At 50.1% G+C, this 95466-nt stretch carries 94 protein-coding genes, 1 rRNA gene and 3 pseudogenes; 40 read left to right on the forward strand and 58 right to left on the reverse strand.

All coding sequences use genetic code 11. From position 1 onward, the window contains the following. Positions 1-247: 247 nt before the first annotated feature. A 5S ribosomal RNA gene (gene rrf, locus ABD035_RS15215) occupies positions 248-363 on the forward strand. Positions 364-1489: 1126 nt separating this feature from the next. Here the strand turns inward: rrf and mobB are convergent. Together mobB and mobA are read right to left on the reverse strand one after the other, a co-directional pair. Continuing rightward, a complete protein-coding gene (mobB, locus tag ABD035_RS15220) occupies positions 1490-2029 on the reverse strand; it encodes a molybdopterin-guanine dinucleotide biosynthesis protein MobB (RefSeq protein ID WP_212715265.1) in 540 nt (179 codons plus the stop codon). After that, positions 2026-2598, reverse strand: coding sequence for a molybdenum cofactor guanylyltransferase MobA (gene mobA / locus ABD035_RS15225; RefSeq protein WP_212715266.1), 573 nt, complete (start codon positions 2596-2598; stop codon positions 2026-2028). Before mobA ends, mobB begins: the two co-directional genes overlap by 4 nt. A 73-nt stretch (positions 2599-2671) precedes the next feature. On the opposite strand from mobA, the gene ABD035_RS15230 reads away from it, so the two are divergent. The 4 genes from ABD035_RS15230 (at position 2672) to polA (ending at position 7781) form a co-directional block, all read left to right on the forward strand. Continuing rightward, positions 2672-2941, forward strand: coding sequence for a YihD family protein (locus ABD035_RS15230; protein ID WP_212715267.1), 270 nt, complete (start codon positions 2672-2674; stop codon positions 2939-2941). 56 nt (positions 2942-2997) lie between these two features. Next, positions 2998-3984 (forward strand): serine/threonine protein kinase, encoded by a 987-nt coding sequence (locus ABD035_RS15235; RefSeq protein ID WP_343871037.1) that lies wholly within the window; start codon positions 2998-3000, stop codon positions 3982-3984. A 26-nt stretch (positions 3985-4010) separates the two neighbouring features. Next, on the forward strand, positions 4011-4643 hold the full coding sequence (gene dsbA, locus ABD035_RS15240) for a thiol:disulfide interchange protein DsbA (RefSeq protein WP_212715269.1): 633 nt from the start codon (positions 4011-4013) through the stop codon (positions 4641-4643). Between the two features lie 357 nt (positions 4644-5000). Next, a complete protein-coding gene (gene polA / locus ABD035_RS15245; protein WP_343871038.1) occupies positions 5001-7781 on the forward strand; it encodes a DNA polymerase I in 2781 nt (926 codons plus the stop codon). A 237-nt stretch (positions 7782-8018) separates the two neighbouring features. On the opposite strand, the gene ABD035_RS15250 is transcribed toward polA, so the two are convergent. From ABD035_RS15250 to ABD035_RS15320, 15 genes and pseudogenes are all read right to left on the reverse strand, one after another. Continuing rightward, entirely contained in the window at positions 8019-8483 is a 465-nt protein-coding gene (locus ABD035_RS15250; protein ID WP_343871041.1) for a DUF943 family protein, read from the reverse strand. Beyond that, a pseudogene (locus ABD035_RS15255) lies at positions 8473-8601 on the reverse strand (DUF3289 family protein); the annotation flags it as partial. The gene ABD035_RS15250 and the pseudogene ABD035_RS15255, both read right to left, overlap by 11 nt. Positions 8602-8661: 60 nt before the next feature. Further along, complete coding sequence (locus ABD035_RS15260) at positions 8662-9126, reverse strand: DUF943 family protein (protein WP_343871042.1); 465 nt, start codon at positions 9124-9126, stop codon at positions 8662-8664. Between the two features lie 95 nt (positions 9127-9221). After that, positions 9222-9686, reverse strand: a complete 465-nt coding sequence (locus ABD035_RS15265) for a DUF943 family protein (protein WP_343871043.1) — start codon at positions 9684-9686, stop codon at positions 9222-9224. Then, complete coding sequence (locus ABD035_RS15270; protein ID WP_343871044.1) at positions 9676-10524, reverse strand: YPO3983 family protein; 849 nt, start codon at positions 10522-10524, stop codon at positions 9676-9678. The genes ABD035_RS15265 and ABD035_RS15270 overlap by 11 nt, the downstream gene beginning before the upstream one ends. Positions 10525-10754: 230 nt before the next feature. Continuing rightward, positions 10755-11216 carry a DUF943 family protein gene (locus ABD035_RS15275; protein WP_343871045.1) on the reverse strand — a complete coding sequence of 154 codons (462 nt, stop codon included), beginning with the start codon at positions 11214-11216 and terminating at the stop codon, positions 10755-10757. Then, the gene (locus tag ABD035_RS15280; RefSeq protein ID WP_343871046.1) at positions 11206-12057 is read right to left on the reverse strand and encodes a YPO3983 family protein; all 852 of its coding nucleotides are present in this window, start codon (positions 12055-12057) and stop codon (positions 11206-11208) included. Before ABD035_RS15280 ends, ABD035_RS15275 begins: the two co-directional genes overlap by 11 nt. A 375-nt stretch (positions 12058-12432) precedes the next feature. Further along, positions 12433-12897, reverse strand: a complete 465-nt coding sequence (locus ABD035_RS15285) for a DUF943 family protein (protein ID WP_371813183.1) — start codon at positions 12895-12897, stop codon at positions 12433-12435. Further along, positions 12887-13735: a YPO3983 family protein gene (locus ABD035_RS15290; protein ID WP_343871090.1), complete on the reverse strand. Its 849-nt coding sequence runs from the start codon at positions 13733-13735 to the stop codon at positions 12887-12889. The genes ABD035_RS15285 and ABD035_RS15290 overlap by 11 nt, the downstream gene beginning before the upstream one ends. 378 nt (positions 13736-14113) lie before the next feature. Then, positions 14114-14578 carry a DUF943 family protein gene (locus tag ABD035_RS15295; protein WP_343871047.1) on the reverse strand — a complete coding sequence of 155 codons (465 nt, stop codon included), beginning with the start codon at positions 14576-14578 and terminating at the stop codon, positions 14114-14116. Next, complete coding sequence (locus tag ABD035_RS15300) at positions 14568-15416, reverse strand: YPO3983 family protein (protein WP_343871091.1); 849 nt, start codon at positions 15414-15416, stop codon at positions 14568-14570. The genes ABD035_RS15295 and ABD035_RS15300 overlap by 11 nt, the downstream gene beginning before the upstream one ends. A gap of 381 nt (positions 15417-15797) precedes the next feature. Next, positions 15798-16277, reverse strand: coding sequence for a DUF943 family protein (locus tag ABD035_RS15305; protein WP_343871048.1), 480 nt, complete (start codon positions 16275-16277; stop codon positions 15798-15800). Next, a pseudogene (locus ABD035_RS15310) lies at positions 16274-17089 on the reverse strand (DUF3289 family protein). The gene ABD035_RS15305 and the pseudogene ABD035_RS15310 overlap by 4 nt, the downstream one beginning before the upstream one ends. 124 nt (positions 17090-17213) lie before the next feature. Continuing rightward, positions 17214-17396, reverse strand: a complete 183-nt coding sequence (locus ABD035_RS15315) for a DUF3289 family protein (protein WP_343871049.1) — start codon at positions 17394-17396, stop codon at positions 17214-17216. A gap of 783 nt (positions 17397-18179) precedes the next feature. Then, the gene (locus ABD035_RS15320; protein WP_212714506.1) at positions 18180-19043 is read right to left on the reverse strand and encodes a YicC/YloC family endoribonuclease; all 864 of its coding nucleotides are present in this window, start codon (positions 19041-19043) and stop codon (positions 18180-18182) included. 145 nt (positions 19044-19188) lie between these two features. Here ABD035_RS15320 and ABD035_RS15325 point away from each other — a divergent pair, with 145 nt between their 5' ends. Then, the gene (locus tag ABD035_RS15325) at positions 19189-19647 is read left to right on the forward strand and encodes a DUF3574 domain-containing protein (RefSeq protein ID WP_343871051.1); all 459 of its coding nucleotides are present in this window, start codon (positions 19189-19191) and stop codon (positions 19645-19647) included. Positions 19648-19695: 48 nt separating this feature from the next. Here the strand turns inward: ABD035_RS15325 and ABD035_RS15330 are convergent, their stop codons facing one another. Then, on the reverse strand, positions 19696-20883 hold the full coding sequence (locus ABD035_RS15330; RefSeq protein WP_343871052.1) for a NupC/NupG family nucleoside CNT transporter: 1188 nt from the start codon (positions 20881-20883) through the stop codon (positions 19696-19698). A 545-nt stretch (positions 20884-21428) separates the two neighbouring features. On the opposite strand from ABD035_RS15330, the gene ABD035_RS15335 reads away from it, so the two are divergent. The 5 genes from ABD035_RS15335 to pyrE all read left to right on the forward strand — a co-directional run bounded on the left by ABD035_RS15335 (position 21429) and on the right by pyrE (position 25904). Then, a complete protein-coding gene (locus ABD035_RS15335; protein ID WP_343871053.1) occupies positions 21429-22394 on the forward strand; it encodes an HlyD family secretion protein in 966 nt (321 codons plus the stop codon). Further along, complete coding sequence (locus tag ABD035_RS15340) at positions 22387-23307, forward strand: ABC transporter ATP-binding protein (protein ID WP_212714509.1); 921 nt, start codon at positions 22387-22389, stop codon at positions 23305-23307. The genes ABD035_RS15335 and ABD035_RS15340 overlap by 8 nt, the downstream gene beginning before the upstream one ends. Continuing rightward, a complete protein-coding gene (locus tag ABD035_RS15345; RefSeq protein WP_343871054.1) occupies positions 23288-24427 on the forward strand; it encodes an ABC transporter permease in 1140 nt (379 codons plus the stop codon). The genes ABD035_RS15340 and ABD035_RS15345 overlap by 20 nt, the downstream gene beginning before the upstream one ends. A 74-nt stretch (positions 24428-24501) precedes the next feature. Beyond that, complete coding sequence (rph, locus tag ABD035_RS15350) at positions 24502-25218, forward strand: ribonuclease PH (RefSeq protein WP_343871055.1); 717 nt, start codon at positions 24502-24504, stop codon at positions 25216-25218. 44 nt (positions 25219-25262) lie between these two features. After that, a complete protein-coding gene (gene pyrE / locus ABD035_RS15355; protein ID WP_212714511.1) occupies positions 25263-25904 on the forward strand; it encodes an orotate phosphoribosyltransferase in 642 nt (213 codons plus the stop codon). 38 nt (positions 25905-25942) lie between these two features. On the opposite strand, the gene slmA is transcribed toward pyrE, so the two are convergent. The 3 genes from slmA to coaBC all read right to left on the reverse strand — a co-directional run bounded on the left by slmA (position 25943) and on the right by coaBC (position 28377). Then, positions 25943-26539 carry a nucleoid occlusion factor SlmA gene (slmA, locus tag ABD035_RS15360; protein WP_212714512.1) on the reverse strand — a complete coding sequence of 199 codons (597 nt, stop codon included), beginning with the start codon at positions 26537-26539 and terminating at the stop codon, positions 25943-25945. 181 nt (positions 26540-26720) lie between these two features. Next, a complete protein-coding gene (gene dut / locus ABD035_RS15365; RefSeq protein ID WP_212714513.1) occupies positions 26721-27179 on the reverse strand; it encodes a dUTP diphosphatase in 459 nt (152 codons plus the stop codon). After that, positions 27157-28377, reverse strand: a complete 1221-nt coding sequence (gene coaBC, locus ABD035_RS15370) for a bifunctional phosphopantothenoylcysteine decarboxylase/phosphopantothenate--cysteine ligase CoaBC (RefSeq protein WP_343871056.1) — start codon at positions 28375-28377, stop codon at positions 27157-27159. Before coaBC ends, dut begins: the two co-directional genes overlap by 23 nt. Positions 28378-28623: 246 nt before the next feature. Between coaBC and radC the strand changes: the two genes are divergently transcribed. The 4 genes from radC to mutM all read left to right on the forward strand — a co-directional run bounded on the left by radC (position 28624) and on the right by mutM (position 30844). Then, a complete protein-coding gene (radC, locus tag ABD035_RS15375; protein WP_212714515.1) occupies positions 28624-29280 on the forward strand; it encodes a RadC family protein in 657 nt (218 codons plus the stop codon). A gap of 258 nt (positions 29281-29538) precedes the next feature. Further along, positions 29539-29775 carry a 50S ribosomal protein L28 gene (gene rpmB / locus ABD035_RS15380; RefSeq protein ID WP_025902420.1) on the forward strand — a complete coding sequence of 79 codons (237 nt, stop codon included), beginning with the start codon at positions 29539-29541 and terminating at the stop codon, positions 29773-29775. Positions 29776-29786: 11 nt separating this feature from the next. Beyond that, entirely contained in the window at positions 29787-29954 is a 168-nt protein-coding gene (gene rpmG / locus ABD035_RS15385) for a 50S ribosomal protein L33 (RefSeq protein ID WP_002436700.1), read from the forward strand. A gap of 80 nt (positions 29955-30034) precedes the next feature. After that, positions 30035-30844, forward strand: coding sequence for a bifunctional DNA-formamidopyrimidine glycosylase/DNA-(apurinic or apyrimidinic site) lyase (gene mutM / locus ABD035_RS15390; protein WP_212714516.1), 810 nt, complete (start codon positions 30035-30037; stop codon positions 30842-30844). A 4-nt stretch (positions 30845-30848) separates the two neighbouring features. On the opposite strand, the gene coaD is transcribed toward mutM, so the two are convergent. The 5 genes from coaD to rfaQ all read right to left on the reverse strand — a co-directional run bounded on the left by coaD (position 30849) and on the right by rfaQ (position 35713). After that, positions 30849-31331 (reverse strand): pantetheine-phosphate adenylyltransferase, encoded by a 483-nt coding sequence (gene coaD / locus ABD035_RS15395; RefSeq protein ID WP_212714517.1) that lies wholly within the window; start codon positions 31329-31331, stop codon positions 30849-30851. A gap of 11 nt (positions 31332-31342) precedes the next feature. Beyond that, positions 31343-32107, reverse strand: a complete 765-nt coding sequence (locus ABD035_RS15400; RefSeq protein WP_343871057.1) for a glycosyltransferase family 2 protein — start codon at positions 32105-32107, stop codon at positions 31343-31345. Then, complete coding sequence (gene waaA / locus ABD035_RS15405) at positions 32107-33384, reverse strand: lipid IV(A) 3-deoxy-D-manno-octulosonic acid transferase (RefSeq protein ID WP_425579732.1); 1278 nt, start codon at positions 33382-33384, stop codon at positions 32107-32109. The genes ABD035_RS15400 and waaA overlap by 1 nt, the downstream gene beginning before the upstream one ends. A gap of 131 nt (positions 33385-33515) precedes the next feature. Then, positions 33516-34643 (reverse strand): glycosyltransferase family 4 protein, encoded by a 1128-nt coding sequence (locus ABD035_RS15410; protein WP_343871058.1) that lies wholly within the window; start codon positions 34641-34643, stop codon positions 33516-33518. Beyond that, the gene (gene rfaQ / locus ABD035_RS15415) at positions 34640-35713 is read right to left on the reverse strand and encodes a putative lipopolysaccharide heptosyltransferase III (RefSeq protein ID WP_343871059.1); all 1074 of its coding nucleotides are present in this window, start codon (positions 35711-35713) and stop codon (positions 34640-34642) included. Before rfaQ ends, ABD035_RS15410 begins: the two co-directional genes overlap by 4 nt. Positions 35714-36261: 548 nt before the next feature. On the opposite strand from rfaQ, the gene ABD035_RS15420 reads away from it, so the two are divergent. Next, entirely contained in the window at positions 36262-37371 is a 1110-nt protein-coding gene (locus tag ABD035_RS15420) for a glycosyltransferase family 9 protein (RefSeq protein ID WP_212714521.1), read from the forward strand. A 29-nt stretch (positions 37372-37400) separates the two neighbouring features. Here ABD035_RS15420 and ABD035_RS15425 read toward each other — a convergent pair whose 3' ends face one another. Next, positions 37401-38486: a glycosyltransferase gene (locus ABD035_RS15425; protein WP_343871094.1), complete on the reverse strand. Its 1086-nt coding sequence runs from the start codon at positions 38484-38486 to the stop codon at positions 37401-37403. Between the two features lie 168 nt (positions 38487-38654). Here ABD035_RS15425 and ABD035_RS15430 point away from each other — a divergent pair, with 168 nt between their 5' ends. Next, positions 38655-39626, forward strand: coding sequence for a polysaccharide deacetylase family protein (locus tag ABD035_RS15430; protein WP_212714522.1), 972 nt, complete (start codon positions 38655-38657; stop codon positions 39624-39626). Positions 39627-39634: 8 nt separating this feature from the next. Here the strand turns inward: ABD035_RS15430 and ABD035_RS15435 are convergent, their stop codons facing one another. From ABD035_RS15435 to envC, 7 genes are all read right to left on the reverse strand, one after another. Then, the gene (locus ABD035_RS15435) at positions 39635-40825 is read right to left on the reverse strand and encodes an O-antigen ligase family protein (RefSeq protein WP_343871060.1); all 1191 of its coding nucleotides are present in this window, start codon (positions 40823-40825) and stop codon (positions 39635-39637) included. Then, positions 40803-41711, reverse strand: a complete 909-nt coding sequence (locus ABD035_RS15440; RefSeq protein ID WP_343871061.1) for a sugar glycosyltransferase — start codon at positions 41709-41711, stop codon at positions 40803-40805. Before ABD035_RS15440 ends, ABD035_RS15435 begins: the two co-directional genes overlap by 23 nt. A 6-nt stretch (positions 41712-41717) precedes the next feature. Further along, positions 41718-42689, reverse strand: a complete 972-nt coding sequence (rfaC, locus tag ABD035_RS15445) for a lipopolysaccharide heptosyltransferase RfaC (protein ID WP_343871063.1) — start codon at positions 42687-42689, stop codon at positions 41718-41720. Continuing rightward, positions 42690-43736 (reverse strand): ADP-heptose--LPS heptosyltransferase RfaF, encoded by a 1047-nt coding sequence (gene rfaF, locus ABD035_RS15450; RefSeq protein WP_212714526.1) that lies wholly within the window; start codon positions 43734-43736, stop codon positions 42690-42692. It abuts the gene before it with no gap. A gap of 14 nt (positions 43737-43750) precedes the next feature. Continuing rightward, positions 43751-44683, reverse strand: coding sequence for an ADP-glyceromanno-heptose 6-epimerase (gene rfaD / locus ABD035_RS15455; protein WP_343871064.1), 933 nt, complete (start codon positions 44681-44683; stop codon positions 43751-43753). A gap of 243 nt (positions 44684-44926) precedes the next feature. Further along, positions 44927-45811, reverse strand: a complete 885-nt coding sequence (locus tag ABD035_RS15460) for a divergent polysaccharide deacetylase family protein (protein ID WP_343871095.1) — start codon at positions 45809-45811, stop codon at positions 44927-44929. A gap of 40 nt (positions 45812-45851) precedes the next feature. Next, on the reverse strand, positions 45852-47153 hold the full coding sequence (envC, locus tag ABD035_RS15465) for a murein hydrolase activator EnvC (RefSeq protein ID WP_212714528.1): 1302 nt from the start codon (positions 47151-47153) through the stop codon (positions 45852-45854). 252 nt (positions 47154-47405) lie between these two features. On the opposite strand from envC, the gene ABD035_RS15470 reads away from it, so the two are divergent. The 5 genes from ABD035_RS15470 (at position 47406) to cysE (ending at position 50528) form a co-directional block, all read left to right on the forward strand. Then, positions 47406-47837, forward strand: a complete 432-nt coding sequence (locus ABD035_RS15470) for a rhodanese-like domain-containing protein (RefSeq protein ID WP_343871065.1) — start codon at positions 47406-47408, stop codon at positions 47835-47837. Positions 47838-47856: 19 nt separating this feature from the next. Continuing rightward, the gene (grxC, locus tag ABD035_RS15475; protein ID WP_025902403.1) at positions 47857-48111 is read left to right on the forward strand and encodes a glutaredoxin 3; all 255 of its coding nucleotides are present in this window, start codon (positions 47857-47859) and stop codon (positions 48109-48111) included. 42 nt (positions 48112-48153) lie between these two features. After that, positions 48154-48612 (forward strand): protein-export chaperone SecB, encoded by a 459-nt coding sequence (gene secB / locus ABD035_RS15480; protein WP_025902402.1) that lies wholly within the window; start codon positions 48154-48156, stop codon positions 48610-48612. Then, positions 48612-49631 (forward strand): NAD(P)H-dependent glycerol-3-phosphate dehydrogenase, encoded by a 1020-nt coding sequence (gene gpsA / locus ABD035_RS15485; protein ID WP_212714530.1) that lies wholly within the window; start codon positions 48612-48614, stop codon positions 49629-49631. Before secB ends, gpsA begins: the two co-directional genes overlap by 1 nt. Positions 49632-49706: 75 nt before the next feature. Further along, positions 49707-50528: a serine O-acetyltransferase gene (cysE, locus tag ABD035_RS15490; RefSeq protein WP_212714531.1), complete on the forward strand. Its 822-nt coding sequence runs from the start codon at positions 49707-49709 to the stop codon at positions 50526-50528. Between the two features lie 27 nt (positions 50529-50555). Here cysE and trmL read toward each other — a convergent pair whose 3' ends face one another. From trmL to cpxR, 3 genes are read right to left on the reverse strand one after another with little or no spacing between them, the layout of a single operon-like run. Then, a complete protein-coding gene (gene trmL / locus ABD035_RS15495; protein ID WP_212714532.1) occupies positions 50556-51029 on the reverse strand; it encodes a tRNA (uridine(34)/cytosine(34)/5-carboxymethylaminomethyluridine(34)-2'-O)-methyltransferase TrmL in 474 nt (157 codons plus the stop codon). 37 nt (positions 51030-51066) lie between these two features. Next, a complete protein-coding gene (gene cpxA / locus ABD035_RS15500) occupies positions 51067-52443 on the reverse strand; it encodes an envelope stress sensor histidine kinase CpxA (protein ID WP_212714533.1) in 1377 nt (458 codons plus the stop codon). Further along, positions 52440-53135 carry an envelope stress response regulator transcription factor CpxR gene (cpxR, locus tag ABD035_RS15505; protein ID WP_025902397.1) on the reverse strand — a complete coding sequence of 232 codons (696 nt, stop codon included), beginning with the start codon at positions 53133-53135 and terminating at the stop codon, positions 52440-52442. The genes cpxA and cpxR overlap by 4 nt, the downstream gene beginning before the upstream one ends. Before the next feature lie 241 nt (positions 53136-53376). Here cpxR and ABD035_RS15510 point away from each other — a divergent pair, with 241 nt between their 5' ends. After that, complete coding sequence (locus ABD035_RS15510) at positions 53377-53757, forward strand: Spy/CpxP family protein refolding chaperone (RefSeq protein WP_343871096.1); 381 nt, start codon at positions 53377-53379, stop codon at positions 53755-53757. Positions 53758-53973: 216 nt separating this feature from the next. On the opposite strand, the pseudogene ABD035_RS15515 reads toward ABD035_RS15510, so the two are convergent. The 3 genes and pseudogenes from ABD035_RS15515 to ABD035_RS15525 form a co-directional block, all read right to left on the reverse strand. Further along, positions 53974-54138, reverse strand: a pseudogene (locus ABD035_RS15515) (site-specific integrase); the annotation flags it as partial. Positions 54139-54159: 21 nt separating this feature from the next. Beyond that, positions 54160-54396: a hypothetical protein gene (locus ABD035_RS15520; protein WP_343871067.1), complete on the reverse strand. Its 237-nt coding sequence runs from the start codon at positions 54394-54396 to the stop codon at positions 54160-54162. After that, a complete protein-coding gene (locus tag ABD035_RS15525) occupies positions 54393-54908 on the reverse strand; it encodes a T6SS effector amidase Tae4 family protein (RefSeq protein ID WP_343871068.1) in 516 nt (171 codons plus the stop codon). The genes ABD035_RS15520 and ABD035_RS15525 overlap by 4 nt, the downstream gene beginning before the upstream one ends. Positions 54909-55356: 448 nt before the next feature. On the opposite strand from ABD035_RS15525, the gene fieF reads away from it, so the two are divergent. The 4 genes from fieF (at position 55357) to ABD035_RS15545 (ending at position 59408) form a co-directional block, all read left to right on the forward strand. After that, entirely contained in the window at positions 55357-56259 is a 903-nt protein-coding gene (gene fieF / locus ABD035_RS15530; protein WP_212714535.1) for a CDF family cation-efflux transporter FieF, read from the forward strand. Between the two features lie 207 nt (positions 56260-56466). After that, positions 56467-57429: a 6-phosphofructokinase gene (gene pfkA, locus ABD035_RS15535; RefSeq protein ID WP_212714536.1), complete on the forward strand. Its 963-nt coding sequence runs from the start codon at positions 56467-56469 to the stop codon at positions 57427-57429. Between the two features lie 135 nt (positions 57430-57564). Then, positions 57565-58554: a sulfate ABC transporter substrate-binding protein gene (locus ABD035_RS15540; RefSeq protein ID WP_212714537.1), complete on the forward strand. Its 990-nt coding sequence runs from the start codon at positions 57565-57567 to the stop codon at positions 58552-58554. A 71-nt stretch (positions 58555-58625) separates the two neighbouring features. Continuing rightward, a complete protein-coding gene (locus ABD035_RS15545; protein ID WP_343871069.1) occupies positions 58626-59408 on the forward strand; it encodes a CDP-diacylglycerol diphosphatase in 783 nt (260 codons plus the stop codon). 29 nt (positions 59409-59437) lie between these two features. Here the strand turns inward: ABD035_RS15545 and tpiA are convergent, their stop codons facing one another. The 6 genes from tpiA to ABD035_RS15575 form a co-directional block, all read right to left on the reverse strand. Further along, on the reverse strand, positions 59438-60208 hold the full coding sequence (gene tpiA, locus ABD035_RS15550; RefSeq protein WP_212714567.1) for a triose-phosphate isomerase: 771 nt from the start codon (positions 60206-60208) through the stop codon (positions 59438-59440). Between the two features lie 121 nt (positions 60209-60329). Next, on the reverse strand, positions 60330-60932 hold the full coding sequence (locus ABD035_RS15555; protein ID WP_343871070.1) for a DUF1454 family protein: 603 nt from the start codon (positions 60930-60932) through the stop codon (positions 60330-60332). A gap of 82 nt (positions 60933-61014) precedes the next feature. Then, a complete protein-coding gene (gene fpr, locus ABD035_RS15560; RefSeq protein WP_343871097.1) occupies positions 61015-61761 on the reverse strand; it encodes a ferredoxin--NADP(+) reductase in 747 nt (248 codons plus the stop codon). Between the two features lie 263 nt (positions 61762-62024). Then, positions 62025-63011, reverse strand: coding sequence for a class II fructose-bisphosphatase (glpX, locus tag ABD035_RS15565; RefSeq protein WP_343871071.1), 987 nt, complete (start codon positions 63009-63011; stop codon positions 62025-62027). 115 nt (positions 63012-63126) lie between these two features. Continuing rightward, entirely contained in the window at positions 63127-64644 is a 1518-nt protein-coding gene (glpK, locus tag ABD035_RS15570; RefSeq protein WP_212714541.1) for a glycerol kinase GlpK, read from the reverse strand. Positions 64645-64672: 28 nt separating this feature from the next. Beyond that, positions 64673-65527 (reverse strand): MIP/aquaporin family protein, encoded by an 855-nt coding sequence (locus ABD035_RS15575; protein ID WP_343871072.1) that lies wholly within the window; start codon positions 65525-65527, stop codon positions 64673-64675. A 424-nt stretch (positions 65528-65951) separates the two neighbouring features. Here ABD035_RS15575 and zapB point away from each other — a divergent pair, with 424 nt between their 5' ends. Continuing rightward, positions 65952-66191 (forward strand): cell division protein ZapB, encoded by a 240-nt coding sequence (zapB, locus tag ABD035_RS15580; RefSeq protein WP_025902383.1) that lies wholly within the window; start codon positions 65952-65954, stop codon positions 66189-66191. Positions 66192-66248: 57 nt separating this feature from the next. On the opposite strand, the gene rraA is transcribed toward zapB, so the two are convergent. From rraA to priA, 6 genes are all read right to left on the reverse strand, one after another. After that, positions 66249-66743, reverse strand: coding sequence for a ribonuclease E activity regulator RraA (gene rraA / locus ABD035_RS15585; RefSeq protein WP_212714543.1), 495 nt, complete (start codon positions 66741-66743; stop codon positions 66249-66251). Positions 66744-67071: 328 nt separating this feature from the next. Next, the gene (gene hslU, locus ABD035_RS15590; RefSeq protein WP_343871074.1) at positions 67072-68403 is read right to left on the reverse strand and encodes an ATP-dependent protease ATPase subunit HslU; all 1332 of its coding nucleotides are present in this window, start codon (positions 68401-68403) and stop codon (positions 67072-67074) included. Between the two features lie 11 nt (positions 68404-68414). Then, a complete protein-coding gene (gene hslV, locus ABD035_RS15595) occupies positions 68415-68945 on the reverse strand; it encodes an ATP-dependent protease subunit HslV (RefSeq protein WP_212714545.1) in 531 nt (176 codons plus the stop codon). A gap of 86 nt (positions 68946-69031) precedes the next feature. Next, positions 69032-70054: a cell division protein FtsN gene (gene ftsN / locus ABD035_RS15600; RefSeq protein WP_343871075.1), complete on the reverse strand. Its 1023-nt coding sequence runs from the start codon at positions 70052-70054 to the stop codon at positions 69032-69034. A 162-nt stretch (positions 70055-70216) separates the two neighbouring features. After that, positions 70217-71245: a DNA-binding transcriptional regulator CytR gene (gene cytR, locus ABD035_RS15605; RefSeq protein ID WP_343871076.1), complete on the reverse strand. Its 1029-nt coding sequence runs from the start codon at positions 71243-71245 to the stop codon at positions 70217-70219. Between the two features lie 159 nt (positions 71246-71404). After that, entirely contained in the window at positions 71405-73600 is a 2196-nt protein-coding gene (priA, locus tag ABD035_RS15610) for a primosomal protein N' (protein WP_343871077.1), read from the reverse strand. 228 nt (positions 73601-73828) lie between these two features. Between priA and rpmE the strand changes: the two genes are divergently transcribed. Further along, positions 73829-74041 (forward strand): 50S ribosomal protein L31, encoded by a 213-nt coding sequence (gene rpmE / locus ABD035_RS15615; RefSeq protein WP_212714548.1) that lies wholly within the window; start codon positions 73829-73831, stop codon positions 74039-74041. A gap of 111 nt (positions 74042-74152) precedes the next feature. On the opposite strand, the gene metJ is transcribed toward rpmE, so the two are convergent. Beyond that, on the reverse strand, positions 74153-74470 hold the full coding sequence (gene metJ / locus ABD035_RS15620) for a met regulon transcriptional regulator MetJ (protein ID WP_025902375.1): 318 nt from the start codon (positions 74468-74470) through the stop codon (positions 74153-74155). A gap of 261 nt (positions 74471-74731) precedes the next feature. On the opposite strand from metJ, the gene metB reads away from it, so the two are divergent. The 3 genes from metB (at position 74732) to metF (ending at position 79453) form a co-directional block, all read left to right on the forward strand. Further along, entirely contained in the window at positions 74732-75895 is a 1164-nt protein-coding gene (gene metB, locus ABD035_RS15625; protein WP_343871079.1) for a cystathionine gamma-synthase, read from the forward strand. A 2-nt stretch (positions 75896-75897) separates the two neighbouring features. Beyond that, entirely contained in the window at positions 75898-78333 is a 2436-nt protein-coding gene (locus ABD035_RS15630; protein ID WP_343871081.1) for a bifunctional aspartate kinase/homoserine dehydrogenase II, read from the forward strand. A 220-nt stretch (positions 78334-78553) separates the two neighbouring features. Continuing rightward, complete coding sequence (gene metF, locus ABD035_RS15635) at positions 78554-79453, forward strand: methylenetetrahydrofolate reductase (RefSeq protein WP_343871083.1); 900 nt, start codon at positions 78554-78556, stop codon at positions 79451-79453. Between the two features lie 492 nt (positions 79454-79945). Here the strand turns inward: metF and ppc are convergent, their stop codons facing one another. Together ppc and argE are read right to left on the reverse strand one after the other, a co-directional pair. Next, on the reverse strand, positions 79946-82597 hold the full coding sequence (gene ppc / locus ABD035_RS15640) for a phosphoenolpyruvate carboxylase (protein WP_343871084.1): 2652 nt from the start codon (positions 82595-82597) through the stop codon (positions 79946-79948). Positions 82598-82826: 229 nt separating this feature from the next. After that, a complete protein-coding gene (gene argE / locus ABD035_RS15645) occupies positions 82827-83975 on the reverse strand; it encodes an acetylornithine deacetylase (RefSeq protein ID WP_343871085.1) in 1149 nt (382 codons plus the stop codon). 167 nt (positions 83976-84142) lie between these two features. Between argE and argC the strand changes: the two genes are divergently transcribed. From argC to argH, 4 genes are all read left to right on the forward strand, one after another. Then, positions 84143-85147, forward strand: a complete 1005-nt coding sequence (gene argC / locus ABD035_RS15650; RefSeq protein ID WP_343871086.1) for an N-acetyl-gamma-glutamyl-phosphate reductase — start codon at positions 84143-84145, stop codon at positions 85145-85147. A gap of 15 nt (positions 85148-85162) precedes the next feature. Then, positions 85163-85939, forward strand: coding sequence for an acetylglutamate kinase (argB, locus tag ABD035_RS15655; RefSeq protein WP_212714555.1), 777 nt, complete (start codon positions 85163-85165; stop codon positions 85937-85939). Between the two features lie 28 nt (positions 85940-85967). Beyond that, positions 85968-87179 (forward strand): argininosuccinate synthase, encoded by a 1212-nt coding sequence (locus ABD035_RS15660; protein ID WP_212714556.1) that lies wholly within the window; start codon positions 85968-85970, stop codon positions 87177-87179. An 81-nt stretch (positions 87180-87260) separates the two neighbouring features. Next, positions 87261-88634 (forward strand): argininosuccinate lyase, encoded by a 1374-nt coding sequence (gene argH / locus ABD035_RS15665; RefSeq protein ID WP_343871087.1) that lies wholly within the window; start codon positions 87261-87263, stop codon positions 88632-88634. A 79-nt stretch (positions 88635-88713) separates the two neighbouring features. Here argH and ABD035_RS15670 read toward each other — a convergent pair whose 3' ends face one another. Then, a complete protein-coding gene (locus ABD035_RS15670; RefSeq protein WP_029991696.1) occupies positions 88714-89448 on the reverse strand; it encodes a redoxin family protein in 735 nt (244 codons plus the stop codon). Between the two features lie 146 nt (positions 89449-89594). On the opposite strand from ABD035_RS15670, the gene oxyR reads away from it, so the two are divergent. Next, the gene (gene oxyR, locus ABD035_RS15675; protein ID WP_212714558.1) at positions 89595-90500 is read left to right on the forward strand and encodes a DNA-binding transcriptional regulator OxyR; all 906 of its coding nucleotides are present in this window, start codon (positions 89595-89597) and stop codon (positions 90498-90500) included. On the opposite strand, the gene sthA is transcribed toward oxyR, so the two are convergent. After that, positions 90492-91892, reverse strand: coding sequence for a Si-specific NAD(P)(+) transhydrogenase (gene sthA / locus ABD035_RS15680; protein WP_212714559.1), 1401 nt, complete (start codon positions 91890-91892; stop codon positions 90492-90494). The two genes, oxyR and sthA, sit on opposite strands and share 9 nt — an antisense overlap. Positions 91893-92086: 194 nt before the next feature. Between sthA and fabR the strand changes: the two genes are divergently transcribed. Together fabR and ABD035_RS15690 are read left to right on the forward strand one after the other, a co-directional pair. Next, positions 92087-92731, forward strand: coding sequence for an HTH-type transcriptional repressor FabR (gene fabR / locus ABD035_RS15685; RefSeq protein ID WP_212714570.1), 645 nt, complete (start codon positions 92087-92089; stop codon positions 92729-92731). 16 nt (positions 92732-92747) lie between these two features. Further along, on the forward strand, positions 92748-93092 hold the full coding sequence (locus ABD035_RS15690) for a YijD family membrane protein (protein ID WP_212714560.1): 345 nt from the start codon (positions 92748-92750) through the stop codon (positions 93090-93092). 32 nt (positions 93093-93124) lie between these two features. Here the strand turns inward: ABD035_RS15690 and trmA are convergent, their stop codons facing one another. Beyond that, complete coding sequence (trmA, locus tag ABD035_RS15695) at positions 93125-94228, reverse strand: tRNA (uridine(54)-C5)-methyltransferase TrmA (RefSeq protein ID WP_212714561.1); 1104 nt, start codon at positions 94226-94228, stop codon at positions 93125-93127. A 204-nt stretch (positions 94229-94432) separates the two neighbouring features. On the opposite strand from trmA, the gene murI reads away from it, so the two are divergent. Continuing rightward, on the forward strand, positions 94433-95284 hold the full coding sequence (gene murI, locus ABD035_RS15700; protein WP_343871089.1) for a glutamate racemase: 852 nt from the start codon (positions 94433-94435) through the stop codon (positions 95282-95284). Positions 95285-95466 lie beyond the last annotated feature (182 nt).

Below are 95466 nucleotides of genomic sequence, written 5' to 3' on the forward strand. Positions count from 1 at the left end.
GCTAACCGGTACTAATGACCCGTGAGGCTTAACCTTACAACGCCAGAGGCGTTTTGCAGAGACGCAAAGAATTTTCAGCGAAGTTCCGGATTGCTAATTTAATAATTTAGTGGGAATGAAAGATTTTACGTTCAGACAAGGCGGTAACCGCGCGATGAGAAGGAGCATACATGAGTATGTGACTGAACAGCGTAAGGGAAACCAACGCCGTATGAACGAAAAAGATTCATTTCCGCACCAAGATTTGCCTGGCGGCAAGAGCGCGGTGGTCCCACCTGACCCCATGCCGAACTCAGAAGTGAAACGCCGTAGCGCCGATGGTAGTGTGGGGTCTCCCCATGCGAGAGTAGGGAACTGCCAGGCATCCAATAAAACAGACAGGCCATCCTCACGGATGGCCTTTTTGTTATGGCGCATTATCAGGAAAGTCCGTACGGAAGGCCCGCCTGCGGTACGGCAGAACAGAATACTTCAGCGTAACTGCGGTGCAGGAAGGGAAACCTCCGGTGCCGGCGGTGAGAAAAGGCAGAGGCCGCCCTGACGGGCGGCCTTTTTGCATTCCGGGCCGGTAAAACGGGCACAGAAGGCTCCGTAAGATCGCCGCCCTGACTCAGACGGCAGAATACTGTGCAGAACGGTAATTCCTGCTGCAGTAATAAGGAAAAACCCGCACTGATAAATGAGCGGATGACCTGTGGCTGCGGGTGAAAGGCCAGTCAAACCGGGAGATAGCAGGTTTTCCCCGAAAGCTGGCAGGGAAGAGAAAGAAAAGGCAGAGGCCGCCCTGACGGGTGGCCTTTTTGCGTTCCGGGCCGGGAAACAGGGGCACAGAAGGCCCGGTAAGAGCGCCGCCGCCCTGACTCAGGCGGTAGAGTACTGTCCGGAATTGTAATTCCTGCTGCAGTAATAAGGAAAAACCGGCACTGATAAATGAGCGGATGACCTGTGGCTGGGGGTGAAAGGCCAGTCAAACCGGGAGATAGAAGGTTTTCCCCTAAAGCTGGCAGGGAAGAGAAAGAAAAGGCAGAGGCAGAGGCCGCCCGTCAGGGCGGCCTTTTTGCGTTCCGGGCCGGGAAACAGGGGCACAGAAGGCCCGGTAAGATCGCCGGAGTCCTGACCCAGACGGCAGAATACTGTGCAGAACGGTAATTCCTGCTGCAGTGATAAGGAAACCGGCGCTAATAAGCGGGGAGAAAAGTCTCTGTGAAGGCTTACTACGCCCTGAAGGGCGGCCTTTTACGTTCCGGTGGCGTGAAACAGGTAATATCCGGCAGGTTGCAGGAAATTTAAAAGCACTATGGAAACGAGGAAGGTAGTGCAGACACGCTGTACTGCCTGTTCAGGTTTTATCCGGCTCTGTTCAGTACGGTGACCCGTGCAGATAAGACTCAACCCGATAAATGAAGAATGTTAAAAGCGTTATCCGTCCCTCTGTGATCACGGCATAAAGCTGTCATCAGCCGTAAAAATGCCGGACAGCTGCGATCAATTATCTTTTATTCTGGTTTTCCCGTGTCTCCTCACGCTGGCTACACCACCACTGACCAATAAATTCCGCAATCAATGCCGGCTGATTAATATTAAGCCAGTTAACGGGTAGTCCGTCTGTCGGGGTATCGCTGACCAGGGCAAGGGTATATTCATCGATTAACGCATGCGGGGTGCCTGTACATCCGTTACGCCAGAGCACAAGTTTGGGGATAGGTTCCTGTCTGAACCCTTCTACCAGAATAATATCCAGAGTTTCCTGTGACATATGCCGCGCCAGCTCCGTTAATTCAGGAGGATCCTGCGGAGTTTCACTCATAAGCGCCCAACGTTCCCGACTCGCCACCATCACCTGACCGGCGCCGGCTTTACGAAGCTCATAACTGTCCTTACCGGGATAATCAATATCCATCTGATGATGTGTATGTTTTATCAGCCCCGGACGAATCCCCTGTTGCTGTAACAGCGGGATCAGCTTTTTCAGTAGCGTAGTTTTACCTGTTCCGCTCCCGGCCGAGATACCCAGTATTGGTAAACTCATCGTATTTCCTCAAATGCTTTCAGTTCCTGTTCCGTGTTGATATTCACAAAAGCCTGCTCAGGATATTCAACCGACACACTCTTTCCATGCTGACGCAGGAATTGTAAGACCCGTCGTTCTCCGGAATCGAGGTAAGCTTGTAATGATGGCAGTAGCTGACGGTTCAGCAGGCAAAAGACCGGATGGTCCCGTTGTGAAGAACGGAGCCAGCAGGCAGCGTCATTACCCTTACCCAGCCATAAATCCCTGACAAAATGCAGAGGAATGCAGGGGGAATCACAGGACGAAAAAGCGACCCATTCATTTTCTGATTGAGCAAGTCCGCTTAACATCCCGGCCAGAGGGCCCTGAAAACCGTTTAAGGTATCAGCGATACACGGGTATCCGGACTGAGCATAGATATCCTGATGCCTGTTAGCGCTGATCAGCAGCGCAGACACCTGCGGTGCAAAGCGATTCACCACATGCATAAACAGCGGTTGCCGTTTAAATATTAGCAGCCCTTTATCTTTTCCCCCCATACGTCTTGCGGCTCCGCCGGCAAGAATGACACCGGTAATATTCTCCATATAACCTCGCTTTTCATGTGGAGATAACCCTGATAGTTTAAGGGTTAATTATAACCTTCCCGGGAGCTTTACGATGAAAGATAAACGCCTGACCGAAGTACTGGACTTATTGTTACCGGCCTGGAGGGCAGAACCGGATCTCAATCTGTTGCAGTTTTTAGAGCAGCTTGCCGGTGAATCAGGATACCGGGGGGAGCTCTCGTCACTTCCGGATGATGTACTGATCTATCATTTAAAACTGAGGCAGGCCGATAAAACGGAAGCTATTCCTGGATTGAAAAAAGATTATGAGGAGGACTTCAAAACGGCGCTGCTGAAAGCCCGGGGTGTTATTAAAGACTAAGTTCTTCAGATAATGCTATTCTTGGGCCAGGTCAGAAGATAGCGATATAAATACTTATGAGCGATGCGGCTTTCAATTTTAAAACACTCGATCCGGAAATCATTCTGGATGTCCTCTGGGATACCGGGATTCGGGTAGACTCCGGTCTCACCGCCCTGAACAGTTATGAAAACAGGGTATGGCAATTCAGTGATGAAGATAAAAAGCGCTATGTCGCAAAATTTTATCGTCCGCACCGCTGGAATGAACACCAATTACTTGAAGAGCATCAGTTAACGCTGGAACTCGCAGCCGGTGATGTTCCTGTTGTCGCGCCCCTTTCTTTAGAAGGCAAGACCCTGCACCATGCGCATGGTTTCTGGTTTGCTGTCTTTCCTGGTGTGGGGGGCAGAGAGTATGAAACGGATAACTATGACCAGCTGGAAGCTGTCGGCCGCAGACTGGGCAGACTCCATCAGATAAGCCGGCAGGGAACATTTAGTCATCGACCGGTCATCGGATTACAGGAATACTTTACAGAACCCTGTGAGATAGTCGCAGCTTCCCCCCTGATTTCACCGGCGATAAAAGAGCAATTACTCTCAGTTCTTGAGAGGCTGGGTATCACGCTGAAGCAGGTCTGGTATGATATCAGCGTACCATTACGCTTACATGGTGATTGTCACCCTGGAAATATACTGTGGCGTGACGGGCCGTGTTTTGTTGATTTTGATGATGCCCGTAGTGGTCCTGCGGTACAGGACTTATGGATGCTGGTGAATGGTGATCGCCAGGAACAAGCTATTCAGTGGGATATCCTGTTAGAGGCTTACTCAGAATTCAGCGACTTTGATGTTAATGAATTGAAACTGATTGAGCCTTTACGTGTCATGCGCATGGTTTATTATTTAGCGTGGATCCTGAAGCGCTGGCAGGATCCTGCCTTTCCGAGGGCTTTTCCCTGGATGGCAGAAGACGATTTCTGGCGCAGGCAGGTGGTTATTTTCTCTGAACAGGAAAAGTTACTCCATCAGCCCGTTTCGCCGTTACATTCGCAATTTTGATTACGTTACCTGGAGTAGTTTATACAATGAAAAAGATCTGGTTCGCGTTAGTGGGTATTATGCTGGTCTTCAGTGCTGCCGCATCAGCATCCTCAATTTCTGAGGGAAAACAATATATCACTCTGGATAAAAGCGTTAATGGCGCGCCGAAAGTGGTTGAGTTCTTCTCGTTCTTTTGCCCCCATTGCTACGATTTTGAACGTACCTATCGTATCAACCAGGCGATCATTGATAGCTTGCCTAAAGATGTGAAATTTACCCGCTACCATGTTGATTTCCTGGGGGGGGATTTTGCACCGGTGGTAACCCATGCCTGGGCAGTGGCAATGGCGTTAGGTGTAGAAGATAAAGTCGTTGACCCTATCTTTGATGGTTTACAGAAAACCCAGACTATCGTTGACCCGGCGTCACTGAAAGCGGTCTTTATCAAAGCAGCGGGAATTTCTTCCGAAGAGTATGATTCGGCCTGGAATAGCTTTGCTGTTAAAGCATTAGTCAGCCAGCAGGAAAAAGCAGCCAGCGACTTTAATATCAGTGGTGTTCCTTCTGTATTTGTTGATGGTAAGTACCAGGTGAACAATGCCGGTCTGGATACCAGCTCCATGAATAATTTCGTTGCCGACTATGTGAATGTCGTCAAATATCTGGTAGCGAAATAACGGTCTGTTATCAGAATACAGCGCCGCGAAAGCGGCGTTTTTTTTAATATAATCAGTGCTAAAAACCACTTGTGATAACGAATATCCACAAAATACATATAGCAGCATAACGATAACGATCGATTATCAAAAACTTTATCATTATGATTTTAATGATTTTTTTTATAATTCTCCCGGAGTGTGATTATAATCCCGGATCGGCGTTAAAATTTACGCACAAAGTTATCCACAGACAGATCGGCGCGATCTGGCGGGTGGATAAATAAATTTCGATGTCCGTGTGCGCTTCCGTTCAACATTCTGCCAGTGATGTGGCATCCTTAGTTATTACCAACAGCGAAGAAGAAATAGCAACCTATGGCTCAAATTGCAGAAAACCCCCTGATTCTGGTAGATGGATCTTCTTACCTCTACCGTGCATATCATGCATTCCCCCCGTTGACGAACAGTGCCGGTGAACCAACGGGTGCAATGTACGGTGTTCTGAACATGCTGAAAAGCCTGTTACTTCAATATAAACCAAGCCACGCGGCTGTGGTTTTTGACGCCAAAGGCAAAACATTTCGTGATGAGCTGTTCGAAGATTATAAGTCTCATCGTCCCCCGATGCCTGATGATCTCCGCGCACAGATAGAGCCATTACACCAAATGGTTAAAGCGATGGGATGGCCGGTGCTGGTGATCTCCGGGGTAGAGGCGGATGATGTTATCGGAACCCTGGCCCGCGAAGCCGATAAACAGGGACGTCCTGTCCTTATCAGTACCGGTGATAAAGATATGGCACAGCTGGTTACGCCTAATATCACCCTGATTAATACCATGAATAATACTATCCTCGGCCCTGATGAAGTGGCCGGGAAATACGGTATTCCTCCGGAATTGATCATCGACTATCTCGCCTTGATGGGAGATTCTTCAGATAACATTCCGGGCGTACCCGGAGTGGGTGAAAAAACGGCACAGGCGTTGCTTCAGGGATTAGGAAGCATGGCGACCATCTATGATAACCTCGAAAAAGTCGCCAGCCTTTCCTTCCGTGGTGCAAAAACAATGGCTGCTAAACTGGAACAGAATAAGGATGTTGCGTTTCTGTCATATCAGCTGGCGACCATTAAAACGGATGTCGCAGAGATCCCCGGCTGTGAGGAGCTTGCCGTTAATCCGCCGGATAATAAGGCCCTGCTCTCTCTGTTCAGCCATTATGAGTTTAAGCGCTGGATCAGTGAAGTCGATGATGGCCGCTGGCTGGATGACAAAAAGCCGGCTAAAAAAGTGGCAGAACAGATTCCCGAAGCCACTCCTGCGCCTGTCGAATCGACACTTTCTCCGGAAAATTATGCCACTATCCTGGATGAGCAGACCTTCGAGCTCTGGCTGGAAAAACTGAATAACTGTGAACTGTTTGCCTTCGATCTGGAAACAGATTCCCTGGATACATTATCGGCCAATATCATCGGGCTTTCTTTTGCTGTCGCCCCGGGTGAAGCGGCTTACCTGCCTGTGGCCCATGATTATCTCGATGCGCCAGCCCAGCTTGATCGCAAATATGTTTTAGCGAGGCTGAAAGGGCTGCTGGAGGATGAAAGCCGCAGTAAAGTTGGTCAGAACCTGAAATACGATCGTGGTGTGCTGAAGAACTATGATATTGAGCTACGGGGTCTTCATTTCGATACCATGCTTGAGTCCTACATTCTGAACAGTGTTGCCGGTAAGCATGATATGGATAGCCTGGCCCAGCGCTGGCTAAACCATAAAACGGTAACGTTTGAAGAAATTGCCGGTAAAGGTAAAAAACAGCTGACCTTTAACCAGATTGCGTTGGAACAAGCCAGTGTTTATGCGGCGGAAGATGCTGATGTCACCCTGCAATTGCACCTGAAGTTCTGGCCATTACTGGAAAAAGAACCAGGTCCACTGAAAGTATTAAACGGGATTGAGATCCCGCTGGTTCCGGTATTATCCAGGGTAGAGCGTAATGGTGTACTTATTGATCCGGCCCTGCTGGCAGAGCACTCACGGCAGCTGACCGCACGCCTGGCTGAGCTGGAACAGAAAGCCCATGAACTGGCCGGTGAAGCCTTTAACCTGTCATCACCCAAACAGTTACAGACAATCCTTTTTGAAAAACAGGGGATTAAACCGACGAAAAAAACACCGGGTGGTGCACCGTCAACCAGTGAAGAAGTCTTAGCAGAACTGGCACTGGATTATCCTTTACCGAAAGTTATTCTGGAGCACCGCGGACTCTCTAAACTGAAGACAACCTATACCGATAAGTTACCGCAGATGATTAATCCGCTGACGGGGCGCGTACATACCTCTTATCATCAGGCGGTTACTGCGACCGGGCGTCTGTCATCGACGGATCCGAACCTGCAAAATATCCCTGTACGTAATGAGGAAGGACGACGTATTCGTCATGCCTTTATCGCGTCTCAGGGACAGAAAATTCTGGCGGCTGACTATTCTCAGATTGAACTGAGGATCATGGCTCATTTGTCACAGGATAGCGGTTTACTGAATGCATTCGCGCAGGGTGAAGATATTCACAAAGCGACCGCGGCAGAGGTCTTCGGAACCACAGTGGAAAATGTCAGTGCAGAACAACGGCGGAGTGCGAAAGCGATCAACTTTGGTCTGATTTACGGGATGAGTTCTTTTGGCCTTTCACGGCAGTTAAATATTGCTCCGGGTGAGGCGAAAAAGTATATGGACCTGTACTTTGAACGCTACCCGGGCGTATTACGCTATATGGAATCTACCCGGCAGAGTGCTGCTGAAAAAGGGTATGTGGAAACCCTGGAAGGGCGGAGACTGTATCTGCCTGATATCAATTCAGGGAATGCTATCCGACGTAAAGCGGCTGAACGTGCGGCGATTAATGCGCCAATGCAGGGGACCGCAGCTGACATCATCAAGCGAGCTATGATTGGCGTCGATGAGTGGCTGAAGTCACAGGACCCGGCAAAAATTAAAATGATTATGCAGGTCCACGATGAACTGGTTTTTGAAATTGATACGTCATTAATTGAGATCGCTACCGGGAAAATCCGGGAGATTATGGAAAGCAGTCTGAAGCTTGATGTACCTCTGCAGGTGGATATCGGCATTGGTGATAACTGGGAACAGGCCCACTAACAGACCGAGAGGCTCATGCCAGCCCTGACGGCATGAGCCATTATCTGATCCGGTATTTACAGGACATAGGGTATTTTACGCTAAGGTCAGGATGCGTATTTCCGGGGGGTCTCTGTTGTGGCGTCCTTATGGAGTCTAAATAGCCGGAAATCACAATGATTGTATCTTGCTTACTCCGGTAGCAGGCTTGCCGCCGATCGGATAATTCAGAGTTATGGGCATACGATGGGGAGCGGCTTAATCGTCTTTCAGCTTTAGGATGTTACCGTCTTTTTTCATCAGATATCTTCCATCGTAGACGGTAAAAATAATTTCTTTGTTCCTGGTGTTTTCGACAGAAAAAACGGCATTTTTATCGATGCAGTTTTTAAGGGTATTCATTTCATTAAAGCAGCGGCGATCATACTTCCCTAGTTCTTTATATCCTTCGCCAAAATCCCAAAAATTCACATAAAAATTACCAGAGGATGAAGGTGAGGGGATGTTATATTTTATTTTTAATGAGTCTTTATTTTCCAGCCACCAATTTATCTTTCCTTTATCGGTAAATGGGAAGTTTTTTACTAAAATCTCGCTAAAATTATCCTCCTGATGGACAGCGATAATATTTACCGGTCGTGAAGCTAACCAAAAAAAGTAGCCAGTTAACGCGCAGATGATCATACCTGGAAAAAAAATAATTTTTTTTAGATTAACTACCATCTCGTCCCCCGTTAATCTCTATAGTGGCTTCCATATTGGTCATAAATGGTCTGAACCCAAACTGTATGTAATGCTGGAGCACAAACCAGATACGGAAGAAATGGAACTGACTGAATTTATTCAGTATATTTTTACTATATCATCCGTGAATTACGATTGTTTCTATTCTCATACAAAGTTACTCATTTTTAATTTTCATAACTTTACTACTATCTTTCATGATATATTCACCATCACTTACTGTAAATATAGTAACCCTGTTTTTACCAGAACTGATTGAAAAAACGCGATTCTTTTCAATGCAGTTTACAGGAGGCGACATATCATTAAAACAAAGTCTGTCATATTTTTCTTCTTCTTTATAACCTTCTCCAAACAACCAAATGATAACCGTAAAACTCCCATACGTGGCAGGTTTTGGGATATCATAAAGAGTTTTTAACCTTTCTTTATTTTTTAACCACCAGTCTATTTTCCCCTTGTCTGTCATCGGGAAGTTTTTTACCAGTACAGAGCTATAGTTACCATCATTATGTACTGCAATAATTTCTAGCGGGCGTAAGTTCATCCAAAATAAATATCCCATCAGGATAGCGCTAGCGATAATAAGGATTATAAGTTTTTTTTTAAGATTGGCTTTCACTACGGCCTCCGTTGATCTCTACAGTGGCTTCCATATTGGTCGTTTTTTAGCTGTTCCGGTAAATGTAGTGCTTTCTTCTTTGAGGCAGGAAGGAGCTACTCTGATTTATTTTTTACTATTTTTCCTGTTTTGTATATCCGGTAGGTTCCGCTCTCCAGAGAGATAAAAGTTATTTTTTTATTAAAATTCCTCACAATCATCAGAGAGTTTTTATCAATACAATTTATGGGGGGCTTCATATCAGTAAAGCAGCGCCTGTCATATTTTCCTTCCTCTTTGTAACCATCGCCAAAATCCCAAAAAACTATCGAGGAAAATCCATCACTGTCAGGTTTCGGGATATTATATTTTTCTTTCAGTTCAAGGTTTTTTTTAATCCACCAGTCTATTTTTCCCCGATCTGTAAACGGGAAGTTTTTTACCAGGACAGAGCTGAATTCTCCATCTTCATGGACGGCAACCACTTCTGTAGTACGTAACGGAAACAAGAAAAAATAACCCATCAGGATGCAACTCATTGTGAATAATGTAAAAAGAAGATTTTTATTTTTAGCTTTCATTACGCCCCCCGGAAATTTCGACAGTGGCTTCCATGTTGGTTATAAATGGCCTGAAGCCGAATTGAGTGTAATGCTGGAGCACAAACCAGATACGAAAGAAATGGAACTGACTGAATTTTGTTTTCCGTATATCGTCGCTGTCGAGGCCGAAATGATCCTGTACCCTGTAATGCACTACGGCCCGGTAACGGTCATTATGAATCTGCAGTGATCTCAGGGTGATGTCTGTTGCCCGGGTATCATGAATGGTAACCCCCATGCCATTAAAATTATCCTGAAACCTATCGAATTTAGGTAGTTTACTACCAGATATCGTTTTACGAAATTCGCCTTTTTTTTCTATCGGGAAGGTGTTTTTTTCCCAATTAATATAGTTTTTAATTACTTCTTTTATTCGGAAAAATGTACTCTTATCAGTCATGTCATTGAGAATCTGTTCTTTCAATGCCCTGTTCAGGGCGATGTCCCTGAAGGGGGTACCGTTGCCAGCCTGCATATGGGGGATCATCTTTTCAATCAGATGACGATAGGGGCCGTAGAAAGAGAACTGTCGGGATAGAGAGCGGAATTCATCAAACAGGATGGCGGTACACTGCTGGTGGGTGAGCTTTTTACCCTGTCCCCGCAGATGACAGCAGAACATGGACTGAGGACGATCCATGGAAGAACGCCGGGTCAGCGTCCAGGGATCCACCTGATCAGAAATATACTCCAGGCCGTAGTATGTTCTTAATTGGGTTTCGGTTAACTCTCCACAGCGCATATCGCTGGCACTGTAGTCATCCATTCGCTTCTGCGTCCTGAAAAGGGTACAGGGGAGTTGCAATGCATTTATCATGATCTGTTCCTTAGATCGTACTGGCTAAAAACCAGTCTCTGTATGCAGAGTACTTCGGGTAGCAGGGAAGTGCCAGCGCCCGGGGGGAAATCAGATTCCTGTCCTACAGAGAGGTATGAATTTCCGGAGTGCATTAACAGGCATCAAAACTATGATATCCGGTAAGTGGGTTTTAATTTTTCGACGAGGATATCAGGATTTTTTTTCTGCTTAGGCGTAGAAGGGTAGTTCTATTCACGCCGGAATTTCATTAATTTTCCTTTATCATTCAATTTATATCGCCCTTCATAAGTGATAAATATCTCTCTTTCATAGTTAAACCTTTTTATAGTAAATACAGGTTCTTTATCGATGCAGTTGATTTTTGTCTGCATATCCTCGAAACAGAGTCTGTCATATTTATCTTCTTTATATCCCTCACCAAAATTCCAAAAAGTCACATCATAACCACCATAAGTAGCAGGTTTTGGAATGTTATAGCGACTTTTTATTATATCTTTATTCTTCAACCACCAGTCTGTTTTTCCTCTATCTGTAATAGGAAAGTTTTTTACAAGTATTGAGCTATAGTTACCATCATTATGAATTGCAATAATTTCTACCGGGCGTAAGTTGAGCCAGATAATATAACCTGTCAAAGTACCTACAGTAATTAAAAGAACTAACAGAATATTTTTGATATTAGCTCTCATGACGAACTCCGGTGATTTCGACAGTGGCTTCCATGTTGGTCATAAATGGCCTGAAGCCAAACTGCATGTAATGCTGGAGTACAAACCAGATACGAAAGAAATGGAACTGACTGAATTTTTTTTTCCGTATATCGTCGCTGTCGAGGCCTAAATGATCCTGTACCCTGTAATGTACTACGGCCCGGTAACGGTCATTATGAATCTGCAGTGATCTCAGGGTGATATGGGTTGCCCGGGTATCATGAATGGTAACCCCCATGCCGTTAAAGTTGTCTCCAAACCTGTTAAATTTTGGTAATCGCCCCTCAATAATACTTTTTCTCAATTTGTCCTGGTTTACTGCCGGAAGATACATTTTTTCCCAATTGATGCCTGTTCTTAAGGCTTTCAATAACAGGATGCGCGTGCTGTTCTTCTCCGAAGAGTCCCTGATAATTTGCTCCGTTAGCGCCCTGTTCAGGGCTATATCCCTGAAGGGGGTACCGTTGCCAGTCTGCATATGGGTGATCATCTTTTCAATCAGATGACGGTAGGGACCGTAAAAAGAGAACTGTCGGGATAGAAAGCGGAATTCATCAAACAGGATGGCGGCACACTGCTGTCGGGTGATCTTTTTACCCGGGCCACGCAGATGACAGCAGAACATGGACTGAGGTCGATCTATGGAAGAACGCCGTGTCAGCGTCCAGGGATCCACCTGATCAGAAATATACTCCAGGCCGTAGTATGTTCTTAATTGGGTTTCGGTTAACTCTCCACAGCGCATATCGCTGGCACTGTAGTCATCCCTGCGCTTCTGCGTCCTGAAAAGGGTACAGGGGAGTTGCAGTGCATTTATCATGATCTGTTCCTTAGATCGTACTGGCTAAAAAGCAGTCTCTGTGTGCAGAGTACGCCGGGCAGCAGGGAAGTGCCAGCGCCCGGGGGGAAATCAGATTCCTGCCTGACTCGCAGGGATTATCGTCCCTTAAATAAGAAGTCAAACAGGATGATGCTGTGTGGGCATATACCGTGGCTCATAAGTCGTCAGGGGGGGCGCAGAAGCGTATACAGCATACAGTATTTCCCCGGAGTGCCTTTGTTCACATTTCAGGCCAGCCGTCTGTCTGTGAATTGACGGAGAATACATTCTGTTATTTTGTTACTTCAGGATGCCTTTGACTTTTTTCGGCGGAACGAGTCACTATATCGCTGACACTGCAACAGGAAGAGCGGTTTAATCGTCTTTCATTTTTATGATGTTACCGTCTTGGTTAATAAGATACCTTTTATTATTAGTGGTAAAATACAGGCCCATATTCCTGCCGTAGTTGACAGTAAAAACTTTATTCTTTTCTATACAATTGGCAGGTGGGTTCATATCATCGAAGCAGAGTCTGTCATATTTACCTTCTTCTTTATACCCATCACCAAAATCCCAGAAGATAACAGTAAAAAAACCATCAGTATCAGGACGGGGGACTCCATAGCTGTTTTTAAGCATCTGCTTATTTTTCTGCCACCAATTTATTCTCCCTTTATCAGTAAAAGGGAAATCATTGACTAAAACCGAGCTGTAATTATCTTTCTTATGTACCGCAATAATTTCCACCGGACGACAGGTCAGCCATACAAGATAGCTTATCAGGGCAGCCACTGTAGTAAAAATAATTAGCAGTATTTTCTTCATATTAGCTTCCACTACGTCCCCCGTTAATCTCTATAGTGGCTTCCATATTGGTCATAAATGGTCTGAACCCAAACTGCATGTAATGCTGGAGTACAAACCAGATACGGAATAGATGGAATTGGTTAAATTGTGTTTTTAGTATATCGTCGCTGTCTAGGCCAAAATGATCCTGTACTTTATAATGTACCACTGCACGGAAACGGTCATCATCAATATTCAGTGATTTTATGGTAATATGCGTTGCCCGGGTATCATGGATAGTAATACCCATGCCGTTAAAATTATCGCGAAATTTGATGAATTTAGGTAGTTTTCCATACAGGATCGAATCAACTAATTTTTGCTTTCCCTCTGACGGGTAATATTTTTTATCCCAGTCGATATATTTTTTTAATCCTTCTTCCAGTAATAATCGCGTACTATTTTCCTTTGAGTTATCCCTGATAATTTGCTCCGTTAGCGCCCTGTCCAGGGCCATATCCCGGAAGGGAGTACCGTTGCCAGTCTGCATATGAGTGATCATCTTTTCAATCAGATGACGGTAGGGACCGTAGAAAGAGAACTGTCGGGATAGAAAGCGGAATTCATCAAACAGGATGGCGGCACACTGCTGTCGGGTGATCTTTTTACCCTGGCCACGCAGATGACAGCAGAACATGGACTGAGGACGATCCATGGAAGAACGCCGGGTCAGCGTCCAGGGATCCACCTGATCAGAAATATACTCCAGGCCGTAGTATGTTCTTAATTGGGTTTCGGTTAACTCTCCACAGCGCATATCGCTGGCACTGTAGTCATCCATTCGCTTCTGTGTCCTGAAAAGGGTACAGGGGAGTTGCAGTGCATTCATCATGATCTGTTCCTTAGATCGTACTGGCTAAAAAGCAGTCTCTGTGTGCAGAGTACGCCGGGCAGCAGGGAAGTGCCAGAGCCCGGGGGAAAAATCAGATTCCTGCCTGATCCGCAGGGATTATCGTCAGTTAAATATGAAGTCAAACAGGATGATGCTGTGCGGGCATATACCGTGGCTCTTAAGACGTCAGGGGGGCGCGGAAGCGTATACAGCATACAGGCTTTACCCGGAGTGCCTTTGTTCACATTTCAGGCCAGCCGTCTGTCTGTGAATTAACGGAGAATACATTCTGTTATTTTGTTACTTCTGGATGCCTTTGACATTTTTCGGCGGAACGAGTCACTATATCGCTGACACTGCAACAGGCAGAGCGGTTTAATTGTCTTTCATTTTTATGATGTTACCGTCTTGGTTAATAAGATACCTTTTATTATTAGTGGTAAAATACAGGCCCATATTCCTGCCGTAGTTGACAGTAAAAACTTTATTCTTTTCTATACAATTGGCAGGTGGGTTCATATCATCGAAACAGAGTCTGTCATATTTACCTTCTTCTTTATACCCATCACCAAAATCCCAGAAGATAACAGTAAAAAAACCATCAGTATCAGGCCGGGGGACTCCATAGCTGTTTTTAATCATCTGCTTATTTTTCTGCCACCAATTTATTCTCCCTTTATCGGTAAAAGGGAAATCTTTCACTAAAATATAACTATGATTACCATTTTCGTGTACAGCGACGATTTCTACCGTACGCAGTGACAGCCAGATTACGCTGGCTGATAGCAGGCAGGCGAAGAATGAAAGCGTGAAAAGACTTACCTGATAGTTAACTTTCACTACGGCCTCCGTTAATCTCTATAGTGGCTTCCATATTGGTCATAAATGGTCTGAACCCAAACTGTATGTAATGCTGGAGCACAAACCAGATACGGAAGAAATGGAACTGACTGAATTTTGTTTTCCGTATATCGTCGCTGTCGAGGCCGAAATGATCCTGTACTCTGTAATGCACTACGGCCCGGTAACGTTCATTATGAATCTGCAGTGATCTCAGGGTGATGTCTGTTGCCGAGGTGTCATGAATGGTAATACCCATGCCATTAAAATTATCCTGAAACCTGTTAAATTTAGGTAATCGTCCTTCAAGGATGGCTTTTGGTAGTTCATTTTTTTGATGGGCCGGGTAATACTCCCTATCCCAGTCGATATATTTTTTTAATCCTTCTTCCAATAACAATCGCGTACTATTTTCCTTTGAGTTATCCCTGATAATTTGCTCCGTTAGCGCCCTGTTCAGGGCGATGTCCCTGAAGGGGGTACCGTTGCCAGTCTGCATATGGGTGATCATCTTTTCAATCAGATGACGGTAGGGACCGTAAAAAGAGAACTGTCGGGATAGAAAGCGGAATTCATCAAACAGGATGGCGGCACACTGCTGTCGGGTGATCTTTTTACCCTGGCCACGCAGATGACAGCAGAACATGGACTGAGGTCGATCCATGGAAAAGCGCCGGGTCAGCGTCCAGGGATCCACCTGATCAGAGATATACTCCAGGCCGTAGTATGTTCTTAATTGGGTTTCGGTTAACTCTCCACAGCGCATATCGCTGGCACTGTAGTCATCCATTCGCTTCTGCGTCCTGAAAAGGGTACAGGGGAGTTGCAGTGCATTTATCATGATCTGTTCCTTAGATCGTGCTGGCTAAAAAGTAGCCACCAGATGCAGAGTACGCCGGGCAGCGGGGAAGTGCCAGCGCCCCGGGGGAAAATCAGATTCCTGCCTGATCGGTAAGCGTATTAGTCAGGTAAAAATATATTCAACACCTGTGTAAGACAGAGTCTCAGGCTTTTCTTCCTTTCAGCTAATGAGGTCGACCGGCATGAAAAGACACATTATATCCAGGACGTGAAATCGTCATCCTGGAAGAATCAGTCCGCTGAAAAAGGACCACATTCTGAATGTGAGTTTTTGGTTATCAATAATCAATAGTTTTACTATGCAATATACTTCGTGCCCGGATATAGAAAAAGTGCTACCATTATCCCTGATGAATTTTTATTTTATTTTTGTTTTAAATTTTTCTCCTTTCATCAATTCTCCTGAAGGTTTGAGATAATAAGATCTTCCGCCCAGTTGATAATAAGTATAGCCATCTTTCGATTTCGTAATGTCCATGATCCAGTTTGATTTATCTATGCAGCTTTTATCACTCTTAACATCATCAAAGCATAGCAAGTAATCTGTGTCGTGATCGGGGAATAATCCAGAATCTTTAGGTGCCAGTTTTAGATATGTTCCGTCGAAACGCCAAAGTGATACGGAATATACCTGTGATTTATTAAAAAACTTTTCACTATTACTCTCCCACCATTTTATCTTTTCACTGTCAGTAAAAGGTATGTTTTTAATTAATACTTCTTTGATATCATCTGTACCATGAATGGCAAGCACTTTGGGTACATGAAAGAAATTCATATAAACAAACAGTACTATTACCAATGCAGCAATAAAAAAAATTATTATTTTTATTCTCATGTATTCCTCTGACTATTTATTTGAAATTCCGCTTTCATGTTGGTGAAAAATGGTTGAAAACCAAACTTCTCCCACCGTTGAAGGATGAACCATATGCGGAATGCCCGGATATAATGAAACTTTCTGTTCATAATATCAGTTCTGTCAAGGCCGAAATGGTCTTGTGCAGTGAACTTTACTTTTGTAATATAAGAATTATTGGTTATCTTTAATTCCGTTATTTGTATTTTTGTTGCGTAAATATCATGTATAGATATACCTAACCCATTGATACAGTCAGCCCAGCGGTTGAATTTCGGCAGTATTTATTTTCTAATGGCTTGAGTCATTAAATTCTTTTCAATATCAGAAAAGCTTCTTTGTTCGGTGATTATTAATCTATCTAATGAAGATTTAATTATGTTAAGAGAAGAAAATGCTGACGATTGACCACTTATGATTAGCTCTTTATAAGCACTGTCAAGAAAAGGGCTGGAGTAATCATTTCCTCTGCCTCGATAAAAGTGATTAACGATATTTTTAAATAATTGGTGTCGGCCTAAATAATAGGCTGGCATTGACAGACGAAGAAATTCGTTGAAAAGAAGATCAACTATTTCTGATTTAGATTTAAGTCGGGATTTTATGAATGTATTGAATATTGACACTTCCTGCCCGGTCCAGGGGTTGACGATGTCAGACACGTCATCCAGGTCGAAGCTTCCTCTCAGTTGCGTTTCAGTAAGATCCCCGTAACGCATATCGTCAGTACTGTTATCATTAAACCTGTGTTGTGTCTGATAAATAGTACACGGTAATTTCAATAGTGGCATATAAAAGTCCTTTTAATATAAATATTTCACTAAATTTAAAACTCCAATAAAAAAGCACACCGGTAAGATCAAGTATATGTATTCAGAAATTGTTTGTGATCCTGATACTATAAATTAATTATATTTATTCAACTTTAAGCGATGGCATCAATAAAGTGCATGGTCCTTTTTGCAGGGATGCTTGCGGTAGGGATGTTCTTAATTGGGTTTCGGTTAACTCTCCACAGCGCATATCGCTGGCACTGTAGTCATCCATTCGCTTCTGCGTCCTGAAAAGGGTACAGGGGAGTTGCAATGCATTTATCATGATCTGTTCCTTAGATCGTACTGGCTAAAAAGCAGTCTCTGTGTGCAGAGTACGCCGGGCAGCAGGGAAGTGCCAGTGCCCGGGGAAAAATCAGATTCCTGCCTGATCCGCTGTGAATGTTGTCAGTTAAAAATGAAGTAAACCTGGGGTGATGCGTGCGGGCAGATCGTATGGCTTTGACGTCGTCCGGGCGGATATTCTCTCCGGGGATTAATGTCCTTGCCGATGCGGAGGCGGAGTATATCGTGTGGGGAACCGCATGAGTCTCTGGCGCTCAACGTCATATAACATTTCAGAAACGCGCATTGGTTTTTTCTCCGTTTCCATCTTCGCCAGTGATTCGGTTTTGCTTTCCTGCCTGCTCCGGCAATATCATCGCTCAGTGACATCCGTACGAACAATTCTTTTGCGATCTCGTGGGCTTTGGAGAGTCAGATTCCGGTGTGTAAGCCGATTATCATGGGGCAGGATTTTCCTGTGAACTTGTCCCCGAACCTCCAGCCAGTCATCTGGCCTGCAGGCGATAGATCTCAAAGACAGTTCGTTACTGTCTGCGCGGCCTTCAAAACGCTCATTGGTCTTTATTCATGCCCCGCTATGAATATCCGTTCGCTTTGTTATTCAGAATATCTGATAGAGGGTGGTCCAAAAGCATGTACCCAACATACATCACACCGCCAGTGTGCGCTTTGATGTGTCTTTGTGATAGCGAGTGATAACCCCAAACCCCGACAGACGGCGGGGTTTGGGGTTTTTATGCGGGGGGTGATCTGCCCTGAGTGCTTACTCGATATTCTGGATCTGTTCGCGCATTTGCTCAATCAGTACCTTTAACTCAATGGCTGAGGCAGTGATATCGGCATTGATTGATTTCGATGCCAGTGTATTCGATTCCCTGTTAAATTCCTGCATCATAAAGTCCAGGCGACGACCCACCGCTTCTTTCTTCTTCAGGATGTTATAAGTTTCTTTCACGTGGGCTTCGAGACGGTCCAGTTCTTCTGCCACATCAATACGCTGTGCCATCATCACCAGTTCCTGCTCCAGCCGGTTATTTTCCAGCTGAACATCGGCCTCTTCCAGTTTAGTGGTCAGCCGTTCGCGCTGCCATTTCAGTACTTCAGGCATGCGGGCGCGGACATTAATGACCTGCTGAGAAACGCCTTCCAGACGCTGTTCAATCATCGTCTGTAATGCTTTACCTTCGGCCTCACGGGCAGTGATGAAATCGTCCAGAGCCACTTCCAGCGCTTCCATCAGTTGCTGATTGATAGCATCCAGATCCTGCTCTGCAGCAGCCATAACGCCCGGCCAACGCAAAATATCCAGCGGATTGATACTGCCTTCATCCGTCTGCAGCTTAACCCAGTTAGCTGACTGTATAAGCTGTCGGGCCAGGCCTTCGTTAAGCATCAGCTCAGACTGCGCACTCTGGCTGGCATCAAAACGCAGTGCGCATTCAATTTTTCCGCGCGTCAGACGATGACGTATACGTTCACGGATCATTGGCTCCAGGCTGCGGAATTGCTCCGGAAGACGCATATACGTTTCCAGATAGCGCTGATTTACCGAGCGTAGTTCCCAGGTGGCACTGCCCCAGTCACCTTTGATTTCACTGCGTGCGTAGGCGGTCATACTGCGGATCATAGCGGGTACTCATGTTGATGAAGTGATGGAGCGATTATAACGGCCGGGGAAGGGGGTGCACAGAGGTATCCCGTAACAATCGGCATATCGGTTTTTCATAAAAGGCTTTACTATGTTGGCGGAGTTTACTTACAGGAAGAAAATAATGAAAAAACAGATGATTTACAGTCTGGCTATGGCTGCATTACTGGCAGGGTGTCAGCAAGCTCACAACGTCCCGCATCCGGCACCATTACCACCGACAGTATCACCGGAAGTGGTCAAAAATCCGTGTGTGCATGGTTCTGTGCAGGTTCAGACGACCTTATGGTTTGGTCTCAGCCGCGCTCACGGCAGTAATATTCCGGAAAAAGCCTGGCAGGCATTTATCGATAATGATGTCACGCCACGCTTTAAAGATGGTCTCTCTGTCTATAACGCGAAAGGGCAATGGCTGGGGGATGATGGACATCTGGCGAGAGAGAACAGTAAAGCTCTGATGCTGATCCATTCTGCTGATAAAGAGAATGATCAGAAGATTGAGCAATTACGTCAAATCTATAAGCAGAGATTTGAACAGGAATCTGTCATGCGTGTTGATAATAACGTCTGCGTTGATTTCTGATTCCCGGGGCGGAGAAATCTTCTCCGCCCATAGTTTCTGTCATCCGTTTTATAAAAACAGTCCGGCAAATGCCGCCGAAAGCAGACTGACCAGCGTTGATCCGTAGACCAGCTTCCAGCCGAAACGTGACACAACATTCCCTTGCTTCTCGTTCAGACCTTTAATCGTACCGGCAACGATACCGATCGAAGCGAAGTTAGAAAATGACACCAGGAAGACGGACAGAATACCCAGCCCGCGAGGGGTAAAATCAGCAGCGATCTTTTTCAGGTCAATCATCGCAACAAACTCACTGGAGACCAGCTTGGTTGCCATAATACTTCCTGCATGCAATGCATCACTGGCCGGGATACCAATCAGCCACGCAAACGGATAAAACACATAACCCAGCAATTGCTGAAAGCTATAGCCAAACAGGCTGCTGCAGATAGCATTCACCGCAGAAATCAGTGCAATAAAACCGATAAGCATTGCGGTTATGATCATCGCCACTTTAAAGCCAGCCAGAATATATTCACCCAGCATTTCGAAGAAGGTCTGATCTTCGTGTAGCTTTTCCAGCGCGATAGGTTGCTGATCTTCAGCATGACTCAGCGGGTTAATAATGGATAGTACAATAAAGGCACTGAACATGTTCAGTATTAAGGCGGCGACAACATATCTGGCATCAATCATCGACATATACGCGCCGACAATCGAAAGCGATACGGTCGACATTGCTGTGGCTGCCATGGTGTACATACGACGTGGTGACAGATCACCCAGGATACCTTTGTAAGCAATAAAGTTCTCCGATTGCCCAAAGATCAGGGTGCTGACGGCATTGAAAGACTCCAGTTTGCCCATGCCGTTGACTTTAGATAATGCGGTGCCGATAACCCGGATAAACAGTGGCAGGATCCGCCAGTGTTGCAGAATACCAATCAGTGCTGAGACAAAAACGATAGGACAGAGTACCCCGAGGAACACAAAGGCCAGGCCCTGATTTGCCATACCGCCAAAGACAAAATCTGTTCCCTGAGCAGCAAACCTGAGAATAGTTTCAAAAAAATCAGAAATACCAGAAACTAATATCGTCCCACCCGATGAATGAAGCAGGAAATAGGATAGAGCCGCTTCAATAACCATTAGCTGAAGTATTATCCGTGGCCGGATTTTTTTACGATCGTTACTGAAAAGTAGTGCCAGAGAAAAAATGACAACAATGGCTAACAAAAAATGGAGTATATAAAGCATATCAATGCTATCCGTCTGACTGGAAATGAGGAAGGTATTTAGCCACAACTCGCAACACATTTCACGTAATGTCTGAAATCTTATCTGCGGGGCCGGCATACTATGACAGAGAATCCGTTGCCTGCTTTTTGTTCACGGGGCTTCTGTTGCTACCGGAAAGGGGCGTGAACTCTGCAGGTCTTTGATAAATAGAAGGCCGCCTGACAGTAAAAAACCGTCTTATATTTTTTTATGCAATTATTTTTCAATCTTGTTCTATGTCAGGCGACGGATTTATTTAAAAGATGGTTTTTATTTTTCCATTTCCGGAATGGATTATTAATTCAGGTTTTACCTGAGTTATCGAAATAATCCGCTGCTGATATTTTTCTTGTTGTGTTTTTTATAGTTGATTTTTAATCATCGAATGTTTATGGTGAATTTACCTTTGATGGGGTCCGGTTTTATTTTATATATACTGAAGGTTTATTTATTAATGAATAAGCCCGGTGTATGGATTATTGCCTTTCTGAACCTGACAGAGAAATATTCAGGGAGTTAAAAATATGCTATTCAAGCACAGGGATGTTATATTTCTTATTCTGATGATGAGTCTGAACGCATGCCGTATTCAGTCGCCACCGACCTATCCGGGATACTCATACGGTGAATTTATTTATCTTTCCTACGCCGCTAACGAGAAAATTGACCAGTTGTGGGTCAAAAAGGGCGATCAGGTCCGTAAGGGCCAGACGTTATTAACCATGGAAGATTTTACGACGCGTAATACTCTGGAGATCAGTGAGAAGGCATATCTGGCAGAAAAGGCACGCCTGACGGATCTCATTTCCGGTGATCGGCCCGCTGAGCTGGCAGTGATCCGGGCCCAGCTTGAAAGTGCACTTTCAGAAGAAGAGTTAGCAAAAAAACAGCATACGCGTCTGCAAAAATTATATCGTACCGGGGCTGTTTCGGCAGATGAATGGCAAAAATCGGTCGCCGCTTACCGGCAAAAGAGAGCCCTGGTACAGGAGCTGAAATCCCGGCTTGATGTCAGAAATTTACCCGCCCGGGAGGCGCTGATTGAAAGTCAGCAATTACAGGTTGAATCCGCCCGATTGCAAAGAGATAAAGCGCGCTGGGAACTGCAACAAAGTACCCTTATCGCACCGCAGGATGCCGTGGTCTTCGATACCCTCTATCGCCCCGGAGAGCGCGTAATTGCCGGAAGACCGCTAATAAGTTTACTTTCACCAGAAAATGTCCGGGTACGCTTTTTTATTCCGGAAAAAGAGCTGGGGGCGTTACATACGGGAATGAGCGTTCTGCTGGTATGTGATGGCTGTAAGCAACCTTATGCCGGCCGGATTAACTACATCAGCCCGGAGGCAGAATACTCTCCGCCGGTCATTTACAGCACGGAGCACAGGGATAAACTGGTGTATATGGCCGAGGCCGTACCGGAAAAAAGCACAGCGGCATTGATTAATATCGGGCAGCCTTTCCGTGTGGAGGTGATTCCGGATGAATGAATATTGTATTGGTGTCACCGGCCTGAATAAATACTTTGGTGACCATCATGCCGTCAGGGATTTTTCGCTGCATATTCATAAAGGCGAGATCCACGGCTTCCTGGGGCCAAACGGAAGTGGAAAGACAACCTCTATACGCATGATGTGCGGACTGATAACTCCGGACTCCGGCACGGGGTATTGTCTGGGTAAAGATATTTTCAGGCAACGTGACGAAATAAAAAAATGTATCGGCTATATGAGTCAGCAATTCTCAATGTGGGGAAATCTGACAATACGCGAAAATCTGCTTTTTATGGCCCGTTTGCATAATATCAGCCAGAAAGCGCAATCCGTGGACAGAATACTCTCTGAGCTTGGCTTGAGCTCGCGGCAGCATCAGCCGGCAAAGACGCTCTCCGGTGGCTGGAAACAGCGGATGGCTCTGGCCGCATGCCTGGTACATCAGCCACAGGTATTATTCCTGGATGAACCCACTGCGGGTGTGGATCCCCACTCGCGCAGAGACTTCTGGCAGATACTGCATCAGCTCTCTGCACAAGGTATTTCTATACTGGTCAGTACCCATTACATGGATGAAGCCGAACGGTGTCACCGGCTGGCATACCTGGCCTACGGTGATTTATTAGCCAGTGGAACGGCGCAGTCGATTATCCGTCAGCAGAATCTGACGACCTTGCAGATAGCCGGCCATGGGCTCTCTGTGCTCGAAACACAGTTACGTTCCTCTCCCGGCATTGAGCACACCATTATTCGCGGAAATGTCCTGAACGTGACTTCCCGTGATAAAGAGCGTCTGGTCGCTAGCCTGTCTGCACTTGTTTCTGAACAACACACTATTTCTCCGGTCATTACCTCACTGGAAGATGCGTTTTCATGTCTGATGATATCTGATGCAAATAATAAACATTAAGTTTTCTTTTATCCGCTGGCTGGCAATCGTTATCAAAGAGTTACATGAATTAAGACGTGAAAGAATCAGTATCCTGATGGTGTTTCTGACCCCGCTCGCCCAGCTGGTTATCCTGGGGTATGCCGTCAATATGGATCCCCATCGTTTGCCATCCGCATTACTGAATTATGATACCGGGCCGCTGAGTCAGGTATTTGTGAGCTCGGCGCAAAATACCGATTATTTTAATTTTCATCTCTTTCCGTCACCTGAAGAGGCTCGTAAGGCTTTTGTCCGTGGTGATATTCTGTTTATCCTGACGATACCCGAGGGGTTTACCCGCCAACTCCTGCGGGGAGAAAAACCACGAATTTTAGTGCAGGGTGATGCCGTTGATCCGCTGGCTATCAATAATGCCCTCAGTGCCCTGACCGGTGCGGCGAAAACCATGTTCAGAAATGATCTGCCGGAAGTATTACGTGCGGTGGAGAGGGCTGGCGAGTTTGAGCTGATCGTACACCGTATGTTTAATCCTGAAGGAGTTACGCAATATAATACGGTTCCGGGGATTATCGGTTCTGTCCTCAGTACCACGCTGATCTTAATGACGGCACTGGCTGTGACGCGGGAAAGGGAAAACGGCGGGATGGAGAGTTTGCTCATCTCACCGGTGAGCGGGATGGAAGTGATCCTGGGGAAAATAACCCCTTATATTATTATCGGCGCTTTTCAGTCGGTCATGATCCTCTTGTCTGCGCTTTTTCTGTTTAAGATACCAATGCTCGGTAGTGTCTTTTTGCTCTTTATCGTCCTGATCATCTTTATCTTTCTCTGCCTGGCTATCGGGGTCACCATTTCCGGTCTTGCCAAAAATCAGTTACAGGCGTTACAGCTCTCTTCGTTTTATTTTATCCCCTCGGTCATGCTTTCAGGATTTATCAGTCCCTTTATCAGTATGCCTGTCTGGGCACAGTGGATAGGGGCCTGTCTGCCATTAACCTGGTTCATACGCCTGATCAAAGGAGTCATGCTGAAGGGATATACCGGCAGTGAACTGTTGCCAGAGCTACTGGCGTTGGTATCCCTGGGGATAATCACGCTCCTTATCGCCGCCATCAGCTATCGTAAAACGCTGGACTGAGCGTTCCGGGCATAGGCAGGAGGCGGCGAAATCCGTATAATGCGCAGCCAGTTAATAGCAGCCGGAGAAAGAACATGCGTCCAGCAGGCCGTAGTGCACAACAAGTGCGTCCAGTCACCCTGACCCGCCATTACACCAAACATGCTGAAGGTTCAGTGCTGGTGGAGTTCGGGGAAACCAAAGTACTTTGTACGGCCACCGTGGAAGAAAGTGTCCCGCGTTTTCTGAAAGGAAAAGGCCAGGGATGGGTAACCGCAGAGTACGGTATGTTACCGCGTTCTACCCATAGCCGTATGGCCAGGGAAGCGGCAAAAGGGAAGCAGGGGGGAAGAACCCTCGAAATCCAGCGTCTGATCGCACGTTCGTTGCGGGCTGCTGTTGATTTACAGGCCCTGGGTGAATATACCATCACTCTGGACTGTGATGTGATCCAGGCTGACGGTGGCACCCGTACTGCGTCTATCACCGGTGCCTGCGTGGCATTGGCCGATGCACTGAATGCTCTGGTGGCGGCCGGTAAACTGAAAGCCAACCCGATGAAAGGCATGGTTGCCGCGATTTCTGTCGGTATTGTTGAAGGTGAAGCGGTCTGTGATCTTGAGTATGTCGAAGATTCAGCCGCAGATACCGATATGAATGTTGTCATGATGGAAGATGGCAGAATGATAGAATTACAGGGAACGGCAGAAGGTGAACCGTTCAGCCACGAGGAATTGCTTAGCCTGTTGGCTCTGGCGCGTGGCGGTATTGATACCCTGATTGATGCCCAGAAGGCTGCGTTAGCGATCTGACAGACAGGCGACCCCCGGGTCGCTTTTTTTATATGAGGAATAAAATGAAACCCTGGCAACGTGAATTTATTGAATTTGCACTGGAGAAACAGGTTCTGAAGTTTGGCGAATTTACGCTGAAATCAGGACGTAAGAGCCCTTACTTTTTTAATGCAGGCCTCTTCAATACCGGACGGGATTTAGCCCGCCTGGGCCGTTTTTATGCACAGGCACTCACGGACGCAGGGATCCGCTTCGATTTACTTTTCGGGCCGGCCTATAAAGGAATTCCGATTGCTACGACGACAGCCGTGGCGTTGGCCGACCACCATGACCACGATGTGCCTTACTGCTTTAACCGTAAGGAAGCCAAAGATCATGGTGAAGGCGGACTCCTGGTCGGTAGCCCGTTACAGGGACGGATCATGCTGGTGGATGATGTGATTACCGCCGGCACGGCTATCCGTGAATCGATGGAAATTATTGCGGCGCATAACGCCACCCTGGCCGGGGTATTAATTTCACTGGATCGCCAGGAACGGGGGCGTGGTGAGATTTCGGCCATCCAGGAAGTAGAGCGTGATTATCAGTGCCAGGTGACGTCAATTATTTCCCTGAATGATCTTATCCGTTATCTGGAAGAAAAACCGGAAATGGCTGAGCATCTGACTGCCGTACGTGCCTATCAGCAACAATACGGCATCTGAGGCCTGTCATTATGACGGCGGGCGAACAGCCCGCTGAATTACTGAAGCTGCATTGCCAGCAGAGGCCAGCGGCTTTCGAAGTCTGCGGTTGGCCGGAAACGGAACTCTGATCTGACGAACCGCGAAAGTAACCCTTCACAGAATGCCAGTAACTGGCTGGCCAGCAGCGTTTCGTCGGTCATGAATCCTTCGCCTTCGCGCAGTTTTTTCTCACGCATCACCTGACGTAGCTGGACTTCAATACGTTCAAATAACTGATTAATTCTGTCCTGCAGACGATCCTGCTCAAACATCAGCGCATGGCCGGTAAGAATACGTGTCAGCCCGGGATTACGCTCACCGAAACCCAGGATCAACTGGATAATCAGTTTTAGCCGCATCAGCGTTTCTTTTTCATCATTCAGAATAAGATTGATGCGGGTAATCAGACTGTCCTCGATAAACTCGATAAGACTGTCGAACATTTTTGTCTTGCTTGGAAAGTGGCGATACAGGGCGGCCTCTGAGACGCCTACATTCGCCGCCAGCTTAGCGGTTGTGATGCGCTGACTACCATCCCCGGACTCCAGCATCTGCGCCAGTGCCTGCAAAATCTCTTCGCGACGATTCCGTTTCGCGTTCTTTTTTTCTGCCATGTGTGAAAGGACCCCTGAAAATCACCTTGAAACGCTGTACCGGTTCACTAACTCCGGAGTACCGGTGCCGTGTTGAGTGGCTTTTTGACTGACCACTTTCTGTGAGCACAAAAGTTCCGGTTCATATGATCTGTCGCCAGGGAACCGGAAGATGAAAGGTACAGAAGTTGCTGCTGATAAATTACTGACGACCGGAGTGGCCAAAGCCGCCTTCACCGCGTTCACTGGTATTGAACTCTTCCACCAGGTTGAACTCCGCCTGTACGACCGGCACAAAGACTAACTGTGCAATGCGATCTCCTGGCTGGATGGTAAAGGCCTCCTGAGCGCGATTCCATACTGAAACCATAAGCTGCCCCTGATAGTCAGAATCGATCAGTCCGACCAGATTACCCAGCACGATGCCATGCTTATGCCCCAGTCCGGAACGTGGCAGGATCACCGCGGCCAGCTGAGGGTCAGCGACGTGAATAGCCAGTCCGGTTGGCAGCAGGGTGGTCTCGCCCGGCTGAAGGATTAACGGTGCATCGATACACGCCCGTAAGTCGAGACCCGCAGAACCCGGAGTAGCATAAGCGGGCAGAGGGAATTCATTCCCGACACGCGGGTCGAGGATTTTAATGTCGATTTTTTTCATCATAAAGGCGGACTATCTCGTCTAATAATTGCTGGCCAAGGAGCTGTTTTGTACTAAGGGGTAGTACTTTCTCTCCCTCCTGCCAAAAAAGGTGAAGCGCATTATGGTCACTTTTGAAGCCCTGTTCAGTCAGAGACACATCATTGGCGCAAATTAAATCCAGCTGTTTTCGTCTTCTTTTCTGCCGGGCGTATTCTTCCACATTACGTGTTTCCGCCGCAAATCCGACCACATAGGGGCGATGCTGTTCCAGTGCGGCGACACCGGCAACAATATCCGGATTTTTAACCAGTTGCAGCGTCAGTGAGTCGTCACTTTGCCCTTGTTTTTTTATTTTTTCACTGGCAATGGTCGCTGCCCGATAATCAGCGACAGCCGCTGTACTGATAAAGATATGCTGCTGACGAATATCGGTCATAACGGCCGTTTGCATATCAAGCGCCGTCGTTACGTCGATGCGCCTGACACCGTGCGGGGTGGGTAGTACTACCGGTCCGGCAACCAGCGTGACCCTGGCGCCACGTCGGGCAGCGGCATCTGCGATGGCAAACCCCATTTTACCTGAGCTGTGGTTCGTAATATAGCGCACAGGATCCAGCGCTTCCTGTGTCGGGCCTGCGGTGATCATTACGTTCAGATGTTGCAAATCTGTGACCGTACCGGCAAGGCAAATAGCATGGCGAACGATCTCTTCCGGGTCAAGCATTCTTCCCGGACCGATATCACCACAGGCCTGGCTTCCGCTGTCCGGTCCCCAGAGGTGTATTCCATGCTTCTCAAGGCGGTGCAGATTTTCCTGAGTAATCGACGAACGGTACATTTGCTGATTCATTGCCGGTACCACCGCGACAGGTGCAGCGGTGGCCAGACAGGCTGTAGTCACCAGATCGTTGGCCATACCCTGACTAATACGGGCGATAATATCTGCAGTGGCGGGCGCAATAATGACGAGATCTGCCCATTTGGCCAGTTCAATATGCCCCATTGCCGCTTCGGCGGCAGGGTCCAGCAGACTATTAAGGACCGGATAACCACTCACTGCCTGCAAACTCAGCGGGGTAATAAATTCCTTTGCGGCATCAGTCATCATCACTCTGACGTCGGCACCCCGTTCACGCAAACGGCGTACCAGTTCAGGAGTTTTATAGGCGGCGATACCACCACTGATCCCCAGAAGGATCTTTTTACCGACTAATTCCATTATTTTCGCCTCATGTTTGTCTCCGTTGCCGCGAAGTCCGCCCACAACCCCGGCATTTTATCATATTCGCCGTCCGGCAAAACGGTTTAGGGAGCAGAATGTGGCGTACGGCCCGGTTAGCAACCTGGTGCTGTTTTCCCGTAAGACGCGGTTAGCGGGCTGTGATCCCGGCCAGTCTTTCTGTCAGTGTCCATAGAATCCGCCAGGGCAGCGCACTAAAGTGCAGAGAACGAAGAGGAGGTGACGATGGAAGAGCTACGACCCAGAGAAAAACTGAGCAGATTCGGTGCGGAGGCATTAACGGATGCAGAACTGCTGGCGATATTTTTGCGTACAGGCGTCACCGGGATGGGCGTTATGGCGCTGGCAGAGACGATCCTTAAGCAGTTTGGTTCATTATATGCGCTCATGGCCGCAGGGAAAGAAAATTACCTGGCGGTACGCGGCATCGGTATCGCGAAGATGACCCAGCTTCTCGCGGTGACTGAACTAAGCCGCCGTTTTTTTCAGGCACAACTACTTACCGTGTCAGTGCTGGAAGACCCGGGAGCGACCTGGAATTATTTAGCCAGCCAGTTATCCCATCAGGAGCGTGAAATTTTCATGGTGATTTTCCTGGATAACCAGCATCGGGTTCTGTCGGCACAGAAAATGTTCACGGGTTCGCTTAACAGTGTCGAGGTGCATCCGCGGGAAATTGCCCGTGAAGCGTTGAAAATTAATGCAGCGGCATTAATACTGGCTCATAATCACCCTTCCGGAATTGCCGAACCCAGTCAGGCCGATAAAGATGTGACTCAGCGCATTCATCAGGTCTGCAGGTTACTGAACATAAGGCTTTTAGACCATCTGGTGATCGGCAAAGGACAATACGTCTCTTTTGCTGAACAGGGCTTGCTTTAGTATAAAAAGCGCGCATTCGTTGCGGGGTACAGGCGAAAAACAGTAGTTTTTCGCCGATCCGAAGAGATCTTTATCTGTTCGGGACTTGAGCGTTTGCCCCGCAGAGCGTATACTACGCCACCTTTGAGAATCTCGGGTTTGGCGTTTAGGCCTGCTCAGCGGGTTCACATTGAACTCGCCTGGATGGGTTAAAAGCCTGACGAGGCGGCCAGAACCTAAGTACAAAGCTCGAGCTGATTTGATTTTTGGAGATATGACATGTCACGAGTCTGCCAAGTAACTGGCAAGCGCCCGGTGAGCGGAAACAACCGTTCCCACGCACTGAACGCGACGAAACGCCGTTTCCTGCCTAACCTGCACTCACACCGTTTCTGGGTTGAGAGCGAAAAGCGTTTTGTTACCCTGCGTGTATCTGCTAAAGGTATGCGTATTATTGATAAAAAGGGCATCGATTCTGTATTAGCAGATATCCGTACCCGCGGTGAGAAGTACTAAGGAACTAAATCATGGCTAAAGGTATTCGTGAGAAGATCAAGCTGGTTTCTTCTGCTGGTACAGGTCACTTCTATACCACTACGAAGAACAAGCGTACTAAGCCGGAAAAACTGGAACTGAAAAAGTTCGATCCAGTTGTCCGTCAGCACGTTGTCTACAAAGAAGCCAAAATTAAATAATTTTGGTATTCTGAAAAAACCCGGCTCCGGCCGGGTTTTTTGTTTTCCGGGCCTGAAATTTTCGTGTGTAAGGAGTAACGATGCCTGAACTACCTGAAGTTGAGACCAGTCGCCGGGGGATTGAACCTCATCTGACAGGGGCGACCATACTTCATGCTGTGGTACGTAATTCCAGACTACGCTGGCCCGTCTCTCCGGAAATTCTGTCACTCAGTGATCAGCCGGTACTGAGCGTGCAGCGCCGGGCGAAATATTTGCTGCTGGAGCTGCCGGAAGGCTGGATCATCATTCATCTGGGGATGTCCGGGAGCCTGCGGGTTCTGCCGGAAGAGCTACCGGCCGAAAAGCACGACCATGTGGACCTGGTCATGAGTAACGGCAAAATTCTGCGTTATACCGATCCCCGACGGTTTGGTGCCTGGCTATGGGAAACTGATCTCACGACCAGCAGGGTACTGTCACACCTGGGGCCGGAACCCTTAAGCGAGGCATTCACCGCCAGCGGGTTGCAGGAGAAGTCACGGCGTAAGCGCATCCCCATCAAGCCCTGGCTAATGGATAATAAACTGGTGGTAGGGGTAGGCAACATCTATGCCAGTGAATCTTTATTTGCTGCAGGTATCCTGCCGGACAGACTAGCCTGTGAGTTAACGGATAGCGAAGCCGGGACGCTTGTGGCATGTATTAAGCAGGTGCTGCAGCGGTCTATTGAGCAGGGCGGGACCACATTACGTGATTTCTTACAGACCGACGGAAAACCTGGTTATTTCGCACAGGAACTGCAGGTCTATGGCCGGGCCGGAGAACCCTGCCGTCAATGCGGCAGCCTGATCCTCAGCGGCCGGCATGCACAGCGCAGCACGTACTGGTGCCCTGAATGCCAGCGATAGTGACTTAGTCATGCAGCTTACTTAACAGCGCCTGACAGATTTCCGGGGTCACAAACCCGGAAATATCACCGTGATGCCGGGCGACCTCTTTCACCAGAGAGGAAGAGATAAAAGCATAGGCTTCGGCGGGGATCAGGAAGATACTTTCCAGACCGGGTAATAAGTGATTATTCATCAGCGCCAGCTGACGTTCGTAGTCAAAATCAGAGACGGAACGTACGCCCCGGATCAGAACATTTGCCTGCTGTTTTCCCGCGAAATCCGCCATCAGCTCACTGAAGCCTGTCACCTCGACATTGGCCAGATGAGAGGTCGCCTGTTGTGCCAGCGACACCCGCTCTTCCAGCGTAAACATCGGTTGTTTCGTGCGGTTATGCGCAATCGCCAGAATGACATGATCAAACAGCCGGGAAGCGCGGGTAATGATATCCAGATGCCCCAGAGTCAGGGGATCAAAGGTTCCGGGATAAATCGCTCGGGTCGTCATCGCGGTCTCCGTCACTTCGTCCGGGTTAATGCCCAGAGTATGGCATATTTATTAAACGTATATTGTGCATTCACCAGAGCAAGTATCCATCCCTGATGACCATCCAGAAAACCAGCCCGCAGAAGGGCTGTTTTAAGCCATGCTGCAACGGTATGACTGTAGACAGAAAAAAGTCCGCAGCGACGGCCCTGTCGGGCACGTTGCTGCGCCCAGGCATTCGCATAGGCTAATTGCTTCTGTTGAAAATGATGCAGGTCGCGGCAGGTTAAATGCTGCAGATCGCCGGTCAGCCTGATGACCGTAGCACCAGGATGCTCGAGAGACTCATGCACCAGATGGGAATTATAGGTAAAGCTGGCAGGGTAAAGACGGGTGACTCTGTCCGGGTACCAGCCGCTGTGGCGCATATAACGTCCCAGGAACCAGTTACTGCGTGCCATGCTGTAAACCTGGTGTTCCTGTGGCGGTTGTGAAAGGAGCGTTTCAATCGACTGACGTAGTTCAGGAGTCACTCGTTCATCCGCATCAATCATCAGGATCATATCGCCGCTGGCATATTGCTGGGCCTGCTGACGTTGGGGGCCGAAGCCAGGCCACTGCGTACTCTGAAATACTTTGGCCCCCGCCTGACGGGCAATTTCAACGGTCTGATCGGTACTTCCGGAGTCCAGAACAACGATTTCATAGGCCCAGCTAACAGATGCCAGACATTCCGGGATCAGCTCTGCTTCATTTTTCGTGATCATTACGACTGAAAGGCGCTGGCGAGTATTCATCAGTGTGTCCGTGGCGGAAGGTAAGGTTCAAGAAGGTCGACTAAACGCTGCAATGCCCCCTGATTCCGGCGTAAAACGTCAACGGCATGGTGACCAAGATAACGGCGGTAATCATCATCCTGCAATAGTTTACTGACCTCTCGGGTCAGAGTATCGGAATCCGTTACCGTGAGCATACCCTGAGCGTCCTGCAGCTTGCTGCAGATATCTTTAAAATTCCAGATATAAGGTCCCATGATCACCGGAATGGCATGGGCCGCAGGTTCAAGGGGGTTATGACCGCCACGTTCAACCAGGCTGCCGCCAACGAAAGCCAAATCGGCAATACCGTATAACAACATAAGCTCACCCATCGTATCCCCTATCACGACCCGGGTGCTGGCTGACGGAATTTCGCCACTGCTGCGGGTGATATAGCTGAGGCCGGCTTTTTGTGTCAGGGAAATAGCCTCCGGGAAACGTTCAGGATGGCGGGGGACCAGTATCAGTAGCAGGTCAGGATATTGCTCCAGCAAGCGCTGGTGGCTATTCAGAATAATACTCTCTTCACCATCGTGAGTGCTGGTGGCTATCCAGACCGGCCGGTGCGGAGCCCATTGACGACGTAGAGTGACGGCCCGGGCTGCCAGTTCCGGCGTGACTGAAATATCAAATTTAAGACTACCGGTCACGGCCAGATGGCTGCGTTTCAGGCCCAGTTCCACAAAACGCTCACCATCCTCAGCATTTTGGGCAGCAATAAGCGTAATACTGCGCAGCAGGCGTTGCATAAAACGGCCCAGTTTCTGGTAACCCCGGAACGAGCGTTCAGATAATCGGGCATTGGCGATAACTAACGGGATTTTCCGCTGATGCAATATATGAATCAGTCCCGGCCAGAGTTCTGTTTCCATGATAATCATCAGCCGTGGCCGGGCGGTATTCAGAAAGCGGTGTGTTGCGCCGGGTAAATCGTAGGGCAGATACACATGGTCAACGTCTTTACCGAAAGCCGACTGGGCTCGTTCTGAGCCGGTAGGGGTCATGGTTGTGACGGTAATAGGGAGCGATGGATAACGATGACGCAATGCTCTGACCAGCGGTACGGCAGCCAGGGTCTCTCCGACAGACACGGAATGCAGGACGATACCCTCCGGTCTGACTTTGCCTGCGCAAAACCCATAGCGTTCTGCCCAGCGTTTACGATAGGCTGGCGCTTTTCGGCTACGAATAAGTAATTTAACCCATATAAAGGGTTGAATCAGATAAAGAATTGTCTGGTATAAACGCAACAACATTATGTGAATTCGGCTTGGGATGTTACAGGCATGGTAGCATAAATGTCAGTGAATAGGCATTTAACGCCGGCGCTGAATAAGGCGGAATAATCTCTGTTTTCCGGGCCATACCGGCCCGGAAAAATCAGTTATTAAGATAATAATGTCTCATAAAGACGGAATAACTGTTCTGATAAATGTTCAGGCGTATAAGGGAGGATCGTTTCCCGTGCATGCCGGCCCATGTCAGAGTGCAGAGCCTGTGAGGGCAGCAGCCCGATAGCCCCGGCCATCCCCGGGATATCCAGCGCATCGGTGATGAACCCATTATGTCCTGATTTTATAAATTCAGCGCCGCCACAATGGGTACTGGTAATGACCGGTAATCCACATGCCATCGCTTCCAGGATCACGTTCGGGAACGGATCGTAGAGTGTGGGTAACAGCAACCCGTCGGCCAGCTGATAAAAGGGTAATGTCTGAGGTTGCATACCGGCAAAATGCACCCGCTGTTCACATCCCAGCGACTGTGCAAGCTGACGATAGCGTTGCTCCATTTTATCTTTGCCCACAACCAGCAAATGACTTTCGGTGGCAGAAATGGCTTCAATGGCTGCTTTCAGTCCTTTTCTTTCGAAACCGGAACCGACAAAAATCAGACAATGCGCCTGTAACGGAATATGGTGTTGCTGGCGTAGTTGTTGCCGTTGTTTTTCATCTGCCGGCCGGAATTTCTGGTGATCGATGGCATTATAAATGACATGGATCTTATCTGCCGGGACGGCAAAATCTTCCATGATTTCCTGCTTCACCATATCCGCATTACAGATGACGGCCTTGAGATGGGGTGAGGTGTACATTTCCTGTTCTGCCTGCATGACATACCGGTGGTAGCGGTCGGCCATTAACTGGCGCTGTTTCCAGGGTGACAGAATACGTGAGCGCTGCATTAACCAGCGGCGATGTACACCATCGCCGGCACGGTAAATATCGCAACCGGCGATCCGCTCATGGCTTTGAACAATATCGAATGCCTGCTGTTGCCAGAGCTTTCTGGCGGCGTTGGCGAACCCCCGTTCCCGGCTGATACGCCCCCATTTCATCGGGTTGCACAGATGTATTTTCCAGTCCGGGTGCGCATCGCCCTGCCACTGGCGGGTAATGACGTTAAGCTCCATATCTTTATGATTTAATGCCTCGAGGGCCCTGGAGACAAAACGTTCGGCACCGCCATCCGGGCGATATTTCTGACGGACGATGGCCAGACGTATTTTTTTCATTTCAGTAGATCCCGCGCCGCAGTGAGCACTGCTTCAACCGGAATTAAATCCAGGTAGCGTTCAGTGGTGTTGGTTTGAATGTCATCCGGGTCAGGTAACGGACCAAAATCTCCGGCCCAAATCGTTTCCCCTTTTCCTTCCCAGGGGTGCCAGAATGTCAGCTTGGAGGGGCCAAACAACGCGACATAAGGCGTATTCAGGGCAGCGGCCATATGCATCGGTACAGAGTCGACACCGATAAAGAGTTCCGCCTGATCAATTAACGCGGCTAACTGCGGGAGCGTCATTTTTCCTGCCAGAGAAACAATATGCTCACCGTGGCTGAGTGACTGAATTCTGCCGGCCATTTCAGTTTCTGCCTGGTCGGGGCCGGATGTCAGGACTATCGAATAGCCGTCAGCGGCCAGTTGTGTGATCACTGCCGCCATTTTTTCGTCCGTCCAGCATTTAAAAAACCAGCGGGATGACGGATGTACCACAATATACCGGCCGGTAATCTGTACCTGTTTCAGTAACTGACGTATGGCGTCGGCATCGGCTGGCTGATAGCTCATGGTCACTTCACTGCGGATATGCGGCAGAGCAAGAGGTTCCAGCAGGGAAAGGTTTTGTTCCACCGTATGCATCTTTCCGTGTCCGGAGACCGGGACCCGTTGCGAGTGGCAGAATCGCCACAGTGCGCCCTTCCGTTTCGGGTAATCAAATCCCAGACGTTGTTTAGCGCCGGTAAAGCGTGTGATCAACGCACTCCGCCATTGATCAGCCAGATTAATGACTAAGTCGTAATGTTGTGTTCTGAGTAACCGTAATAAACGCCACTCATGAGCGATATGGCGCATTGGACCCAGCTTTTTCCAGGCTCTGTCGATGGAAAAACACCGGGTAATAAGCGGGTTATTGATCAGCATAGCTTCTGTTTCTTTATACAGAAGAACATCGATTCTGGCACCGGGATAACTGGTACTGAGTGTTTTGATCACCGGAGTCGTCAATAACATATCACCATGATGGCGAAGTTTAATGACCAGTATTCTCTTAGGGGAAGTAGATAGTGCCGGCGTATGACTCATACCTGTCGCTTTTCTTAAATTAAAAAAATCCCATTAAGGGTCTCTGCCTGATAGCCCGGGTCAAATCTCAGTATGTTGCAGCATTCGACCCATTATCCCGCCATTAGTTCGCCCTGACTTGCTTCAGGCGCAGGATACGATCATCCACAGAATAACGAATACTTTTTGATAAACGACACTGTATCAAATAAATATGACAGCGGGGGAATGTTGCGGGAAAAATCCTGTTACCGCTGATGAATTATAACGCTTTATCGGCAGATTCTGTCAGTGTTAGCATCATGCAGGAAGGGATAAGGATAATTACCGCCCTTTCTTCAGAGGGAATACTTATGTTCCCGGAATTCATCGCACGAAAGATATCGGTGAGCCGGAGAAGGGGTAGTATTATTTTCGGGTTTATTCCATCATGCGAAGCACGTGCTTTCCGGCAGGAAATTCGCAGTGATTTCCTTCGGCTCCCGTGTTTTCAGAGGGTTGGCATTTCCTTTTGATTTATATTGGTTTTTTATAGTGATACGCGATTGTCAGGGGCGAGCCAGTCAAAAATGAGAGAAACAAAAAAAAATAAAATCAGGCTGGTGAATGCCTGGTTAAGTGTTTTCCATCGTCATACCGCAAGCTCTGAAGAGAAGGCTGCACAACTTTCCCGCAGAGAGTTCCGTTCTATCCTGGTGTATTCCACAACCGCCCTTGGCGATTACATGTTTAATACACCCGCATTACGGGCAATCCGCCGGCGTTATCCGGAGGCCAGAATCATCCTGGTCGCTCACCCTAAATATGAGCAATTGCTGAAAGAACGCGAATTCTATGATGATGTCGTGTTCTGGAACAATAAGATCGGCACACTGGCGGGATTTATTCGCGAAGCGAAAGTGTTCTCTCCTGAGCTGGCCGTCATGCTGCATTCGCATATTCCTTACGATATTCTTAGCGCGGCGATGTTGGGTTGCCGTTATCTGGTGCGGGATAATTACGGGAAAGATATCGGGGAACTGTCACGCTGGCTGGTGTATGGCGTGGATCAATGTGAAGGGCATATTATCGGCCGAAAAATGCAACTGGTATCGGCCCTGGGATGCGATACCTCGGATGTGGATATGGCCCCGCCTTGTGCTTATGTTCCGCAGCCAAAATCACCGTCAGTCTTCCGGGTGGGTTTTCAGTTGGGAGCCTCAACACGCATCCGGTGCTGGCCACCCGCATATTTTGCTGAACTGGCCGGAAATATTTTACGTGAGTTCCCGGGCAGTGAGATCGTGCTTATCGGTTCGCCCGCAGAGGCCGATCTGGCCCGGCAAGTCATGGACGCCTGTGCCCCGTCGCTCAGAGAGGCGGTGACCAGTTTCGTCGGTAAAACAACCTTACCTGAACTGCTGGGGGTTATCTCCTCAATGGATATGCTGGTCACCGGTGATACCGGGCCTCTGCATCTGGCTATCGCCCTGAAAGTACCGACATTGAGTCTGTTCGTGACGGAATCGCCTGAAAACAGTGGTCCCTATCAGGACCGCCATTTGCATCGTTGTATTTATCTGCCTGCCTCCGACCCGCGGGTCACCGATAAAGACGAGCCGCTGAAGGCTATTTCTGTTGCGACGGTATTCAGCGAAGTGACGGAAATGAAGCGCTCACTGTCACTGCCTCAGCCGTAATCACCCGGCCCCCTTTCAGCGCAGGGGGCTTACTGATTAATCAGTGCGATATATTGGCGGCAGACTGAGTCGAGCTGATATACAGCGAATGATGTTTCAGTCAGGGGGACAGGATGGCTGTCGATAAATGCGATCTTCTCTGCCAGAGATTCCGGTGTCAGATCCGAAAGCCCGGCCGCTAACGGCCCGGTTAAGATTTCTGCCGGTCCGCCCGGACAGCGCGTACTGACTACCTGTGTACCGCAGATCAGTGCCTCTGCCAGCACATTACCAAAGCCTTCGCTATCTGAACTCAGGATCAGCATCCTGGCATTTTTTATCCATCGATACGGATTACTGTCGAATCCCCGGAATATCACCTTCTCAGTAATACGGAGTTCTTCAGCCAGTGCCTGAAGCTTGCGTTTACTCTCTTCACTGCCTTCCCCGAGTAATACCAAAGGCCAGGGCAGGCCGCTCAGGGCATAGGCGCGTAACAAACGATCGTGGCGTTTCACGGTATGGAAACGCCCGACATGCAGCAGATAACTCTTTGGCGGGTAGGGTACCGGCTCAACTGCAGCGTCCCGGATAGCAGGGAAATCAAAGGGATTAAAGATAATCCTCTCTACTGCCGGCACGACGGAGAACTGCTGACAAAGGTCGTCTGTCACATAGTGTGAAACGCCGATGATCTTTCTGTGGTGATATACACGGTGTATTTTTCTGACTTTCAGCCAGCGCGAGGCTCCGGTACGGTGGCCGAGATACGACGATGAGAAAACGCCGTGCAGACAAAACCAGGTTTTACCGGGGTCAATCTTGCGACTGCGTCGGACAATACGGTCGGTTTTATGCAGATGGGACAGCACCAGATCGACGGGGCCGCGTTCTGCCGTCAACTTACTGAAGGCATGATCAAGCTGACGGGCCCGGCGGGACAGTTCTGTCAGTTTGCGCCAGGGGACTTTCGCGGTATCTTCGGCCACCCGGTAATCCAGGCCATCGGGCAGTGTAAAATGACAGACATCACGCAGAGAAATCAGTGAGACCCGGTGTCCTTGTGTAAGAAACCCCTGCGCCAGCGTTAAAACCACTTTTTCGGCACCGCCGCCGGGCAGACCATCAATAATCATCGTGATATGATGTTGTGACACTGTTTATATCCTTCTGTGAGAACGCGCGGTTATCGAAACGGGTAAAGAGAACCTCTGTCCCGTCCAGTGACGAAAGCCGGCCGGAATCTCCTGTGAGCGTATGCAAAAATACCAGAAAAACCGCCAGGTAAACATCAGAGATAATTCATGACCAGACCTGCTTTTCTCATCACAATCGATACCGAAGGTGACAATCTTTGGCAAAATCACCGGGTAATCGCCACGGAAAATACCCGTTTCCTCTCCCGTTTTCAGCAACTCTGTGAGAAATATCAGTTTAAACCGACCTGGCTTACGAACTATGAGATGGCAAAAGACCCGGCATATGTGGAATTTGCCAGCGATGTCATTGCCAGAAACCAGGGGGAAGTGGGGATGCATTTGCATGCCTGGAACAGCCCCCCGGAGTACCCGCTGACCGATGATGACTGGAAATGGCAGCCTTATCTGATCGAGTATCCGGATGATATTCTGGACGCCAAAGCCCGTTTTATGACGGAGTTACTGGAAGAGTCTTTCGGGGTTGCGATGAAAAGTCATCGGGCGGGGCGCTGGGCTTTCGACGAGCGTTATGCGGCCGTCCTGACCCGACTGGGGTACTGTGTCGACTGTTCTGTAACGCCGCGCGTTAACTGGCAGTTTACTGCCGGAGCCCCCCAGGGTAACGGCGGGACAGATTATACCCATTTTCCCCGGCAAGCCTATTTCCTGGACCCTGAGGATATTTCAAGAGCAGGTCCCGGGACATTGTTAGAAATACCGATGAGTACAGACTACAAGCACTCACCGGGGGTCCGGCGGATCAAACAGGGGGTCGATAAGATCAGGGGCCGGCAGCGCTCTCCGGCGGTTTATTGGTTGCGGCCGTCCAGAGATAATCTCAGTGCCATGCAACGGGTCGTGGAACGTAATCTGGCATCGGGCAGTGATTATGTGGAGTTTATGCTGCACTCTTCTGAGTTTATGCCGGGTGGCAGTCCGACGTTCAAAACAGCGGCAGATATCGAAACCTTGTATGAAAACCTCGAACAACTGTTTGCCTGGCTGCAGCCACAGACCACCGGCATGACACTGTTTGAATATTATACTGCCCGGATGCAGGCAGGAAAGCGCCTGTAGTCCCGCGCCTATCTTCGCCTGATCACTGAGCTATCAGGCGAAGACAATGGCGAGGAAGATAAAGCATAGCCAACGGGGAACCAGAACAGATACCAGAACTCCTGTGGATTCCCGATGACAAACATCCCCTGTGTTGTATAAAAAAGCATGCTGAAAATCATGAGTATTGCACCGCAGTCATATTCCTGCTTAGGCGTTTTAAGCGCAATAGTCAGGGCGTAAAGCAGCAGCGAAAGCAGTAATCCGCCGCCGATAATGCCGCCTTTGAGTAGTGTCCCGATGTACAGACTGTGAGCCGTATGAATATGCTCCCCGGAATAATTAATAAAGTGTAATTGATAACTGAATCCGTTACCGATGAGGTAATGACGGGAAAAGAGTTCAAGACTGTGTTTCCAGATGCTGAAACGCAGGAACGACTGTGTATATGCTTCCTCTGCCCGTAAACGGATCAGCGTGCCCAGCTCAGTAGTTTCTATAAAAATGGCTGATAAAATAATGATTGCTAAGGCAATGGCAATATTCTTACGGTTCAGCCCCGGTAATCCCTTACCGATAAAATACGCGATAATTAATGACAGGAAGGGGCCCCTGCTTTGGGTGAGCAGGATAAAGAAAATGAACAACCCCATGCAGGGAAACAGTAATTTATTTTTTGTTTCCTGATAGAGTGATATTGATAGTATTAAGGCAATACAGGCCAGTCCCGACAGATCTATTACATTTTCTGCTGTCGGATTATGCTCTGTCACCGGGCCACGATGAAGGATAACCTGAAAGTTAGAGAGCAGCAGCCAGGTAAACACGATCGTAAATCCCAGGATAATCAGGCCCAGAATTCGCTTTCTGTCCGGTGAACTGAGAACCATCGCGGTCATAGTGATATAGAATAAGATATAGAGACTGTGAGTCAGGGTCGCCGTGATATTCCCCGGGTCTGCCGACCAGAGATTACTCAGCGTGAAGTAAAATAAAAAAGCAGCGACGATCAGCAATCCCCGGAGGAGTGCAAGGTTAGTTCTCAGGGCATGAGCCGCCGTCTTATTGACGATGACGTGAAAGAGAAAAAAAAGGATCGCCAGGTGTAAAAGGTTATTGGTTTTTGTTGAACCATTAAACAGTGTGTTGAAAAATAAGAAGGCGGTAAAAAAAAAGGTGTAAGGTAAGAACGTTCTTTTACTGCCTGGAAAAGAAATCATTCCCGTTTTCCTTTTTGAATATAGAATCAGGTATCGCACTCTGAGGCGATAAATTAATGACTTTTACTTCATTTTTTCTTAATATTTCACTGGCATGTTTTAATGAGGGGAGTATCGTCTTTTCCAGGAAAGTATCCAGTAATGTCGGAAGTTTATCCTGATTATCTTCATAAAATCTGGGCTGGTTAAAATTATTCATATCAAGCCCGATGATATATATCTTTTTAAATCCACAGAACGATAATATTTGCAATGCCCAGTAAATAACCGTCGCGGCATCGGCAATGCCCTGTCTTATGTCGCTATTAAATGCAATGTCTTCTCTCTCCTGACTGTACAGGAGCCCTGGAGGTGGCCGCAGCGTCTGCCTTATGTCTTTTATCGGGACAAAAGGCTCGAAAATCCTGTAACTGATATCTTCTATCGGGATTAAAGTGCACTTTATCTGTTCGCGTCCGAAGTTATTAACTATGTTTATAATTCCGTGCACTGTGGTGAACAGTTTCAGGGCTGGATCTGCAATAATGTGTTGGACTATCTGCGGCCTGTCATTAAAAAAACCCATATCGACGATGATGTAGAAACGGAACTGTACTTTTTTATTCAGGTGATATGCCCCGTTGACCCCCATTGCCGGGATGGGGGGGAACAGATCAAAATTGAGTGAATTTACCGATGGCCCCGTCGCAGAAAGCAGTATTTCACCCTGATACCGGGCAGCGAATTCAGACAGTCCGGTCATCGGAATCTGCTGCTGCTTGTAGGAGACCGAGATGATCTCCCCGGTAACGGCCCGGCGGATTTTAACAAAAGGCCAAAGCGTTTCATTATGCCGGAAGGATCTTGGGTGAGAATAACGGTATAGCTGCTTATAGAAAGAGCTCATCTTTTTTCAGCAATCCAGTAAAGTCTGTATTGTTTTATCCACCGCATCGGCAGTGATATCGCCCATATCGTTCCCGGCTGGCGGACGCAGTGCTATCTGGTTTTTACCGTAACCGCCAATTAACCCGGGGTCTGTCGGGCCATATAACGTAATGTTAGGGCGGTCGAGCGCCGCGGCCAGGTGGCTAAGGCCCGTATCCACAGAAATAATAACTTTTGCGCCGGCCAGTTCGCGGGCAACGTCTGCCAGTGACAGTTTCGGTAACACCGTGACCTGATCGGAGCCGGCGGCCAGCCGTGTAGCACGCTGATATTCGGCATCTGTACCCCACGGGAGTTTTACCGCATAACCCTGCCGGGTAACACGACGAATAAGCGCCTGCCAGTGTTCTTCCGGCCAGTGTTTATTATCACGGGTCGTGGAATGCAGGAAGACCATGTATTCTCCCGCATCCTCCGGTAAATCATGAATAAAATGGCTGGCTATGGCGTAGTCGCCCCGCGTTGCCGGTTTTTCATACCCCAGGCTTTTGGCAAATAATTCGCGTGTCCGTTCAACGGCATGTTGCTGCAAAGGAACGGAATGCCGCTTGTCATACCACCAGCAGGCGAATGGCTCACGTACACTGCCTTTGTCAGCCCCGTGTTTTGTACCGCGGGCCAACCGGGTCACCAGCGCAGCGCTTTTGATAAGCCCCTGTGCATCAATAATAGCATCATACTCACGCTGCCGGAGGCGCTGCCTGAAACGGAAACGCTCTTCGCGCTGTTGCATTCCGAACCAGTGTCTACGCCAGCGTCTGATAGCGACCGGCAGCACCTGATCAACCGCAGGATGCCACCCCGGGATCTGGCTGAAATTTTCTTCAACGACCCAGTCAAAACGAATACCGGGGATTGCCTGCATGGCATCGGTTAATGCCGGCAGGGTATGAATGACATCTCCCATGGAAGATGTTTTAACAATCAGGACCTGCATTTATTCTCCTGCGGAGCTAAGTAATAACGTCAGCTCATCCATAACACGTGCAGGGGTAATATCAATCAGACTCTGATGATAACCAAGGTCAGTGTCGCCTTTTCGGACTTTATGATAGCCGGTGATCAGGCGGATCACCCGGGCCTTGTCTGATAGCGGAGGCGTAAAATCGGGGCTGCTGGGGCCATATAACGCGACCAGGGGCCGGTCAAGCGCAGCAGCAATGTGCATCAGTCCGGAATCATTACTGACCACCGCTGCGCATCTTGCCAGCAACACCACCGCCTGCTCCAGGCTGGTTTTTCCGGCCAGATTATGGCAACAGGCATTGTCATCATCATCCAGACTATGGCGGATATCTTCCCCGACATCGTGGTCTTTCTCTGAACCGAACAGCACGACCCGGTAACCCCGGGCAATCAGCTTCTGGGCCAGCACAGCATAATGATAATGTGGCCAGCGTTTCGCCGGGCCGAATTCGGCACCCGGACAGAAACCGATGACAGGCCGGTCACCTGGCAGCGAGAATAAACCTGCGATTTCTGTTTTTTCGGATTCACTGACGGAGAGCTTTGGCCATAACAGTGGCTGAGGCAGATCGGCGGCGGAGGCGAGGGTCCCCGCGTCATATGCCAGTGCAACATAGCGCTCTACCATTAACGGAAAGGCGGTCTTGTTCAGCGTCCTGGCATCGTTAAGCACGCCATAACGCATTTCTCCGCGCCAGCCGGTGCGTGTTTTTATCCCCGCAAAGAAAGGAACCAGTGCGGATTTAAACGAGTTGGGTAATACATAAGCCCGGTCATAATGACTGCTACGTAGTGATCGGCCAAGCTGTTTCCTTTCCCCTAATGCCAGAGCACCATGCCCGAGGGGCATAGCCAGAGCCTCATTCACTTCAGGCATTCTCGACAATAAAGGACGACACCAGGCCGGAGCCATCACATCAATGACGGCATCCGGATAGCGTGTCTTCAGTGTGCGATAGAGACTTTGTGACATCATCATATCGCCAACCCATGAAGGGCCGATCACCAGTATTTTCATCGCTGCAAGGTCTCTTAAGCTTTATTATTCAGCCACGCCATATACTCTGTCACACCTTCAGCCACGGTTTTGAAAGGCTTGTCATAGCCTGCAGACCGCAGATGAGTGAGATCGGCTTGAGTATATTCCTGATAACGTCCTTTCAGCTTTTCAGGGAAAGGAATGTATTCCACTTCACCCTCACCGTGCCAGGCCAGCACTGCATCGGCAACGGCCTGGAAAGACTCTGCACGTCCGGTACCGCAGTTATAAATACCGGAGACATTGTTTTCCCAGCACCACAGGTTAACGGCCGCAACATCCTGGACATAGATAAAGTCACGCTGGAAGTTTTCGCTGCCGGCGAACAATTTCGGGTTCTCACCCTGATTAATCTGGGTATTCAGGTGAAAAGCGACGCTGGCCATACTGCCTTTATGTCCTTCACGCGGACCATACACATTGAAATAACGGAAACCACAGACCGGTGATTCTGCTTCCGGCAGAATGCTGCGTACATAATGATCGAACAGCATTTTTGAGTAACCGTACACATTCAGTGGTGCTTCGTACTGGCGCTCTTCGATGAAATTGTCATTCCGGCCACCATAAGTGGCGGCAGAAGAGGCATACAGAAACGGGATCTGGCGCTCGAGACAGAAATGCAGCAGCTCTTTTGAGTACTGATAGTTATTATCCATCATATACTTACCGTCCCACTCCGTGGTTGAAGAGCAGGCTCCCTGATGGAAAATAGCCTCGATAGGGCCAAAATCGTCACCCGCCATCAGGCTGACAAGGAATTCTTCCTTATCCATATAATCACTGATGTTCAGATCAGCCAGATTGACAAATTTTGTACCATCTTTCAGGTTATCTACGACCAGAATATCGGTATATCCACGGTCATTTAGCGCTTTAACAATATTGCTGCCGATCATGCCGGCGCCACCAGTTACGATAATCATAAGCGTGCCTTTCAGTAAGGACGTAGAGTCCGGAGAAACAGGGTGATATCGCTGAATGATACCATTTCACGCCGGGTAAAGGCAGAGGCCGTCATACCGTGTAACGTATCGCGGCGCACGGTAAAACATTTTTCAGAATAGATGAGGCCGGGAAAGGCAAGGCGGATGACCGGGACGGTAAGGTGTCACCTTTGCATACATTGCAGCACCCTTACCGCCAATGGGTAAGGGTGCCCGTTACAACTAAAAGAGGGTGCGAAGGTCGCGGATAAACTGACTATTCTTCACGCTGTTATAGATGATTGACACTCCCTGAGACGGAGGTGGCGGGGTTAATTTCTGTGTTGTGCGGCATTGCTGTGTCAGATCAGACACCGCAGGCACATGCTTTTTCGTCCCGCTGTGCGTGTTTTGTGTCATGGCGGCGTTGCCCTGTGACGATAACGGACTTTCATTCAGCAACTGGCTGGGCCGGACCAGGGTGATATCCGCAGGGAGATTTGCCAGCATCTGTTGCAAAACCCTCACTGTGGCCGGATGGGGATGCCCGATAGCAATGGCAGAACCATTTCGTCTGGCAAGCGCAATCGCCCGTAAAAACTGCTTACGGATATCCGCATCGTTCTGCGTATCGTCCAGGAAGACGTTGCGCTTTAGTACCCGGACATGCGTTCCTTTAGAGGCAGGGATAGACTGACTGTTACCGATAGTCATGCTGTCGAGGAAATAAAAGTTGTAGTGGTTCAGTACCTGCATTACTTTTATCATGCCCGGCAGGCTGGAGGTCATTTTACTGCCCATATGATTATTCAGCCCGACCGCATAAGGCACGTGCTGCACAGCCAGCTGAATAATTCTGGCGATCTGATCGCTGCTCATGTCCGGAGTCAGGGTATTTTTTTCCAGTGGCTGCTTACTCAGGGGGGCCATGGGTAAATGGATCAGGACTTCATGGCCTGTCTGATGCGCTTTGCTGGCCATTTGCCTGGCGTGCGTGGCATCCGGCAGCACGGCGACTGAGAGGGGCGCCGGTAGTTGCAGCACTTGATTTTCTTCTTTAGGACGATAGCCGAAGTCATCGATGACAATCGCCAGCTTACCGGCCAGCGCAGACTGACAAATCAGCATACCACCCAGAAAAGCGGCTATTTTCAGAGTCTGTGACACATTATTTCCCTAACCAGCTGAGAGGATTGACGGCCTGTCCCTGTCGACGAATTTCAAAATACAGCGCAGAAACCCCTTGTCCGCCACTGGTCCCGACCAGCGCGATGGGCTGACCTGCGCTGACCTGTTGACCGACATTGACCAGGGCGCTTTGGTTATAACCATACAGCGTCATATCACCTTTACCGTGTTCTATCACAATTACCAGCCCGTATCCTTGCAGCCAGTCAGCCATAATGACACGTCCGTCGGCAATCGCTCTGACATCAGAACCTTCAGGTGCGCTAATGACTAAGCCTTTCCAGCGTAGTTCACCCTGCAAGGTTTCACCAAACCGATGTAACAGTTTGCCCCGCACCGGCCACGGATACTGGCCGGCGGGACGTCCCAGTCCCCCCGTACGGGCCATCAGTTCACGCTCACCCGTGGTCGGCTGGTAACTGGATCCGGAGGCTTTAGCCTGCGCCTGACGCTGGCGTACCTGTTCGGCTTCCCGGGCTTCCTGCTCAGCCCGGGCTTTGGCTATCTGTTCTGCCCTGGCAATTTTTGCCTGCAGGCGACTTTCGTTCTGGCGCATTTCCACCAGGTCAGCCTGATCTTTTTCCAGCGATGATTCCAGAATCGTCAGCGTACGCTGTCGTGCGCTTCTGGCCTGCTCCAGTCTGACCTGCTGGGCCTGATACTGCCGGAGCAATTGTTGCTGTTGCTGCTGTTTCTGTTCCAGCACGCGCTTTTTCTCTGCCAGGTCTGCCCGGGTCTGTTTCAGGTCCGCAATATTTTGCTGACGTGCCTGATTAAGATAGGTGAAATACGTCAGAATACGGTCATCACGTTGACCGGCTTCACCACTAAGCAGCAGTTCGAGACCGCTGTGCTGTCCCTGACGGAATGCAGCATCCAGCTGTTGAGCCAGCAGATCTTCTTCGCGGTTTTGCTTATTTTGCAACGTGGTAATGTTACGCGCCAGGTCGTCGATATCGCGATTGATTCCGTCGAGCGTCAGTTGGGTCTGCCGCAATTGCCGGCTCGCCTGGGCGATGACTTTCTCCTGACTTTGCAGTTGATCCAGCAAGTTACTACGCTGAATTTTCTGAGTCCGGACACGTTTTTCTTTGTCAGCAATATCCTGCCGGATAGAGTTCAGCTGCGCCTTACTGTCGTCGGCAGTCTGGCCTGGCAAAGGAAAGCAAACGATGCCCGCATAAAGCAGGCTCATGACCAGCGGGAGCAGTTTCCGGGACAACGGGTGTTGGCAGGATCCTGTTTCTGGCGAAATGCGGATTTCAGGCTTTTTTTTCGTCATAAGGATACGATTATTTCACGATGCCTGACGCCTTACCAGCGTCGCCGGAGGGATTTAGTGTTTGTATCCGCCCATTAATGGCATAATCAGACAACAGGTAAGGGTTGAGCGCTTAATTGCAGTATTTATCGGCCAGGTCTCACATAAATTGAGCCTTCGATGGTGTTAGTGTCTGTACATGCCGGACTGCACAGGTATACTCAGAACCCTTATATTATCTTATTTTTGTCCGGTCTGGAGTTGTTACCCCTCATGCAAGATATTATGGAATTTGCACACAATCACCTGGTGCTTTGCCTCGCCTGGGTTGTCTTATTCGTCCTGGTGATTGTTACTACCTTTAAGGGGCTGTTTTCAAAAGTTAAAACGATCAGTCGTGGTGAAGCGACGCATCTTATCAATAAAGCCAATGCGGTAGTGGTTGATGTGCGTTCACGTGACGATTTCCGCAGAGGTCACATTTCCGGTGCTGTGAATCTGGCGACGGCTGAAGTGAAAAAAGGCAATCTGACTGAAATCGAAAAGTTTAAAGATCAGCCAGTGATTGTTGTCTGTGCTACCGGACAGTCCGCCGGTGAAGCTGCGGCTCAGTTAAGCGCTGCCGGTTTTACTCAGGTTTCGGTACTGAAAGAAGGGATCAGTGGCTGGAATGGTGAAAACCTGCCGCTCGTTCGTGGAAAATAATTTCGCAGAGGTGCTGACAATGGCAATAATCGATATTTACACTAAACAAACCTGCCCGTTCTGTCACCGTGCAAAAGCACTGTTAGAGAAAAAAGGGGCGGCGTTTAATGAGATTCCTATTGATGGTGATGCCGAAAAACGTGCCGGAATGATCGAGCGCAGTGGGCGAACCACAGTACCTCAGATTTTTATCAATGGAACACATATTGGCGGTTGTGATGACCTGTATGCCCTTGAGGCTGAACAGGGTCTGGACCCTTTATTACAAGCCTGATTTCCGGGCGGGACTTATTTCAACTTAACAGGACCAAGTACCATGTCAGAACAAAATAACAGTGAAATGACTTTCCAGATCCAGCGTGTCTACACCAAAGACATCTCTTTCGAAGCGCCAAACGCACCACAGGTTTTCCAGAAAGAGTGGGAACCTGAAGTTAAACTGGACCTGGATACAGCATCCTCACAACTGGCTGACGGTATTTTTGAAGTCGTATTACGCGTGACCGTAACGGCGACAGTCGGTGAAGAAACTGCTTTCCTGTGTGAAGTTCAGCAGGCGGGTATTTTCACTATCTCCGGAATTGAAGGAACCCAGATGGCTCATTGCCTGGGTGCCTATTGCCCGAACATCCTGTTCCCTTATGCGCGTGAGTGCATTTCAGGTCTGGTATCCCGGGGGACATTCCCGCAGCTGAACCTGGCACCGGTAAATTTTGATGCATTATTCATGAACTACCTGCAGGAACAGGAAGGTAGTGCTCCGCAGGAAGCCTGATGAATAGTCGCAGTGATTCTGTCAGTGTTATCGGTGCCGGTTCCTACGGCACCGCTCTGGCTATTACGCTGGCGCGTAATGGCCACCCGGTTGTTTTGTGGGGACACAACCCGCACCATCTTGAACGTCTGCAGGCCGACCGTTGTAATACGGAGTTTCTGCCGGATGTGACCTTCCCTGATAATCTGCTGATTGAACCTTCGCTGGAAAAAGCGGTGGCAGCCAGCCAGGATATCCTGGTGGTAGTGCCCAGCCACGTCTTTGGTCAGGTACTGCAACAGATCCAGCCTTTGCTGGAAGCCGATTCGCGTCTTGTCTGGGCCACCAAAGGGCTGGAAAGCGAAACCGGCAGGCTACTGCAGGATGTGGCCCGGGATATCCTCGGCCAGGCGATCCCGCTGGCGGTGATTTCCGGGCCGACCTTTGCCCGTGAACTTGCCGCAGGGATGCCTACCGCAATTGCGCTGGCATCGGCAAGCCCGGCATTTTCCGAAGCGTTACAACAGAAGCTGCATTGCGGAAAAAGCTTTCGTGTGTACAGCAACCATGACCTGGTCGGTGTACAACTGGGCGGCGCAGTGAAAAATGTGATTGCTATCGGGGCCGGAATCTCTGATGGTATAGGTTTCGGGGCAAACGCCCGAACGGCGTTAATCACCCGTGGCCTGGCCGAAATGAGCCGCTTAGGTGTTGCGCTCGGGGCAGATCCGGCCACATTTATGGGCATGGCCGGGCTGGGGGATTTAGTTCTGACCTGTACGGACAATCAGTCACGTAACCGGCGTTTTGGTATGTTGCTTGGACAGGGTAACAGTGTCGATGTGGCAGAGAAAAGCATCGGCCAGGTCGTCGAAGGTTACCGGAACACTAAAGAAGTCCGGGTACTGGCGGCCCGTATGGGCGTTGAAATGCCAATCACCGAGCAAATTTATCAGGTGCTGTATTGCGGGAAATCTGCCAGAGAGGCAGCCCTGTCTTTACTGGGTCGTGAAAGAAAAGATGAGAAAGAGGCGCTCTGAGCAAAGCGCTGACTTGAGTTCCATCACTATGTTTGTAAGCGCCTGTCCGGGCGCTTTTTTATCGGGAGTTTAACGATGTCGTCTGAAGAATTAGCGCAAATCTGGGAAAGCATCATTGCGGAAGCCAGAAGTCTGGCGGAAGGTGAACCTATGCTTGCCAGTTTTTTTCATGCGACACTGCTTAAACACGAAAACCTGGGTAGTGCCCTGAGCTATCTGCTGGCCAATAAACTGGCTAATCCGATTATGCCGGCCATCGCCATCCGGGAAATTGTCGAAGAAGCCTACCGTAAAGACCCGTCGATGATCTTCTCTGCCGCCCGGGATGTTACTGCTGTCAGTCAGCGTGACCCTGCGGTCGATAAATACTCTACGCCGTTGCTCTATCTGAAAGGGTTCCATGCGCTTCAGGCCTACCGTATCGGTAACTGGTTATGGAAAGAGGGCCGTCGGTCACTGGCGGTTTATCTTCAGAATGAGATTTCCGTATCTTTTGGTGTGGATATCCATCCTGCTGCCACTATCGGTTGCGGCATCATGCTGGATCACGCGACAGGCATCGTGGTCGGGGAAACGGCCGTCATCGAAAATGATGTCTCTATTCTGCAATCTGTCACGCTTGGCGGAACCGGTAAAACCTGTGGTGATCGTCATCCGAAGATCCGCGAAGGGGTGATGATTGGGGCCGGCGCGAAGGTTCTGGGTAACATTGAAGTCGGCCGGGGGGCGAAAATCGGGGCGGGTTCAGTCGTATTGCAACCGGTACCGCCTCATACGACGGTCGCCGGGGTACCGGCAAGGATTGTCGGCAGGCCCGCCAGTGAAAAACCGGCTATGGATATGGACCAGCATTTCAATGGCACTATCCCGGGGTTTGAATACGGGGACGGCATTTAACGCCGACCCATACAGCGCCGGCGTTATTTACGCTTTAACAAGCGCGCCGGCATAGTCCAGTTGCCGCCAGGCTTCATACACCACGACAGCTACTGAGTTTGATAAATTCATGCTCCGGCTCTGCGGCACCATCGGAATACGTATTTTCTGCATCGCGGGTAAACTTTCCAGTATTTCTGCAGGCAACCCCCGGCTTTCCGGGCCGAACATCAGATAATCTCCGGCCTGCCATGCCACCGCACTGTGGGCTGGTGTACCTTTAGTGGTCAGCGCAAACAAACGGGCAGGGTGTTCACTGTCGAGAAAGGCCTGATAATTTGCATGGCGGCGGATAGCCGTAAATTCATGGTAATCCAGGCCGGCACGGCGCAGGCGTTTATCATCCCAGGTGAAACCCAGGGGTTCGATTAAGTGCAATGAGAAACCGGTATTGGCACACAGACGAATGATGTTACCGGTATTAGGTGGAATTTCTGGCTCAAATAAGACGATATTAATCATAAAGGGCTCCCGCTCACGAGAGCCGCAGAATAACAAATTATTCGCGTACAGAGTATAACGGTAGCCAGATAGTCAGACGTAATCCGCCTAACGGACTGTCATCCGCTTTAACCCAGCCGTGGTGTTGTTGCAGTGCGGTATCAACAATCGCCAGCCCAAGGCCTGTGCCCCCGGACTCCCGATCCCTGGCTTCATCCGTACGGTAAAACGGCCTGAATATTTGTTCTCTGTCCTCAGGGCTGACACCCGGCCCGTCATCGTCCACATGAATAGTGATACCGGAACGGTCAACAGAGAATCCCACACTGATATGTGAATGGGAGTAACGTAATGCATTACGGATAATATTTTCTAACGCACTCTCCAGGGCATGAGGGTTACCGTACAGAGGCCAGGGTCCCGGCGGATAAGGGATATCCATCTTTTTCCCCATTTGTTCCGCTTCAAACTGCGCGTCTTCCAGCACCCCATTCCATAGCTGGCTGGCTTTCATCGCTTCGCTGACCAGCGCATTGTTGTGCTGGGTGCGGGAAAGCACTAATAAATCATTGATCATACCGTCCAGACGCTGGGCTTCTGTTTCAATACGAGCAAGTTCCTTACTCTCGCCCGACCGGCGACGGAGCAGTGCGGTTGCCAGCTGCAGGCGCGTCAGTGGCGTTCTGAGTTCATGGCTGATGTCCGACAGTAAGCGTTGCTGGGCCGTCATCATACGTTCAAGTGCACTGATCATCTGATTGAAGCTGGCGCCTGCGGCCAGGAACTCTTGCGGGCCTGACTCCAGTTCCGGATGTTGTCTCAGGTTGCCCATGGCGACTTCGTCTGCGGCATACTTCAGCTTTCGGGCCGGTTTCGCCAGGCTCCATGCCAGCCATAACAGAAGCGGTGCGCTGATAAGCATGGTAACAATCAGCAGCAACAGAGGCCGGTCAAACAGGAGGTTAATAAAATCCAGCTGCGAGCTGGTGGCCGGGCGAACCATATAGAGCTGGTAATTATCTTCACCATCCTGGACCGAAAAAGGCCCTACCATTTCGATACGGCCATAGGTTTTCTTTTGCGGATGATCGGCATTATCTGACTGACCGATAAAATTACGGATAATCTGCATTTCATTGTGGCGGGCACCGATGACACGCCCCTCTGAGGTGACCAGCAGAAGATGCTGGCCCGGCGGGGCCCATTTATCGATAGCCCGATAGAGCCTGCGCCACCACATAAGATCATTGGGCGGGTCCTGTGCCAGCTCTGCTTCCACATGCTGCTCTATCATCACACCCTGCCGCTGCTCGCTTTCCAGCAGCGATGTCATCTGGCGTGAGTCGAGTTTCGGCAGCATAAGAACCAGCATCAACACTAATGCCAGTGTTAACCAGAATATAGCGAAGATGCGGGTAGTCAGGCTGCTGATCATGAAGCGGAAACCATCAGGTAGCCTCTGCCGCGCAACGTTTTAAACCACGGATGACCGTCCAGACGTTCCGGAAGCTTACGCCGCAGGTTAGAGATATGCATATCAATGGCGCGGTCAAAGGGCGTCAGGCGTTTACCCAATACTTCCTGGCTCAAATGCTCCCTGGAGACGACCTGGCCAAGATGCTGCGCCAGTAAGTAAAGCAGTGTGAATTCAGTTCCGGTCAGCTCCAGCACCTCTTCCCCAAAGCTCGCTTCCTGACGGCCCGGATTAAGTTTCAGCTGATCAACCTGTAATGCCGGAGAGGCGTTATCGGTATGTTGCTGCTCACTCCAGTTTGAACGGCGTAAAATGGCACGGATTCTGGCTACCAGTTCGCGGTCATTAAACGGTTTTGGCAAATAGTCATCAGCCCCCAGTTCCAAACCCAGAACTCTGTCCAGCTCGCTGCCGCGAGCTGTCAGCATAATCACCGGGGTCTGGTGCTGCTGGCGGAGTTCTTTTAAAGTATCAATGCCGTTTTTCCGTGGCATCATCACATCTAATAACAGCAGGTCAATGGAGTTATCCAGCAGAGAAAGTGCTTTCTCGCCGTCGTCCGCCACTATGATTTCAAAGCCTTCCATCTCGAGCAGTTCTTTTAATAAAGACGTTAGCTCACGATCATCATCAACCAGCAAAATTTTATTCATTATGGTTTCCTCCGCAGGAAAAATACCGTGTTCCATGGTGTTCAGGTTGTCACTTTACGTAGTTTTACACCCCCTGACGGATGTTTGCAGCCACTCGATTACACTGGCTTTCGTTGGGTTGAGAAACGCCAGTTCATCTCCGGAGTCAAGGATGCGCCAACTTATTTTCGCCGCACTTTCGTCACTGGTTATTGCAGGTTATGCATCGGCACAAGACGAGGTGAATGATTCGGTACCGTTCATGACTAAGGCTGCTGAAAGTATGACTGCTGATAGTATGGCGCAGAATCTTCAAAATCATATGTTTGATGGTATTGAATTAACCGAACAGCAGCGTCAGCAGATGCGGGATTTAATGTTTCAGGCCCGTCAGATGCAACCTGAACCGTTTCTCAGCGAGATGATACAGCAGTACCGGTTAGTGACGGCGCCCTATTTTGATGAAACCGCGGTGCGTATGCAGGCCGAAAAAATGGCACAGAGATACGTGAGCGAGCAGGTAGAGATGGCCCGGGTCCGCCACCAGATGTTTACTCTGCTAACCCGCGGGCAGCAGGCAACCGTACAAAAGAATTTTGAGTTACGCATCGATGATATGCGTGGCATCAGCCAGTTACCGTAACCAGCAGTGCTGATTACCGTAAAGCAGTACCAACAGTATGCCGTACCCTTTTCCTTGCCATAGACACCATCCCTGTCTTCCCCCTCAGTCATGAGGGGTTTTTTTTGTCAGGTACTTAGAAAAAATCCCTTATAAATCAGACCTCCTTGCAACAGCCATCAGCAGTTACAAGAAGGATATAGCGTTACGGGTGTAGACAATATGTAGACAACATTGTCACACCGCCAGTCTGCCGCCGGGAGGGTTTAACGTTACTGCGTGATGCAGGTAATCGGGGGTAAGGTGAGCATAAACCATCGTCTGTTGTCTGCTGGCATGCCCCGGTATTTGCTGTAACGCAATAATATTCCCCCCATTCATCATGAACCAGCTTGCGAACGTGAGCTCTTCCCTTTGTTCAGTTCAGGTATGGTGCTTTTTGTTGAGTCGGTGACGCATGTAAACTCCCCCGATCAGTGCGCCGGTTATAACAGTCAGGGGAGCACCAATAACGAATAATGCCGTATTCTGATTCATTTCATCATTACTGAGTACGGGGCCGTTAATTAACAGAGCGAGTCTGGGAAAACAGGCTATAAACGCCAGCAGGAACAGCATCCCTCCGATGAATGCTGATATGCTTATTTTTAACGCCTTCATCGCACTTTCCAAAACCAGATTTCTCTGGAGTTAAAAAAATCGCTGGCGACTCCTTCCACATGAAAACCCCATTGGATACGGAACCAGGTGAATCTTGCTGTCAGTCGTTCGCCGTTCCACAGGTCGATGTGATCGCCGGTGCGGTTAGCAAATGTCTCATTTCCACGCCTCCAGAAATCTTTAAAGAATATGATCCCCCTCTCATGTCTCAAAACAGACTCAAAATTTTTAACTGTCACTTTTACCACAGGGGCCATGCCATTGAACGGGCTAATCCGCAGGGCGTTAGCCAGTTCTTCAGCCCGCAATATATGTCCCTCTTTTTTGGGGTGATACCAGCAGAACGCAGCTTTTAGTTTGGTAGCATCGCAGCCACAACGGGCCAGTGCCGTACCCAGGCGGATAGCGCATTGATCATCAAAAGCTTTGAGGCCGTTAGGCAGGCGGCAAGGGTTTGCATCACCTTTAATTTCAGGATGGGCATTCCATAAAGATTCAAACGATAAAGCCATAACGCAACTCCTGTAACGTTAAGTGTTGAGAGATCACGTGTTAGCACAAAGTTTAAGCAAAAGAAAATCCCCGGCGAACCGGGGATTTTTTCGAAGTGTAGTCAATATGCAGACGAATATTAGGATAAAACCTTTTATTACAATATTTTAATGAATGTATTTCTTCACCATCCCTGTCTTCCCCCTCAGTCATGAGGGGTTTTTTTTGTCTGTTATTTACTGACCCCGGGCTGGGCTGTCCGCATATACGGTGACGGGCATCAGGCCGGGCTGACAGTCATAGCACGAAAAAAACCGTTTTTTCACCTGCAACACTTGTTACACTGATAAAAAGTGAGCAGTAACAGGGGCGTTACCCTGTGTTCTGTCTGTGGCCTTCCCGACGGGAAGTCGCTGCGGTCCTTTAAATAAATCACTGTTTCTTGATGTTCAACGTTCAGGAAGGTTTATGGTGAGTTCTTATGCCAGACTGGTGACCTCGGCAGCTATCGCTGCGACGGTTCTTGCCTGTGTGCTTCTGGTGGTTAAAACGATTGCCTGGTGGTATACCGGTTCGGTCAGTGTATTAGCAGCACTGGTCGATTCACTGGTAGATGTTGCTGCGTCATTCACTAACCTGCTGGTGGTACGTTACGCCTTACAGCCGGCTGATGATGACCATACGTTTGGTCACGGCAAGGCCGAATCTTTGGCAGCGCTCGCGCAAAGTATGTTTATCAGCGGGTCGGCGTTATTTTTATTTCTGACCAGCATCCAGCACCTTATTACTCCCGGTCAGCTCAGAGCGCCGGTTATCGGGGTGGTTGTCGCGATCTGCGCACTGGCTTCAACCCTGATATTGGTTCTTTTTCAGCGCTGGGTCGTCAGTAAAACGCAAAGTCAGGCTATCCGCGCCGACATGCTGCATTATCAGTCTGATGTCATGATGAACGGAGCCATTGCGCTGGCGTTGATCCTTAGCTGGTATGGTGTTTCCTATGCCGATGCCCTGTTTGCTTTCGGGATCGGTATCTATATCCTGATCTCCGCGATACGGATGGGGTATGAGGCTGTTCAGTCTTTACTGGACAGGGCACTGCCTGAAGACGATCGTCAGCAGATTATCAGACTCGTAACCCAATGGCCGGGCGTCTGTGGTGCACATGATTTCCGTAGCCGCCAGTCAGGCGCCACCAAATTTATTCAGCTACATCTTGAAATGGCAGATGATTTACCGCTGAGAGCTGCTCATGATCGGGCCGATGCACTCGAAAAAGCCCTGAAGGATATTTTCCCAGCCGCCGATGTGATCATCCATCAGGACCCGTCGTCCTCGGTGGCTGAGGATAAACGAGGGATGTTTATTATTTAGCATAAATATCAAAATGTTAAATTTTGCGGTGGCCCGGAGAAACGTTATTATTGTCACATAATCGTGTTGAGTGACCTGAATCAATCCGGTCATAAACGTTTGGTATATGATAGAGCGAAATGAATTCTAATTGTCGACGCGGATACAGATAATGGTCGCGTTGAGTGCAAAGATTAACCCTTAGTTTCAGACTATCCAGAGGTTGTCATGATCAAAAAAATCGGTGTATTGACCAGTGGCGGGGATTCCCCTGGCATGAATGCAGCTATCCGCGGCGTGGTCCGTGCCGGATTAGGAGAAGGGCTGGAAGTTTTTGGGATCTATGATGGCTACCTCGGATTGTATGAAGACAGGATGGTCAGCCTCGATCGCTACAGTGTTTCGGACCTGATTAATCATGGCGGGACGTTTCTGGGGTCCGCTCGTTTCCCGGAATTTCGTGAAGAATCGACCCGTATGATTGCAATGGAAAATATGAAAAAACGCGGGCTGGATGCGCTGGTAGTGATCGGTGGTGACGGTTCTTATATGGGGGCTAAGCGACTGACTGAGATGGGCTTCCCCTGCATTGGCTTACCGGGCACCATTGATAACGATGTGGCAGGAACGGACTACACCATCGGTTACCATACGGCTCTTGAAACTGTGGTTGAAGCGATAGACCGTCTGCGGGACACCTCTTCGTCTCATCAACGTATTTCGATTGTTGAGGTCATGGGCCGGCATTGCGGTGATTTAACACTGGCTGCAGCGATTGCCGGTGGCTGTGAGTTTTTTGTGACGCCGGAAATTCCGTATACCCGGGAAGAGTTACTGGCTGAGATTAACGCCGGTATTGCGAAAGGTAAGAAACATGCCATCGTTGCCATCACCGAACTTATCTGTGATGTCAGTGAACTGGCGCGTTATATTGAAAAAGAGACCGGCCGGGAAACCCGTGCGACGGTACTGGGCCATATTCAGCGGGGCGGGGCACCCTGTGCTTACGATCGGATTCTGGCTTCGCGTATGGGGACTTACGCGATAGACCTGTTGTTACAGGGTTATGGCGGTCGTTGCGTCGGTGTGCAGAACGAAAAAATGGTACATCACGATATCATTGATGCCATCGAAAATATGAAGCGTCCTTTCCGGAAAGATGTGCTCGAAACTGCCAAGAGATTGTATTAATTCAATAAGCTGCCGGCAGTTCTCTGCCGGTACGCGTCTTTTATTCGTTTGAGATATAAAAACGATTTTTTAGTTCTTTAAGTTATTTTTCCGGTTATGCCACCCTGTCTCTCTATAACACCAGGGGGGCGAAAAATGAAGAAATGGCATGTGGGTCTGGCATTACTGATGGTTTCCGGAAGCACGCTGGCAAAAGATTATCAGTTGCTGAATGTCTCTTATGATCCTACCAGAGAATTTTATGAGCAATATAACAAAGCGTTCAGTGCTCACTATAAACAGGAAACCGGCGATAATGTGATTATTCGTCAGTCGCATGGCGGCTCCGGCAAGCAGGCGACCTCGGTAATTAACGGTATCAGAGCGGATGTGGTCACTCTGGCACTGCAATCGGATGTGGATGCCATCGCTAATAGCGGCCGGATTAATAAAGACTGGATCAAGCGCCTGCCTGATAACTCAGCTCCTTACACCTCAACCATTGTTTTCCTTGTCCGCAAAGGAAACCCGAAGCATATCCATGACTGGAATGATTTGATCAAGCCTGGTGTGGCCGTTATTACCCCGAACCCGAAAACGTCCGGCGGTGCGCGCTGGAACTACCTGGCAGCCTGGGGTTATGCACTGGATAATAATCACGGTGACCAGCAGAAGGCTCAGGCATTCGTTAAAGCATTGTATAAAAATGTTCAGGTGCAGGATTCCGGTGCCCGTGGTGCGACTAATACCTTCGCAGAACGCGGCATCGGGGATGTCCTGATCGCCTGGGAAAACGAAGCCTATCTGGCAAAAAATAAGCTCAAAGACCAGGATTTTGAAATCATCACCCCGAGTGAGTCTATTCTTGCAGAGCCTACGGTGGCCGTTGTCGACAAAGTGGTTGATGAACGTGGTACCCGTAAAGTGGCGGAAGATTATCTTAAGTATCTGTATTCCAAAGAAGGGCAGACGATTGCGGCCGAAAATTACTATCGTCCGCGTGATCCGCAGGTTGCGAAACAGTTCGCGTCACAATTCAAGCCGGTTAAGCTGTTTACGGTCGATCAGAAGTTCGGCGGCTGGCAGCAGGCTCAGAAGACACACTTCAGTGATGGCGGCACTTACGACCAGATCATGAAACCGTAACTATCACGGTAAGTGACTTTCCCCCTGATTGACGTAACATAGAGATTCGATAAATCAGGGGGATAATGGAGATGAGTGTTTTTACTGGTAAAAAAAAACGATGGTTTAGCATCGCTGTTGTAACGTTATTGGTTTTACTGACGGCTCTCTTTTTTGTGCACCGCAAAGATCAGGATCACTCCGGGGTGTTATGGAAATTTGTCAGCCAGCAGTGCGTTCCGGACATGGAAAAGAATAACAATCCGGCCCCTTGTAAAAAAGTGGATATGACCGGAGGGTACGTCCTGTTCAAGGACCTTGTCGGTCCATTGCAATACCTGCTTATGCCGGTCAACAGGATCACCGGTATCGAAAGCCCGCTGTTACTGCAATCCAACACCCCTGACTTCTTCCTTGCCGCCTGGCGGGAACGGCATCTGTTGTCAGAAACCTACCATGCGCCTATCCCGGACGATGACCTGGCAATGACCATTAACTCGGTCTCAGGACGAACGCAGAATCAGTTACATATTCATATGTCCTGTCTGCGCCCGGATATTGCAGCACAGTTAGCAAAATCCGCATCCGGTTTCGGCCCGGAATGGCAGAGCATTACCCTGCTGTCACATCCGTATCAGATCAGGACGCTGAGTCAGCAGGAACTGGCGCAGGAAAGCGTCTTTATCCGCGTGGCGCATGAAATTCCCGGAGCATCCTCACAAATGGGGGATTACGGACTCGCTCTGACGGCGTTACCTGATGGTAAGCTGGTATTACTGGCCGTGAAGAAAGAATTACTGAAAGGGAATACCGGGTCTGCTGAAGAGTTACAGGATCATCAATGTGCGATCCTTAAATCTGCCAGCGGTGCCTGAGGCACCGCCGGACATTACCGCCGCCGGTTTTAACCGGCGTTTTTGGCTGCTGCCGCGGCATTGACGATCACAGCAAACGCATCTGCTTTCAGTGACGCACCACCGACCAGCGCACCATCAATATCCGGCTGAGTGAAGAGCTCAGCCGCATTTTTATCGTTTACAGAACCACCGTACTGAATGATGACTTGCTCCGCAATGGCCGCATCTTTCTTAGCGATGTGCTGACGAATAAACTGGTGAATAGCCTGCGCCTGTGCAGGGGTGGCAGATTTACCGGTGCCGATAGCCCAGATAGGCTCATAAGCAATTACCGCATCTTTGAACGCGTCAGCACCCAATGCATTCAGCACGGCATCGATCTGACGGGCACACACTTCTTCTGTCTTGCCAGCTTCATTTTCAGATTCAGTTTCGCCAATGCACAGCACCGGGATCAGACCTGCTTCTTTTAAGACAGCAAACTTTTTGGCGATGAACTCATCACTTTCTTTATGGTAAGTACGGCGTTCTGAGTGACCGATAATAATATATTTTGCACCAATATCTTTTAGCATTTCCGCAGAGATGTCACCGGTGAATGCGCCGGAAAGATTGATATCGACATTTTGTGCGCCGAGAGAAATATGGCTTCCTGAAAGGGCATGCTTCGCCTGATCGAGGTAGATCACGGGAGGGGCAATGGCAACATCGCAGCCATCAACACCCGATAATGCTTTACGCAGACCGTCGATCAGATCGCCAGTCATTTGTTTGTTACCATTCAGCTTCCAGTTACCCATAACTAATGGATGTCGCATCATATCCTCCGCATTTACGCGATTCGTTAAATACTACTGCCGTCAGGCAATGGTGTCTGTGGAACAGTATAAAGCTCAAATTTCTTAACTGCTTTGTTTTTCGTCATAAATCAGCGTCAGATCAGGAACCCCGCAAAATAAGCCTGACAGGCTCGATTGCCAGCGTCATTTCTCTGTCTCCGGGATACGAGACGACATAACGTAACGCGCCATCGGCATCGATATATCTGCCTTTCTCTTTACCGTTTTTTAATAATGAATCCAGTTTTAGCCGGCTTTCCTGAAGGGATAACTGAGGTGAAAAAAAGTGGATCAGGGCCGCCATATAACCGGTCGCCTGCTCACGGGAGAGTTTGTCTGTGCTATTTTCGGGAGAAACCCAGGTCATCTGTATCGTTTTGATTTTACCGCTTACGGGTTCCAGGGCCGTGGAGGAGTAAAGAGTTTCGTCTATCCGGCTGGCGGCCAGGATAACGGTATTTCCGTCATCTCCGGTGTCGATGGTGCGGTATTCGGGGAGCGGCGTTTGCGGATTAGCCTGATTAAATTTTTCCCGGAATTGCGCAATGGTATGGCTGAAAACCGGGGCGCCGGGGAGAACATACGGTGCAACCGGCGGAGGATTTCCGGCAAAAGCACACCCGGAAAACAGCCAGAAAAACAGGGGAAAATACGCCCCGCGAGGGACGCTGTTGAGTCGTTTGCTGAGGATGTTTTTGATCACTGGAGGTTAATCCACCTGGTTTAGCGTGACAAAAGCGATATCTTTTCACTGCCGGATATCTTTCGGATAGCCCGGCGTCAGGTTACCAATACAACTCACTGGTGATGTGGCCCGGTTTACGTCGCAGATGCGTTAACATTTTACGGGTTGATTTCAGTAAATCACGCGTTTCTCTGACCATCTGCGGGTTACCGCACAACATAACATGGCTGGTTTCTGCAGTCAGTGAGAGACCCGTGGCATTTTCCAGCGCACCACTCTCAATCAGTGCCGGTATCCGTCCGTGCAGACTTCCCTCGCTTTCTTCACGGCTGACAACGGTTTGTATCTGTAATTTGCCATCGTATTTTGCCTCCAGCGCCTGCATTAATGGCAGATAACTTAAATCTGCGGCATAACGGGCCGCGTGTACCAGCACAATGCGCCGGAAACGGTCCAGGCCTTCACCCTGCTGCAAGATTGACAGGTAAGGGCCGATAGCCGTCCCTGTGGCCAGCATCCATAATGTGTCGCAGTCCGGTATTTCGTCGCAGACGAAGAAACCGGCGGCGTCCGTTGTCACCATCAGCGGATCACCGGGCGCCAGCCGGTGTAAAGACGGGCTCAGTTTACCGTTAGGGACATTGACCAGATAAAACTCAGCCTGTGGATTATCCGGTGCATTCACATAGGAATACGCACGCTGGACCTTTTCGCCATCAATTTCCAGAGCCAGTTTTGCAAACTGCCCGGCAACAAAAGGTCTGACCGGTGCCTGTACGACCAGACTAAATAATGCCTCGGTCCAGTGTGTGACAGAAATGACTTTACCTTCACACCATTCGGCCATAGGTTGCTCCTCAAAGTTCAAGACAATAGATGACAGAGCCATCATCCCTTTGATTGTGCCGGTTTTCCACCCTTTGCGTACACGAAAGCTCATATCGACAAACTCTGATACCTGTCAGGGGAGAACAGTATTTATGCCGGGAGTGCCAATACCTGACTGCCGGCAGAGAAGAGCAGGGGGATCCTCTGGCGGGATCTGAGTAGGATGACAGATGATCACTCCCGCTGAAGGCCGTGATCATCCGTTGCAGAGGGATGCTACCGTTAAGGCTGGCGGTCAGGCCGATGGACCGATTGAATACGGCGGACGGTGCCGCATTTTCCGCGGATAAGCAGGGTCTCGCTGGTGGCGATATTTCCTGTGCGGGTGATCCCTTTCAGCAGGTCCCCATCGGTGATACCGGTCGCCGCAAAGATCACATCATCGTCCCGGACCATCTGCGACAGCGTCAGCTTTTTGTTTGCCTCAATCCCCATACTGGCACAGCGTGATAATTCCTGTTCACCTGCCCGCCGGTTTTCTTGATTGTCCCCTTTAACCTGATGGCGGGGCAGCAGACGGGCCTGCATATCACCGCCGAGCGCGCTGATGACCGCCGCGGAAATGACGCCTTCCGGCGCTCCGCCAATACCATACATCACATCCACCGCCTTATCAGGCATACAGGTCAGGATAGATGCAGCCACATCACCGTCAGGGAAGGCATAGACCCGCAGGCCAGCCTGATGGAGTTGTTCGATCAGTTCCTGATGCCGTGGCTTGGCTAATACGGCGACGGTCAGTTCGCATAAGGGTTTCTGCAAGGCATCCGCGATCCGGGCCAGATTCACGTGGAGTGGCAGGTCGAGGTCGATGCAGCCTTTCGCTCCGGGACCGGTAACCAGCTTCTCCATGTACATGTCAGGGGCATGCAGAAAGGCCCCTTTATTCCCTATTGCCATCACCGTCAGTGCATTGGACTGTCCCATCGCTGTCATCCGGGTACCTTCGATAGGATCGACGGCAATATCAACCTCATCGCCGTGTCCGCGGCCGACCGGCTCACCGATATAGAGCATGGGCGCTTCATCGATTTCGCCTTCACCAATAACAATATGACCACGGATATCCAGGGAGTTAAGCGTAGTGCGCATGGCATTCACGGCGGCACCATCCGCAAGGTTCTTATCGCCACGTCCAAGCCAATGATGACCCGCCAGGGCCGCGGCTTCTGTAACACGGGCGAATTCGAGGGCTAATTCTCGTTTCATTGTCGGTTTTATCTGCAGAAAAAGGTCAGGTAGTGTACCACAGGCAGGAAATCGGAAATTTACAACTTATGGCCCGCAGAGGAACTGCGGGCCGGAAGTTAACGGGCTTTAGTGACTACACTTCTTTTTCGTCTTCCCAGCCACGGGCGCGGGAAACGGCTTTTTGCCAGCCGGCATAACGATAGTTACGCTCGGTCGTTTCAATCGAAGGGCGGAACTCGCGTTCAATTACCGATTTTTCGCGCACTTCCTCCAGGTCTTTCCAGAAGCCTACCGCCAGACCGGCCAGGTACGCAGCACCTAAGGCGGTAACCTCGCGGACTTCCGGACGCTCTACCCGGGCACCCAGAATATCGGCCTGGAATTGCATCAGGAAATTATTTGCTACCGCACCGCCGTCAACACGTAATGACTGTAAGCGTGTCCCTGCATCATTTTGCATGGCTTCCAGGACATCACGGGTCTGGAAGGCTATAGACTCCAGCGTTGCACGGATAATATGGTTAGCATTGGCTCCCCGGGTCAGCCCGAAAATCGCACCACGGGCATACGGGTCCCAGTAAGGCGCACCCAGTCCGGTAAATGCCGGTACCATATAGACGCCATTAGAGTCCTTAACCTTGGTCGCAAAGTATTCAGAGTCCAGGGCATCGTTGAACAGGTTCAGCTCATCCCGCAGCCACTGGATCGAGGCGCCGCCAATAAATACCGCACCCTCCAGGGCATAGTTCACTTCTCCGCGAGGGCCACAGGCGATAGTGGTCAGTAATCCGTGCGTGGAGGTGACGGCCTCTTTCCCGGTGTTCATCAGCATAAAGCAGCCCGTACCGTAGGTATTTTTGGCCATACCCGGCTGCACACATAACTGACCGTAAAGTGCGGCCTGCTGATCCCCGGCGATACCGGCGATAGGAATACGGGTACCCCCTTTCCCCCCGATGTTTGTCTGGCCGTAAATCTCCGATGAAGCTTTAACTTCTGGCAGCATCGCGCGCGGGATATCCAGGATATCCAGCATTCTGTCATCCCACTGCAGTTTATGGATATCAAACATCATGGTTCTGGAAGCATTGGTATAGTCGGTGATGTGCACCCGACCCTGGGTCATTTTCCAGACCAGCCAGGTATCTACGGTACCGAATAGCAGTTCGCCCTGTTTCGCCCGTTCACGGGCACCGTCCACATTATCCAGAATCCATTTTACTTTGGTGCCGGAGAAGTAAGGGTTGATCACCAGTCCGGTGGTATCCCGGATATACTCCTCAAGGCCTTCTTTTTTGAGTTTTGAGCAATAATCAGCGGTACGCGGGTCCTGCCATACAATGGCGTTATACACCGGCTTACCGGTTTTTTTGTCCCAGACGATGGTGGTTTCACGCTGATTAGTGATACCGATAGCCGCAATCTGATCAGAGCGGATGTCGGCATGAGCTAATACTTCCACCAGGGTTGAACTTTGTGATGCCCAGATATCCATCGGGTCATGCTCTACCCAGCCGGTTTTCGGATAGATTTGCGTAAATTCACGCTGTGAAACTGCGATAATATTTGCGTTGTGGTCAAGAACGACGGCCCGTGAGCTGGTGGTTCCCTGATCCAGTGCAACGATGTATTTATTCTCGGCGTTAGTCATAATCTGTTCCTGATGAAATCACTTAGGTTTACGCTTTACGCTGTTCAGAGCGTGACAGAGAGTCTTCTGAGGCTTTAGTCGCCGGAAGCGGAGCATTCACCGGTAAGTAGCGACCGATAAAATTACGGTAGATAAACGCCCCTAAACTTGCACCGATCAGCGGTCCGAAGACAGGCACCAGGAAATAAGGGACCGTTTGTCCGCCAGTGAAAGCGACTTTTCCCCAACCTGCCAGCGCTGCGAACATCTTCGGACCGAAGTCACGGGCAGGGTTCAGGGCGAAGCCAGTCAGTGGGCCCATTGCGGCACCGATAATCGCGACCAGTAAGCCAATTAATAACGGCGCCAGGGGGCCGCGTGGTAATCCGTTGCCATCGTCAGTCAGTGCCATAATGACAGCCATTAATACCGCGGTGATGACCAGTTCGACGAAAAAGGCCTGAGCAACGCTGATATGCGGGCTGGGATAAGTGGAAAAAATACCCGCCAGATTCAGGCTGGCCACACTGCCACGTACCATCTGGTGAGTTTGTTCAAAATCGATAAACAGGCTGCGGTACATCGCATAAACCAGGGCAGCGGCACAGAACGCTCCCGCCACTTGCGCGATAATATAAGGGATAACTTTACGGCCTTCAAAGTTGCCAAACAGGCAGAGCGCAACGGTGACGGCGGGGTTAAGGTGTGCGCCAGAGATCCCTGCGCTCACATAGACGCCCATGGAAACGGCCAGACCCCAGACAATACAGATTTCCCATTGTCCGAAGCTTGCACCTGCCAGTTTCAATGCAGCTACACATCCGGCGCCGAAAAACAGAATCAAACCGGTGCCGATAAATTCGGCTATGCATTGCCCTGTCAGTGTGTTCGTTGTTTGACTCATGATAAATTCCTTCAGTGAGATTAAATTAATCGGTGTTATGTGTCCGCTCCCTGGGCCACCCGACTTTTCTTGTAGGGTTGATGTAAATTTATCGTTAACGAGCAAAAACGATAAATACCGAACTCAAAATTTGTGTCCCGTGTCAAAAAAAATGAGCGAATTCGAGTGTTTTGTTAATTCCCGGGCCGTCAGAAGAGGGTGGGGCCGGGGATTTCTGACGCTTTCCCGGAAGGTGTTCCCGAAATACCGTGGTTTTTCACCGAAAAAGTGTTACAGACTGCTCCGGAAATCACCGGGTAACTGGACTTGCTTAATCAGGCTTCATACAATCAGGTGATGGTTGCCGGCTTCAGGAATTTTACAGGGTTTGTAGGGTTGTGGCCGGTACATCAACGCCTTGCGATCTATAGGAGAGGTTATAAAAATGTCATTTGAAATGTTCGAAAAACTGGAAGCAAAAGTACAGCAGGCGATTGATACTATCACCCTGTTGCAGATGGAAATTGAAGAACTGAAAGAACAGAATAATACGTTAAAGCAGGAATCACTGCAGGTTGCCGGCAACCATGACTCTTTAACGCGTGAAAACCAGCAGTTAAAAGAAGAACAGCAGCAGTGGCAGGAACGCCTGCGGGCTTTGCTGGGAAAAATGGATGAGGTTTAATTCTGTCATGGAATGAACCGTGAATCGGGTGCCGGGGCACCCGTTTTGCCCGGGGGATCAGGCTTCTTCCGTTGCCCCTAGCGGGTTTTCCGAAAGAATGATGCCGGTGTTATCAGCGTAGAGATAATCACCCGAGAAAAAAGTCACACCGCCAAAATTGACACGGATATCACTTTCCCCGATACCCTCACCTGCGGCACCTGCCGGGATAGCAGCCATCGCCTGGATACCGATATCGAGTTCTTCCAGCTCATCAACCTGGCGTACTGAGCCATAAACGACGATACCTTCCCATTCATTCTGCGTCGCCAGCTGCGCAAGCTGCGCATCAATTAATGCACGTCTGACAGAGCCTCCGCCATCGATCAACAGCACGCGCCCCAGTCCATTCTCTTCGAGCAGATCATAGATCAGGCCATTGTCTTCGAAGCATTTGACGGTGGTTATCTGACCACCAAAAGAAGTGCGACCGCCAAAGTTTGAAAACAAGGGTTCAACAACATTCACTTCTTCATGGTAAATATCACACAGTTCAGAGGTATCGTATTTCATAGCCGTATCATCTGGTTGCCAGAGGAAGGGAAAGTATATCGTGTTCTGTCCACGGATAGCAAAAAGCATCCAACGTTATTGACGGTACCAGCATAAAAGCAGGTGATACCTGCCGGTGTACCGGATAAACACTGTCCGAATACCGGCTGGCATTCCGGTAGCGGAGACCGGCGATGTTGCACGTCCCTGGCCCTGCTGCCGTCGGGTCCGGAATGCCAGTAAACTCTCCTCAGACACGACGGTGACATAAAGAGGGGAGAGATACTTTTATCAATAAAAAAGACCGCTGCACCTGAGATGCAGCGGTCTGAACATCGCTTACGTGAAATTACAGGATGAAGCGGCTCAAATCCTCATCCGCCACCAGTTTATCCAGGTGTTCGCTGACGTAGCTCGCATCAATCGTCACGGTATCGCCCGGACGTTCACTGGCATCAAAGGAAATATCTTCCATCAGACGTTCCAGCACCGTGTAAAGACGACGGGCACCAATGTTTTCTGTCGTTTCATTGACCTGCCATGCCGCTTCGGCGATACGACGGATACCGTCGTCGGAGAACTCAATGGTAACGCCTTCTGTGGCCATCAACGCTTTATATTGAACGGTGACTGAAGCACTTGGCTCGGTCAGGATACGTTCAAAATCATTCACTGTCAGCGCCTGCAACTCAACGCGGATAGGTAAACGACCCTGCAGCTCAGGGATCAGATCTGACGGGCTGGCAACCTGGAATGCGCCTGAGGCAATAAACAGAATATGATCGGTTTTCACCATGCCATGCTTGGTCGATACGGTACAACCTTCGACCAATGGCAGTAAATCACGCTGCACCCCTTCACGTGAAACATCCGGGCCTGAAGACTGTCCGCGCTTACAGATCTTATCGATTTCATCGATAAACACGATGCCATGCTGTTCAACGGCATCGATGGCTTCCTGCTTCAGCTCTTCCGGGTTGATCAGACGGGCTGCTTCTTCTTCAATCAGCAGTTTCAGGGCTTCTTTGATTTTCAGCTTACGGGACTTCTGCTTTTGTCCCCCCATGTTCTGAAACATGGACTGCAACTGGCTGGTCATCTCTTCCATGCCAGGAGGCGCCATGATCTCGACGTCCATCGGCGATGCAGCAAGATCAATTTCGATCTCTTTATCATCCAGCAGACCTTCGCGCAGTTTTTTGCGGAAAGACTGGCGTGCCGCTGAAGGCTCGCCGGATTGTTCAGGCTGTCCCCAGTTATTTTTAGCCGGTGGGATCAGTACATCAAGAATGCGTTCTTCCGCCTGTTCTTCAGCCCTGACTTTATTGCGTTCGATAGCCTGGCTACGGATCATCTTGATCGCAGAGTCAGTCAGGTCGCGGATAATCGAGTCCACTTCTTTACCGACATAGCCGACTTCGGTGAATTTTGTCGCTTCTACTTTAATAAACGGTGCGTTGGCCAGCTTAGCCAGACGACGGGCAATCTCGGTTTTACCGACGCCGGTCGGACCGATCATCAGAATATTTTTGGGCGTCACTTCATGGCGCAGCTCGGCATCCAGCTGCATACGACGCCAGCGGTTACGCAGAGCGATTGAGACAGCGCGCTTAGCACCATCCTGACCAATGATGAACTTGTTCAGCTCACTGACTATTTCGCGGGGAGTCATTTCAGACATATAAAAAATCCTTACGGCCTGGACGTCAGTTCTTCGATAGTGACGTTATGGTTGGTATAGATACAAATATCACCCGCAATTTCCAGCGCTTTCCCGGTAATATCTTTGGCACTGAGCTCTGTGTTTTCCAGCAGAGCGCGGGCAGCTGCCTGTGCGTACGGGCCACCGGAACCAATGGCAATTAAATCATTTTCAGGCTGGATAACATCACCGTTACCACTAATGATCAGTGAGGCATTTTCGTCGGCTACAGCAAGGAGGGCTTCCAGACGGCGAAGCATACGGTCGGTACGCCAGTCTTTCGCAAGTTCTACGGCTGCTTTGACCAGGTGACCCTGGTGCATTTCCAGTTTACGCTCAAACAGTTCAAATAATGTGAAGGCATCGGCAGTGCCCCCGGCAAAACCAGCAATGACCTTATCGTTATACAGACGACGTACTTTTTTGACGTTGCCTTTCATTACGGTATTGCCAAGCGTGGCCTGGCCGTCACCACCAATAACGACCTGGCCATTGCGTCGAACACTTACAATCGTTGTCACGGGCCACCCCTTTTCATAGTGAAAAAAAGACTCCGCGCAGTGCGCGGAGCTACTTAAGGGGATATATGGGGGGGATGGAAATGTTTTCAACCCCCGGCAGGGAGAGTTATACAGTTTGCATGCCCCGCACCACGGAGCTGTTTAACGATACTTTCGACTTTCGTATGTTCTGAATAAGGGCCGATCACGACGCGGTTCCAGCCGCCGCCGGTGGTGATACGGCTTTCAAACCCTTCGAATGCCAGAGAGGCTCGTGCGGATTCAGCCTGTGCAGTTCCCTTAAAGGAGCCACACTGTATCAGCCAGCGTTTTCCGGAAGCCGCAGCCGTCTGTTTTGCCTGCTCCCGTGGGGCAGGGGTGACGTTTTGTGACGGTGTGGCTGCTGTGACGGGGGCTGCAGCCTGAGACTGGCGTTCTGCACGTTGCTGTCGCTCTGCCTGCTGCTGACGTTCGAGGCGTTGCTCGCGTTCCGCTTGCTGCTGCCGGGCTAACTGTTGTTGTCGTTCGAGACGTTGCTGGCGCTCTGCACGCTGTGCCTGCAGCAGTTGCTGTTGCTGAACATTCTGCTGTTGCTGATCGCTCTGCGGCTGCTGGTAGTTTTGCTGCTGGCGTAACGACTGTTGCTGCTGGTAGTTTTGTTGCTGACGCAGGGTTTGTTGCTGCTGTGCCGGAGTTTGCTGATTCCACGGCACTTCGTTCAGCTGTGTTGGTTGCTGACGCATGTCTTCAGCCATCTGCTCCAGCAACTGACGCTGTTCATCTGTCAGCTGAGTTTGCGAGCGAATTTCCCCGCCGGCGGTCGGTTCGGTCGGTGTTGCCACCGTAGTCTGCCGATCTTCGAGCTCTTTGATGTATTTCCAGCGCTCTTCGGGTTTAGGCGGTAAGCCGGTACCGGCATTTTTGCGTGGAATAATTTCCTGTAACTCTTCTTTTTTATGGTGGGCAATAAACCATAAACCACCGATAAAGCTCACCAGCACGGCAACGGCCAGTACGACAATCAGTGGGGGAAGTCCTGAGCGGGATTGCTTCTTTTTGCTCCGGGAGGTGTTTTTTTTGCGTTGCGTCCCTGTTGAACGCCCGCGGCCTACATAGTCTTTTTGTGCCACATTCGTTCCGATAAGTTAAAAAATCAGCCTGCCGGGCGAATCGCCCGAAATATTATTCAATGGCAATAATTACCCCATTTTACTCAAGGGGATGAACTTTGACCAGTAAACTCTGCATCAGACGTTGACTGAAAACAGGGAGATATCGCCGCGATTTCCCGGCTATCTGGCGGGTGTTACTGTCGATTGACGTACCGTCAGACCCGCCTCCAGTAAACGTGATCCGCCGTTGACCCGTTTTCCCTGAATAATTTCTATCAGTAATGCGGCTGCTTCACATCCGATGCGAAAACGTGGCTGAGTGACGGTGGTCAGGGGGGGATGACTGTACTGCGCAGCGTCAATATCATCGAAACCGATGACTGACAGCTGTTCAGGAACGCGGATCCCCATCAGGGCGGCCTGATGCAATACACCCAGCGCCATGCGGTCATTATGGCAAAAGATGGCATCAGGAGGGTCGGGCAATTGCATCAGATAGGTCAGTGCATCGCAGCCGGACGCAAAGGAGAAATCTCCGCGTGCCAGATAACGGGGCTCCACCGGAATATTGCGGCGGCTTAACGCCTGAATATACCCCTGTCGCCGGTAACGGCAATGCGACATGGTATCCGGGCCGGTGATACAGGCGATTTTCTTTAACCCTGAGTCGAGTAACCAGCTTACGGCGTTAAACGCTGCCGTCAGATTATCAATATGCACGGTCGGAAACGCGAGGTCGGCAGAAAATTCATTGGCCATCACCAGCGGAGGTAATTGCTCGCGGTACGAAAGCCCGGATAACACCGGAACCTGAGAGCCCAGTAAAAGCAATCCATCTATCTGGCGGGTGAGAATTTTGTCCAGAAAACTGACTTCCTGCAAATTCTGGTGAGCGCAGTCGCCGGTCAGTACCAGATAGCCTGCTGCGGCCGCGGTGACTTCTATGCCACGGATGATTTCATGAAAAAAAGGGTCACAGATATCAGGCACCAGAATTAACAGGATTCCGGAATCATGACTCTTTTGATGACGGGGGTTAAGCGTGGAGGAATAGCCCAGCTCGTTCATCGCCTGCATGACTTTATTTCGGGCAGAAGGAGAGACTTTATCCGGAGAGGTTAATGTCCGTGACACCGTGGCGGTGGAGACACCGGCTTTTTTTGCGACATCTTTCATGGTGGTACGGTATGAAGGCAGGTTCTCTTCCACAGCTCAGGCTCCCGGGATAACAGTCATTATCGTTGCGGCAGCCAGTGCTGCCCTGTTCTATTGTTAGCAGAATATCGGCGAATACTGTTATCTGATTTGTAATAAAACGGGGGGCCTGTTGATTATTCACGTGCGATGCCGCAAACATATCCGCGCATCTTAGCTTTCGGTCGGGTCAATATCCAGGGTCCACTTTACTTTCCGTATTGACGGCAAGGCCAGTATTAAGGGCATTGAGTGTTGCAGTATGCGTTGTAACTGTTTACGGGACGGGTGTTGCAACAGTAGCTGCCATCGCCAGCGCCCGTTGCGTTTAGCCTGAAGTGCCGGTACCGGCCCCATGATCCAGAAATGTTCATCCTTTAGCGGCGTGGCTTCGAGTAAATTTCTTAACTGTAATAGCGCATTCTCTGCCTGCTGAGGATCAAAATCCTCCGCACGGAACAGGGCATGACTGGAAAACGGCGGCAGGCTGAGTTGCTTACGCTCCTGCAATGTCTGGCGGGCAAACGAGAAATAGCCCTGATACAGCAAGGTGTGCAGCAACGGGTGTTCCGGATGATGGGTCTGTAATACCACTTCGCCTTGTTTCCCTGCCCGTCCGGCGCGCCCGGCCACCTGGGTATATAACTGCGCAAAACGTTCTGTCGCACGAAAATCGGCAGAGAAAAGGGCACTGTCGACATCCAGTAAAGCCACCAGCGTGACATCCGGGAAATGGTGGCCTTTCGCCAGCATTTGTGTTCCGGCCAGAATACGAGCACCACCCTGATGAATATCGTCTAAATGCTGCTCCAGGCTCCCTTTCCTGCTGGTAGTATCCCGGTCGATTCGGGTCACGGGGATATCCGGGAACAGGGTTTTCAGTTGTTCTTCCAGTTGTTCTGTGCCCATACCGACCGGTACCAGGTGCGTCGAACCACATCCCGGACACTGATAAGGGATGGGTCGTTGACTGTCACAATGGTGGCAACGTAGCGTGCGGTTAGTCTGGTGAAAGGTATAGTAACGTTCACAACGCTGGCACTCTGCCAGCCAGCCGCAATCATGGCAGAGCAGGGCGGGTGCATATCCCCGACGGTTCAGAAACAGCAATACCTGGTTATTCGCACTCAGGTGTTGACGCATTTTATGGATCAATGCCGGAGATAACCCGGATTGCAGACGGACCGATTTTAAATCAATCAGTTGCTGCTGTGCCTGGCGTGCATTTCCGGCACGCTGTGTCAGCGTTAACTGATGATATTTTCCTGTCGTGACATTATGCAACGTCTCCAGCGCAGGGGTGGCAGACCCCAGGATGATGGGAATATTTTCCTGATGGGCGCGAAAAACAGCCAAATCCCTGGCGTGATAGCGCCATCCTTCCTGTTGTTTATAGGAACTGTCGTGCTCTTCATCGATGATAATTACCCCGGGTCTGGCCAGCGGGGTAAAAAGTGCGGAACGGGTACCGATGACAATCGCTGATTCTCCCTGACGGGCCCGCAGCCAGACATTTAAGCGTTCAGTATCGTTGAGGGCGGAATGGAGGACATCCACCGGCGCATGAAATCGTTCGCGAAAGCGGGATATGGTCTGAGGGGTGAGTGCGATCTCCGGGACGAGTACCAGTGCCTGTTTTCCCTCAGCCAGAATATTTTCAATGACACTGAGGTACACTTCTGTTTTACCCGAGCCGGTAATACCGGCCAGTAGCCAGGCAGAATACCGGGTGTCCTGGCTGCGGATAGCACCCACAGCCGTGGCCTGCTCGGTGTTCAGACGCAGTCGTTCACCTTTGACCCTGAATGACGGCCGCCAGTCCGTCAGTTCCGCCGCCTCTTCGATCAGTTCACAGAGTCCTTTTTTACGCAGGGCCTGTAATACAGGATCACTCAGGTCATGCTGGCTGAGCTCATGACGAGCGACGGGACCATTGCGTAACAGGGCGAGTGCCTGCTGTTGTTTCACCGCACGTTTCAGGCTCTCCGGGACAGTGGCTTTGCCCTGCTCGGTGATCTGCCATTGCCAGACGGTGGGGAGTGCGGCCTCACGTCCCTGGCGCAGTAGCACCGGCAATGCATGAAAGAACACCTCGCCGATCGGATAATGGTAGTAACCCGCAGCCCAGTTCAGTAAACGCCACATCGTCCCGGTAAAAAGGGAGCCTTCATCGATCACTGCGTCGATCGATTTGAGTTGTTCTTCAGGCAGGTCACTTTTATCCTTGATGGCATGCACAATCCCTGTCATTTTCCGGTGCCCGAAAGTGACTTTTACCCTGCTGCCGACAACAGCAGTACGCTCAGCCAGGGGACGGTAATCAAACAGTCGTGGCAGAGGAACAGGTAATGCAACCTTAAGGACGGGCATTCAGGCACTCCGGCAGATCAGTGGATAAAGGGGTAGTGTACACGGTGGGGGCTTTGCCGGGTATGGGGTTTTATTTGCATAGTTCCGGCGAACTTCTGTATAATATACCGCCTCTGTTGCCTGAACAGGTGACAGGGAACTAAAAAAAACATTCTTTTTAACCGCGTGTGGTGCTGTGCAGGTTCGCCTGGCACGGAGAGCGACACGGCCTTCTACTGAGGTTCTCCCATGAAAAAAGGTATTCACCCGGAATACAACGCTGTAACCATTACCTGTTCTTGCGGTAACGTTATCAACACTCATTCTACTGTCGGTCACGATGTAAACCTGGACGTTTGTGGTAAATGCCATCCGTTCTATACTGGTAAGCAGCGTGTTGTTGATACCGGTGGTCGTGTTGAGCGTTTCAACAAGCGTTTCAGCATTCCTGGTTCAAAATAAGTTTCTGACAGACGAGTCTGACGATTCGGATGTAAAAAAACCCGGCAGTGCCGGGTTTTTTTTAACCTTTTTTCGTGGCGAAATACCCGTTGTGGGGGAACTCGCCCGGCATCAGTATTCCCACTTGTCCGGATCGATACCCATTTCACGCATAATAACTTTTGCCACTTCCGGGATCTCATCACTGCGTTCTTTCCGCAAATCATTGTCATCCGGTAACGGTTGGCCGGTAAATGCATGCAAAAAAGCCTCACACAACAGCTCACTGTTGGTGGCATGGCGCAGGTTATTTACCTGACGACGGGTCCGCTCATCAGTCAAAATTTTAAGAACTTTCAGAGGGATAGAGACAGTAATTTTTTTTACCTGCTCGCTTTTTTTGCCATGCTCAGCATAAGGGCTGATATATTCGGCATTCCATTCAGCCATGGGGTACCTTAATTAATAAAAAGTTAACTTGCCGGGATTCAGCTTATTATGCCAGATATCTCGTTTGTTTTTGTCTTTGCGGGTAAATGCTCGTCCGGAATGTGACAATTGTAGCGGAATCTGGCCGCCCGGCCTAATTTTAGCGTTTCCGCGACTGTTGCTCAATCTACACCCATAGACATTTGGAAGTCTAGATGTATTGACGTCTAATTTGCAGGTGGTATTCTGTGGCCACATTCTCTCTTTCAGTGAAAATACGCCATGACGACACATAAGCAAGCGACCATTGCCGTACGCAGCGGATTAAATGATGATGAGCAGTATGGTTGTGTAGTCCCCCCCATCCACCTTTCCACGACCTATAATTTTACTGACTTTAATCAGCCAAGAACCCATGACTATTCACGTCGGGGTAATCCGTCGCGTGATGTCGTCCAGAATGCGCTGGCCGAACTGGAAGGAGGCGCCGGGGCGGTCATGACGAACACCGGTATGTCCGCCATTTTACTGGTAACCACCGTTTTTCTGAAGCCCGGTGATTTGCTGGTGGCTCCCCATGACTGTTATGGCGGCAGCTACCGTCTGTTAGACAGTCTGCACAAGCGCGGTGCTTTCCGGGTAATGTTCATTGACCAGGGCGATGCACAGGCACTGGCCGCCGCGATGGCCGAAGGCCCGAAACTGGTGCTGATTGAGACGCCGAGTAACCCGTTATTAAGGGTGGTGGATATCAAAGCTATCAGCCGTGCAGCGAAAGCGGCGGGAGCGATTACCGTCGCCGATAATACCTTTATGAGCCCGGTCCTTCAGAGCCCGCTGGAACTGGGTGTGGATGTCGTTCTGCATTCCTGTACCAAATATCTGAACGGCCATTCGGATGTGGTCGCCGGAACGGTTATTGCAAAAGATCCGGAACTGGTGACGGAACTGGCCTGGTGGGCCAATAATATCGGCGTAACCGGCTCAGCATTTGACAGTTATTTGCTGTTACGCGGGCTACGGACACTCGGTCCCCGTATGGCTGCGGCACAACGGAATGCGCTGGCGATTGTTGAGGCATTAAAAAAACAGCCTCTGGTCAAAAAACTTTATCATCCTTCCTTACCGGAAAATGCCGGTCATGACATCGCGAAACGCCAGCAACGTGGATTTGGTGCGATGCTCAGCTTTGAGCTGGAGGGAGATGAACAGACAGTACGTACTTTTCTGAAAGCGCTGAAACTCTTTACGCTCGCCGAGTCTCTCGGAGGCGTGGAAAGCCTGATTTCTCATACGGCAACCATGACACATGCAGGAATGTCGGCAGAGGCGAGAGCAGCGGCAGGAATTTCTGATACATTATTGCGTGTCTCTGTAGGCATTGAAGACCATGAAGATTTAGTCGCCGATCTGGAAAATGCGTTCCGGGTGGCAGGCAGGGGGTAAGAATGACGATTTCATCAGACTGTGTGGCGTCCGAAGTGAGACAACTGCATAAATTCGGCGGCAGCAGCCTGGCGGATGCAAAATGCTATCAGCGTGCTGCTGATATTATGGCTGAATACAGCAAGCCCGGTGATTTGATGGTGGTGTCTGCCGCAGGCAGTACGACCAATCAGCTGATTAGCTGGCTGCAGCTCAGCCAGACGGATCGGTTATCAGCACACCAGGTACAGCAGAATTTGCGCCGCTTCCAGACAGGGCTGATGAACAGTCTCTTACCCGCCGCAGTGGCTGAACCGCTGGTTCAGGAATTTATTCGCGATCTTGAACGACTGGCCGTATTGCTGGATGGGGCGATCACGGATGCTGTGTATGCTGAAGTGGTAGGTCACGGTGAAATCTGGTCAGCGCGGCTGATGTCCGCAGTATTAACACAGCAGGATCTTCAGGCTGGCTGGCTGGATGCGCGCGAATTCTTATCTGCAGAACGCTCTGCTCAGCCGGAAGTTAAGGAAGCAGAATCACGGCAGTTATTGTTACAGCGGCTGACCGGCTGTGGCGGACAACGGGTGGTGATCACCGGCTTTATCGCCCGCAACCAGGCCGGTGAAACAGTCCTGCTGGGACGTAACGGCTCTGACTATTCGGCCACGCAAATCGGTGCGCTGGCAGGCGTCAGTAAAGTGACCATCTGGAGTGATGTTGCCGGGGTATACAGTGCTGACCCACGTAAGGTCTCTGATGCCTGCCTGTTACCGTTACTGAGGCTTGATGAAGCCAGCGAGCTGGCCAGGCTGGCCGCACCGGTGCTGCATACCCGCACACTGCAACCGGTGTCGGGCAGTGATATCGAACTGGAGTTACGTTGCAGCTATCAGCCAGATCTGGGGTCGACGCGGATTGAAAGGGTACTGGCATCTGGAACCGGTGCCAGGATCGTGACCAGCCATGACGATGTTTGTCTGATTGAAATTGAAATCCCTAAACAACATGATTTTGTGGCCTTAAAGAAGGACGTCGAATTACAACTCGCACGTGCTCAGCTACGTCCGCTGGCCACCGGGGTACATTCGGATCGCTATTTACTGCAACTCTGTTATACCGCCGAAGTGGTCGACAGTGCGCTGGCATTGCTGCAGGGAAGTGGTTTACCGTTAGGTGTTCGCTTACGCGATGGGCTGGCGCTGGTGGCAATGGTGGGCGCTGGCGTCACGCGTAATCCGCTGCATGCGCACCGTTTCTGGCAACAGATCAAAGACCAGCCGGTAGAGTTTGTCTGGCAATCCGAACAGAATATCAGCCTGGTGGCCGTATTGCGTTCGGGGCCGACGCAGCTCGTGATCCAGGGACTGCATCAGTCGCTATTCCGCGCCGAAAAACGCATTGGACTCATTTTATTAGGCAAAGGGAATATCGGGTCTCGCTGGCTGGAATTATTCGCAAAGGAGCAGGAGAACCTCTCTGATCGCAGCGGATTCGAATTTGTTCTGGCGGGTGTCGCGGATAGCCGGAAAAGCCTGCTGGACTATGAAGGGCTGGATACCAGCCGCGTACTGAACGTGTTCGATGACGAAGCGGAATACCGGGATCAGGAATCGCTTTTTTTATGGATGCGTGACCATCCGTTTGATGATCTGGTCGTGCTGGATGTGACTGCCGAGGGCAATATTGCCGATCAATATCCGGACTTTGCCAGTTATGGTTTTCATATCATCAGTGCTAATAAGATGGCAGGGTCATCCGACGGTGCTCACTGGCGCCAGATCAGGGATGCATTCAGCCGCACCGGACGCCACTGGTTGTATAACGCGACCGTCGGGGCCGGTTTACCGATTAACTACACCGTGCGTGATTTACGGGATAGCGGAGATTCTATTCTCTCTATCAGCGGTATTTTCTCCGGCACGTTGTCATGGTTATTCCTGCAATATGATGGCTCTGTTCCCTTTACCGACCTGGTGGACCAGGCATGGCAGCAAGGGCTTACCGAGCCGGACCCCCGGGTTGATCTCTCGGGTCTGGATGTGATGCGTAAGCTGGTGATCCTGGCGCGTGAAGCCGGCTACGACATAGAACCTCATCAGGTCCGTGTGGAATCGCTGGTCCCGGAAAACTGTACCGATGAATCGGTGGATCATTTCTTTGAGAATGCAGATGCGCTGAATGATCAGATGCTGCAGCGTTATGAAGCCGCGAAAGAGGCGGGTCTGGTTCTGCGTTATGTGGCACGTTTTGATGCCAGTGGTAAGGCCAAAGTGGGGGTGGAGGCTGTCAGGCCGGAGCACCCGCTGGCGTCCCTGTTACCCTGCGATAATGTCTTTGCAATTGAAAGTCGCTGGTACCGGGATAATCCGCTGATTATCCGCGGCCCGGGCGCCGGACGGGATGTTACTGCGGGAGCCATTCAGTCGGACCTCAACCGGCTGGCACAACTCTTGTAGATTTTTTCTCAGGCAGAGTTTTCTCTGCCTTTTTTCTGCCTGCCTCATTCTCTCAGTTGCCCTGTAAGCAGCCCCCCTCCTGTTGTATGAATTTTTATCACAGTGACATGCTGATAATTCAGTTGACCCTTTGGCCGTAATTCGTCATTTTGAACATCTGGACGTCTAAACGTGTAGACGTTTAATAAATCATAACAGATGCGATCGACGAGGTAACAGGATGAGTTTCTTTCATGCCAATCAGCACGAGGCGCTTAATCAGAGCCTTTCAGAGTTAAACGGGCGTATTAATGTTTCTTTTGAGTTTTTCCCGCCGCGTACTCAGGATATGGAAGACATTCTGTGGAGCTCCATTGATCGCTTAAGCAGTCTGAAACCGAAATTCGTGTCTGTCACTTACGGGGCGAATTCCGGGGAACGTGATCGTACCCATAGTATTATCAAAGGGATTAAAGAGCGTACCGGGCTGGAAGCGGCTCCGCATCTGACCTGTATTGATGCTAACCGCGATGAGCTTCGCAGCATTGCTCAGGATTACTGGGACAACGGGATCCGCCATATTGTGGCACTGCGGGGTGACTTCCCGAATGGTGTCGGTAAACCGGATATGTATGCGGCGGATCTGGTGACATTACTGAAAGACGTCGGTGACTTTGATATTTCCGTGGCGGCTTACCCCGAAGTGCATCCTGAAGCAAAAAGCGCTCAGGCCGACCTGTTGAGTCTGAAACGCAAAGTAGATGCGGGCGCAGACCGTGCGATCACCCAGTTCTTTTTTGATGTTGAGAGCTACTTACGTTTCCGTGACCGTTGCGCGGCAACCGGGATTGATGTGGAGATTGTGCCGGGCATTCTGCCTGTCAGTAACTTTAAGCAGTTACAACGCTTTGCGACTCTGACCAATGTTCGCGTACCCAACTGGATGAACACCATGTTTGAAGGGCTGGATAATGACCCGGAGACCCGTAAACTGGTCGGGGCAAATATCGCCATGGATATGGTGAAAATCCTCTCCCGGGAAGGCGTGAAGGATTTCCATTTCTACACGCTGAACCGGGCAGAAATGAGCTATGCCATCTGCCACACCCTCGGAGTCCGCCCGCAAATTGCGGCGGTGTGATGACAACATCCCGTCGGGGATCACGCGAATAGCAGAAAAAGCACCCGCCGGGTGATGTCAGTCAGTTAAGCGTTTTAATGAACATAACTTCATGATAATGCACAGAAGGTAAATGAAGGAATCAGGGCTTTACTCCTTTTTTGCTTCACCAGAGGCCCGGATTTTCGGGCCTTACTTTTTTTAATGAGCGCTGTTAACCCGGCGGGTGCTTTTTCTGTTGCGATCCTCTGAAGGAGTCCGTGGCTGTCCGGGTCCGCAGGCTATGACCCTATACCTCAGTCTGAGTCCAGGCAAAAATCGGGAATGTAATAACCTCTCCGCGATAAAGGACCTTCAGGATTTTTAATGGCATTGTCTGCCGGCAGGGTTTTACCGGGCCTTTACCCTTCTGTGCCCGTCGGGAATCCGGTAAATGCCGGTCACGTGGTCTTCCCCTGCAAATAAAAAAGGCCACCGGGGTGGCCTTTCAGGGACTCCGCAGGATATCGCGGTTTAGCCGGTGTTACGCATACCGGCGGCAATACCGGCAATCGTGACCATCAGTGCCTGTTCGACTTCCGGTGCTGTCACCTCTCCGGCAGCCTCACAGGCCCGGGAGCGGGAAAGCAACTCAGCCTGTAAGACGTTAAGCGGGTCAGTGTAGACATTCCGCAGTGCAATAGATTCTGCAATCCATGGCTGATCGGCCATCAGATGGGCATCATTAGATATCGCCAGCACGGTGTTAATGTCGTCGGCCAGTTGAGCCCGTAACTGTTCGCCCAGACCCCAGAGTGAAGGATCGACCAGACGCTGGTCATAATATTCCGCTAACCAGAGGTCAGCTTTCGCAAATACCATTTCCAGCATGCCGATACGGGTCGAAAAGAACGGCCAGTCATGGCACATCGTTTCCAGTACTTTCTGTTGCCCGGCAGAGATCGTTTTTTGCAGTGCCGCCCCGGCGCCAAGCCAGGCAGGTAACATTAACCGGTTCTGGGTCCAGGCAAAGATCCACGGGATGGCACGTAAAGATTCCACGCCCCCGGCAGGGCGGCGTTTCGCCGGACGGGACCCCAGAGGCAGTTTCCCCAGCTCCTGTTCTGGCGTTGCAGAACGGAAATACGGAACGAAATCCGCATGCTCACGAACATAGCCGCGGTACATGTCGCAGGAGTCCGCGGAGAGCTGATCCATAATCCTTTGCCATTCCGGTTTTGGCTCCGGCGGTGGCAGCAGGTTAGCCTCAAGGATTGCGCCGGTATACAGCGACAGGCTGGCAATGGTCACTTCCGGCAGGCCGAACTTAAAGCGGATCATCTCACCCTGTTCAGTCACGCGTAACCCGCCCTTCAGGCTGCCCGGAGGCTGTGATAACAGCGCAGCATGTGCCGGTGCGCCGCCACGGCCAATCGAGCCGCCACGGCCATGGAACAGTGTCAGGGCAATACCGGCCTTCTCACAGGTCTTGATCAGAGCATCCTGGGCCTGATATTGCGCCCAGCTGGCGGCCATGACACCGGCATCTTTGGCGGAGTCGGAATAGCCGATCATCACCATCTGTTTGCCCTGGATAAAGCCGCGATACCAGTCAATGTTCAGTAACTGTGTCATGACATCATTGGCATTATTCAGGTCATCAAGGGTTTCAAACAGCGGGGCGACCGGCATGGCATAACGGATGCCGGCTTCTTTCAGTAGCAGGTGAACCGCCAGCACGTCGGACGGTGTTTTCGCCATAGAAATCACATAGGCTGCGATTGAGCCCTGGGGGACTTCGGCAACCACCCGGCAGGTCTCCAGCACCTCACGTGTATCCGGTCCCGGTTCCCACTGCTGCGGCAGAAGCGGCCGTTTAGAGTTCAGTTCGCGGATAAGGAAAGCCTGCTTATCGGCTTCTGACCAGCTCTCATAATCGCCCAGCCCCAGATAGCGGGTAATTTCTGCCAGCGCCTCGGTATGGCGGGTACTCTCCTGGCGCACATCAATACGCACCAGCGGGACGCCAAAGCATTTAATCCGGCGCAGGGTATCCAGCAACTGACCATTGGCAATAATCCCCATGCCGCACTGTTTTAAGGACTGGTAAATGGCGAATAACGGGTCCCATAACTGCTCATTGGCAATCAGCAGGTCGGCGGGACGGGACGGACGTTCGCCTTTCAGGCGTCTTTCCAGGTAAGTCTGGGTTGTGGTCAGTTGGGTACGAAGACGTTTCAGTATAACGCGATACGGTTCCAGAGCCTCCGGATCGCCACACAATTCACGGACCTCATCGGTACAGACCGACATCGAAAGCTCAGAGATAAGGACGCCGATATCGCGCAGGAATAAATCGGCGGCTTTCCAGCGACTCAGCTGGATGACATGACGGGTCACCGGCGCGGTGACATTCGGGTTACCGTCACGATCCCCGCCCATCCAGGAGGTGAATTTTACCGGCACAAAATCGACCGGCAGGGTAATCCCGAAGGTTTCTTCGGCCTGCTCATTCAGTTCGCGCAGAAACGCAGGTACACCTTCCCACAGACTGTTTTCAACGACAGCAAACCCCCATTTGGCTTCATCAACCGGCGTGGGCCTGATCTTACGAATTTCATCCGTATGCCAGGCCTGTGCCACTAGCTGACGTAAGCGCCGCATGACGGTATTACGTTCGTAGTTGGTCAGATCACTATGATCGAGTTGTTTCAGGCAGCTATTCACTTCAACCAGTTTATGGATAAGCGTACGACGGGTGATCTCCGTCGGGTGAGCAGTGAGTACCAGCTCTATCGAAAGCGACTCGATAGCTTTCAGAATATCGCTGCGGGTCAGAGTGTTATTTTGTTTTAACCGTTCGAATTCCTGTTTCAGAAGTTCGGGGTTGTTGGCGCCCTGGGCCTGCAGAGAGATGGTCTGGTACTGTTCAGCAACGTTAGTCAGATTAAGGAACTGGCTGAAGGCTCTGGCGACCGGTAATAATTCGTCATTAGATAAGTTTTGCAGGGTAGAAAGAAGTTCCTGACGGTCAGCCTCATTCCCTGCACGGGATGATTTGGAGAGTTTACGTATGGTTTCTACGCGTTCAAGAATGTTTTCCCCTAAGGCATCCTTTACGGTTTCCCCGAGCAGTTTACCGAGCATACTGACATTACTTCGCATTGCGGAATATTGTTCGTTCATGTGACCCTGAAACCCTCTGTCATATTTATCTGATTTTGTTACCAGTCCAGCATAACCCTGTCTTTTATCTAGCCATGTTACTGAGGATTCGTCAAATGGCTTCCATAGGGAAAGGTATAATGTAACTTACTGAATTTAATAAAATTTGATAGAGGGGTTCTTTGATAAGCTATTCTTATTAAAGAGAAAAGGGTGCCGGGGATTTAATCAATATCCCCGGTAATAAATTTTAATGACAGAAATGCTGCACAACGCGCTCGAGTAATTCGCGGGTCGGATTAATAAAGGCCGTATCGAGGTATTCATCAGGCTGATGCGCCTGCTCGATAGAACCGGGACCGAGCACCAGTGTCGGACAAAGCTCCTGAATAAAAGGCGCTTCGGTGCAATAGTTAACGATCTCTGTTTCGCGGCCCAGCAGTTTTTCGATAACTTTCACCAGTCCATGGTGACGGGGACATTCATACCCCGAGATGGGCGGATGCAGATCACTGACGGTGAGCCGGCCCGGCCAGCGTTCGCTCACCGGCGTCAGTGCTTCCATTAATAATCCGTGCAGGTCATCCAGCGCCAGTCCGGGCAGCGGACGGATATCCATATGCAATTCACAGCAGGCACAGATGCGGTTGGGAGCATCACCGCCGTTAACAGAACCGAAATTCATGGTCGGATAGGGGATGACGAAACCGTCATGATGATAACGTTCTTTCAGCGTATTACGCAGGCCGGTCAGATGCGTAATGGCATCATGCATCAGTTCAATCGCATTCACACCCCGGGCAGGATCGCTTGAATGGCCGGACTGTCCCTGAATACGGATAGCTTTGGAAAGGTGTCCCTTATGGGCACGTACCGGTTTCAGCGAGGTTGGCTCGCCGATAATGGCGCAATCAGGGCGCAGGTCGGTGGTACGGGCAAAATAGCTGGCACCGGCCATGGTGGTTTCTTCGTCTGCCGTCGCCAGAATATACAGCGGCTTCTTCAGGCGGGTGATATCAATATCGCGCAAGGTATCCAGGATAAAGGCAAAAAAGCCTTTCATATCCGCCGTCCCCAGACCATAGAGTTTGTTATCACGTTCTGTCAGTGTAAAGGGGTCCTGGGTCCAGCGACCGTCATCGAACGGTACGGTATCGGTATGCCCTGCCAGCATCAGCCCGCCGGTGCCGCTTCCGGCCCTGGCCAGCAGGTTAAATTTATTCCGTGTTTCCGGGACCGGCTGGACTTCGGTATGAAACCCCAGGTCACGGAACCAGCCCGCCAGTAAGTTGATCAGCCCTTCATTACTCTGATCTAAGGCGCTTTCTGTCGCACTGACAGAAGGCGTCGCAATTAACTGACGATAAAGCTCAATAAAAGGAGGTAATTTTGTCTTCACTGTTGACGGTCCTTGCGTTAGGATGTATCAATATTCATGCACTAATTATGAATAAAAATACATTATAGCCTTAAGCATGTGAACTTCTTTTGCTTACGAAGGCAACCCGGGGAGCGGGGCATACCCTGTCCTGAATCATAGACTTTACGTAAAAGGTACACAGCCTGATGTTGAAGACGCTGATTGTTGGTGCCAGTGGTTATGCTGGTGTTGAACTGGTCACTTACCTGAATCGCCATCCACACATAAACATAACCGGAATTGCGGTATCAGCGCAAAGTCCGGATGCGGGAAAATTGTTGTCCGATATTTACCCGCAACTGAAAGGTCGTGTGGATCTCCGGCTGCAGCCGCTCACCGATGTTGCCGCAGTGGCAAAAGAAGCGGATGTTGTGTTCCTGGCAACCGCGCATGAAGTCAGCCACGATTTAGCACCACAGTTTTTAGAACATGGCTGTGTGGTCCTGGATCTGTCAGGTGCCTGGCGGGTCAATAGTGCAGAGTTCTATACCCGCTACTACGGCTTTACCCATCAGTACCCTGAACTGCTGGCACAGGCGGCCTATGGTATGGCGGAATGGCAGGCAGAGCAGATTAAACAAACGAATCTGATTGCCGTGCCGGGTTGCTATCCGACAGCGTCGCAGCTGGCGATTAAACCGTTGCTGGCCGCCGGATTACTGAACACGAATCAGTGGCCGGTTATCAATGCAACCAGCGGTGTCAGCGGCTCCGGAAGGAAAGCCTCGCTGAATACCAGCTTTTGTGAAGTCAGCCTGCAACCCTACGGGCTGTTTTCGCACCGCCATCAGCCGGAAATTTCTGCACATCTGGGGACGCCGGTGGTCTTTACGCCGCAGCTGGGCAGCTTCCCGCGCGGTATTCTGGCCACGAGCACCTGTCGCCTGAAACCCGGAGTGACCGCAGAGCAGGTGGCGAAGGCTTTCCACGATGCCTATGATGATAAACCGCTGGTTCGCCTTTATGACTCCGGCGTGCCGGCCCTGAAATCCGTGATCGGCCTGCCTTTCTGCGATATCGGTTTTGCGGTCGACGGTGAACATGTCATTGTGGTGAGTGCGGAAGATAACCTGCTGAAAGGGGCTTCCTCGCACGCCGTACAGTGTATGAATATTCGTTTCGGTTATCCTGAAACGCTGTCTTTGCTTTAAATGCAGGTGTTTTCCATGACAAATCCATTAATTATTAAACTGGGCGGCGTACTGCTGGATAGCGAAGAAGCGCTGGGCAGATTATTTGATGCATTGCTGGCATACCGTCAGAGTCATCAGCGTCCCCTGGTGATTGTCCATGGCGGCGGTTGCCTGGTTGACGAACTGATGAAGAAACTGGCTCTGCCGGTCAGTAAGAAAAACGGATTACGGGTTACCCCGGCAGATCAGATAGACATCATTACCGGTGCTCTGGCGGGGACGGCCAATAAAACGTTACTGGCCTGGGCCAGAAAATACGGCATTAATGCGGTCGGCCTGTCACTGGGTGACGGCGGCATCGCGAATGTCGCGCAGTTTGATGAAGAGCTGGGCCATGTCGGTAAAGCGACGCCCGGTAATCCGGCACTGGTGAATACATTAACCGGCAGCGGTTATTTACCGATCATCAGTTCTATCGGGATCACCGACGACGGACTGTTGATGAATGTGAATGCTGACCAGGCCGCTACCGCGCTGGCTTCCACCTTAGGCGCAGATCTGGTACTGCTGTCTGATGTGAGCGGTATTCTCGACGGTAAAGGCCAGCGTATTGAAGAAATGACCGCTGAGAAGGCTGAGGCCTTAATCGCTCAGGGCATCATTACTGACGGTATGATTGTGAAAGTCCATGCGGCGCTGGATGCTGCAAGAACGCTGGGCCGGCCGGTGGATATTGCCAGCTGGCGGCATGCAGAGCAGTTACCTGACTTATTTAACGGCGTGTCCATCGGCACCCGGATTTTGGCTTAACGACAAAGACTGATTCAAGGATTAAACGATGCAAACTCAAGGTATTAAAAAAATCGTTCTGGCGTACTCCGGCGGACTGGACACTTCGGCGATCATTCCCTGGCTGAAAGAGAACTACGGCTGTGAAGTTGTCGCTTTTGTCGCTAACGTCGGTCAGGATCCGGAAGATCTGGTCGGTGTTGAAGGGAAAGCCCTGCAGTCAGGCGCCTCAGAATGTCATGTCGTTGATCTGCGTGAAGAGTTCATTAGTGATTATGTTTATCCGGTGCTGCAAACCGGCGCACTGTATGAGGGAACCTACCTGCTGGGAACCTCAATGGCACGTCCTATCATCGCTAAAGCTCAGGTTGAGCTGGCCCTGAAAGTGGGCGCGGATGCGGTATGTCATGGTGCTACCGGCAAAGGAAATGATCAGGTACGTTTCGAAAGCACCTATGCCGCACTGGCACCTCAGCTGAAAGTCGTTGCACCATGGCGTGAATGGGACCTGCGTTCACGTGAAGCCCTGCTGGCCTATCTGAAAGAGCGTAATATCCCGACCACAGCGACACTGGAAAAAATCTACAGCCGTGATGAGAATGCCTGGCATATCTCGACCGAAGGCGGCGTGCTGGAAAGCCCGTGGAATGCGTCGAACAAAGACTGCTGGGTCTGGACGACCGATCCACTGGAAGCTCCGGACCAGCCTGAACAAGTGACCGTGAGAGTTGAGAAAGGTCAGGTCGTTGCGGTTAACGGTGAAGCACTGACGCCTTTCGGTTGCCTGGAAAAACTGAATGTACTGGGTGCTAAACACGGTGTTGGCCGTATCGATATCGTCGAAAACCGTCTGGTGGGTATGAAATCCCGTGGATGTTATGAAACCCCCGGTGGCACCATTATGGTGAACGCTTTACGTGCCGTTGAACAGCTGGTACTGGATCGCGATAGCTACAAATGGCGTGAACAGCTGGGCCTGGAAATGTCATATGTTGTGTATGACGGACGCTGGTTTACGCCACTGCGTAAGTCGTTACAGGCTTCAGCAGAATCGCTGGCGGAAGAGGTTAACGGTGAAGTCGTGCTGCAGTTATACAAAGGCCAGGTCAGCGCAATTCAGAAGAAATCAGAAAACAGCCTGTATTCAGAAGAGTTTGCTACTTTCGGTGAAGATGAAGTTTATGATCACAGCCATGCCGGCGGCTTCATTCGTTTGTACTCACTGTCTTCACGTATCCGTGCACTGAAAGAACAGAAATAAGATTCCGGTCAGATAATCCGGAGCAGGGTAGCGGTATGGCTGCCCTGCAGTTCAGAATAACCCATTATAGGGAGCATCATTATGGCACTGTGGGGTGGACGTTTTACTCAGGCGGCAGACCAGCGGTTTAAACAATTTAACGACTCTCTGCGTTTTGACTACCGGCTGGCAGAACAGGACATCACCGGTTCAGTGGCCTGGTCTAAAGCGCTGGTGACGGTCGGCGTCCTGAGTAAGGAAGAACAGCAACAACTGGAACAGGCACTGCACACCCTGCTGAGCGAAGTTCGTGCGAACCCTGAGCAGATATTGCAAAGCGATGCCGAAGATATCCATAGCTGGGTCGAAGGTAAGCTTATCGACAAAGTCGGCGCTCTGGGTAAAAAACTGCATACCGGCCGCAGCCGTAACGACCAGGTAGCGACTGACCTGAAACTATGGTGTAAGCAACAGGTCAGCGAGCTTCTGAACGCCACCCGTGAGTTACAGCAGGCGCTGGTAGTGACTGCGGAGGCGAATCAGGATGCAGTCATGCCGGGGTATACCCATCTGCAACGTGCCCAGCCGGTCACTTTTGCTCACTGGTGTCTGGCCTATACCGAAATGCTGGCACGGGATGAAAGCCGGTTACAGGACGCGTTAAAGCGTCTGGATGTCAGCCCGCTGGGATGTGGTGCGCTGGCCGGAACCGCCTATGAGATCGATCGTGAACAGCTGGCCGGTTGGTTAGGTTTTGCGTCTGCGACACGTAACAGCCTGGATTCCGTTTCTGATCGTGACCATGTGCTGGAATTACTCTCGGATGCCTCCATCGGTATGGTGCATTTGTCCCGCTTTGCGGAAGACCTGATTTTCTTCAACTCCGGTGAAGCCGGCTTTGTTGAGCTGTCTGATAAAGTGACCTCAGGCTCTTCCCTGATGCCACAGAAAAAGAACCCGGATGCGCTGGAACTGATCCGCGGTAAATGTGGCCGTGTACAGGGCGCACTGACCGGGATGATGATGACCCTGAAAGGGTTACCCCTGGCCTATAACAAAGACATGCAGGAAGATAAAGAAGGGCTGTTCGATGCTCTGGACACCTGGCTGGATTGTCTGCATATGGCGGGGTTAGTACTGGAAGGCATTCAGGTGAAACGTCCGCGCTGCCAGGAAGCGGCAGAGCAGGGATATGCGAATTCCACCGAACTGGCTGATTATCTGGTGGCAAAAGGTGTCCCTTTCCGTGAAGCTCACCATATTGTGGGTGAAGCTGTTGTCGCGGCGATCCATAAAGGGGTGGCGCTGGAAGCCTTATCGCTGGAGGAACTTAAAGCCTTCAGTCCGGTGATTGACCAGGATGTTTACCCGATCCTGTCCTTACAGTCCTGCCTGGACAAACGTAATGCACAGGGTGGAGTGGCCCCGGCTCAGGTGGCCTCGGCCATCAGTGAGGCTAAAAAACGCCTGAGTTAAGTGACGGGTGAAATAAAAACAGCGGACCCGGGTCCGCTGTTTTTTTTATGTTTACGGGAGAGCGGCCGTCAGGCAGCCATTATCCGCGCAGGAAGTACTGCTCCAGATCATCGCTGCCACCGATGTGACGGCCACCGATAAAGACCTGAGGCACCGTTGCGCGACCGGTGACGGCTCGCAGGCTTACGGTGGTAGCATCCTGACCTAAAATAATCTCTTCATACTGGATCCCACGCTCCTGCAGCATCTGTTTTGCTTTGGCGCAGAACTGGCAACCCGGCTTAGTAAACAGAGACACAGACTCCTGCAGTTTCACATCCGGAGCCAGGTACTGCAGCATAGTATCAGCATCAGAGACTTCAAACGGGTCACCGGGTTTGTTAGGTTCAACAAACATTTTCTCGACTTTGCCGTCGCGAACCAGCATAGAGTAACGCCATGAGCGCGCTCCGAAGCCCAGGTCTTCTTTTTCGACCAGCATATCCATGCCACGGGTAAAGTCACCATTACCGTCCGGAATAAAGGTAATGTTTTCAGCGTGCTGATCGGCTTTCCATGCATTCATCACGAAGGTATCGTTGACGGAAATACACAGAATATCGTCAACGCCGTGCTGTGAGAATACACTGTACAGCTCGTTGTAGCGCGGCAGATGGCTGGACGAACATGTCGGGGTAAAAGCCCCCGGCAATGAGAATACGATGACCGTTTTGTTTTTGAACAAATCATCGGTGGTTACATTGACCCATTTGTCGCCCTGACGGGTGTGAAAGGTAACCTGGGGTACTGAACGACCTTCATAAGTCTCTGACATATCTTCTCCTGTCTGGTGTATTAACACACTCAATCATCGGTAATTTGAATCTGATACCATTATTATTACTTTCCTGCCTTGATAGGGCTAATCGTTGATTGCTATGCTATCTATCGCCATGAACTATCATGCGCCGGAGGAAATTAATGAATATTCGTGACCTTGAGTATCTGGTTTCACTGGCAGAACATCGCCATTTTCGTCGGGCTGCGGATGCCTGTCATGTCAGCCAGCCTACGCTGAGCGGTCAAATCCGTAAACTGGAAGATGAACTGGGCGTCATGCTGTTGGAACGTACCAGTCGCAAGGTACTCTTCACTCAGGCCGGTTTACTGCTGGTGGATCAGGCCCGTACTGTCCTGCGGGAAGTGAAAGTACTTAAGGAAATGGCCAGTCAGCAAGGCGAAACCATGTCCGGTCCTTTACATATCGGCCTCATTCCGACGGTCGGTCCGTATTTATTACCTCAGATCATCCCTATGTTGCATCAGACGTTCCCGAAACTGGAAATGTATCTGCATGAAGCACAGACACAACAGTTACTGGCGCAACTGGATAGCGGACAACTGGATTGTGCCATTATGGCACTGGTAAAAGAGACCGAAGCGTTTATCGAAGTGCCGTTATTTGATGAACCGATGAAACTGGCGGTCTATTCCGATCATCCCTGGCACCAGCGGGAAAGAGTCCCGATGTCTGAACTGGCCGGTGAGAAACTGCTGATGCTACAGGACGGACACTGTCTGAGAGATCAGGCGATGGGCTTCTGTTTTTCCGCCGGTGCGGATGAAGACACTCATTTCCGGGCCACCAGTCTGGAGACCTTACGGAATATGGTCGCTGCGGGCAGCGGTATCACTCTGATGCCTTCACTGGCTATCCCGAATGAAAGGGAGCGGGATGGCGTATGCTATATCCCTTGTGATAAGCCGGTTCCTCAGCGCACCATTGCACTGATCTATCGCCCGGGCTCGCCTCTGCGCAGTCGTTATGAACAACTGGCAGAGACAATCAGTGCACATATGCGTGATTCAGGGAGCCTGTCAAAATAGACGATTAAGGCCATTTAGCGCAGCAACGCGATAAGCTTCAGCCATGGTCGGGTAGTTAAAAGTGGTATTTACAAAGTACTCGAGTGTATTACCGCCATTTTTCTGCTCCATAATGGCCTGACCGATATGAATAATTTCTGCCGCGCGCTCACCGAAGCAATGGATACCCAGAATTTCTTTGGTATCGCGGTGGAAGAGTATTTTCAGGCTACCGATGTTCATGCCGACGATTTGAGCACGGGCGAGATGTTTAAACTGTGCCCGGCCGACTTCGTAAGGGATTTTCATGGCCGTTAACTGCTGTTCTGTTTTGCCGACAGAGCTGATTTCCGGAATGGTATAAATCCCGGTCGGAATATCTTCGATCAGATGGGCTGTCGCTTCTCCTTTCACAATCGCCTGTGCAGCAATCCTGCCCTGATCATAGGCCGCAGAAGCCAGGCTCGGATAGCCGATGACATCGCCGACCGCATAAATGTGGGGCTGTGCTGTCTGATACATACTGTTGACCTTCAGCAACCCGCGGCTATCGGCTTCCAGTCCGGCATTTTCCAGCGTCAGTGAGTCGGTGTTCCCTGTGCGTCCGTTAGCATAGAGCAGGCAATCGGCTTTCATCCGTTTACCGGACTTCAGCGATACAATGACACCATCATCATTGGCTTCCACTTTTTCAAATTCTTCGTTGTGGCGGATAACTACGCCGCTGTTCCAGAAATGATAAGAGAGTGAGTCTGACATTTCCTGATCCAGAAAGGCCAGTAAACGGTCACGGGTATTAATCAAATCAACTTTTACACCGAGACCGCGGAAAATAGACGCATACTCACAACCAATGACCCCGGCACCGTAAATGATGACATGGGAAGGTTCATGATGAAGATCGAGGATGGAATCTGAGTCGTAAATGCGCGGATGGGAAAAGTCTACGCTATCCGGATGATATGGACGCGAACCGCAAGCGATAACAAACTTAGCGGCAGTCAGTCGCTCGCAGGAACCATCAGGAAGGACAACCTCCAGCGTGTGATCATCAATAAAATGCGCATCGCCCTGATAGAGTTCACAGTGATTACGCTCATAGAACCCCTGACGCATATTGGTTTGCTGCTGAATAACATTTTCCGTGTGTTTCAGAATGTCTGCAAATGAGGAGCGCAGCAGGCGGGTGTGATCGCTATATAACGGGTTCTGGTTAAATTCAATGATTCTGCTGACCGCATGACGCAGTGCTTTTGACGGGATTGTGCCCCAATGGGTACAACCTCCCCCGATATTGTGAAAGCGCTCAATAACAGCAACCTTTGTACCTTGCTTCACCAGTCCCATGGCGGCACCTTCACCGCCGGGGCCGGAGCCAATCACAATCGCATCATAATCGTAAGGCTTTTGCATATTCACACGTCCTATGTTCTAAAACATTATAACAACGTAAATATAACATTTTGTTCAAATCACCTGAATGCCAATCGTGTTATTTCTTGTTTCAGGGGCTGATTTATAAGTTAACAGGCGTTCACAAAGTTTGCGCCACTGTACGCTGATAATTTTGATATAGTGCCAAAATGGAGTGTAAAAAGGCAGAGATGATGGGCGTCAGAGCACAGCAAAAAGAACGTACAAGACGTACTCTTATTGAAGCAGCGTTCAGTCAGTTAAGTGCGGAACGCAGCTTTACCAGTTTGAGTCTGCGTGAAGTTGCCCGTGAAGCCGGTATTGCACCGACATCCTTCTACCGGCACTTTAAGGATGTTGATGAGCTTGGCTTGACGATGGTCGATGAGAGCGGGCTCATGTTACGCCAGTTAATGCGCCAGGCCCGCCAGCGAATTGCCAAGGGTGGCAGCATCATCAAAACCTCCGTTTCTACCTTTATGGAATTTATCGGCAATAATCCGAATGCCTTTCGTTTATTACTGCGTGAGCGTTCCGGAACCTCGGCGGCTTTTCGTGCCGCTGTTGCGCGGGAGATTCAGCATTTTATTGCTGAGCTGGCCGACTACCTTGAATTAGAAAACCACATGCCCCGCAGTTTTACAGAAGCGCAGGCAGAAGCAATGGTGACGATTGTTTTTAGTGCCGGTGCCGAAGCGGTGGATGTGGATATTGAGCAGCGGCGCAAACTGGAAGAGCGTCTGGTCCTTCAGTTAAGAATGATTTCGAAAGGTGCCTATTACTGGTATCGTCGGGAACAAGAGCGATTGGCTTCAGCCACAGATAAATCAGAAGAGTAAACAAACAGGTAATATTATGACTGAGCAAAATCCTCGTGATAAAGGAACACTGATCTTAGCTTTTATCACCGGTTTATCCATCCATGGTACCTTCACCGCACTGTTTAGCAGTTATGTGCCGTTTTCATTTTTCCCGTTAATATCCCTGGGGCTGGCGGTCTGGTATCTGCATAAACGTTACCTGAATCGCAGTATGCCGGAAGGTATGCCTTCGCTCGCCGCGGGGTTCTTCTTTCTGGGGATCTTTTTGTACAGTGCTATCATTCGTGCGCAGTACCCGGAAATTGGCTCTAATTTCTTTCCGACACTGGTCATGGTTTGTCTGGTGTTCTGGATGTTCAGTCGCTTTCGCGGCCGTTAAACGAAAAACCCCGCCAGCGGCGGGGTCTTTAATCAGGCTTTACGCCGCAGCATGACACCGCATTCCATATGGTGGGTATAAGGAAACTGGTCAAACAGTGCCAGACGTTCTATCTGATGTGTCTCTGTTAACGTCTGCAGGTTATCGCACAGGGTTTCCGGATTACAGGAAATATACAGAATTGCCGGGTAGGCCTGAACCATCTTCAGTGTTTCCTGATCCAGTCCACTGCGTGGCGGGTCGACAAAGATGGTCTCGCACTCATAACTGCTCAGATCTATTCCTTCCAGACGATTAAATTGCCGCACGCCATTCATTGCCTGAGTGAACTCCTCGGCCGACATACGTACCACCTGAACATTGTCTATCTTATTTGCAGCAATATTATATTTTGCCGACTCTACCGAAGGCTTAGCGATTTCTGTGGCCAGTACCCGCCGGAAGTTCCTGGCCAGCGCCAGAGAGAAGTTACCATTGCCGCAATACAGCTCCAGCAGGTCACCCGTCGACTGACGTGTGACATCCAGTGCCCATTCCAGCATCTGTACATTAATGGCGGCATTGGGCTGGGTGAAGCTATTTTCTACCTGACGGTAGATCATCTCTTTGCCGTCGATGGTCAGCACTTCATCGATAGCGTCCTGGTCCAGGCAGATTTTGGTTTTTGTCGCACGGCCGATAAAGTGTACGTCTATTCCACTGGCGCGGAACTGATCCCGCAAGCGGGACATTTCGGTCTGCCAGATATCATCTAATTTACGATGGTAGAGCAGGGAGATAATAATTTTCCCGCTACAGGTGGACAGGTAGTCAATCTGGAACAGTTTATGGCGCAGGATTTTATTATCGCGTAGTGCCTCAATCATCAGCGGCATCATGGTGTTGATAAGTTCGCTGGCGGCAGGAAATGTCTCGACTTTTATTCTCTGCCGGGTCTGCTGATCAAAAATGATGTGGTACAGATCATCTTCCTGATGCCAGATACGGAATTCAGCGCGCATACGGTAATGGCTGACCGGTGAACGAAAGACTTGTGCCTCTGGTGCATTGAAGGGCGTCATCATCGTTGTCAGGCGATTTACCTTTTCCGCCAGCTGGTCGTCATAGTGTTCTACAGGAAGATGTTCCGGGGTCATGATTAATCCTGGTTGTTGGTCAGTAGGCGGCGATTGTAGGGATTCCGTCACTGATGTCCAGCCCGGGGTGTACCTCATCGGGCTGTCCGGTGTCGGTTTTCTGTCACCAGCCGATCCCCCGGCGGGCATCAAGACCACCCCTCCTGCCGCCGGGGATCGTGATAGAATAGCGGCTCCTGTTGGCTGATAACATTGAGACAGTATATGCCCAGAGATGTTCAGGAAGAGTTAGCTCCGTCATTTGCGACCCGCGGCCCGGGCGGGCGGCCCACCATATTAGTCTTCGACTCCGGAGTCGGCGGACTCTCGGTGTATGATGAAATCAGGCAGTTATTGCCTGAGGCACACTATATCTATGTATTCGATAATGCCGGTTTTCCCTACGGAGAAAAAACGGAACAATTTATTGTGCAGCGGATCACCGCTATTACCACAGCGATTACCCGCCAGTATCCGGTGTCTATTGCGGTCGTTGCCTGTAATACCGCAAGTACTGTCTCTTTGCCCGCGTTGCGGGAGGTGTTTGACTTTCCGGTCGTGGGAGTAGTGCCGGCGATTAAACCTGCAGCCCGTCTGACCCGTAACGGCGTTGTCGGGGTGCTGGCGACCCGCGGGACCGTCAAACGCAGTTATACGCAGCAATTAGTACAGCAGTTTGCTAAAGAGTGTCAGATAGAAATGCTGGGGTCATCAGAACTGGTATTACTGGCAGAAAGAAAGCTGCAAGGCGAGCCGGTGTCTTTACAGGAAATAAAAGACATTATCCAGTCATGGCTCGTTCTGCCGGAACCTCCTGACACGGTAGTACTGGGGTGTACGCACTTTCCTTTACTTAAAGCTGAGTTACAGGCTGTATTACCGGAAGGTACCCGGCTGGTGGATTCGGGCGCGGCCATCGCCAGAAGAACGGCCTGGCTACTGGAAAATGGCTCACCGGTGATCAATACCGTCTTACCGGATATCGCGTATTGCACGGAACTGACTCCCCGGGCTGAGCAATTATTACCCGTTCTACAGCGTTATGGGTTCATTTCGCTCGAAAAACTCGCACTTTGAGCGTTGTGCGAATAAAAAAACAACACTCAGCAATTTATTTGAAATAAACCCTTGTCAGAAAAAATTATCTCCCTATAATGCGCTCCCACTGACACGGCAAAGCGCTAAGCGCCACGGCGTGACAGGGACTGAAGCGATTCGGTCCGGGAGAAAAAATCACGAAATAGTGGTTGACTCCTGAG

The organism is Tatumella terrea (genome assembly GCF_039523755.1).
In the GTDB taxonomy this organism is placed as follows: Bacteria; Pseudomonadota; Gammaproteobacteria; order Enterobacterales; family Enterobacteriaceae; genus Tatumella; species Tatumella terrea.

What these genes read in the sequence shown, in the direction of transcription:
- mobB (WP_212715265.1), bottom strand. Translation starts at nt 2,029, where the DNA reads ATGAGTTTACCAATACTGGGTATCTCGGCCGGGAGCGGAACAGGTAAA.
- mobA (WP_212715266.1), bottom strand. Translation starts at nt 2,598, where the DNA reads ATGGAGAATATTACCGGTGTCATTCTTGCCGGCGGAGCCGCAAGACGT.
- ABD035_RS15230 (WP_212715267.1), top strand. Translation starts at nt 2,672, where the DNA reads ATGAAAGATAAACGCCTGACCGAAGTACTGGACTTATTGTTACCGGCC.
- ABD035_RS15235 (WP_343871037.1), top strand. Translation starts at nt 2,998, where the DNA reads ATGAGCGATGCGGCTTTCAATTTTAAAACACTCGATCCGGAAATCATT.
- dsbA (WP_212715269.1), top strand. Translation starts at nt 4,011, where the DNA reads ATGAAAAAGATCTGGTTCGCGTTAGTGGGTATTATGCTGGTCTTCAGT.
- polA (WP_343871038.1), top strand. Translation starts at nt 5,001, where the DNA reads ATGGCTCAAATTGCAGAAAACCCCCTGATTCTGGTAGATGGATCTTCT.
- ABD035_RS15250 (WP_343871041.1), bottom strand. Translation starts at nt 8,483, where the DNA reads ATGGTAGTTAATCTAAAAAAAATTATTTTTTTTCCAGGTATGATCATC.
- ABD035_RS15265 (WP_343871043.1), bottom strand. Translation starts at nt 9,686, where the DNA reads ATGAAAGCTAAAAATAAAAATCTTCTTTTTACATTATTCACAATGAGT.
- ABD035_RS15270 (WP_343871044.1), bottom strand. Translation starts at nt 10,524, where the DNA reads ATGATAAATGCATTGCAACTCCCCTGTACCCTTTTCAGGACGCAGAAG.
- ABD035_RS15275 (WP_343871045.1), bottom strand. Translation starts at nt 11,216, where the DNA reads ATGAGAGCTAATATCAAAAATATTCTGTTAGTTCTTTTAATTACTGTA.
- ABD035_RS15280 (WP_343871046.1), bottom strand. Translation starts at nt 12,057, where the DNA reads ATGATAAATGCACTGCAACTCCCCTGTACCCTTTTCAGGACGCAGAAG.
- ABD035_RS15290 (WP_343871090.1), bottom strand. Translation starts at nt 13,735, where the DNA reads ATGAATGCACTGCAACTCCCCTGTACCCTTTTCAGGACACAGAAGCGA.
- ABD035_RS15305 (WP_343871048.1), bottom strand. Translation starts at nt 16,277, where the DNA reads ATGAGAATAAAAATAATAATTTTTTTTATTGCTGCATTGGTAATAGTA.
- ABD035_RS15315 (WP_343871049.1), bottom strand. Translation starts at nt 17,396, where the DNA reads ATGATAAATGCATTGCAACTCCCCTGTACCCTTTTCAGGACGCAGAAG.
- ABD035_RS15320 (WP_212714506.1), bottom strand. Translation starts at nt 19,043, where the DNA reads ATGATCCGCAGTATGACCGCCTACGCACGCAGTGAAATCAAAGGTGAC.
- ABD035_RS15325 (WP_343871051.1), top strand. Translation starts at nt 19,189, where the DNA reads ATGAAAAAACAGATGATTTACAGTCTGGCTATGGCTGCATTACTGGCA.
- ABD035_RS15330 (WP_343871052.1), bottom strand. Translation starts at nt 20,883, where the DNA reads ATGCTTTATATACTCCATTTTTTGTTAGCCATTGTTGTCATTTTTTCT.
- ABD035_RS15335 (WP_343871053.1), top strand. Translation starts at nt 21,429, where the DNA reads ATGCTATTCAAGCACAGGGATGTTATATTTCTTATTCTGATGATGAGT.
- ABD035_RS15340 (WP_212714509.1), top strand. Translation starts at nt 22,387, where the DNA reads ATGAATGAATATTGTATTGGTGTCACCGGCCTGAATAAATACTTTGGT.
- ABD035_RS15345 (WP_343871054.1), top strand. Translation starts at nt 23,288, where the DNA reads ATGCAAATAATAAACATTAAGTTTTCTTTTATCCGCTGGCTGGCAATC.
- rph (WP_343871055.1), top strand. Translation starts at nt 24,502, where the DNA reads ATGCGTCCAGCAGGCCGTAGTGCACAACAAGTGCGTCCAGTCACCCTG.
- pyrE (WP_212714511.1), top strand. Translation starts at nt 25,263, where the DNA reads ATGAAACCCTGGCAACGTGAATTTATTGAATTTGCACTGGAGAAACAG.
- slmA (WP_212714512.1), bottom strand. Translation starts at nt 26,539, where the DNA reads ATGGCAGAAAAAAAGAACGCGAAACGGAATCGTCGCGAAGAGATTTTG.
- dut (WP_212714513.1), bottom strand. Translation starts at nt 27,179, where the DNA reads ATGATGAAAAAAATCGACATTAAAATCCTCGACCCGCGTGTCGGGAAT.
- coaBC (WP_343871056.1), bottom strand. Translation starts at nt 28,377, where the DNA reads ATGGAATTAGTCGGTAAAAAGATCCTTCTGGGGATCAGTGGTGGTATC.
- radC (WP_212714515.1), top strand. Translation starts at nt 28,624, where the DNA reads ATGGAAGAGCTACGACCCAGAGAAAAACTGAGCAGATTCGGTGCGGAG.
- rpmB (WP_025902420.1), top strand. Translation starts at nt 29,539, where the DNA reads ATGTCACGAGTCTGCCAAGTAACTGGCAAGCGCCCGGTGAGCGGAAAC.
- rpmG (WP_002436700.1), top strand. Translation starts at nt 29,787, where the DNA reads ATGGCTAAAGGTATTCGTGAGAAGATCAAGCTGGTTTCTTCTGCTGGT.
- mutM (WP_212714516.1), top strand. Translation starts at nt 30,035, where the DNA reads ATGCCTGAACTACCTGAAGTTGAGACCAGTCGCCGGGGGATTGAACCT.
- coaD (WP_212714517.1), bottom strand. Translation starts at nt 31,331, where the DNA reads ATGACGACCCGAGCGATTTATCCCGGAACCTTTGATCCCCTGACTCTG.
- ABD035_RS15400 (WP_343871057.1), bottom strand. Translation starts at nt 32,107, where the DNA reads ATGAATACTCGCCAGCGCCTTTCAGTCGTAATGATCACGAAAAATGAA.
- waaA (WP_425579732.1), bottom strand. Translation starts at nt 33,384, where the DNA reads ATGTTGTTGCGTTTATACCAGACAATTCTTTATCTGATTCAACCCTTT.
- ABD035_RS15410 (WP_343871058.1), bottom strand. Translation starts at nt 34,643, where the DNA reads ATGAAAAAAATACGTCTGGCCATCGTCCGTCAGAAATATCGCCCGGAT.
- rfaQ (WP_343871059.1), bottom strand. Translation starts at nt 35,713, where the DNA reads ATGAGTCATACGCCGGCACTATCTACTTCCCCTAAGAGAATACTGGTC.
- ABD035_RS15420 (WP_212714521.1), top strand. Translation starts at nt 36,262, where the DNA reads ATGAGAGAAACAAAAAAAAATAAAATCAGGCTGGTGAATGCCTGGTTA.
- ABD035_RS15425 (WP_343871094.1), bottom strand. Translation starts at nt 38,486, where the DNA reads ATGATTATTGATGGTCTGCCCGGCGGCGGTGCCGAAAAAGTGGTTTTA.
- ABD035_RS15430 (WP_212714522.1), top strand. Translation starts at nt 38,655, where the DNA reads ATGACCAGACCTGCTTTTCTCATCACAATCGATACCGAAGGTGACAAT.
- ABD035_RS15435 (WP_343871060.1), bottom strand. Translation starts at nt 40,825, where the DNA reads ATGATTTCTTTTCCAGGCAGTAAAAGAACGTTCTTACCTTACACCTTT.
- ABD035_RS15440 (WP_343871061.1), bottom strand. Translation starts at nt 41,711, where the DNA reads ATGAGCTCTTTCTATAAGCAGCTATACCGTTATTCTCACCCAAGATCC.
- rfaC (WP_343871063.1), bottom strand. Translation starts at nt 42,689, where the DNA reads ATGCAGGTCCTGATTGTTAAAACATCTTCCATGGGAGATGTCATTCAT.
- rfaF (WP_212714526.1), bottom strand. Translation starts at nt 43,736, where the DNA reads ATGAAAATACTGGTGATCGGCCCTTCATGGGTTGGCGATATGATGATG.
- rfaD (WP_343871064.1), bottom strand. Translation starts at nt 44,683, where the DNA reads ATGATTATCGTAACTGGTGGCGCCGGCATGATCGGCAGCAATATTGTT.
- ABD035_RS15460 (WP_343871095.1), bottom strand. Translation starts at nt 45,811, where the DNA reads ATGCTGATTTGTCAGTCTGCGCTGGCCGGTAAGCTGGCGATTGTCATC.
- envC (WP_212714528.1), bottom strand. Translation starts at nt 47,153, where the DNA reads ATGACGAAAAAAAAGCCTGAAATCCGCATTTCGCCAGAAACAGGATCC.
- ABD035_RS15470 (WP_343871065.1), top strand. Translation starts at nt 47,406, where the DNA reads ATGCAAGATATTATGGAATTTGCACACAATCACCTGGTGCTTTGCCTC.
- grxC (WP_025902403.1), top strand. Translation starts at nt 47,857, where the DNA reads ATGGCAATAATCGATATTTACACTAAACAAACCTGCCCGTTCTGTCAC.
- secB (WP_025902402.1), top strand. Translation starts at nt 48,154, where the DNA reads ATGTCAGAACAAAATAACAGTGAAATGACTTTCCAGATCCAGCGTGTC.
- gpsA (WP_212714530.1), top strand. Translation starts at nt 48,612, where the DNA reads ATGAATAGTCGCAGTGATTCTGTCAGTGTTATCGGTGCCGGTTCCTAC.
- cysE (WP_212714531.1), top strand. Translation starts at nt 49,707, where the DNA reads ATGTCGTCTGAAGAATTAGCGCAAATCTGGGAAAGCATCATTGCGGAA.
- trmL (WP_212714532.1), bottom strand. Translation starts at nt 51,029, where the DNA reads ATGATTAATATCGTCTTATTTGAGCCAGAAATTCCACCTAATACCGGT.
- cpxA (WP_212714533.1), bottom strand. Translation starts at nt 52,443, where the DNA reads ATGATCAGCAGCCTGACTACCCGCATCTTCGCTATATTCTGGTTAACA.
- cpxR (WP_025902397.1), bottom strand. Translation starts at nt 53,135, where the DNA reads ATGAATAAAATTTTGCTGGTTGATGATGATCGTGAGCTAACGTCTTTA.
- ABD035_RS15510 (WP_343871096.1), top strand. Translation starts at nt 53,377, where the DNA reads ATGACTAAGGCTGCTGAAAGTATGACTGCTGATAGTATGGCGCAGAAT.
- ABD035_RS15520 (WP_343871067.1), bottom strand. Translation starts at nt 54,396, where the DNA reads ATGAAGGCGTTAAAAATAAGCATATCAGCATTCATCGGAGGGATGCTG.
- ABD035_RS15525 (WP_343871068.1), bottom strand. Translation starts at nt 54,908, where the DNA reads ATGGCTTTATCGTTTGAATCTTTATGGAATGCCCATCCTGAAATTAAA.
- fieF (WP_212714535.1), top strand. Translation starts at nt 55,357, where the DNA reads ATGGTGAGTTCTTATGCCAGACTGGTGACCTCGGCAGCTATCGCTGCG.
- pfkA (WP_212714536.1), top strand. Translation starts at nt 56,467, where the DNA reads ATGATCAAAAAAATCGGTGTATTGACCAGTGGCGGGGATTCCCCTGGC.
- ABD035_RS15540 (WP_212714537.1), top strand. Translation starts at nt 57,565, where the DNA reads ATGAAGAAATGGCATGTGGGTCTGGCATTACTGATGGTTTCCGGAAGC.
- ABD035_RS15545 (WP_343871069.1), top strand. Translation starts at nt 58,626, where the DNA reads ATGAGTGTTTTTACTGGTAAAAAAAAACGATGGTTTAGCATCGCTGTT.
- tpiA (WP_212714567.1), bottom strand. Translation starts at nt 60,208, where the DNA reads ATGCGACATCCATTAGTTATGGGTAACTGGAAGCTGAATGGTAACAAA.
- fpr (WP_343871097.1), bottom strand. Translation starts at nt 61,761, where the DNA reads ATGGCCGAATGGTGTGAAGGTAAAGTCATTTCTGTCACACACTGGACC.
- glpX (WP_343871071.1), bottom strand. Translation starts at nt 63,011, where the DNA reads ATGAAACGAGAATTAGCCCTCGAATTCGCCCGTGTTACAGAAGCCGCG.
- glpK (WP_212714541.1), bottom strand. Translation starts at nt 64,644, where the DNA reads ATGACTAACGCCGAGAATAAATACATCGTTGCACTGGATCAGGGAACC.
- ABD035_RS15575 (WP_343871072.1), bottom strand. Translation starts at nt 65,527, where the DNA reads ATGAGTCAAACAACGAACACACTGACAGGGCAATGCATAGCCGAATTT.
- zapB (WP_025902383.1), top strand. Translation starts at nt 65,952, where the DNA reads ATGTCATTTGAAATGTTCGAAAAACTGGAAGCAAAAGTACAGCAGGCG.
- rraA (WP_212714543.1), bottom strand. Translation starts at nt 66,743, where the DNA reads ATGAAATACGATACCTCTGAACTGTGTGATATTTACCATGAAGAAGTG.
- hslU (WP_343871074.1), bottom strand. Translation starts at nt 68,403, where the DNA reads ATGTCTGAAATGACTCCCCGCGAAATAGTCAGTGAGCTGAACAAGTTC.
- priA (WP_343871077.1), bottom strand. Translation starts at nt 73,600, where the DNA reads ATGCCCGTCCTTAAGGTTGCATTACCTGTTCCTCTGCCACGACTGTTT.
- rpmE (WP_212714548.1), top strand. Translation starts at nt 73,829, where the DNA reads ATGAAAAAAGGTATTCACCCGGAATACAACGCTGTAACCATTACCTGT.
- metJ (WP_025902375.1), bottom strand. Translation starts at nt 74,470, where the DNA reads ATGGCTGAATGGAATGCCGAATATATCAGCCCTTATGCTGAGCATGGC.
- metB (WP_343871079.1), top strand. Translation starts at nt 74,732, where the DNA reads ATGACGACACATAAGCAAGCGACCATTGCCGTACGCAGCGGATTAAAT.
- ABD035_RS15630 (WP_343871081.1), top strand. Translation starts at nt 75,898, where the DNA reads ATGACGATTTCATCAGACTGTGTGGCGTCCGAAGTGAGACAACTGCAT.
- metF (WP_343871083.1), top strand. Translation starts at nt 78,554, where the DNA reads ATGAGTTTCTTTCATGCCAATCAGCACGAGGCGCTTAATCAGAGCCTT.
- ppc (WP_343871084.1), bottom strand. Translation starts at nt 82,597, where the DNA reads ATGAACGAACAATATTCCGCAATGCGAAGTAATGTCAGTATGCTCGGT.
- argC (WP_343871086.1), top strand. Translation starts at nt 84,143, where the DNA reads ATGTTGAAGACGCTGATTGTTGGTGCCAGTGGTTATGCTGGTGTTGAA.
- argB (WP_212714555.1), top strand. Translation starts at nt 85,163, where the DNA reads ATGACAAATCCATTAATTATTAAACTGGGCGGCGTACTGCTGGATAGC.
- ABD035_RS15660 (WP_212714556.1), top strand. Translation starts at nt 85,968, where the DNA reads ATGCAAACTCAAGGTATTAAAAAAATCGTTCTGGCGTACTCCGGCGGA.
- argH (WP_343871087.1), top strand. Translation starts at nt 87,261, where the DNA reads ATGGCACTGTGGGGTGGACGTTTTACTCAGGCGGCAGACCAGCGGTTT.
- ABD035_RS15670 (WP_029991696.1), bottom strand. Translation starts at nt 89,448, where the DNA reads ATGTCAGAGACTTATGAAGGTCGTTCAGTACCCCAGGTTACCTTTCAC.
- oxyR (WP_212714558.1), top strand. Translation starts at nt 89,595, where the DNA reads ATGAATATTCGTGACCTTGAGTATCTGGTTTCACTGGCAGAACATCGC.
- sthA (WP_212714559.1), bottom strand. Translation starts at nt 91,892, where the DNA reads ATGCAAAAGCCTTACGATTATGATGCGATTGTGATTGGCTCCGGCCCC.
- fabR (WP_212714570.1), top strand. Translation starts at nt 92,087, where the DNA reads ATGGGCGTCAGAGCACAGCAAAAAGAACGTACAAGACGTACTCTTATT.
- ABD035_RS15690 (WP_212714560.1), top strand. Translation starts at nt 92,748, where the DNA reads ATGACTGAGCAAAATCCTCGTGATAAAGGAACACTGATCTTAGCTTTT.
- trmA (WP_212714561.1), bottom strand. Translation starts at nt 94,228, where the DNA reads ATGACCCCGGAACATCTTCCTGTAGAACACTATGACGACCAGCTGGCG.
- murI (WP_343871089.1), top strand. Translation starts at nt 94,433, where the DNA reads ATGCCCAGAGATGTTCAGGAAGAGTTAGCTCCGTCATTTGCGACCCGC.